General features: G+C 61.4%; 99 protein-coding genes and 3 pseudogenes (2 of these 102 cut by a window edge). 48 read left to right on the top strand and 54 right to left on the bottom strand.

Features of this window, described 5'->3' with window-relative positions; translation table 11 throughout:
- Positions 1 to 1,056, top strand: a pseudogene (locus tag ACS7SF_RS00740) (aldehyde dehydrogenase family protein) (it extends 382 nt beyond the left edge of the window).
- A gap of 75 nt (positions 1,057 to 1,131) precedes the next feature.
- On the opposite strand, the gene ACS7SF_RS00735 reads toward ACS7SF_RS00740, so the two are convergent.
- Both ACS7SF_RS00735 and ACS7SF_RS00730 read right to left on the bottom strand, forming a co-directional pair.
- Positions 1,132 to 1,392 carry a DUF1289 domain-containing protein gene (locus ACS7SF_RS00735; protein WP_439891239.1) on the bottom strand — a complete coding sequence of 87 codons (261 nt, stop codon included), beginning with the start codon at positions 1,390 to 1,392 and terminating at the stop codon, positions 1,132 to 1,134.
- 6 nt (positions 1,393 to 1,398) lie between these two features.
- Positions 1,399 to 3,285 (bottom strand): glycoside hydrolase family 15 protein, encoded by a 1,887-nt coding sequence (locus ACS7SF_RS00730; RefSeq protein ID WP_439891238.1) that lies wholly within the window; start codon positions 3,283 to 3,285, stop codon positions 1,399 to 1,401.
- Positions 3,286 to 3,320: 35 nt separating this feature from the next.
- Between ACS7SF_RS00730 and ACS7SF_RS00725 the strand changes: the two genes are divergently transcribed.
- The 3 genes from ACS7SF_RS00725 (at position 3,321) to ACS7SF_RS00715 (ending at position 6,828) form a co-directional block, all read left to right on the top strand.
- A complete protein-coding gene (locus ACS7SF_RS00725; protein ID WP_439891237.1) occupies positions 3,321 to 4,553 on the top strand; it encodes a DUF2252 domain-containing protein in 1,233 nt (410 codons plus the stop codon).
- 160 nt (positions 4,554 to 4,713) lie between these two features.
- The gene (locus ACS7SF_RS00720) at positions 4,714 to 6,255 is read left to right on the top strand and encodes a methyl-accepting chemotaxis protein (RefSeq protein WP_439891236.1); all 1,542 of its coding nucleotides are present in this window, start codon (positions 4,714 to 4,716) and stop codon (positions 6,253 to 6,255) included.
- Between the two features lie 105 nt (positions 6,256 to 6,360).
- A complete protein-coding gene (locus ACS7SF_RS00715; RefSeq protein WP_439891235.1) occupies positions 6,361 to 6,828 on the top strand; it encodes a hypothetical protein in 468 nt (155 codons plus the stop codon).
- A gap of 15 nt (positions 6,829 to 6,843) precedes the next feature.
- Here the strand turns inward: ACS7SF_RS00715 and ACS7SF_RS00710 are convergent, their stop codons facing one another.
- The 12 genes from ACS7SF_RS00710 to ACS7SF_RS00655 form a co-directional block, all read right to left on the bottom strand.
- Positions 6,844 to 7,566 (bottom strand): MgtC/SapB family protein, encoded by a 723-nt coding sequence (locus tag ACS7SF_RS00710; protein ID WP_439891234.1) that lies wholly within the window; start codon positions 7,564 to 7,566, stop codon positions 6,844 to 6,846.
- Positions 7,567 to 7,674: 108 nt separating this feature from the next.
- Positions 7,675 to 8,778 carry an SDR family oxidoreductase gene (locus ACS7SF_RS00705; protein ID WP_439891233.1) on the bottom strand — a complete coding sequence of 368 codons (1,104 nt, stop codon included), beginning with the start codon at positions 8,776 to 8,778 and terminating at the stop codon, positions 7,675 to 7,677.
- A gap of 317 nt (positions 8,779 to 9,095) precedes the next feature.
- On the bottom strand, positions 9,096 to 10,127 hold the full coding sequence (locus ACS7SF_RS00700) for an XdhC family protein (RefSeq protein ID WP_439891232.1): 1,032 nt from the start codon (positions 10,125 to 10,127) through the stop codon (positions 9,096 to 9,098).
- Between the two features lie 44 nt (positions 10,128 to 10,171).
- Complete coding sequence (locus ACS7SF_RS00695) at positions 10,172 to 10,816, bottom strand: SRPBCC family protein (RefSeq protein ID WP_439891231.1); 645 nt, start codon at positions 10,814 to 10,816, stop codon at positions 10,172 to 10,174.
- Entirely contained in the window at positions 10,807 to 12,051 is a 1,245-nt protein-coding gene (locus ACS7SF_RS00690; protein WP_439891230.1) for a vWA domain-containing protein, read from the bottom strand. Before ACS7SF_RS00690 ends, ACS7SF_RS00695 begins: the two co-directional genes overlap by 10 nt.
- A 3-nt stretch (positions 12,052 to 12,054) precedes the next feature.
- Positions 12,055 to 12,951 carry an AAA family ATPase gene (locus tag ACS7SF_RS00685; RefSeq protein WP_439891229.1) on the bottom strand — a complete coding sequence of 299 codons (897 nt, stop codon included), beginning with the start codon at positions 12,949 to 12,951 and terminating at the stop codon, positions 12,055 to 12,057.
- Positions 12,952 to 12,972: 21 nt separating this feature from the next.
- The gene (locus tag ACS7SF_RS00680) at positions 12,973 to 13,779 is read right to left on the bottom strand and encodes an FAD binding domain-containing protein (RefSeq protein WP_439891228.1); all 807 of its coding nucleotides are present in this window, start codon (positions 13,777 to 13,779) and stop codon (positions 12,973 to 12,975) included.
- A gap of 15 nt (positions 13,780 to 13,794) precedes the next feature.
- The gene (locus ACS7SF_RS00675) at positions 13,795 to 16,173 is read right to left on the bottom strand and encodes a xanthine dehydrogenase family protein molybdopterin-binding subunit (protein ID WP_439891227.1); all 2,379 of its coding nucleotides are present in this window, start codon (positions 16,171 to 16,173) and stop codon (positions 13,795 to 13,797) included.
- An 18-nt stretch (positions 16,174 to 16,191) separates the two neighbouring features.
- Positions 16,192 to 16,719, bottom strand: coding sequence for a (2Fe-2S)-binding protein (locus tag ACS7SF_RS00670; RefSeq protein WP_439891226.1), 528 nt, complete (start codon positions 16,717 to 16,719; stop codon positions 16,192 to 16,194).
- A 362-nt stretch (positions 16,720 to 17,081) separates the two neighbouring features.
- Positions 17,082 to 17,258 carry a hypothetical protein gene (locus ACS7SF_RS00665; RefSeq protein WP_366171540.1) on the bottom strand — a complete coding sequence of 59 codons (177 nt, stop codon included), beginning with the start codon at positions 17,256 to 17,258 and terminating at the stop codon, positions 17,082 to 17,084.
- A gap of 159 nt (positions 17,259 to 17,417) precedes the next feature.
- Complete coding sequence (locus ACS7SF_RS00660; protein WP_439891225.1) at positions 17,418 to 17,897, bottom strand: CreA family protein; 480 nt, start codon at positions 17,895 to 17,897, stop codon at positions 17,418 to 17,420.
- Between the two features lie 38 nt (positions 17,898 to 17,935).
- Positions 17,936 to 18,898, bottom strand: coding sequence for a LysR family transcriptional regulator (locus ACS7SF_RS00655; RefSeq protein ID WP_439891224.1), 963 nt, complete (start codon positions 18,896 to 18,898; stop codon positions 17,936 to 17,938).
- A 64-nt stretch (positions 18,899 to 18,962) separates the two neighbouring features.
- Between ACS7SF_RS00655 and ACS7SF_RS00650 the strand changes: the two genes are divergently transcribed.
- Positions 18,963 to 20,516, top strand: a complete 1,554-nt coding sequence (locus ACS7SF_RS00650) for an MFS transporter (RefSeq protein ID WP_439891223.1) — start codon at positions 18,963 to 18,965, stop codon at positions 20,514 to 20,516.
- A gap of 267 nt (positions 20,517 to 20,783) precedes the next feature.
- Here ACS7SF_RS00650 and ACS7SF_RS00645 read toward each other — a convergent pair whose 3' ends face one another.
- Entirely contained in the window at positions 20,784 to 23,819 is a 3,036-nt protein-coding gene (locus ACS7SF_RS00645; protein WP_439891222.1) for a transglycosylase domain-containing protein, read from the bottom strand.
- 103 nt (positions 23,820 to 23,922) lie between these two features.
- Positions 23,923 to 24,834, bottom strand: coding sequence for a LysR family transcriptional regulator (locus ACS7SF_RS00640; protein WP_439891221.1), 912 nt, complete (start codon positions 24,832 to 24,834; stop codon positions 23,923 to 23,925).
- 110 nt (positions 24,835 to 24,944) lie between these two features.
- Here ACS7SF_RS00640 and ACS7SF_RS00635 point away from each other — a divergent pair, with 110 nt between their 5' ends.
- The 8 genes from ACS7SF_RS00635 to ACS7SF_RS00600 all read left to right on the top strand — a co-directional run bounded on the left by ACS7SF_RS00635 (position 24,945) and on the right by ACS7SF_RS00600 (position 31,859).
- Positions 24,945 to 26,054, top strand: a complete 1,110-nt coding sequence (locus ACS7SF_RS00635) for a muconate/chloromuconate family cycloisomerase (RefSeq protein WP_439891220.1) — start codon at positions 24,945 to 24,947, stop codon at positions 26,052 to 26,054.
- Between the two features lie 37 nt (positions 26,055 to 26,091).
- Entirely contained in the window at positions 26,092 to 26,382 is a 291-nt protein-coding gene (gene catC / locus ACS7SF_RS00630) for a muconolactone Delta-isomerase (RefSeq protein ID WP_439891219.1), read from the top strand.
- Positions 26,383 to 26,415: 33 nt separating this feature from the next.
- Positions 26,416 to 27,351, top strand: a complete 936-nt coding sequence (gene catA, locus ACS7SF_RS00625) for a catechol 1,2-dioxygenase (RefSeq protein WP_439891218.1) — start codon at positions 26,416 to 26,418, stop codon at positions 27,349 to 27,351.
- A gap of 28 nt (positions 27,352 to 27,379) precedes the next feature.
- The gene (locus tag ACS7SF_RS00620; RefSeq protein WP_439891217.1) at positions 27,380 to 28,738 is read left to right on the top strand and encodes a Rieske 2Fe-2S domain-containing protein; all 1,359 of its coding nucleotides are present in this window, start codon (positions 27,380 to 27,382) and stop codon (positions 28,736 to 28,738) included.
- Entirely contained in the window at positions 28,735 to 29,223 is a 489-nt protein-coding gene (benB, locus tag ACS7SF_RS00615; RefSeq protein ID WP_439891216.1) for a benzoate 1,2-dioxygenase small subunit, read from the top strand. The genes ACS7SF_RS00620 and benB overlap by 4 nt, the downstream gene beginning before the upstream one ends.
- Positions 29,224 to 29,257: 34 nt before the next feature.
- Complete coding sequence (gene benC / locus ACS7SF_RS00610) at positions 29,258 to 30,289, top strand: benzoate 1,2-dioxygenase electron transfer component BenC (RefSeq protein ID WP_439891215.1); 1,032 nt, start codon at positions 29,258 to 29,260, stop codon at positions 30,287 to 30,289.
- Positions 30,286 to 31,068, top strand: a complete 783-nt coding sequence (locus tag ACS7SF_RS00605) for a 1,6-dihydroxycyclohexa-2,4-diene-1-carboxylate dehydrogenase (protein ID WP_439891214.1) — start codon at positions 30,286 to 30,288, stop codon at positions 31,066 to 31,068. Before benC ends, ACS7SF_RS00605 begins: the two co-directional genes overlap by 4 nt.
- 113 nt (positions 31,069 to 31,181) lie before the next feature.
- Positions 31,182 to 31,859: a hypothetical protein gene (locus tag ACS7SF_RS00600; RefSeq protein ID WP_439891213.1), complete on the top strand. Its 678-nt coding sequence runs from the start codon at positions 31,182 to 31,184 to the stop codon at positions 31,857 to 31,859.
- An 80-nt stretch (positions 31,860 to 31,939) separates the two neighbouring features.
- Here ACS7SF_RS00600 and ACS7SF_RS00595 read toward each other — a convergent pair whose 3' ends face one another.
- On the bottom strand, positions 31,940 to 32,113 hold the full coding sequence (locus tag ACS7SF_RS00595) for a hypothetical protein (RefSeq protein WP_439891212.1): 174 nt from the start codon (positions 32,111 to 32,113) through the stop codon (positions 31,940 to 31,942).
- A 360-nt stretch (positions 32,114 to 32,473) separates the two neighbouring features.
- On the opposite strand from ACS7SF_RS00595, the gene bioA reads away from it, so the two are divergent.
- The 5 genes from bioA to ACS7SF_RS00570 all read left to right on the top strand — a co-directional run bounded on the left by bioA (position 32,474) and on the right by ACS7SF_RS00570 (position 37,067).
- On the top strand, positions 32,474 to 33,880 hold the full coding sequence (bioA, locus tag ACS7SF_RS00590) for an adenosylmethionine--8-amino-7-oxononanoate transaminase (protein WP_439891211.1): 1,407 nt from the start codon (positions 32,474 to 32,476) through the stop codon (positions 33,878 to 33,880).
- Positions 33,867 to 35,114 (top strand): 8-amino-7-oxononanoate synthase, encoded by a 1,248-nt coding sequence (bioF, locus tag ACS7SF_RS00585; RefSeq protein WP_439891210.1) that lies wholly within the window; start codon positions 33,867 to 33,869, stop codon positions 35,112 to 35,114. The genes bioA and bioF overlap by 14 nt, the downstream gene beginning before the upstream one ends.
- 1 nt (position 35,115) lies before the next feature.
- Positions 35,116 to 35,805 carry a dethiobiotin synthase gene (gene bioD / locus ACS7SF_RS00580; RefSeq protein ID WP_439891209.1) on the top strand — a complete coding sequence of 230 codons (690 nt, stop codon included), beginning with the start codon at positions 35,116 to 35,118 and terminating at the stop codon, positions 35,803 to 35,805.
- Between the two features lie 56 nt (positions 35,806 to 35,861).
- Positions 35,862 to 36,389 carry a hypothetical protein gene (locus tag ACS7SF_RS00575; RefSeq protein WP_439891208.1) on the top strand — a complete coding sequence of 176 codons (528 nt, stop codon included), beginning with the start codon at positions 35,862 to 35,864 and terminating at the stop codon, positions 36,387 to 36,389.
- Between the two features lie 153 nt (positions 36,390 to 36,542).
- On the top strand, positions 36,543 to 37,067 hold the full coding sequence (locus ACS7SF_RS00570; RefSeq protein WP_439891207.1) for a hypothetical protein: 525 nt from the start codon (positions 36,543 to 36,545) through the stop codon (positions 37,065 to 37,067).
- Here the strand turns inward: ACS7SF_RS00570 and ACS7SF_RS00565 are convergent.
- From ACS7SF_RS00565 to ACS7SF_RS00555, 3 genes are read right to left on the bottom strand one after another with little or no spacing between them, the layout of a single operon-like run.
- A complete protein-coding gene (locus ACS7SF_RS00565) occupies positions 37,036 to 37,908 on the bottom strand; it encodes a DUF817 domain-containing protein (RefSeq protein WP_439891206.1) in 873 nt (290 codons plus the stop codon). The genes ACS7SF_RS00570 and ACS7SF_RS00565 overlap by 32 nt on opposite strands.
- Positions 37,908 to 38,117 carry a DUF1653 domain-containing protein gene (locus ACS7SF_RS00560; RefSeq protein WP_439891205.1) on the bottom strand — a complete coding sequence of 70 codons (210 nt, stop codon included), beginning with the start codon at positions 38,115 to 38,117 and terminating at the stop codon, positions 37,908 to 37,910. The genes ACS7SF_RS00565 and ACS7SF_RS00560 overlap by 1 nt, the downstream gene beginning before the upstream one ends.
- A 7-nt stretch (positions 38,118 to 38,124) precedes the next feature.
- Entirely contained in the window at positions 38,125 to 38,472 is a 348-nt protein-coding gene (locus ACS7SF_RS00555) for a hypothetical protein (RefSeq protein WP_426398596.1), read from the bottom strand.
- 155 nt (positions 38,473 to 38,627) lie between these two features.
- Between ACS7SF_RS00555 and ACS7SF_RS00550 the strand changes: the two genes are divergently transcribed.
- A complete protein-coding gene (locus ACS7SF_RS00550; protein ID WP_439892804.1) occupies positions 38,628 to 38,966 on the top strand; it encodes a zinc ribbon domain-containing protein YjdM in 339 nt (112 codons plus the stop codon).
- 69 nt (positions 38,967 to 39,035) lie between these two features.
- Here the strand turns inward: ACS7SF_RS00550 and ACS7SF_RS00545 are convergent, their stop codons facing one another.
- Positions 39,036 to 39,908 carry an SDR family oxidoreductase gene (locus tag ACS7SF_RS00545; RefSeq protein WP_439891204.1) on the bottom strand — a complete coding sequence of 291 codons (873 nt, stop codon included), beginning with the start codon at positions 39,906 to 39,908 and terminating at the stop codon, positions 39,036 to 39,038.
- A gap of 103 nt (positions 39,909 to 40,011) precedes the next feature.
- On the opposite strand from ACS7SF_RS00545, the gene ACS7SF_RS00540 reads away from it, so the two are divergent.
- The gene (locus tag ACS7SF_RS00540) at positions 40,012 to 40,950 is read left to right on the top strand and encodes a LysR family transcriptional regulator (RefSeq protein WP_439891203.1); all 939 of its coding nucleotides are present in this window, start codon (positions 40,012 to 40,014) and stop codon (positions 40,948 to 40,950) included.
- A 405-nt stretch (positions 40,951 to 41,355) separates the two neighbouring features.
- Here ACS7SF_RS00540 and ACS7SF_RS00535 read toward each other — a convergent pair whose 3' ends face one another.
- Positions 41,356 to 41,760 carry a helix-turn-helix domain-containing protein gene (locus tag ACS7SF_RS00535; RefSeq protein ID WP_439891202.1) on the bottom strand — a complete coding sequence of 135 codons (405 nt, stop codon included), beginning with the start codon at positions 41,758 to 41,760 and terminating at the stop codon, positions 41,356 to 41,358.
- Between the two features lie 1,406 nt (positions 41,761 to 43,166).
- Between ACS7SF_RS00535 and ACS7SF_RS00530 the strand changes: the two genes are divergently transcribed.
- The gene (locus ACS7SF_RS00530; protein WP_439891201.1) at positions 43,167 to 47,216 is read left to right on the top strand and encodes a helix-turn-helix domain-containing protein; all 4,050 of its coding nucleotides are present in this window, start codon (positions 43,167 to 43,169) and stop codon (positions 47,214 to 47,216) included.
- A gap of 430 nt (positions 47,217 to 47,646) precedes the next feature.
- Here ACS7SF_RS00530 and ACS7SF_RS00525 read toward each other — a convergent pair whose 3' ends face one another.
- The 3 genes and pseudogenes from ACS7SF_RS00525 to ACS7SF_RS00515 all read right to left on the bottom strand — a co-directional run bounded on the left by ACS7SF_RS00525 (position 47,647) and on the right by ACS7SF_RS00515 (position 50,848).
- Positions 47,647 to 48,606 (bottom strand): SAM-dependent methyltransferase, encoded by a 960-nt coding sequence (locus ACS7SF_RS00525; RefSeq protein ID WP_439891200.1) that lies wholly within the window; start codon positions 48,604 to 48,606, stop codon positions 47,647 to 47,649.
- Between the two features lie 192 nt (positions 48,607 to 48,798).
- Positions 48,799 to 49,097, bottom strand: a pseudogene (locus tag ACS7SF_RS00520) (oligonucleotide/oligosaccharide-binding fold domain-containing protein); the annotation flags it as partial.
- Positions 49,098 to 49,438: 341 nt separating this feature from the next.
- Complete coding sequence (locus ACS7SF_RS00515) at positions 49,439 to 50,848, bottom strand: glycoside hydrolase family 28 protein (protein ID WP_439891199.1); 1,410 nt, start codon at positions 50,846 to 50,848, stop codon at positions 49,439 to 49,441.
- A gap of 1,246 nt (positions 50,849 to 52,094) precedes the next feature.
- On the opposite strand from ACS7SF_RS00515, the gene ACS7SF_RS00510 reads away from it, so the two are divergent.
- Positions 52,095 to 52,478, top strand: a complete 384-nt coding sequence (locus ACS7SF_RS00510; protein WP_439891198.1) for a YopT-type cysteine protease domain-containing protein — start codon at positions 52,095 to 52,097, stop codon at positions 52,476 to 52,478.
- A 24-nt stretch (positions 52,479 to 52,502) separates the two neighbouring features.
- Here the strand turns inward: ACS7SF_RS00510 and ACS7SF_RS00505 are convergent, their stop codons facing one another.
- Together ACS7SF_RS00505 and ACS7SF_RS00500 are read right to left on the bottom strand one after the other, a co-directional pair.
- Positions 52,503 to 53,519 carry a hypothetical protein gene (locus ACS7SF_RS00505; RefSeq protein ID WP_439891197.1) on the bottom strand — a complete coding sequence of 339 codons (1,017 nt, stop codon included), beginning with the start codon at positions 53,517 to 53,519 and terminating at the stop codon, positions 52,503 to 52,505.
- A 552-nt stretch (positions 53,520 to 54,071) separates the two neighbouring features.
- A complete protein-coding gene (locus tag ACS7SF_RS00500; RefSeq protein WP_439891196.1) occupies positions 54,072 to 54,587 on the bottom strand; it encodes a helix-turn-helix domain-containing protein in 516 nt (171 codons plus the stop codon).
- A 472-nt stretch (positions 54,588 to 55,059) separates the two neighbouring features.
- On the opposite strand from ACS7SF_RS00500, the gene ACS7SF_RS00495 reads away from it, so the two are divergent.
- Both ACS7SF_RS00495 and ACS7SF_RS00490 read left to right on the top strand, forming a co-directional pair.
- Entirely contained in the window at positions 55,060 to 55,653 is a 594-nt protein-coding gene (locus tag ACS7SF_RS00495; protein ID WP_439891195.1) for a sigma-70 family RNA polymerase sigma factor, read from the top strand.
- Positions 55,650 to 56,303 carry an anti-sigma factor family protein gene (locus tag ACS7SF_RS00490; protein WP_439891194.1) on the top strand — a complete coding sequence of 218 codons (654 nt, stop codon included), beginning with the start codon at positions 55,650 to 55,652 and terminating at the stop codon, positions 56,301 to 56,303. Before ACS7SF_RS00495 ends, ACS7SF_RS00490 begins: the two co-directional genes overlap by 4 nt.
- Before the next feature lie 16 nt (positions 56,304 to 56,319).
- Here ACS7SF_RS00490 and ACS7SF_RS00485 read toward each other — a convergent pair whose 3' ends face one another.
- Complete coding sequence (locus tag ACS7SF_RS00485; RefSeq protein ID WP_439891193.1) at positions 56,320 to 57,552, bottom strand: S8 family peptidase; 1,233 nt, start codon at positions 57,550 to 57,552, stop codon at positions 56,320 to 56,322.
- A 221-nt stretch (positions 57,553 to 57,773) separates the two neighbouring features.
- Here ACS7SF_RS00485 and ACS7SF_RS00480 point away from each other — a divergent pair, with 221 nt between their 5' ends.
- Positions 57,774 to 58,910, top strand: a complete 1,137-nt coding sequence (locus ACS7SF_RS00480; protein WP_439891192.1) for a TIGR03118 family protein — start codon at positions 57,774 to 57,776, stop codon at positions 58,908 to 58,910.
- Positions 58,911 to 58,983: 73 nt separating this feature from the next.
- On the opposite strand, the gene ACS7SF_RS00475 is transcribed toward ACS7SF_RS00480, so the two are convergent.
- Entirely contained in the window at positions 58,984 to 59,673 is a 690-nt protein-coding gene (locus ACS7SF_RS00475) for a hypothetical protein (protein ID WP_439891191.1), read from the bottom strand.
- 18 nt (positions 59,674 to 59,691) lie between these two features.
- Positions 59,692 to 60,009: a TetR/AcrR family transcriptional regulator gene (locus ACS7SF_RS00470; RefSeq protein WP_439891190.1), complete on the bottom strand. Its 318-nt coding sequence runs from the start codon at positions 60,007 to 60,009 to the stop codon at positions 59,692 to 59,694.
- Positions 60,010 to 60,466: 457 nt separating this feature from the next.
- Between ACS7SF_RS00470 and ACS7SF_RS00465 the strand changes: the two genes are divergently transcribed.
- From ACS7SF_RS00465 to ACS7SF_RS00445, 5 genes are all read left to right on the top strand, one after another.
- The gene (locus ACS7SF_RS00465) at positions 60,467 to 62,194 is read left to right on the top strand and encodes a methyl-accepting chemotaxis protein (protein ID WP_439891189.1); all 1,728 of its coding nucleotides are present in this window, start codon (positions 60,467 to 60,469) and stop codon (positions 62,192 to 62,194) included.
- A 519-nt stretch (positions 62,195 to 62,713) separates the two neighbouring features.
- Entirely contained in the window at positions 62,714 to 63,811 is a 1,098-nt protein-coding gene (locus ACS7SF_RS00460) for a porin (protein ID WP_439891188.1), read from the top strand.
- Positions 63,812 to 63,908: 97 nt separating this feature from the next.
- Positions 63,909 to 65,639: a methyl-accepting chemotaxis protein gene (locus ACS7SF_RS00455; RefSeq protein WP_439891187.1), complete on the top strand. Its 1,731-nt coding sequence runs from the start codon at positions 63,909 to 63,911 to the stop codon at positions 65,637 to 65,639.
- Positions 65,639 to 65,950 carry a hypothetical protein gene (locus ACS7SF_RS00450; protein ID WP_439891186.1) on the top strand — a complete coding sequence of 104 codons (312 nt, stop codon included), beginning with the start codon at positions 65,639 to 65,641 and terminating at the stop codon, positions 65,948 to 65,950. The genes ACS7SF_RS00455 and ACS7SF_RS00450 overlap by 1 nt, the downstream gene beginning before the upstream one ends.
- A gap of 230 nt (positions 65,951 to 66,180) precedes the next feature.
- Positions 66,181 to 68,925, top strand: a complete 2,745-nt coding sequence (locus tag ACS7SF_RS00445; RefSeq protein WP_439891185.1) for a sensor domain-containing protein — start codon at positions 66,181 to 66,183, stop codon at positions 68,923 to 68,925.
- Between the two features lie 228 nt (positions 68,926 to 69,153).
- On the opposite strand, the gene ACS7SF_RS00440 is transcribed toward ACS7SF_RS00445, so the two are convergent.
- From ACS7SF_RS00440 to ACS7SF_RS00430, 3 genes are all read right to left on the bottom strand, one after another.
- Positions 69,154 to 69,684: a TetR/AcrR family transcriptional regulator gene (locus tag ACS7SF_RS00440; RefSeq protein WP_439891184.1), complete on the bottom strand. Its 531-nt coding sequence runs from the start codon at positions 69,682 to 69,684 to the stop codon at positions 69,154 to 69,156.
- Positions 69,685 to 69,917: 233 nt separating this feature from the next.
- Positions 69,918 to 70,448 carry a hypothetical protein gene (locus tag ACS7SF_RS00435; protein WP_439891183.1) on the bottom strand — a complete coding sequence of 177 codons (531 nt, stop codon included), beginning with the start codon at positions 70,446 to 70,448 and terminating at the stop codon, positions 69,918 to 69,920.
- Between the two features lie 135 nt (positions 70,449 to 70,583).
- Complete coding sequence (locus tag ACS7SF_RS00430) at positions 70,584 to 71,036, bottom strand: MFS transporter (protein WP_439891182.1); 453 nt, start codon at positions 71,034 to 71,036, stop codon at positions 70,584 to 70,586.
- Between the two features lie 276 nt (positions 71,037 to 71,312).
- Between ACS7SF_RS00430 and ACS7SF_RS00425 the strand changes: the two genes are divergently transcribed.
- The 3 genes from ACS7SF_RS00425 (at position 71,313) to ACS7SF_RS00415 (ending at position 73,220) form a co-directional block, all read left to right on the top strand.
- On the top strand, positions 71,313 to 71,666 hold the full coding sequence (locus ACS7SF_RS00425) for a putative quinol monooxygenase (protein WP_439891181.1): 354 nt from the start codon (positions 71,313 to 71,315) through the stop codon (positions 71,664 to 71,666).
- A gap of 20 nt (positions 71,667 to 71,686) precedes the next feature.
- Complete coding sequence (locus ACS7SF_RS00420; RefSeq protein WP_439891180.1) at positions 71,687 to 72,418, top strand: SDR family NAD(P)-dependent oxidoreductase; 732 nt, start codon at positions 71,687 to 71,689, stop codon at positions 72,416 to 72,418.
- A 604-nt stretch (positions 72,419 to 73,022) separates the two neighbouring features.
- Positions 73,023 to 73,220 (top strand): hypothetical protein, encoded by a 198-nt coding sequence (locus ACS7SF_RS00415; protein WP_439891179.1) that lies wholly within the window; start codon positions 73,023 to 73,025, stop codon positions 73,218 to 73,220.
- A gap of 69 nt (positions 73,221 to 73,289) precedes the next feature.
- On the opposite strand, the gene ACS7SF_RS00410 is transcribed toward ACS7SF_RS00415, so the two are convergent.
- Complete coding sequence (locus ACS7SF_RS00410) at positions 73,290 to 75,383, bottom strand: leucine-rich repeat domain-containing protein (protein ID WP_439891178.1); 2,094 nt, start codon at positions 75,381 to 75,383, stop codon at positions 73,290 to 73,292.
- A 455-nt stretch (positions 75,384 to 75,838) separates the two neighbouring features.
- Entirely contained in the window at positions 75,839 to 77,029 is a 1,191-nt protein-coding gene (locus tag ACS7SF_RS00405) for a putative acyl-CoA thioester hydrolase (RefSeq protein ID WP_439891177.1), read from the bottom strand.
- A 665-nt stretch (positions 77,030 to 77,694) separates the two neighbouring features.
- Here ACS7SF_RS00405 and ACS7SF_RS00400 point away from each other — a divergent pair.
- Positions 77,695 to 78,723 carry a hypothetical protein gene (locus ACS7SF_RS00400; protein ID WP_439891176.1) on the top strand — a complete coding sequence of 343 codons (1,029 nt, stop codon included), beginning with the start codon at positions 77,695 to 77,697 and terminating at the stop codon, positions 78,721 to 78,723.
- 54 nt (positions 78,724 to 78,777) lie between these two features.
- Here ACS7SF_RS00400 and ACS7SF_RS00395 read toward each other — a convergent pair.
- The 5 genes and pseudogenes from ACS7SF_RS00395 to ACS7SF_RS00375 all read right to left on the bottom strand — a co-directional run.
- A pseudogene (locus ACS7SF_RS00395) lies at positions 78,778 to 78,981 on the bottom strand (IS3 family transposase); the annotation flags it as partial.
- A gap of 125 nt (positions 78,982 to 79,106) precedes the next feature.
- The gene (locus ACS7SF_RS00390; RefSeq protein ID WP_439891175.1) at positions 79,107 to 80,417 is read right to left on the bottom strand and encodes an MFS transporter; all 1,311 of its coding nucleotides are present in this window, start codon (positions 80,415 to 80,417) and stop codon (positions 79,107 to 79,109) included.
- 39 nt (positions 80,418 to 80,456) lie between these two features.
- On the bottom strand, positions 80,457 to 83,522 hold the full coding sequence (gene ydiJ, locus ACS7SF_RS00385; protein ID WP_439891174.1) for a D-2-hydroxyglutarate dehydrogenase YdiJ: 3,066 nt from the start codon (positions 83,520 to 83,522) through the stop codon (positions 80,457 to 80,459).
- 41 nt (positions 83,523 to 83,563) lie between these two features.
- Entirely contained in the window at positions 83,564 to 84,793 is a 1,230-nt protein-coding gene (locus tag ACS7SF_RS00380; RefSeq protein WP_439891173.1) for an MFS transporter, read from the bottom strand.
- A gap of 54 nt (positions 84,794 to 84,847) precedes the next feature.
- Positions 84,848 to 85,732, bottom strand: coding sequence for an amidohydrolase family protein (locus ACS7SF_RS00375; RefSeq protein WP_439891172.1), 885 nt, complete (start codon positions 85,730 to 85,732; stop codon positions 84,848 to 84,850).
- A 190-nt stretch (positions 85,733 to 85,922) separates the two neighbouring features.
- Between ACS7SF_RS00375 and ACS7SF_RS00370 the strand changes: the two genes are divergently transcribed.
- Entirely contained in the window at positions 85,923 to 86,786 is an 864-nt protein-coding gene (locus ACS7SF_RS00370; protein WP_439891171.1) for a LysR substrate-binding domain-containing protein, read from the top strand.
- A 331-nt stretch (positions 86,787 to 87,117) separates the two neighbouring features.
- Here ACS7SF_RS00370 and ACS7SF_RS00365 read toward each other — a convergent pair whose 3' ends face one another.
- The 6 genes from ACS7SF_RS00365 to ACS7SF_RS00340 form a co-directional block, all read right to left on the bottom strand.
- Positions 87,118 to 87,309 carry a DUF2783 domain-containing protein gene (locus tag ACS7SF_RS00365; RefSeq protein ID WP_439891170.1) on the bottom strand — a complete coding sequence of 64 codons (192 nt, stop codon included), beginning with the start codon at positions 87,307 to 87,309 and terminating at the stop codon, positions 87,118 to 87,120.
- 49 nt (positions 87,310 to 87,358) lie between these two features.
- Entirely contained in the window at positions 87,359 to 89,068 is a 1,710-nt protein-coding gene (locus ACS7SF_RS00360) for an FAD-dependent oxidoreductase (protein WP_439891169.1), read from the bottom strand.
- A 36-nt stretch (positions 89,069 to 89,104) separates the two neighbouring features.
- The gene (locus ACS7SF_RS00355; protein ID WP_439891168.1) at positions 89,105 to 90,067 is read right to left on the bottom strand and encodes an MBL fold metallo-hydrolase; all 963 of its coding nucleotides are present in this window, start codon (positions 90,065 to 90,067) and stop codon (positions 89,105 to 89,107) included.
- 135 nt (positions 90,068 to 90,202) lie between these two features.
- Positions 90,203 to 90,682 (bottom strand): PaaI family thioesterase, encoded by a 480-nt coding sequence (locus ACS7SF_RS00350; protein WP_439891167.1) that lies wholly within the window; start codon positions 90,680 to 90,682, stop codon positions 90,203 to 90,205.
- Positions 90,679 to 91,665: a fumarylacetoacetate hydrolase family protein gene (locus ACS7SF_RS00345; RefSeq protein WP_439891166.1), complete on the bottom strand. Its 987-nt coding sequence runs from the start codon at positions 91,663 to 91,665 to the stop codon at positions 90,679 to 90,681. The genes ACS7SF_RS00350 and ACS7SF_RS00345 overlap by 4 nt, the downstream gene beginning before the upstream one ends.
- Positions 91,662 to 92,531 (bottom strand): ABC transporter substrate-binding protein, encoded by an 870-nt coding sequence (locus tag ACS7SF_RS00340; RefSeq protein WP_439891165.1) that lies wholly within the window; start codon positions 92,529 to 92,531, stop codon positions 91,662 to 91,664. Before ACS7SF_RS00340 ends, ACS7SF_RS00345 begins: the two co-directional genes overlap by 4 nt.
- Positions 92,532 to 92,699: 168 nt before the next feature.
- Here ACS7SF_RS00340 and ACS7SF_RS00335 point away from each other — a divergent pair, with 168 nt between their 5' ends.
- Together ACS7SF_RS00335 and ACS7SF_RS00330 are read left to right on the top strand one after the other, a co-directional pair.
- On the top strand, positions 92,700 to 93,269 hold the full coding sequence (locus ACS7SF_RS00335; protein ID WP_439891164.1) for a cupin domain-containing protein: 570 nt from the start codon (positions 92,700 to 92,702) through the stop codon (positions 93,267 to 93,269).
- 50 nt (positions 93,270 to 93,319) lie between these two features.
- Positions 93,320 to 94,195: a 3-keto-5-aminohexanoate cleavage protein gene (locus tag ACS7SF_RS00330; RefSeq protein ID WP_439891163.1), complete on the top strand. Its 876-nt coding sequence runs from the start codon at positions 93,320 to 93,322 to the stop codon at positions 94,193 to 94,195.
- 82 nt (positions 94,196 to 94,277) lie between these two features.
- Here the strand turns inward: ACS7SF_RS00330 and ACS7SF_RS00325 are convergent, their stop codons facing one another.
- Both ACS7SF_RS00325 and ACS7SF_RS00320 read right to left on the bottom strand, forming a co-directional pair.
- On the bottom strand, positions 94,278 to 94,964 hold the full coding sequence (locus tag ACS7SF_RS00325; protein WP_439891162.1) for a TetR/AcrR family transcriptional regulator: 687 nt from the start codon (positions 94,962 to 94,964) through the stop codon (positions 94,278 to 94,280).
- A gap of 147 nt (positions 94,965 to 95,111) precedes the next feature.
- Complete coding sequence (locus ACS7SF_RS00320; RefSeq protein ID WP_439891161.1) at positions 95,112 to 96,110, bottom strand: fumarylacetoacetate hydrolase family protein; 999 nt, start codon at positions 96,108 to 96,110, stop codon at positions 95,112 to 95,114.
- A 256-nt stretch (positions 96,111 to 96,366) separates the two neighbouring features.
- On the opposite strand from ACS7SF_RS00320, the gene ACS7SF_RS00315 reads away from it, so the two are divergent.
- The 5 genes from ACS7SF_RS00315 (at position 96,367) to ACS7SF_RS00295 (ending at position 101,519) form a co-directional block, all read left to right on the top strand.
- Positions 96,367 to 97,305 carry a VOC family protein gene (locus ACS7SF_RS00315; RefSeq protein ID WP_439891160.1) on the top strand — a complete coding sequence of 313 codons (939 nt, stop codon included), beginning with the start codon at positions 96,367 to 96,369 and terminating at the stop codon, positions 97,303 to 97,305.
- Between the two features lie 6 nt (positions 97,306 to 97,311).
- Positions 97,312 to 97,761, top strand: a complete 450-nt coding sequence (locus ACS7SF_RS00310) for a Rieske (2Fe-2S) protein (RefSeq protein WP_439891159.1) — start codon at positions 97,312 to 97,314, stop codon at positions 97,759 to 97,761.
- A 200-nt stretch (positions 97,762 to 97,961) separates the two neighbouring features.
- Positions 97,962 to 98,861: a SphA family protein gene (locus tag ACS7SF_RS00305; protein ID WP_439891158.1), complete on the top strand. Its 900-nt coding sequence runs from the start codon at positions 97,962 to 97,964 to the stop codon at positions 98,859 to 98,861.
- 156 nt (positions 98,862 to 99,017) lie between these two features.
- Complete coding sequence (locus ACS7SF_RS00300; RefSeq protein WP_439891157.1) at positions 99,018 to 100,259, top strand: MFS transporter; 1,242 nt, start codon at positions 99,018 to 99,020, stop codon at positions 100,257 to 100,259.
- 132 nt (positions 100,260 to 100,391) lie between these two features.
- Positions 100,392 to 101,519 (top strand): FAD-dependent monooxygenase, encoded by a 1,128-nt coding sequence (locus tag ACS7SF_RS00295; RefSeq protein ID WP_439891156.1) that lies wholly within the window; start codon positions 100,392 to 100,394, stop codon positions 101,517 to 101,519.
- 120 nt (positions 101,520 to 101,639) lie between these two features.
- On the opposite strand, the gene ACS7SF_RS00290 is transcribed toward ACS7SF_RS00295, so the two are convergent.
- From ACS7SF_RS00290 to ACS7SF_RS00280, 3 genes are read right to left on the bottom strand one after another with little or no spacing between them, the layout of a single operon-like run.
- Positions 101,640 to 103,109 (bottom strand): NAD-dependent succinate-semialdehyde dehydrogenase, encoded by a 1,470-nt coding sequence (locus tag ACS7SF_RS00290; protein WP_439891155.1) that lies wholly within the window; start codon positions 103,107 to 103,109, stop codon positions 101,640 to 101,642.
- A gap of 11 nt (positions 103,110 to 103,120) precedes the next feature.
- Positions 103,121 to 104,131 carry a dihydrodipicolinate synthase family protein gene (locus tag ACS7SF_RS00285; protein ID WP_439891154.1) on the bottom strand — a complete coding sequence of 337 codons (1,011 nt, stop codon included), beginning with the start codon at positions 104,129 to 104,131 and terminating at the stop codon, positions 103,121 to 103,123.
- Between the two features lie 23 nt (positions 104,132 to 104,154).
- Entirely contained in the window at positions 104,155 to 105,159 is a 1,005-nt protein-coding gene (locus ACS7SF_RS00280; protein ID WP_439891153.1) for an ornithine cyclodeaminase family protein, read from the bottom strand.
- A 356-nt stretch (positions 105,160 to 105,515) separates the two neighbouring features.
- Between ACS7SF_RS00280 and ACS7SF_RS00275 the strand changes: the two genes are divergently transcribed.
- The 6 genes from ACS7SF_RS00275 (at position 105,516) to ACS7SF_RS00250 (ending at position 111,465) form a co-directional block, all read left to right on the top strand.
- Positions 105,516 to 106,175, top strand: a complete 660-nt coding sequence (locus ACS7SF_RS00275) for a FadR/GntR family transcriptional regulator (RefSeq protein WP_439891152.1) — start codon at positions 105,516 to 105,518, stop codon at positions 106,173 to 106,175.
- 169 nt (positions 106,176 to 106,344) lie between these two features.
- Entirely contained in the window at positions 106,345 to 107,238 is an 894-nt protein-coding gene (locus ACS7SF_RS00270; RefSeq protein ID WP_439891151.1) for a LysR substrate-binding domain-containing protein, read from the top strand.
- 154 nt (positions 107,239 to 107,392) lie between these two features.
- Positions 107,393 to 108,142 carry an SDR family NAD(P)-dependent oxidoreductase gene (locus tag ACS7SF_RS00265; protein ID WP_439891150.1) on the top strand — a complete coding sequence of 250 codons (750 nt, stop codon included), beginning with the start codon at positions 107,393 to 107,395 and terminating at the stop codon, positions 108,140 to 108,142.
- Positions 108,143 to 108,239: 97 nt separating this feature from the next.
- Complete coding sequence (locus tag ACS7SF_RS00260) at positions 108,240 to 109,565, top strand: MFS transporter (protein WP_439891149.1); 1,326 nt, start codon at positions 108,240 to 108,242, stop codon at positions 109,563 to 109,565.
- Positions 109,566 to 109,615: 50 nt separating this feature from the next.
- Positions 109,616 to 110,467: a transketolase gene (locus tag ACS7SF_RS00255; protein ID WP_439891148.1), complete on the top strand. Its 852-nt coding sequence runs from the start codon at positions 109,616 to 109,618 to the stop codon at positions 110,465 to 110,467.
- Positions 110,464 to 111,465 carry a transketolase family protein gene (locus tag ACS7SF_RS00250; protein WP_439891147.1) on the top strand — a complete coding sequence of 334 codons (1,002 nt, stop codon included), beginning with the start codon at positions 110,464 to 110,466 and terminating at the stop codon, positions 111,463 to 111,465. Before ACS7SF_RS00255 ends, ACS7SF_RS00250 begins: the two co-directional genes overlap by 4 nt.
- Before the next feature lie 96 nt (positions 111,466 to 111,561).
- Here ACS7SF_RS00250 and ACS7SF_RS00245 read toward each other — a convergent pair whose 3' ends face one another.
- The 3 genes from ACS7SF_RS00245 to adeC form a co-directional block, all read right to left on the bottom strand.
- Positions 111,562 to 112,185, bottom strand: coding sequence for a TetR/AcrR family transcriptional regulator (locus ACS7SF_RS00245; protein WP_439891146.1), 624 nt, complete (start codon positions 112,183 to 112,185; stop codon positions 111,562 to 111,564).
- A gap of 88 nt (positions 112,186 to 112,273) precedes the next feature.
- Positions 112,274 to 112,915 carry a TetR family transcriptional regulator gene (locus tag ACS7SF_RS00240; RefSeq protein WP_439891145.1) on the bottom strand — a complete coding sequence of 214 codons (642 nt, stop codon included), beginning with the start codon at positions 112,913 to 112,915 and terminating at the stop codon, positions 112,274 to 112,276.
- A gap of 12 nt (positions 112,916 to 112,927) precedes the next feature.
- Positions 112,928 to 113,372, bottom strand: partial view of an AdeC/AdeK/OprM family multidrug efflux complex outer membrane factor gene (gene adeC, locus ACS7SF_RS00235; RefSeq protein WP_439891144.1) — the final stretch only. The gene runs 1,052 nt beyond the window's last position; only the last 445 of its 1,497 coding nucleotides appear in the window; the start codon falls outside the window, past its right edge; it ends in the stop codon at positions 112,928 to 112,930.

The following is a 113,372-nucleotide window of genomic DNA, read 5'->3' as shown; positions in this document are numbered from 1 at the left end:
GCAACTCGCTGGTGGTGCGTGAGCCGGTGGGCGTGGTGGGCGCCATCACGCCGTGGAACTACCCGCTCAACCAGATCACGTTGAAGGTGGCGCCTGCACTTGCGGCAGGCTGCACGGTGGTGCTCAAGCCGTCAGAGGTGGCACCGCTGAACGCCTTTGTGCTGGCGGAAGTCATTGAAGAAGCAGGACTGCCGCCGGGCGTGTTCAACCTCGTCACCGGCTACGGCCCGGTGGTGGGTGAAGTGCTGGCGAGCCACCCGGAAGTCGATATGGTGTCGTTTACGGGCTCGACGCGTGCTGGCAAACGTGTGGCCGAGCTTGCGTCGCAATCGGTCAAGCGGGTGGCGCTGGAGCTGGGCGGCAAATCGGCCTCGGTGATTCTGGAGGACGCGGATCTGACGGCGGCGGTCAAGGGTACGCTGTCGGCGTGCTTCCTGAACTCGGGGCAGACCTGCTCGGCGCATACCCGCATGCTGGTGCCGCGCGCCAAGTATGAAGAGGTGAAGGCCTTGGCCGCGCAGTTCGCCCAAAGCTATGTGCCGGGCGACCCCGCGCAGGAAAACACGCGCCTGGGCCCGCTGATCTCCGCTGTGCAGCGCGATCGTGTGTTGGGTTATATCCGCAAGGGGCTGGAAGAGGGCGCGGAGCTCATCACCGGTGGTGCGGAAGCGCCGGAGGGCCTGTTCGACCGGCTTCTTCGTCAAGCCGACCGTGCTCGGCAACGTCAAGACCACTGACACCGTGGCGCGCGAAGAAATCTTCGGCCCCGTGCTGACTGTGATCTGCTACGACGACGAGGAAGAGGCCATCCGCATTGCCAACGACAGCATCTACGGCCTGGGCGGTGGCGTGTGGTCGGGCGACGAGGCGCGGGCGATTCGTGTGGCGCGTCGCATTCGCACTGGGCAGGTCAATATCAATGGTGGGCCGTTCAACATGCAGGCACCGTTTGGCGGCTATAAGCAATCCGGCAACGGGCGGGAGAATGGCAAATACGGGCTGGAGGAGTTCCTGGAGTACAAGGCGCTACAACTCAACCCCGCGCAGAACGGTTGATCGACCGGTTGATCAACAAGCGGCGCCCAAAAAGAAACCCGGCTTCGGCCGGGTTTTTTGCGTTCGGAGCCCCCCTTACTTGCGGCTGCCGTCGGCGTTGTAGCCCTGAGCGGTACCCTCGGCCAGGATGCGTGTCCAGACCACGTTGCGTTCCTCGTCGCTCATGAAGACCCAGTTGCTGACTTCCAGTTGGGTGCGGCCGCAGCCTTGGCAGACTTCGTCGAAGAGGGTCGAGCAGATGCCGATGCAGGGGCTGTCGGGGCGGCCTAGCAGAGTGCTGCCGGACGCACTGATTTCGTCGTCGATCATGGGCGGGAGGGCGGTCGATTCGGTCATGGGGCGCTATTTTACCGGCTTCGACCCTGGCCCCGGCTGCCCCGTCCGTTGGCCCACGTGATCCGCCGCTGCACACAGCGTGAGCGCGGAATTGACCAGCGCAATGTGCGAAAACGCTTGCGGAAAATTGCCGACCAACCGCCCCACGCGCGGGTCGTATTCCTCTGCGAGGAGGCCTACGTCATTGCGCAGCGCCAGCAGCTTGATAAACAGAGCACGGGCTTCGTCGTGGCGGCCTTGCATGACGAGGTTGTCGACGTACCAGAAGCTGCAAGCGAGGAAGACACCCTCGCCCTCGGGCAGTCCATCGGCCACGGCCTCGGTGCGGTAGCGGCGTACGAGGCCGTCGACCAGCAGGTCTTCTTCGATGGCTTTGACGGTGCCTCGGATGCGCGGGTCGGACGCGGGTAGGAAGCCGACCAGCGGCAGCATCAGCAGGGCAGCGTCCAATTCTTCGCTGCCGTAGCTCTGCACGAAGCAGTTGCGTCGGGCGTTGACGCCGTGGGTGCAGACCTCGGCGTGGATGCGGTCGCGTATGGCGCGCCAGCGCTCTATGGGGCCTTCCAGGTTGAAGTCTTCGATGGTCCTGACCGCGCGGTCGAACGCCACCCACGCCATGACCTTGGAGTGCGTGAAATGCCGTGAGGGGCCGCGTACCTCCCAGATGCCTTCGTCGGGCGTTTGCCAGAGGGTTTCCAGATGCGTCATCAGCGCGACCTGCAGGCGCCAGGACGCTTCATCGCCATCGAGGCCACCCTGGCGGGCGATGTAGAGGGCGTCCATCAATTCGCCATACACGTCGAGCTGCAACTGCAGAGCGGCCGCATTGCCGATGCGCACGGGCTGCGCGCCTTCGTACCCGGGCAGCCACGGCACGGTCCATTCGCCCAGACGGCGTTCACCTGCTATGCCGTACATGATTTGCACCTGCGATGGGCTACCCGCGATGGCGCGCTCCAGCCATTCACGCCAGGCACGGGCCTCGTTGTAGTAGCCGGCGTTCATCAGCGCGAGCAGGGTGAGGGTGGCGTCGCGCAGCCAGCAGTAGCGGTAGTCCCAGTTGCGTACGCCGCCGAGCTGTTCGGGCAGCGATGTGGTGGGCGCGGCCACCACGCCACCGGTGCGGTGGTAGGTAAGTGCCTTGAGCGTGATGAGCGAACGCAAAACGGCCTCGGTCCATTCGCCCGCGCCCTGGCAGCGGCCCGACCACGCCCGCCAGCGCGCCTCGATGTCGACCTGCGCTTCGAGTGCATCGATGGAATCCGGCAACGGCAGATGCGATGGCGAGTGCGACAACACGAAGGGCATTGCCTCGCCTTCGCTCACGGAAAAGTCCGCCACGGTGGACAGGTTCTCGCCCCGGATGGGCGCGGGCGTGCGCAAGGTCACCATATCGGGCCCGGCGATGGCGCGTAGCACGCAGTCTGGCATGTCACAGGGTGGCTCGGCGGGTGTGCCGGTTGTTTCCGATACGCGGCTGACCCACGGTACGGACGCGCCATAGTCGAAGCGCAGGGTCAGATCCATACGCATATCGACCGTGCCCGACAGCCCGCGCACGATGCGGATGAGGTCCGATGTGTCATCGCGTGTGGTTGTGGTGCCGGGCAGGCGCACGGTCATCAGGTCAGTCAGGCTGACCGTGCCGGTGTCGGTTTCGAACACCGTCTCAAGCACCAGCGTGCCGGGCAGATAGCGCCGATGCACTGTGCGTACGTTGCCCTGCGGGGCAATGCGCCACCGGCCATGGTCAGGCGTGCCGAGCAGCGCGGCAAAGCACGCCCCCGAATCGAACCGCGGCCAGCAGAGCCAGTCGATGGAGCCATCGCGCGAGACCAGCGCCGCGGTTTCACAATCGCCAATCAACGCGTAATCTTCGATCTTTGAGGGCATTGCACTCCACTTCATACCATCGACGAGGCCGGACCATGCACGACAGTACCCGCACCATTCTCGAATACAACGCCGGGCGCGACCCAGAACGCCTCACCCGTAAGCTGGAGGCCATCGCGGCCGATCCGTTCTCGTTCTTTCGCGGCACCAACAACCTATACGCTGCTTCTCTAGCCGATGCGCCGTTGCTCCATGATGCGCCGCGCACGCTGGTCTGCGGCGATCTTCACTTGGAGAACTTCGGCAGCTTCAAGGGCGACAACGGCCTCGTCTATTTCGATATGAACGACTTTGACGAGGCCCTGGTCGCGCCTTTCACGGTCGACCTTGTGCGCGTGCTGTCGAGCCTCCAGGTGGCAGCGCGCAGCTGGAAGCTGGCCGACGAAGACGCGCACAACCTGTGCCGCCGTTTTCTCGATACGTATGCCGCGTCGCTGGTCGATGGCAAAGCGCGCTGGGTGGAGCGCGCCACGGCCACTGGCATCGTGTACGAGCTGCTGCGCGGCCTGCGCAAGCGCAACCGCGCCGCCTATCTGGCCAGCCGTACCGAACGCGATGGCAACCGCATCAGCCTGCGCATCGACGGGCGCCGCACGTTGCGTGCCAGCAAGGAAGAGGCCCGCCGCGCGCGGCGCATCCTGGAGGCGTATGGGGAACAGGGCAATGGCCACGGTCAGCGCTTCATCGCCATTGATGTGGCAAAGCGCATTGCCGGCACTGGCAGCCTGGGGCTGGAGCGCTATTCCGTGCTCGCACGCCCCGAGAAGGACCCTGCCACGCTGCGGCTGATCGACATCAAACTCTCCGTGCCCAGCGTCTGGGCGGATACGCTGGGCAGCGCGTGCAGTGTGGCGCCGTGGCGCAGCGAGGCCGGGCGCGTGGTGGACATCCAGCGCGTGTCGCAGGCCATTTCACCCGCGTTGCTGCGTGGGGTGGTCTATGGCGCCAAGGGGGAAAAGCCGAAGTCGTACGTGGTCAAGAGCCTGCAGCCGACCGCCGACCGCGTGGCGCTGGGCTCCGGCAAGCACGTCATCGCCAACCTGGACGATGCCCTGCAAACCATGGCGCGCGTGGCCGCGTGGTGCCATTTGCGCGGCTGCGGCCGGCACGGCACCGACCTGGTGGAGCAGGTGCAGGACTATGCCGCCGGTACGGCGTGGCGCAAGTCGGCGCTGAAGCTGGCGGCTCACGGGCGGCAGGTGTCGCTCAAGCAGTGGGCCGAGTTTGCCGAGGACTATCGGCAAGCACGCAAGGGCAATCCCGGCTGACCCTGCACCAAAATGAGGGCGATGGGTGCGCTAATGTGCACGTCGCCCTCAAGTTCTGCTCAAGTTCTGCGCCAAGGCAACCGATAGTGCGGAGGTAGCCGGCCGCCCGGCGCGATCGTCGCGCCTGCGTGAGAAGCCGTGCACGCCACTCTCGCCGCCCATGTCCGCCCGTCTGACCATCCGCACCCGTCTGGTGCTCTCGGTTTCGCTACTGTTCTTGCTCGCTTTGCTGATTGGCGTTGCCGGCTTGCTTGGGCTGCGCGATGCCAACCGCGCGCACGAAGAAACCTTCACCAACCAGTTTCCGTCCGCACTCGCGCTGGGCGAGTCCGACCTGAGCCTCACGCGTGCCCGTACGGCGCTCGACAAGGCAATGCTGTATCCGGAAGACAAGGGCGCGATGAAGCTGCTGGACCGCACCGAAGAGCTGATTGCCGAGTCGGATGTCGCCTGGAAGAAATACCTGGCCCTGCCGCGCGATGCCGAAGAGGATCGCTTGGCCAAGGAGGTGGCCACCAAGCGTGAAGCCGCGTCCGGCAGCCTGCGCGACATCATCAAGGCGTTGCGCGCCGGAGACCGCGCAACGGCAGACAAGATCATGGAAAAGGGCGTCTCGGCGGCCTTCCGTGATTCCAATGACTCCAGCCAGGCACTGAGCAAGAAGCAGCTCGCGTTCTCGAAAGCCAACTACGACGCATCGCGCGAGGCGTATGCGCGCTTCCGCATGATCGTGATTACCGCCATCGCCTTTGCGCTGGTGGTGGCGCTGTGGTGTGCGTGGTCCTTGCTGCGCGCGATCGTGGGGCCGCTCAATGCCACGCTGGCGCAGTTCGACCGCATTGCCGCTGGCGACCTGACGCAGCCGGTGCACATTGACCGCCAGGACGAAATGGGTCGCCTGCTCGAAGGTCTGGCCCGCATGCAAAACGCGTTGACCGATACCGTGCGCCGCGTGCGTAACGGCTCGGAATCGATTGGCTCTGCTACCAAGCAGATTGCCGCCGGCAACGCAGATTTGTCGCAACGCACGGAAGAACAGGCCAGCTCGCTGGAAGAAACCGCATCGAGCATGGAGGAGATGACCTCCATCGTGCGTCAGAACGCCGACAACGCACGCCAGGCTAGCCAACTGGCCGACAGCGCCTCGGACGTCGCCGCCAAGGGCGGTGCCGTGGTGACCGATGTGGTCGCGACCATGCGCGAGATCAGCGCATCCTCGCGCACGGTGTCGGAAATCATCGGCGTGATTGACGGGATTGCGTTCCAGACCAACATCCTCGCACTCAACGCCGCTGTGGAAGCGGCCCGTGCAGGCGAGCAGGGCCGTGGCTTTGCCGTGGTGGCGGGCGAGGTGCGCAACCTCGCGCAACGCAGTGCCGCTGCCGCCAAGGAAATCAAGGAGATGATCGAGGCGTCGCTGGCCAAGGTCGAGACCGGCAGCGCGCTGGCCGAACGCGCCGGCAGCACGATGGAAGACATCGTGTCCTCCATCCGCCGCGTGACCGACATCATGGGCGAGATTGCCGCCGCCTCGAACGAGCAAAGCTCCGGCATCGAGCAGGTCAACAAGGCCGTCACCCTGATGGACGAAGCCACGCAGCAGAACGCTGCGCTGGTGGAGCAGGCCGCCGCCGCCGCCGAATCGCTGGAAGAACAGGCCCAGGCGCTGAACGCTGCGATTGCGGCGTTCCGCCTGGTCTGAGCGTATCGATACGATTTGCCGTAGGCGTCGGCATGTGTTGCGGTAACTTGCGTTGAGGACGGTTTCGGTGGATATAACCGGCTGGCTTAATCAAGGAATCACACCATGCCGTTCATCATTGCCGGGTTCGCGCTGATTGGTCTGCTCGTCTACGGCGCAGTCCGGTTGTATGCAATCGTCGCTGCGGCCTACGGCGCAGTGGCAGGCAGTGCGGCGGTGTTGGTTGCCACGGCGCTGCTAGCCTGCGCGGTCATCACCCTCATCCGGCGTTACCGCGCCGTTCATGGCGTCAACGTGAAAGGGCAGCGGATTGTGTCACTCAGCGGGAGCTGGGGCCAGGTTGCGGTGGATGCCGAAAGCAAGCGCGGGACGCTGCAACTCCATGGCCAGGACGCCCGCTTTCTCTTTGCTGATATTGCCGGTGCCGATGCGGTCGAGCGCGAAGGCGCCTGGACGCTGGCGCTGCGCCTGAAGCATCAGGTACAGGCGGATTGGCCAATCCCGATGCGCAATCGTCGCGAAGCGAAGCGCTGGGCAAAGATTTTTGCCCTGGCAGCCACACAAGAGCTTTGATCGCAGACGGTGCGCTTACTCCGTCGTGCTCGGGTTCCAGAACGCCTGGGCCACATGCGGCTGCGCTTGCAGCGCATTGACGATGCGGTCCAGCTCGGCCGCATTCACGGCGGTGGACATCAGCATCGCTTCGATTTCCACATGGTCTTCGCCGAACGGCTCGACTGACAGATCGCTGATCGGGTAGCTGGCTTCCTCCAGCAGGCGCTCCAGATCGGCCAGCGCTTCTTTCTGGCGCTCGCTCGTGGAGATCACGCACATCGTGTAGGTGACTTCGCTGGCCTGGTTGTCCAGCGGCGTGCGGTTGATGCGGTCCACCACGGGCCGCAGCAGGATGTTCGAAGCGAGCACGAACAGCGTCACCAGAATGGCCTGACCGATCAGATCCGACCCCGCCGCCGCCCCCACAGCGGCTGAACCCCACAGCGTGGCCGCGGTGTTCAGCCCACGCACGTTCAGCCCTTCCTTCATGATGGTGCCGGCACCCAGGAAGCCGACACCCGACACCACATAGGCGATCACGCGGGTGGTGTCCGATGCGGTGCCGATCTGCGCAGCCATATCGACGAAGGCGGCGGCCGCCACGGCCACCAGCGCATTGGTGCGCAAGCCCGCTGTCCGCTGCCTGATCTGCCGCTCAAAGCCGATCAATGACCCCAGCGCAAACGCCGAGGCAAGGCTGATGAATGAATCCACCAGCGTGGCGACATTGAGATGGACGAGGGCTTGCAGCGTCATCGGCGGCTCCTTCTTGATGTGGACCGGAGTCTCAGTTCGGGGCGCCGAGGGTTATAGCACGGCACCATGACACGCCGTGCGGCCCGGTAGGTTGAACGGGCTGGACGGCTACTTATAGTCCCACTGCATCTGCTCGGGGATCGGCACGGCGTCCGACGTTTCGAGGCAGCGGTCGAGGTAAGCGAGTAGGGAACGCGGCTGGAAGCCGGTCTCCTGCAGCAGCCGCGTGTTGTCGAACACGTAGCTCATGCTGGCGAACTTGGCGTACAGATGGATGCAGCGCGCAACCAGCCGCACGTTGCCGTCGCCGGTCATGCTCAGGAATTTACGCGCCAGGGCTTTCTCGGCGATTTTTTCCTGGTACACGTAGCCGGCCAGCGCCTGGGCGTCTTCTTCCGGCGTCTGGCAGCGCTTGAAGCGCGGGTACAGCGTTTCAATGCGCTCCGAGTTCGCATCGCCAGCACTGATGTGGTACAGGTTGTGCGCCAGCGTGGGCTTGGTCGACAGCCGCACGATGGCTTCCGCGCAATCATCCACGGGCAGGATGTTGACGCGGTCGCTCAGGCGGCAGCTGAAAGTCTCGAGCATGGCCACCATGCGCAGCATCCAGAAGATGCTGCCCGAGGGCTCGCAGCCGAGTGTGCTGTGGCCCACCACGATGGACGGCCGTACCACCACCAGCGGCAGCTCCGGCACGTCTTCGCGCAGCTTCAGCTCGGCCATCCCCTTGGAATACGTGTAGGGCACTGCGTGGTGCTCGATGGTCGGCACCTCCCAGCTTTCGCTGACATGGCGGTTGGCCAATTGACCACACGACATGGCGGTGCCGATCTGCAGGAAGCGCTTGAGCCGCTTGCCCTGCGCGGCCAGCTTGCCGAGCGCCAGCACGCCACCAACGTTGGTTTCCCACAGCGACGGGTGATTCGAGAACGTGGCCAGCGCCGCGCAATTGATGATGACTTCCGGATCGCCCAAGTTGGCGGCCCCGGCATCGCGCAGATCGAACAGCACGATTTGCGATTCGGTAATGGCGTCGAGCGCGGCCGGCTCGAACGCAAACCGGCGCAGATTGCTGCGCAGCCGCGCCAGCCCTTCGGCAGGCGTGTCACCGCGCACGGCAAAGCGCGTGTCAGCCAGCAAACTTTTGGCTGCCAGATTCGCGGCAATGGCGCCACCTACGAAGCCGGTCGCGCCGGTCAACAAAATACTCATGCGAAAAAACTCGAAATCCTAAGGGGGCGAAGCGGATGACCTTTCCGCTTGCAAACAGTGTCCCGCTGCATTCCGCTGCAATACGAGCGGCGCCGCATTACGCGACTGTCACGCGACACTTACGGCGACATGCTCGGCAGGGAACGGGCGCCGCCACCCGCTCAGGGCAGCGCACGGTGCGGGGCCTGCCGGGGCCGCATGGCTGGCGCCATGCTGTGCGGCCGGAAGCCCGCGCAAAACCGATCATTTATATGAATGTAACCTTTCAGCCACCTTTCTAGCGAGCGTTTTCGAGCCGTTCCTCAGGAGGATTGACGTCAGGCCTGTGGTAGGGCGCACCCCGATGTTGCATTTGCAGCAATTTCGCGCGCGGCCTTGGCGCCTTCCACCTGCAGAATGGTTGGCAGCGACACGCCGTTCTTGGCGGCCGTCACCTCGGCCAGGATGGAAATGGCGATCTCCGGCGGCGTGCGGCTGCCAATGTAGATGCCCACCGGCCCGTGCAGGCGTGCCAGCTCGGCATCGCTCAGGTCGAATTCTTTCAGGCGTTCGCGGCGGTTGGCGTTGTTGCGGCGGCTGCCCAGCGCGCCTACGTAGAACGCGGGCGTTTTGAGCGCCTCCATGAGCGCGAGGTCGTCCAGCTTGGGGTCATGCGTGAGGGCGATGACGGCGCTGCGTTCATCGAGCTTCATGGCCATCACCGTGTCATCGGGCATGGTGCGGACCATGGTGACGCCGGGGATTGACCAGTCTTCGCTGTACTCCTCGCGTGGGTCGCACACCGTGACCTGATAGTCCAGGCCCACGGCGATCTGGCACAGGTAGCGCGAGAGCTGTCCTGCACCAATCACGAGCATTCGGTAGCGCGGGCCATGGATGGTTGTCAGGCGCTGCTCGTCAAACTGCAGGCCGTCGGTGGCGTTGGCGTGTTGCAGCACGGTCGCGCCGGTGGCCATGTCCAACGTGCGGGCGACGAGCTGACCGGCTTCCACGGCGTGCAGCAGGGCGTCGATACCGCTGGCGGCATTGAGCGGCTCCAGCACCAGCTGCAGCGTGCCACCGCAGGGCAGGCCAAAGCGGTGGGCTTCTTCTGCGCTGATGCCGTATTTCACGGCTTCGGGCTCGGTGTGGTGCAGGCCTTCGCGGCGCACACGGTCGATGAGGTCGTCTTCAATGCAACCGCCCGACACCGAACCCACAACGACGCCGTCATCGCGCAGCGCGAGCATCGCGCCTTCCGGCCGGGGTGACGAACCCCACGTTTTGACCACCGTGACGAGCAGCACACGCCGCCCCTGTTCCAGCCAGCGCACGCTGGTTTTCAAGACTTCAAGATCGACGCTGTCCATGATGCGGCTCCTGCGCGTTGGCGCCAGTGCAAGGTGGAGGCCGATTATGCCCCGTGGTGCAAAAACAGGTAGGCCGCCACCACGGCCACCACAGCCACGATGATCCACGGCCACGGGTTGCGTGGCTGCACCGCCGGGCTGATGGCGGATGTGCCTTGCCGTGCACCGTGGGCCTGTAATTCGCCGCCTGCCAGATCGGGGATGGCGTGCTCGGCCGGCACGCCGTCCACGGTGGGTGAGGCGCCAAGTTCTGCCGCAAAACGCTGGAAGAACTCATCCGCCAGCTTGCGCGCGGCACCATCGACGAGCCGCGAACCGATCTGCGCGAGCTTGCCGCCCACCTGGGCCGTGGCGGTGTAGGCCAAGCGGGTGACGGTCGGTCCCTCGGGCGTCAGTTGGACCTGCGCCGTGCCCTTGCCGAAGCCTGCGGCGCCGCCTTGGCCGTCGAAATGCAGCGTGTAGCTGCGGGGCGGCGTGATCTCCGACAGTTGCATGCGCCCCTTGAAGCGCGCCTTCACGGGCCCGACGGCGGCTTGCATGGCGATGTCGTAAGCGGGCGTGTCGCCATCGGCGGCAGCGGTGAGGCTTTCGCAGCCGGGAATGCAGCGCTGTAGCACGGCAGGGTCGTTCAATGCATCCCAGGCGGTCTGCAGGGGCACGGGCAGGAGGTGGGTCTGAGTCAGTTCCATGGGGCGGTTGGTCGTGCTGGGGTGGTGTGAGACGGCGCGCGCGGGATGCCTGTGCGGCGAGCATGCGCCAATTCCTGTTCCAGCGCAGTCAGGCTGTCGAAATGGTGGGCCGGCACCATTGCGTCTACGTATGGCAGGATCGCCCGCACACCGCGTGCCCGGGGCTCGAAGCCCGCAAAGCGCAGCAGCGGATTCAACCAGACGATGCGATGCGCGAACCGAGCCAGCCGGGCCATTTCGGTGTCGAGCAAGTCGATGTGTTCGTGGTCGAGTCCATCGGTGACGAGCAGCACGGTGGCACGGCCAGAGAGTGTGCGGCGCGCCCACTGGCGGTTGAATTCCGCCAGCGCGGCACCGATGCGCGTGCCGCCGGACCAATCCGGCACAAGCTGTGCGATGGCCTGCACGGCGATGTCCGGGTCGCGCTCCCGCAGCTGCCGGGAGACGTTTGTCAGCCGCGTGCCAAACAGAAAGGCCTGGATGCGCTCGCGCGATTGCACCAGCGCGTGGCAGTAGTACAGCACCGCGCGCGAATAGCGGCTCATCGATCCGGAAATGTCGAGCAGCAGCACGAGCGGCGGCGTGCGGTTGACCGGCTGGCGGTATTTCCAACCGGTCCATTCCCCGCCGGCACGCACAGCTTGGGCGGCGGTGGCGCGCAGGTCCGGGTGCCGGCCGCGCGAGGCGGCCTTCAGCCGGCGCGTGCGCTCCTGCGCCAAGTGCACCCGCCTGCGACGGATCATGTGTTGCAGCGTGCGCCATTCCGCGGCGTCGAGTGTGTCGAAGTCGCGCGTACGTAGGGCTTCGTTGGCAGAAAACGCCAGCGGCGCAACGATGTCATGGCGCTCGCCGTCGGGTGTGGGAGGTGGCGGCAAGCTGGTCGATGATTGCGCGCGCAGCGCATCGGCCAGGCGGTTGCTGCGCGCAGCGGGTGGAATGCCGCCGCGGACCTTGGGCAGCAGCAGGGCGCGCAGCTTGCCTTCCCAGTCCGGATCACGCCAGAACACGTTGAAGGCGGCATCGAACAGCGTGCGTTCATCGGGGTGGGAAACGAGCAGGGCGGACAGCGCTGCCTTCACGTCGTCTCGGCGGCCGATGTCGATGTGGCTGAGCGCTTCAATGGCATCGACTGCACGTGACGGCGCCAGCGGCATGCCGGCATTGCGCAGCAGGCGCACGAAGTGCGTGACGTTGCGGGCGAGGGTTGGCAACTGCGTGGGCAGGGTCGCTTGCATGCCTTATTCCGGCAAGGCGGGTGCCGCCAGCAATTGCTCGATCGTCGGCGCGTCGACGCGGGCCAGATCATCCTGGTATTTGAGCAGCACGCCCAACGTGTCTTGCACCGACTGCGGGTCCAGTTCTGTCACGTTCAGCGCGGCCAGTGCGCGGCACCAGTCGATGGCCTCCGCAATGCCCGGCGCCTTGAACAAGTCGATGCCACGTAGGCGATGCACAAAGTCCACCGCGCGCTGTTGCAGGCGGGCAGACGTTTCGGGCGCGCGCTGCGCCACGATCTGCAGTTCGCGCGTCTTGTCCGGGTAGCCGATCCACTGATACAGGCAGCGCCGCTTGAGCGCGTCGTGCACCTCGCGCGTGCGGTTGGAGGTCATGATGACCAGCGGAATCACCTGCGCGCGCACCGTGCCGAATTCCGGAATCGACACCTGGAAATCCGAGAGCAGCTCCAGCAGGAACGCCTCGAACGGCTCGTCTGCGCGGTCGATTTCGTCGATCAGTAAGACGCGGGGTGTATCGGGGTGGTCGGGGTTCGGCAGCAGCGCCTGCAGCAACGGGCGCTTGAGCAGGAATTCATCACGGTAGAGCGTATCGGCGCTGGGCTTGCTGCCTGCAGCTTCGGCCAAGCGCAGGGCCATGATCTGGCGTGGGTAATCCCATTCGTAGAGCGCGCTGGCTGTATCCAAGCCTTCGTAGCACTGCAGCCGCAGTAGAGACGTGCCGAGCAGGCCGGCTGCTGCCTTCGCCAGCTCGGTCTTGCCGACACCGGGCTCGCCCTCCAGAAACAGCGGCCGCTGCATGCGCAGCGCCAAGAACAGGGCCGTGGCCAGCTCGCGGCTGGCGAAGTAGCCCTGGCCCTGTAGTTGCGCGATGCAGTCGTCAATGGAGTCGACCGGCATGCCGTTCCTGGGTCAATGCGCTCAGTGGTGTTTCGCCAGCGCGTGCTCGACTGCCCGTGCCGCCAGCACCGGAATCAGGTGCGCCCGGTATTCCGGAGAGGCATGCAGATCGCCCACCAGATCATCGGCCGGCACCACCACATGGCGCGCGGCTTCCGACGTGAAATTGGCCGACAGCGCCTGCTCCAACGGCGTGCAACGGAACACGCACGGCGCCGCGCCCGTGACTGCCACACGCACGTTGTTGCCCTTGCGGCTGACGAACACGCCCACCAGCGCAAAGCGCGACGCCGGGTTGCGGAACTTCACGTAAGCGGCCTGATCCGGCACGGGAAACTGCACTTCGGTGATGAGTTCATCTGCAGCCAGCGCCGTCTCGTACATGCCGAGGAAGAAATCGTCCGCCGCGATGTTGCGCCGCTCGGTGACGACGGTGGCGTTCAGGCCCAGCACGGCGGCCGGATAGCACGCAGCCGGGTCGTTGTTGGCGAGCGATCCGCCCAGCGTGCCCATGGCGCGCACTTGTCGGTCGCCGATACCGCCGGCCAGTTCTGCCAGCGCGGGCAACATGCGGACGATGTCCGCGTTCTCGGCAACATCCGCATGGCGTGTGGCGGCCCCTACGGTGATGACGCCCGGCTGCGAGCGGACGCCCGTCATGCCGGGAATGCGCGTGACATCCACCAGTGTGGAAGGCTGTGCCAGCCGTAGCTTCATCGCCGCCAGCAGGCTCTGGCCGCCGCCGAGGTATTTGGCGTCCGCATGCGTCTTCATCGCGGTGACGGCGGTCTGAGCGTCGGTGGCTTTCTGGTACTCGAAGTCGTACATGGTGGGCTCCTCTACCTAGGCCTTGGCCGCTTGAATGGCTTGCCAGACACGGTGCGGCGTGGCGGGCATCTGGATGTCCTTCACGCCGAGTGGCGCGAGCGCGTCGACGATGGCGTTGATGAGCGCCGGCGGCGAGCCGATCGCACCCGCCTCGCCGCAGCCCTTCACGCCCAACGGGTTGTGTGTGCAGGGCGTGCCCTTGGCGGTTTCCACCGTAAAGCTGGGTAGATCGACAGCGCGGGCCATGGCGTAATCCATGTACGAGCCCGTCAGCAACTGGCCGGTTTCGTCGTACACGCAGCGCTCCAGGAGCGCCTGGCCGATGCCCTGGCCGAGCCCACCATGCACCTGCCCCTCGACGATCATCGGGTTGATGATGTTGCCGAAATCATCCACGGCGACGAAGCGGTCGATATGCACCTCGCCGGTATCGGGGTCGACCTCCACTTCGCAGATGTACGCGCCGGCCGGGTAGGTGAAGTTGGTCGGGTCGTAGAAGGCGTTTTCATCCAGCCCAGGTTCCAGCTTGTCGAGCGGGTAGTTGTGCGGCACGTAGGCGGTGAGCGCGACCTCGCCGAAGGTCTTGGTGCGATCGGTGCCGGCCACGCGGAAGACGCCGTCCTTGAACTCGATGTCTTCAGCCGATGCCTCCAGCAGATGCGCGGCGATCTTCTTGGCCTTGGCCTCGATCTTGTCGAGCGCCTTCATGATGGCCGAGCCGCCCACGGCAATCGAGCGCGACCCATACGTGCCCATGCCGAAGGGGATGCGGCCCGTATCGCCGTGCACGATTTCGATGTTCTCGATGGGCACGCCCAGGCGATCGGCCACCACTTGCGCAAAGGTCGTCTCGTGGCCCTGGCCGTGGCTGTGCGAACCGGTGAACACGGTGACGGAGCCCGTCGGGTGCACGCGGATTTCGCCGGCTTCGAACAGGCCTGCCCGAGCGCCTAGCGCGCCCGCAATGTTCGACGGCGCCAGCCCGCACGCTTCGATGTAGCAGGAGTAGCCCATGCCGCGCAGCCGGCCCTTCGCGCGCGAGGCATCGCGGCGAGCGGGGAAGCCTTTCACGTCGGCGAGTTCGATGGCGCGGTCGAGACAGGGTTCGTAGTCGCCCGTGTCATACGTCAGGCCAACCGGCGTGGCGTACGGGAACGAGCGGATGAAGTTGCGGCGGCGGAGTTCGGCGGGGTCGATTTGCAGCTCGCGCGCGGCGGTTTCCACCAGGCGCTCGACCACGTAGGTGGCTTCCGGCCGCCCGGCGCCGCGGTACGCATCGACCGGCGCAGTGTTCGTGAACACCGCCTTCACCTCGGCATAGATGGCGGGCGTTTTGTACTGGCCTGCGAGCAGCGTTGCATACAGGATGGTCGGCACGCTGCTGGCAAACGTCGACAGGTACGCGCCCATGTTGGCCGTGGTGTGCACGCGCATGGCGAGGAAGTTGCCCTGCGCATCGAGCGCGAGTTCGGCGTGCGTCACATGGTCCCGGCCATGCGCATCGGTCAGGAAGGATTCGGACCGCTCCGCCGTCCACTTGATCGGCCGGCCAACCTTCTTCGAGGCCCACGTGAGCGCTACGTCTTCCGGATACAGGAAGATCTTCGAGCCGAACCCGCCGCCCACATCCGGCGCAATCACGCGCACTTTGGCTTCGGTCAGGCCCAGCACGAACGCCGACATCAGCAGGCGTTCCACGTGCGGGTTCTGGTTGGCGACGTAGAGCGTGTAGTTGTCGTCCTGGCGCGAGTAGCTCGCGTTGACGGCGCGCGGCTCGATGGCGTTCGGGATCAGCCGGTTGTTGACGATATCGAGTTGCGTCACATGTGCGGCCTTGGCAAAGGCGGCGTCGGTGGCGGCCTTGTCGCCATGGCCCCAGATGTAGCAGGTGTTGTTCGGTACATCGTCGTGAACGGCGGAGCCGGAGGTGTCTGCCGTGGCAGTGTCTACCACAGCGGGCAGCTCGTCGTATTCCACGTCGATCATCTCGACGGCGTCCTTGGCGATCTTCACGGATTCCGCTACCACCAGCGCCACCTGGTCGCCCACGTGGCGCACCTTGCCTTGCGCGAGCACGGGGTGGGGCGGCTCCTTCATCGGTGTGCCGTCAATGCTGTGGATCAGCCAGCCGCAGGGCAGGCCGTTGACTTTGTCGGCGGCCAGGTCGTCGCCCGTGAGTACGGCCAGCACGCCCGGATGCTTGCCTGCGGCATCCGCATTGATGTGCTTGATGCGGGCATGCGCATACGGGGAGCGCAGGAATACGGCATACGACTGGTGCGCCTGGACGACGTCGTCCGTGTACTGCCCGGCGCCCGTCAGGAAGCGGAAGTCTTCCTTGCGCTTGACGGCCGCGCCGATCAGATGGTGGTTGGGTTCTGCGGGAGCGTTCATGGTGGTCTCCTCGCTGGATTAAGCGGCGTGGGCGCGGGCGGCGGCCAGGCTTTGCAGGGAGGCATCGTTGCCCTCGACTTCGGCCATCGCTTCGGCGCCCTGCAGTACGGCACGCACGATGTTGTGATAGCCCGTGCAGCGGCAGAGGTTGCCGTCGAGTTGCTCACGCACTTGCTGTTCGCTTGGATGCGGGTTTTGCGCAACCAGCGCGGTGGCGGCCATCACCATGCCGGGTGTGCAGAAGCCGCATTGCAGGCCGTGGCATTCGCGGAAGGCCGCTTGCATCGGGTGCAGCGCACCGTCTTTGGACAAGCCTTCGATGGTGGTCACCTCGGCGCCGTCGGCCTGCACGGCGAGTATGTTGCACGACTTCACCGCGCGCCCGTTCATGTGCACCGTGCAGGCGCCGCATTGCGCGGTATCGCACCCGACGTGGGTGCCGGTCAGGCGTAGTTGCTCGCGCAGCAATTGGACCAACAGGGTATGGGGTTCGACACTGACGGTGACAGGCGCACCGTTGACCGACAGCTTGAGGCTGATCGCCATGGGAGTCTCCTTGGGGATGGTCGCCGTGTGCATGCGTCGCAGCGAGGATGCGCGCAGTGTCTGGGTATGGGTGGTCGCGGCTCTACTCAGTAAAGCACAGGCGATGGAGAAGACAACCGGGAAGCGGTTTAGAGAAAGCGGAGGGGAAGGCGATGTCGCAGCGCGCAAACGCAGTGCGCAAAAACGCGCGCCGCAGACATGACAAAGGGCCGGAATCCGGCCCTCGATTGGCACCAGGCGGTCATGACCTGGCGGGTGTGGCGGCAGGTGTGAAGACACTTGGCCGGCGCACGGTGCTACGGGTGTTGCGAGTACAGCGATACAGCTAGCTCGGGCACACGCCCATCGACAACAATGGCTGGTTAGGCCTTGGCGGTGCGGTGCGTGCTGAACAGGCTCGCGATTGCCGAGAAGAACTGGGCAAACGAGAACGAGGTGCCGTTCGGACGGCGATAGTAGTAGATACCTTCGGACATTTCGCGCTCGATCAGTTCGCGTTCGAGTTGATCGGTCAGCTTCAGGTCGTTCGTGTTTTGCATGATTGGCCTCTTAGGGATTTCCCGGTTAGGGAATACCCTGACTATACACCAGATGATGCAATGCACCATACGTAGGCTTACGTATGCACCACTTCGCGTTGTTTGGCCGCCACGCTCGCACGACGCCGCACCGATATGGTGCGGCTGATGCTTTCCGCCTTATTTGACGGGAATCGGTTGGCTGGCTGGCACCGGCACGGCTGTCACGCTGTTCTTGGGGCTGCCCGAGATGACCTTGTCGGAATACGTGAGGTAGACCAGCACGTTGCGCTTGCGGTCCACCACGCGCACCACGTGCAGCGTCTTGAAAACGAGCGACAGGCGCTGCGTGAACATGTCGTCCTGCTGTGGCAGCGGCTTGACGAAGGTGATATCGCCCACCTGGCGGCAGGCTACGGCGGCTTCGCTCACATCTTCAGCCACGCCGAGCGTGCCCTTGATGCCGCCCGTGCGGGCGCGCGATACGTAGCAGGTGACGCCTTGCACGAGCGGGTCGTCATAGGCTTCCACGACGATCTTGTCGGAACCGGTGATGCGGAAATTGGTGCTGACGCTGCCGATGTCTTCGGCGCGGGAGCAAGCGGTGGCGCTCAAAGCGAGCAGGGCGACCAGGACGGGAAATCGTGTAAATGGGCGCATGGCTTTGCGTGAGTAATAAGAAAGAGGGGTTTGCGAGATCAAAGCAGGGATTCGGGTGGCCACGGTGCGGTTTCGTCTACAAAAGTCGGGCGAACGTCGCGGTGTTGGCGGGATCGTTCAATGCGGCGGTGCAGCGCATCCATGAAAACCTTCACCTTGGCGGGCATGAGGCGGCGTCCGGGGAAGATGGCGTACACGCGCATCGGTGGGGACTGGAAATCGGTCAGCACCTCTTGTAGTGCACCGGATGCGATCAGATCCGCCGCAAACACCGAGGTGATTCGCGCAACGCCCAAGCCGGCGATGGCGGCCTGCAAGCGCAATTCGCTATTGGACGTACGCATGCGGAAATCCAGCGGCAGATTGAGCGTTTCGCCGCCGGGTGTGCGAAATTGCCATTCGGCTTCGTTGGAGGTGCCCAGGCAAGGCCAATCGACGAGCTGGTCTGGGTGCGTGAGCGGACCCAGTCGTTGTAACAATGGCGGGGCGACCACCACGGTGCGGCGCAGATCGAAGACGCGCTGCGCGACCAGGCCGGAATCTGGCAGCGGCCCGCGCGGCACCGTCAGCATGATGTCGTAGCCCTGGGCGAGCGGATCAATCTGGCGCGGCGCGACGTCCACCTCGATACGCAGGCCCGTGTGCTCGCGCATGACTTCCAGCACCACCTCGGCGAACTGCCGGGCGGCAAATTCGTACGGCATGGCAACGCGCAGGGTGCCGGCGGGCGACTGGAACGTGGCAGCCGCATCCTCTGACACTTCGCGCAGACGCTGAAACAGGGGGCCCGCATCACGCAGCAGCGCTTCGCCGGCGTCGGTCAGGCGCAGGCGGCGCGTACTACGCTCGAACAGGCGCGCGCCGAGTTTGCCTTCCAGCCGCGACACCGCCGTGCTGACTGACGACTTGGGCAACCCCAGCCGATCGGCCGCCCGGGTGAAGCTGCCGAGGGTGGCCACGGTGCAGAAAGTGTCCCAGTCGTTCCAGTCCGTCGTTCGCATAATTGAACAATGAATTTGTTGGCAGGCGATTTCCGCCGGTTTGCGGGCAAATTACCATCCCTGCATGAACACGCCAAGCACAGGCCACACCATTTCACCCGCCCCTGCGCCGCGCCGCGTGCCTACGGAATCGACCGTCGGCAGCCGGATGGAACTGCGCATGGTGGGCATGGTGATCGGCCTGGCGACGGGCGTGGACTACATGGCCAACCTGATGTTTTCGATTGCCGGGCCGCATATCGAAGGCGGGGTGCTGGCGTCACAAGATGTGTATCTGTGGGCCGTGACGGCATATGCGGCTGCAGCAAGCCTGGCGATTCTGGTGATGGGCCGGCTGGCGGACCACATGACGTATCGCCGGCACACGCTGTTGTCGCTGCTGGTCTTCATTGCGGGCACACTGATGTGCGCGGCGGCTGAGGGCGGCACGATGCTGATTGTCGGTCGCGCGGTACAGGGGTTTGGCGCGGGGCCGATGCTGTCTACGTCGCGCATCTTCGTGCAGCACAGCCCGGCTCACGAACGCCGCACGATGATGAAGGGCATGATCTACGGCATCTTTGGGTTGAGCTGCGTGTCGCCGATGCTGTCGGCGGCGCTAACCGAGCAGTTTGGCTGGCGCGCCATCTTCATTGCGCAACTGCTGGTGGCGGTGGCGGTGGCCGGGCTGGTGGCGGCGTTTTACCCGCACCCCAAGATGCATGAGCGCCAGGGCGATTTTGCGTCGCTCGACTGGCCCTCGGCCATTGCATTCGGGCTGGCAGCGTTGATTGCGCTGCATGGCTTTCAGCAAGCACGGTTCGTGCACCCGGACGGCTCGCCTGCTCAGGTGTTGCCGATCATCGCGGTGGCGGCGCTGATTGTCTGGATCGGCATCCGCCAGACCGGCCACCCGCTGCCCTGGGTGGATCTACGCGCCACGCTGCAGCGGCGTTTTCTGATGGGGATGGTGTTCTACGCCATCTACTACGTGTTTGCGAGCGCGTGGGGGTTTCTGTCGTCGAGCCTGTTGCAGAACGGGCTGGGGTTTCGCTATGAGACCACCGCGCAGTTGATGAGCCTGGGCGGGCTGGTGACGGTGGTGCTGGGCATCCTGAACTTTCAATTGATGAATGTGCTGCCGCCCAAGCGGGTGCTGATCTCCATTGGTTTTGTGCTGATGGCGGTGGCGTTTCTGTGGATGTCGCATGCGGCGATGCCGGGGGCTTCGGTGATGGCGGTTGCGCCGGGGTTCTTGATTGAGGGCATGGTGGGGATGTTTGTCGTGATTCAGGTGGCGGGGCTGACTTACGTAGATATGCCGGCCAAGGACTTTGGGCACGCGTATCAGTTCAAGGGGATCATGCGGGCCTGGGCGCAGGCGTTTGGGACGATGGGGGCGACGCTGTTGTTGCAGCGGGGGCAGGCGCAGCATCGGACGGATCTGGTGGGGCATGTGAGTGCATTCACGCCGGACTGGCAGTGGCCGCATGTACTGCAGGGTGTTGAGTTGATTCGGATTTCTGCGGAGATTGATCGGCAGGCGGCGTTGTTGGCGGTTCGGGATTTGTTTGGTTGGGGGGCATTGATTGCGGTGGTTTGTGCTGGGGCTATTTGGTTGCAGCGGGCTTTGCGCTAGTGGTCCATCCCTTGTTTCATCCCCTGCCGGGGCTGACTCACTTTCTTTGTCTTGCCAAAGAAAGTAAGCAAAGAAAGGCGCGCCCGAGATGGCGACTTCCCCTTGGATTTGTGTCGCGGGGAGGGGAAGGAGCCAAACTCGCTGCGCTCAGACAAGGCTCCTTCCTTTTTCCTCCCTGCAACAGAAATTCAAGGCGCCATCTAGGGCAGGGTACGGCCACACCGTCTGGTGGCCTGCGTTGCCACTATGGGTTGTGCTGACCTCTACTCAATCCAGCTTTTGTTCGGGGGCGGTTGCTTGCGGCAGCTTGCAGTTGAACGCTGGGGCTTCGTCTTTCAGGTCCAGGTGGTCCATCAGGGTGGGGGCGAGGACTTTTAGTACTTGCACGGTCAGTGCGCTGGTGAATTTGTACTTGGCAGCGTCTGCGCCGGCTACGTAGGCGACGACGGTGCCGAAGTAGCGGTCTCCCAGGTAGAAGACGAAGGCGCCGGAGCGGCTGACGACGCGTTCGGAGATGAGGCCGCCGCCGCGGCTGAAGGTTTTGAAGCGGTTGTCGCCGGTGCCGGTTTTGCCGCCGACTGCGATGGGTTTGCCGTCTTTCTGGACGAAGGTGCCGGAGATGCGCTTGGCGGTGCCGCCTTCTACGACGCCGGCCAGCGCGGTTTTGACCAGCGCGGGAATCTCGGGCGGTAGCACGCGTTCGCCGGCGTTGGGGTCGCGGCAGAGCATGACTTCGTAGGGGGTGTTGGCGGCGAAGCGCAGGCGGTCGATGCGGACGCTGGGCAGGCGGATACCGTCGTTTTCGATGATGCCCATCAGTTCGGCCAGCGATGCGGGGCGGTCTGCCGAGGCGCCAATCGCTGTGCCGTACGAAGGCACCAGCGATTCAAACGGATAGCCGAGGCGCTTCCACATGGCGTGGATCTGCTGGAAGGCTTCGATCTCCAGCATCTGTTTGATGCGTTTGTCCTGCGCGCCTTTGCGGTGCGATTGCAGCAGCCATTTGTAGACGGCCAGCCGCTCGTCGGCGCTGGCTTGGTTCACTTGCGCGAGCGTGGCTTGCGGATGCGTTCGCAGGTAGGCCACGAGCCATAGCTCCAGCGGATGCAGCTTGGCGATGTAGCCGCGGTCAGCCAGGTCGAAGCGTTGGACGGAGTAGTTCACATACAGCTTGGTGAGGGCGGCCTCGTCCAGCTTGGCACCGGGTAGGTAGCTGCGGATGAACGCGGCGAGTTTGCCCGGGCCGGCCTCCGGGTCGATGCTGCGGAAGATGGTCGCCAGCCGCACTGGCGTGGCACGCGTGCTTTGCACAAGGATGGCTTCGCGCTCCGCGTCGGTTTTGCCTTTGTACTTTGTGTAGAAGCGGCCCATGAAGAGTTTGCCTTCGCGGTCGGCAAAGCGTTGCAGGTAGACCTGTCGCTGGGGCGAGTCGGGATCGGTCAGCGCTTCTGCGCCGGCGCTGGGCAACTGGTGCTGAAAGTAGCGCGAGATGTCGCGCATGATCCGCACGAAGACGAGGTTGACGGAGTGCTTGAGCCCCTCGCGCACGGTGAACTGCTGATAGCTTTCCCATTTCTCGAAATTCTCGAAGCTCTGCATGCCGCCGCCGGTGGCGAACCATTCGCCAGCGTTGCCGGAGTACTTGCGCTCCATGGAGGCATCGAGCATGGCGGCGAGCGAGCGGTCTTGGGTGTGGGCGAGGTAGTCCACGGCCCAGCGCTCGATTGGGTTCTGCACGGGGATGTTGATCTTGCGCAGCGCCGCGGCAGGCTGATCGGCATAGCGCTTGTGCAGCTCGGCCACGATTTCAAGATACGTCACCAGCGTGCGCAGCTTGGCGGTGGAGCCGAGGTCCAGCTTTACGCCTTCGTTGATGTCGAATGGCTTATCAAACGTGTCGGCTTGCACCAGCACGCGGTTGCCGCCGGGCGCGCGTTCGTACAGCGTGAAGCTGTAGGTCACGCCGCGCGGGTCGCCGTGCTCCAGCATCTTGTCGCCAACAAGGCCGGCTGCCTTGGCGCGCTCGGGGTCGCGCAGCTTGCGCAGTTCGGTGGTGATGTCGCGCTGCAAGGGCGCGTCGAGCGTGCTGCTGGCGGTCAGGTCGAGCCGATCCAATGCATACATGCGCGAGATGCCCAGCATGCCGGCCAGATTCACGCGTACGGCATTCGTGCCCTTGTGCTCGATGGGCGGGGGCGGCACGCGCCTGTTCAGCGCCTGCTGCTTGAGGGATTGCGCAATGGCTGCATCGCGCAGCGCGGGCGGAATGACCGCAGTTGCGGCCAGCACACGCAGGTAGGCGTCCGTCAGCGACTCCAACTCGTCGAGGTTCTCCTGGTAGTACGACGGCCGCCGCTGCGACACCAACAGACTCAGCGCTTCCTTGTAGGCCAGCGCACGGTCTGCCAGCGGCGCGGTCGACTTGTCCGACAGCAGCGCATTCACCTGCGCAAAGTCGCGCCCGTACCAAACCCACAGTGCGTCGCCGATGCCCTGGATCTCGCCAAACCCGGCGCGCGCGCCCAGCGGCACGGTGTTCAGGTAATCGACGGCGAGCTGGTGGCGTGTGGCGGTGGTGTCTTCGCCATTGAGGTAGGCGCGCGCGGATGCGGAGGCCATCTGGCGCAGCTTCTCGGTGGGGGATTCGGTACGACCTTCGGGTGAGTGGCGGTACTTCTCGATTTGCGTGGCGAGCGTGCTGCCGCCGGGCGATTCGTGCGCGGCGTTGACGGCATGCAATGCACGATCCCACACAGCGCGCGCGAGGCGCGACCATTCCACAGCCGGATTGCGCTTGGGATATTCGGTCTGCAGCAGCGTGCGGTTTTCGATAGCGAGCAGCGAGTCGACCAGCAGCGGTGGCACCGACGCGAAACTGTCATACACGCGTTCCGGGTGCCGCACGCGATAGATCGGGCGGCCATCGTCGTCGAGTAATTCCAGACCGGCTTGATCTTTCTCGCGGTAGGGCGCGTTCATGCCGCGATCCATCCACGCGACCATGTCTTGGGAGGGCACGGCCTGCTGCGCAACGATGTAGCCGCGTGTACGCAGGCGGTCGAGAAAGGTCGGCAGATCGTGGTAGCCGAGCCGCTCATCGTAGGGCCCGGAATTGGGGTAGCGGGCCGCGTTGTTGAGCCCTGGCTTGACGGGAAAGGTTTGCGATTGCGCGATGCGCGTGAAGTACTGCGCCTGCCACGAGGACGTGCGGAACTCCCGGTCGGCGAACCACGCGGCCACAGCCAGCACCAGCGCCGCAATGAGGGCCAGCTTGATGATGACGGGGCGGCGTATTCTTTTCACTCGCGTGCGCTCCAATCGCAGGCGGACGGGCGCCTCACTTCAATCTAGCCCATGCGGGCGTCGTGTCCAGCGGCTTGTAACTTTGGGGCCGCCTTTGCAAGCCTTACGACGGGGCGTAGTACGGAATCTGCTGCTCGTCGTACAACCGGTAGGTCAGCGCCAGCATGGCTTGGATGTCTTCGGATTCATCCAGCAGGCGCGTGCTGAAGATGATGGGCGACACCAGCTGCGGATCGTCCAGCTCCATATAGCAAACGTCTTCGCGCTTGAGGCCCGCCACGCTGCGCGGTACCACCGACACCCCTTCGCCCGCGGCGACCAGCCCCAGGGCGATTTGCAATTCCCGTGCCTCATAAATCTTGCTCGGTTCCAGGGCGCGGTCGTGGAACAAGGCAAGCACCTGATCCGCGTAGCTCGGACGCGGCGCGCGCGGGTAGATGATCAGCGTATCGCCCACCAGGTCGCGCAGCGACGCCGCAGGCTTGGCGTCCAGCAACGGATGACCCGAAGGCAGGGCCACCATCAGTCGTTCATCGCGCAGCAGAATGCGCCGCACGTTCGGGTCTTCATAGCGGATGCGCCCGAAGCCGACGTCGATGCGGCCGTCCTTGAGGGCCTGGATCTGGTCCATGGTGGTCATCTCGTGCATGGTGAGATCGACCATCGGGTATTTCGCCCGAAAGCGCCGGATGACCTTGGGGAGCATCCCGTACAGCGTTGAGGCGACGAAACCGATCGACAGGCGCCGCTCGATCTGGCCGACGCGCTGCGTCATCGAGGCGAGCTCGGCCGTTTGCGCCAGCAACTGGCGCGCGTGTGCGTGGAAGAAGCGGCCAGCCTCGGTCAGCTTGAGCGGGCGGCTACCGCGCTCGAACAGCAGCACGCCGATTTCCTCTTCCAGTTGCTGAATCTGGCGGCTCAAGGGCGGCTGGGCGATGTGCAGGCGCTCGGCCGCGCGTGTGAAGTTCAGTTCTTCAGCAACGGCCACGAAGTAGCGCAGGTGGCGCAGTTCCATATCCAACCTTATAGGTATGAAACCGATACTAAATCGGTGTTGGACGCAATAAATCGCGCTGCGTAATCTGGTTTCCAAGTTGATCGTCATCACTCTGATACCTGGAAAACATGATTCGCTCGATCGAGGCCATTCTAGTGGATGTGCCCACCATCCGTCCGCACAAGCTCTCCGTCGCCACCATGCACACCCAGACGCTCGTCCTCGTGCAGGTGTGCTGCGAAGACGGCATCGAAGGCTGGGGCGAGGCCACCACCATCGGCGGCCTCAACTACGGCGAAGAGAGCCCCGAGAGCATCAAGGTCAACATCGACACGCATATCGCGCCGCTGCTGATCGGCATGGATGCGCGCAACGTGGCGGCTGCCATGGCAAAGGTGCGCAAGACCATCCAGGGCAACCGCTTTGCCAAGTGCGCGCTGGAAACGGCGCTGCTCGATGCGCAGGCGCGCCGGCTGAACGTGCCGCTGTCGGAACTGCTGGGTGGCCGCCTGCGCGATGCGCTGCCGGTGGCCTGGACGCTCGCCAGCGGCGACACCAAGAAGGACATTGCCGAGGCAGAAACGATGCTGGCCGAACGCCGCCACCGCATCTTCAAACTGAAGATCGGCCTGCGCCCGGTAGCCGATGACGTGGCCCACGTACTGGCGATCAAGCGCGCGCTGGGCGACGCCGTGAGCGTGCGCGTGGACGTCAATCAGGCCTGGAGCGAACTCGACGCCGCCAACGGCATCGCCGCACTGCAAGCTGGCGGCATCGACCTGATCGAACAGCCGGTGCGCGCCGAAAACCGCGCCGCGCTGGAGCGCCTCGCCCGCCAGTTCGCCGTGCCGATGATGGCCGACGAAGCGCTGCACGGTCCCCTGGATGCCTTCGAGCTGGCCTGCAGCGCCAGCGCCGATGTGTTCGCCGTGAAGATCGCCCAGTCCGGCGGCCTTGTCCCGGCCATGCAGGTGGCGGCTATCGCGCAGCTTGCGGGCATCAGCCTGTACGGCGGAACGATGCTCGAAGGTGCGGTCGGCACGGCGGCCTCTGCACACGTCTTCTCCACCTTCAGCGACCTGCAATTCGGCACTGAGCTGTTCGGCCCGTTGTTGCTCACGCAAGAACTGCTGACCGAGCCGTTGCAGTACCGCGATTTCATGTTGCAGGTGCCCACCGGCCCCGGCCTCGGCATCCAGATCGACCGCGACAAGCTCGCACGCCTACGCCGGCAATAACACCCAAAGCAAAGACAACCCCACCAAGGAGACCACGATGCTGTTCCACGTCCGCATGGATGTCCAGTTGCCGCCCGACATGCCCGCCGATGTCGCCAACGAGATCAAGGCGCGCGAGAAGGCCTACTCGCAGGAGCTGCAGCGCAGCGGCAAGTGGCGCCACATCTGGCGCCTGGTTGGCGAGTACGCGAATTACAGCGTCTTCGATGTGCAAAGCAACGCAGAACTGCACGACATCCTGACGGCGTTGCCGCTGTTTCCGTACATGCAGATTGCCGTGACACCGCTGTGCCGTCATCCGTCGTCGATTCATGGCGATGACGCCTGAGACATCCTCAAAAACCAAGTGGAGACACCCATCATGAACACGCGCGTATTCGAAACGAAAGAAGTGCAGGACCTGCTGAAAGCCGCCACCAACCTGGATGGCAAGCAAGGCAACGCCCGCCTGAAGCAGATCACCCACCGCCTGCTGGCCGATCTGTTCAAGGCCATTGACGATCTCGACATCACGCCGGATGAAGTCTGGGCGGGCATCAACTACCTGAACAAGCTCGGTCAGGACGGCGAGGCGGCACTGCTGGCTGCCGGCGTGGGCCTGGAGAAGTACCTCGACATCCGCATGGATGCTGAGGACGGAGCGCTTGGCCTCAACGGCGGGACACCGCGCACCATCGAAGGCCCGCTGTACGTTGCGGGCGCAACGGTGCGCGATGGTGTGTCCCGGATCGACCTCGATCCGGACCCGGCTGCGGGCCCGCTGATCATTCACGGCACGGTGACGGGCCCGGACGGCAAGCCGGTGGCCGGCGCCGTGGTCGAGTGCTGGCATGCAAACTCGAACGGCTTCTACTCGCACTTCGATCCGACCGGCGAGCAGAGCCCGTTCAACCTGCGCGGCGCAGTCCGCACCGGTGCCGACGGAAAGTACGAATTCCGCACACTCATGCCTGTGGGCTACGGCTGCCCGCCGCAGGGTGCAACGCAGCAACTGCTGAACGGGCTGGCCCGCCACGGCAATCGTCCGGCGCACGTGCACTTCTTCGTGTCGAGCGATGGCCACCGCAAGTTGACGACGCAATTCAACATCGAAGGCGATCCGCTCATCTGGGACGACTTTGCCTACGCCACCCGCGAAGAACTGATTCCGCACGTGGTGGAAAAGAACGGCGGTACGGCCCTGGGGTTGAAGACGGATGCGTACAAGGACATCGAATTCAACGTCGTGCTGACGCCGCTGGTGCAGGGCAAGGACAACCAGCGCGTGAACCGCCTGCGCGCTTCGGCCGAGGTCTGAGACCTTAGAACGCTAAGTGGAGACGACCATGTCCGCCTTGATCGACAAAGCCAACGAACTGGATCACCTGCTCTCAACTGCGGTGGTGGATGACGAAGAGGCGGGCGTTTTCCGCTGCCGCCGAGACATCTTCACCAACCCCGACCTGTTCGAACTGGAGATGAAGCACATCTTCGAGAACAACTGGGTCTACCTGGCGCATGAGAGCCAGGTTCCGAACAACAACGATTACTACACCACGTGGATCGGCCGCCAGCCGATCGTCATCACCCGCGACAAGACCGGGGAGCTGAACGCGGTCATCAACGCCTGTGCGCATAAGGGCGCGATGCTCTGCCGTCGCAAGCATGGCAACAAGGGAAGCTTCACGTGCCCGTTCCACGGCTGGACGTTCTCCAACACCGGCAAGCTGCTCAAGGTGAAGGACGAGAAGACCACCGAGTATCCGGTGCAGTTCAACACGCACGGCTCGCATGACTTGAAGAAGGTCGCACGGTTCGAGAACTATCGTGGCTTCCTGTTCGGCAGCCTCAATGCGGACGTGCAACCGCTCGAAACCTACCTGGGCGAAGCCCGCGTGATCATCGACCAGATCGTCGATCAGGCGCCAAACGGGCTCGAAGTGCTGCGCGGAAACTCTTCCTACATCTACGAAGGCAACTGGAAGATGCAGATGGAGAACGGCTGCGACGGCTACCACGTCAGCACGGTGCACTGGAACTACGCCGCCACGATGGGCCGGCGCAAGGAAGGCGGCACGCAGGCGGTGGATGCGAACAGCTGGAGCAAGTCGGTGGCGGGCGTGTACGGCTTCGAGCACGGCCACATCCTGCTGTGGACCCAGACGATGAACCCGGAAGTGCGTCCGGTCTACGGACACCGTGACGAAATCAAGGCACGCGTGGGCGAAACCCAGACGGACTTCATCGTCAATCAGACCCGCAACCTGTGCGTGTATCCGAACGTGTTCCTGATGGATCAGTTCAGCACGCAGATTCGCGTGGTGCGGCCGATCAGCGTCGACAAGACCGAAGTCTCGATCTTCTGCTTCGCGCCCAAGGGCGAGAGCGCAACCGATCGTGCGACGCGCATCCGCCAGTACGAGGATTTCTTCAACGTCACCGGCATGGGCACGGCGGACGACCTGGAGGAATTCCGCGCCTGCCAGAACGGGTACGCCGGCACCACCGCCCTGTGGAACGACTTGTCGCGCGGCGCACCGCTGTGGGTGCACGGCCCCGACGAAAACGCCACCAAGATGGGCTTGAAACCGCTCATCTCGGGCGAGCGCAGTGAAGACGAAGGCCTGTTCGTCTGCCAGCACGAGTACTGGGTGCAAGTCATGCGCGATGCATTGAAGAAGGAATGCGAAGGGGTGCCAGCATGAGCGCCGACTACCAGAACATCTGCGCGGCCCTATACCGCGAGGCGCGGCTGCTCGACGACCGCCAGTGGGACGCATGGCTGGAGTGCTACGCGGAAGACGTCACGTACTGGATGCCCGCCTGGGATGACGATGACCAGTTGACCGAAGACCCCCAGAGCGAGATCTCGTTGATGTACTACGCCAATCGCTGTGGGCTGGAAGACCGCGTCTTCCGCATCAAGACCGAGCGTAGCGGCGCATCGACGCCGGAGCCGAGAACCAGCCACAGCATCGCCAACGTGGAAGTCCTGGCCGAGCGCGGTGATGCCGTCGACGTGCGCTACAACTTCCACACCCTCAGCCATCGGTATAAGGCCACCGACCAATTCTTCGGCACGATGTTCGTCACGCTGCGCCGCGCCGGTGATGGCTTCCTGATCGCATCCAAGAAGATCGTCCTGAAGAACGACTACATCCGGCAGGTGCTCGACGTCTATCACGTTTGATTGCACCCCGTATCAAAGGCAGTGGAGGTATCCCATGTCCAGTTTCAAAGTTGCACTCAATTTCGAGGACGGTGTCACCCGTTTCATCGACTGCAAAGCGGGAGAGAAGGTGCTCGACGCCGCCTTCCGCGCCAAGATCAACCTGCCGATGGATTGCTCCGACGGCGTGTGCGGGACGTGCAAATGCCGTGCCGAAAGCGGCAGCTATGACCTCGGTGACGATTACATCGAAGACGCACTGACCGAAGACGAGAAGAACACGGGCCTCGTCCTGACCTGCCAGATGGTGCCGCAGAGCGATTGCGTGATCGCGGTACCGACCACGTCGACCACCTGCAAGACCGGGCAGAGCAGCTTTGGCGCAACCCTGTCCAAAGTCGAGCTGCACAACGATGCTGCCGTGGTGCTCGAACTGGATGTCGATGCGACTGCGCCGGTGTTCCTGCCCGGCCAGTACGTCAACATCGGCGTGCCGGGAAGCGGCCAGCATCGCTCGTATTCGTTCTCGTCAGCGCCCGGCGAAGCGAAGGTCAGCTTCCTGATCAAGAAAATTCCCGGCGGCGTGATGAGCACCTGGCTCGAAGCCGCACAGCCGGGTGACAGGCTAGATCTGCAAGGGCCGCTGGGCAGTTTCTATCTGCGGGACGTGCAACGGCCGCTGTTGTTCCTCGCCGGCGGCACGGGCCTCGCGCCGTTCCTGTCGATGCTCGAGGTGCTGGCGCGCAGCCATTCGCAGCAGAAGGTGCATCTGATCTATGGCGTGACGCGCGATCTTGATCTGGTGCAGGTCGACGCGATCGACGCTTACGTGGCACGGCTGCCGAATTTCAGCTACGCCACCGTCGTCGCCGATGGCGCATCGAGCCACCCACGCAAGGGTTGGGTGACACAGCACATTCCGGCCAACGCGCTGAACGATGGTGACGTGGATGTCTACCTGTGCGGGCCGCCGCCGATGGTCGACGCCGTGCGCACCTACTTTGACGACGAAGGCGTGAAGCCCAACAGCTTCCACTACGAAAAGTTCACGCCCAACGCGACCAGCACGATCGCAAAGGCAGCATGAGCATGCAACGATTCTCAGGCAAGACCGTCGTCGTGACCGGCGCGGCGCAGGGCATCGGGCGCGGTGTCGCAATGTCCGCCGCAGAAGAGGGCGCCCAGGTGCTGCTGGTGGACCGCGCGGAGCTGGTCTATGAGGTGCAGGTCGAGATTGCCGCAGCTGGCGGCCAGGCCCACGCTGTCACGGCAGATCTGGAAACCTACGCTGGCGCGCAGCACGCCGTGCAGACTGCGCTCGACACTTTCGGCCGCATCGACGTGCTCATCAACAACGTTGGCGGTACGATCTGGGCCAAGCCATATCAGCACTATGAAGAGGCGCAGATCGAGGCGGAGATCCGCCGTTCACTGTTTCCGACGCTGTGGTGCTGCCGCGCAGTGCTGCCGCACATGGTCGAGCGCCAGCAGGGCGTGATCGTCAACGTGTCGTCGATCGCCACGCGTGGCATTTACCGGATTCCGTACTCGGCAGCCAAGGGCGGTGTGAATGCGTTGACGGCCAGCCTGGCGCTGGAGCATGCGGACGACAACATCCGCGTCAACGCCGTCGCCACGGGCGGCACGGAGGCACCGCCGCGCAAGATCCCGCGCAACGTGGCACCTATGTCGGAGCAGGAAACGGTCTGGTACCAGGGCATCGTCAACCAGACCCTCGCCAGCAGCCTGATGCACCGCTACGGCACGATCGATGAGCAGGTGCGGGCGATCCTCTTCCTGGCTTCGGATGAGGCTTCGTACATCACCGGGACGGTGTTGCCGGTGGGCGGCGGGGATTTAGGGTAGGGGAGAACTCAGCATTTTGAGTGCGGCGGAGGGCGTCAAAAGTGCGTTAGGCTGCTTGTTTTCCGTGCGGCTTAGGCCAACTCGATCATAAACGCTCCTCTTTTCCTCTCGATATGGAAAAAAGGTACGCCCTCTCAGATGAGTTACTCCAGGTAATCAATGAAGTAAAAAATCAACGAAGCGACAAGAGTAAGGGGCAGATTCTGCTTGATCGTGTTTTCATAATCTCCATCGCAGTCATCATTGCGGGGCTGATTTTATCCAGTGTATTTCACTACATTGGGGTAAGGAATTTTGCAATCTGGATTTTTATTGTTGCGCTAATCGTATTTTCAATGATATTTGCAATCTGGGTTCTGGCTTCTATTGTTGTTGGAGTAAAAGATGGGAAATTTCACCCGGCGCTCAGGAGACGTATAGCTTTCGACGAGGATGCCATCGCCCGATTCTCCTCATTCTCAGTCGATGCTTTGACGAGCGCGCATTCTCATCTGGAGCGAGAGCATGCTCGCATGACGGCGAGAAGGACCACTGGCCTCTACCTGCTAGCATCCCCGGCAGCCCTGGTAACAATCATCGGTATCGCCAAGCAAGCCTCTCAAAACCCGATGCTACTATTTCTGAAAGATATGGCGAGCCGTATCGACGAAAGTGGATCATTTGGAATTAGTGTCCTGGTGGCAGCGCTTTTGTTCGGTTTTTTGATTGGAGGATTTGCAAATCATGTGCACTGCGAAACGCTCGGCCGCCTGATCTTCCTCATTGGCGAGGCTGCTCGTAGAAAAAAATAAAAATTAGTAGATATTTTTTCGAGAAAACAAAAAACGGCGCCGATGCGCCGTTTGTCCGTTCGTACTGCTGGAGCGAGGGATTAGCCGAGATACGAACCCGACTTCCCAACCACTTCGGCGTTTTCCAGGTTGTCATCCCAACCGTTGCGGAAGTAGTTGAACACGGCGCGCATCAGCGCCAGGGGCTTGCTGTCGGCGGCTTGTGCCTGCGTTTCGGCCGCGAACTTCGGGGTGTAATAGGCTTGCTGGATCATGATGGCGTCCTCTCTAGGGTTTTCCCTAGTATAGGGTTATCCCTAGGACTCGACAATGTCGCACTCCATCCTTTCAGTACATTCTGAATATCACCTTATCCTGATGTGCGGCCGCTCCCGCAGGTGCCGAAAAAGGCGCCTCGCGGCATTTTCCGAAAAATTTTTTGCGCAAAGATCACCGCAAGACCGCCGACGTTTTACCGAAAAACATTGCTTCATCGTGCTTTGTCGGTAATTTTTGCGACAAAAAGCGCTGATCTGTCCGCTTGTTGATTGACCGACAAGCCGCCTACCATACGCCGCCATGTACCGGCCCCTTCTGCTGCATCGTGGGGCCGGCGTTGTTACTTGGAGGTTCGTATGGCGTATCCCCCCATCCCTGTGCCGGCTGACGGTGTGCCTAGCGCCAACACGGCTTGGCAGGCGCGTAGCCGTGCGGCGGTTTGGCATCCGTGCACGCAAAACGCGCGGCTCGATGCCATGCCGCCGTTGCCCATTGCACGCGGCCAGGGCCCGTGGCTGATCGACTTTGATGGCAAGCGCTATCTGGACGGTACCAGCTCATGGTGGGTGAACCTGTTCGGCCACGCGAATCCGCATATCAATGCCGCGCTCAAAACGCAGCTCGATTCGCTGGAACACGTGATGCTGGCCGGTGCCACGCATCGCCCGGCGGTGGAGCTGGCCGAGCGCCTGGTCGACCTGACGGGGGGCGTACTTGGCCACAGCTTCTTTGGCTCGGATGGGGCCTCCGCCGTGGAAATCGCGCTCAAGATGAGCTTCCACGCGCATCGCAATGCCGGGCAGGGCACGCGCAGTCGCTTCGTTTGCCTGGAACACGGCTATCACGGCGAAACGCTCGGCGCGCTGGGCGTGACCGATGTGGCGATCTTCCGCGACGCGTATGACCCGCTGATCCTGCAATCGCATCGCGTGCCGTCACCCGACGCGCGCCTGGCAGGCCCGGGCGAGACCGCCGCCGACGTGGCCGACCGCGCCCTTGCGGCGCTGCGCGACTGCCTGAGCACGAACGCCGGCACCATCGCCGCCGTCATCATCGAACCACTGGTGCAGTGCGCCGCCGGCATGGCCATGCACGACGTGAGCTACCTGCGCGGCGTGCGTGCGCTGTGCGACGAGTTTGGCGTGCACTGGATTGCCGATGAAATTGCCGTCGGCTGTGGCCGCACGGGCACCTTCTTCGCGTGCGAGCAGGCGGGCGTGTGGCCCGACTTGCTGTGCCTGTCCAAGGGCATCAGCGGGGGCTATCTGCCGCTGTCGATCGTGCTGTCGCGCGATGCCATCTACAACGCATTCAATGACGATGCGCCGGTGCGCAGCTTCCTGCATTCGCATTCGTATACTGGCAACCCGCTGGCCTGCCGCGCTGCGCTGGCTACGCTCGATCTGTTTGCGGAGGAAGACGTGTTCGCGCGCAACCGGGTGACCGCCGCGCGCATCGCACAGGGGCTGGCGCCGTTGTCGCACGACGCGCGCTTCGCCCATCTGCGGCAGACGGGAATGATTACCGCGTTCGACGTCCACCCCGAAGTGGCCGGCGCGCGCTTTGCCGAGCGCTTTGCGCTGACGGCACGCACACACGGGCTGCTGCTGCGCCCGATCGGCAACACCGTCTATTTGCTGCCGCCTTATGTGCTGAGCGACGAAGAGACCGACACGCTGGTCGACCGCACGCTACAGACGCTTGAAGACACGCTGGCCCAGACCACTGGCGAAACGGAAGGACATACCTATGCGATTGCTTGACGACCTGCAGGCGGGCCTCGACGCCATCGACGCTGCGCACTTGCGCCGCGTGCGCCGCACCGCCTACAGCCCCACCGACCGCAGCCAGCGCACCAGCATGCCGGGCAGCGAACCACGCGACATCCTTGGCTTTTGCGGTAATGACTACCTAGGCCTTGCGGCGCATCCTGCCTTGGCTGAGGCAGCGACCGAGGGCGTGCAGCAGTACGGATTCGGTAGCGGCGGGTCGCACTTGGTGAGCGGCCATTCGATTGCCCACACGCAACTGGAAGCGCGCATGGCTGCGCTGCAGGCGCCGCACATCCCCGAGGCAGATGCGCTGTTCTTCTGCACCGGCTACATGGCCAACCTGGCCGTGGTGAGCGCCATGGCGCAGGCGGGCGGCATTCAGCCCGCGCAGGACTGCACCGTGTTTTCCGATGCGCTGAACCACGCCTCGCTCATTGATGGCGCGCGGCTGTCTCGTGCACCGGTCAAGGTCTATCCGCACGCCGATGTGGCAGCGCTGGAGGCCTTGCTGGCGGCGAGCACCAGCCGCAACAAGCTGATCGTCACCGATGGCGTGTTCAGCATGGACGGCGATATCGCGCCGCTGCCGGAACTGCTGGCGTTGGCAGAGCGTTACGACGCCTGGCTGATCGTGGACGACGCGCACGGCCTGGGTGTGGTGGGAGAGAACGGTGCGGGCGTGCTGTCGCACTTTGGGTTGCGTTCCGAACGCCTGGTTTATGTCGGCACCTTCGGCAAGGCGGCGGGCGGTTCGGGTGCGGCCATCGTGGCGCACCGCATGGTGATCGACTGGCTCATCCAGCGGGCGCGCACCTATATCTTTACGACGGCCACGCCCCCGGCGATTGCCTGCGCCGTCGAGGCGGCGCTGGACGTGATTGCAAGCGAGGAGGGCGCTGAACGTCGTGCCCGCCTGAACCGCCACATCGCCGTGTGGAGCGGGCATGCACAACGCTTGTCGGCCCGCTTTGGCTGGCAATGGATGCCGTCTCCCACAGCCATCCAGCCGATCGTGATTGGCGAAAACGCCCCCGCACTGGCCTTGGCCGCCGCGCTGGAACGCGAAGGCATCCGCATCGCCGCCATCCGCCCGCCTACGGTGCCGGTGGGCACGGCGCGGCTGCGTATCACGCTGTCGGCGGCGCATACGGATGTGGACATCGAGCGGTTGGCGCAGGCACTAGAGGCGGCTGGCCAGTCGCTGCAACCCGCAAAGGCCGCCTGAGATGCCCGCGCGCTTCGATTGCTTCGTCACCGGTACGGATACGGAAATCGGCAAGACGCTGGTTAGCGCGGCATTGCTGACCAAGCTGGCCGATGCGGGGTATCGCTCGGTCGGGCTCAAGCCGATTGCTGCCGGTACGCTGGCAGGCGCGCCCATGCGGACCAATGAAGACGTCGAGCAGTTGCGTGCCGCAGCATCGCTCAATTTGCCCCTCGAAACCGTTTGCCCGTGGCTGCTCGATGCGCCGATGTCTCCGCACCTGGCTGCCGCACGCGAGGGTGTGACCATCACGCTGCCGCCCATCCTCGATGCGTTTGCGCAGGCGAAGTCACTGGCCGACGCCGTGGTGGTGGAGGGCGTGGGCGGTTTTCGCGTGCCGCTGTCGGACAGCTTTGACACGGCGGAGATGGCGGTCGCGCTCGGCTTGCCCGTCGTGCTGGTGGTCGGCCTGCGCCTGGGCTGCCTGAACCACGCTGCATTGACGGCCGAGGCAATGGCTGCGCGTGGGCTGCGCCTGGCGGGCTGGGTCGGCAACGTGGTTGATGCATCCATGGCCGGGCTGGACGATAACGTTGCCACGCTGCGCCGCTGGATCAACGCGCCGCATCTCGGCACCATCCCACGCCTGCCCCGCGCGGATGCGCACCTTGCTGCGACACACCTCGACATCACGCCGCTGCTTGCCCGGTGAGGCCGCACGCAGCGCTACACTGTTTCGCTTCAAGGAACGCGATGGAGGCGGCTGTCATGCGCGCAGTGCGTTGGCTGACGGTAGTAAGTGTGATGGCGGTGGCTGCGGCAACGGCCGGATGTGCGGCATTGGAATCCCCCGTGACCAAGGGGCACCGGCTTGTCGGCGCGGACGAATCCGCCGTGCAAGCGCAGTTCGGCCCGCCACGTGAGACGTATCCGCTGGACGGCGGCACGCGCTGGCTGTACCCAACCAAGCCGTACGGCCAGTTCACCTACGCGGCTGACTTTGATGCCAGCGGCAAGCTCATCGACTTCAAGCAAGTGCTGCGCAGCCTGGAATTTGCCCAGGCCAAGGTCGGCGTCTGGACCAAGGACGATGTGCTGCGGCATTTCGGCCAGCCCGTTGAGACGGCGTATTTCCCCCGCATGGATCGGCTGGTCTGGTCGTACCGCTTCAAGGCGGACGATGTCTGGCCATCCCTGATGCACTTCTATTTCGACCCCGCCGGCGTGCTGCAACTCACGCAAATCACGCCCGACCCCCTGTACGACCCAGACCGCCCACGGCTCTTCCGCCGGTAGTTGATGTGGCACAAGCGGGGTGTGCGCTCAGGGTTCCTCCTGCGTTGCGCGCTTGGCCGCGCGACCTAAGCTAGAGAGCAGGGGAGGCAGACGCCGCCGGCGTTGGCCGACAGCAACCCGTCATAAGAACGGGCGCATCGTTGGGGGTGCATCATGCTGACGCATCACTGGGTCGACATCGACCCGCTGGAAGCGGAACGCCATCCGCTCTACGGCATGGCCGGCTGGCTGCCGTGGGTGGTCGCCGTGGCTATTGCCGGGCCAACGTGGGTGTTCTGGCAAGGCTTGTCTGTCGACGCCCTGCAGACAGCGGGCGCCGATCTTTTCAATGCCGACACGCCGGGCAGCGGGGCCATCAACCTGACCATGCTCCTGTATCTGATCTCTTGCGTCACGGTGCTGGTCTTGGCCACCACGCATGACAGCGCGTTCCGGCGCGCCATGATCGTGCATATGGCGCTGTTGCCACCGATGATCGGGGTGACGTTGATGGCCGGCGGTGTGCCGGGCGCGTACCAGACCTTCGTCGACGGCGTAGCTGTCGCTGCCGCGCTGCTGCTGACTTGTGGCGTCTACCTGCAGGTTTCTCGCCGCGTGCATGTCACCTTCGAACTGCGCGACTGGGCTCCCGGCGAGCACACCTGGTTCAGGCGTCGTCCGCGGGCCGCCGCGGGTTGACCAGCGTCACCATCACGTAGCTCATGATCGTCAGCAGGAACCACGCACCAAGCTTGGCGATCGACACCATCTCCCAGCCCTGCAACTGGTTCGGATAGAGCCATGTGCGTGTGAACGTGCCGATGTTTTCCGCCAGCCAGATGAACAGTGCCACCAGCGTGAAGCCGAGCAGGAACGGCATGCGCCGATGCACGCGGTCAATGCGGAAGTGAATCCAGCAGCGCCGGAACGCCACCGCAATCAGTGCCAGCAGCGCGTAGCGCATGTCCCACCAATAGTGGTGCAGGAAGAAGTTCACGTAGATGCCCAGCGAGAGCAGGGCGGTCACCGCCAGCGGCGGATGATGCGAGAACCGCAAGTCGAACTCCCGCCACGCCCGCGCGATATAGCTCCCCACCGAGGCATACATGAAGCCCGTAAACAACGGCACGCCGCCGATGCGCAGCACCGACGCCTCCGGATAGATCCATGAACCTACGGCAGTCTTGAACACCTCCATGCCCGTGCCGGCAACGTGGAACATCAGGATCACCTTGGCCTCGTCCCACGTTTCGAGCTTCAACCAGAGCAGGGCGATCTGGATGATGACGGCGGCTATCGTCAGCGCGTCGTAACGGGCAACTGGCGCATCAGCCGGATACCAGAAGTGCGTGGCGATCAGCAGGGCGACCATCAGCCCACCAAACAGGCATGCCCACGCCTGCTTGATGCCAAAGACGACAAACTCGTGCAGCGCTGCCGCCAGTTGGCTGTGGCGCGCAGCCCAGGCGCCGGTCCGGGCACGCCAGTACGTAAAACGGGCCCGCAGGCCCGCTCGTGCAGAAAGGATGTCGACCGGCATTACTCGATGAGCGCAAAGCGCGGCACCTGCTGGCCGCTCACTTCAACCATCTCATGAAACATGGTGGAGGGCCGCGTCCAGATCGTGCCGTTGGCGGCGCGGTAGACCGTCATCTTGATGGCGGGATCGGGCTCGTACGTGGCCTCGCACAGCCACTCGTATTCGCCGCCCTTGTAGTGGCGGTAGCGGCGTGCCGGGGTGTTCTGCATGGCCGCCTCAGTGCTGCGTGGGCTTGTCTTCGTCGTCGACATAGGGCGTGTGCTTGCCCTCTTGCGTTTGCGCGCCGAGCTTGGCGTCTTCCATGGCGTCTTGATACGCCAGCATGGCAGCGGCCACGGCTTCGGGCTCGCCGTTGAAGGAGATCACGCTCTCGCCGCAGTTCGGGCATTCGCCGCCGAAGATGGCGTGGATGCCGGGCATATCGCGCGGCTCCATGCCTTCAAATTCGGTAAAGGCAGTCTGGCAGGCACCGCAGACCAGCTTTTCCGGGCGCAATGCCTCCAGCCGGCTTTGCGCCTGAGAAATGCGTTCGGCTTGCGTGCCGCGTCGTTTGGCTTCGCCCATGGTGGTCTTCCTGTGTTCAGAGATGGAGGAGGGGATCATACCGAACTGGCGCGGCAGCACGCCCTCAAGCGGTACCGGCGTGACGCTCGTCAACCGGCTCGAGCGACCCGGCTGGTATAGTGCGCCCCCTTATCCGCTATCTGCTTTCCTACGCCATGCCGACGATTCCAGCCTGCCCGCAATGCGGCTCTGAAAACACCTACCCAGACGGCGACCTCTACATCTGCCCGGATTGCATGCACGAGTGGAACCCGGCCGCGCAGCAAGAGGAAGTAGAAGCCGAGGCCGTCATCAAAGACGCCAACGGCAACCCGCTGGCCGTGGGCGACTCGGCCACCCTCGTCAAGGACCTGAAGCTCAAGGGCGGTTCGGGCACGCTCAAGGCCGGCACCAAGATCAAGAACATCCGCTTCGTCCCGGGCGACCACCCGATCGATTGCAAGATCGATGGGGTGAGCTATCTGCTCAAGCCGGAGTTTTTGAAGAAGGCGTAAGTCGCCAGCCACACCGCACCGACAGGGCACCCAGGTCATCGGTGTGGCTTGCAGACAATGTGGTCTGCCTCATGCGGCTGCGCCAGCCAGCGCAGTCGCAAAATCACGGTACGAGCGGAGAGGGCGGCCGAGAATCCGAGTCAATCGATCCACATCGCCGGCCTCGGGCACCATGCCATCGCTGACATAGCGCTCGGCCATCAGGCGCATTTCATACGCCATCCACTTCGGCAGGAAGTTCGCCGCGTTCTGCTCGAACCCGCTAGGGTCATCGCCGCCATAGGCAACAGGGCGATCAAGTATCTCTGACCAGATGGCTGCCAGTTCGGGGCCCGTCAGCGTATCGGGCCCGACGAGGTGGAGGGTCTCGATCGGCAGCTTTCCTGGCGCCTGGTCCCGGCGGATCAGCTCGATGGCAGCCACCTCCGCAATGTCGGCGGTATCCACCATGGCGACGCCCTTACTGCCGATCGGCATCGGGTACACGCCGTGGTTGACGATCACGTCTCTCACCATCTGCTCGTTGTCCATGAAGTAGGCCGGACGCAGGATGGTGGCGCTGAAACCCATCTGCGCGATCATGCGCTCCGCGCCTGATTTCACCGCAAAGTGCGGCACGTTCACAAAGCGTTCCGCATGCATGACGGACAGATATACCACCCGATCCACACCGGATTCGCGGGCCACGTTCAGCGCGATGAGCGCCTGGGTGAATTCGTCGCCTGCCACGGCGTTGAGCAGGAAGAGCGTCTTGACGCCGACGAACGCACGCCGGAGCGACTCGATATCGAGCATGTCGCCTTGCACGACGTCGACACCGGCCGGGAAATGCGCCTTGGCAGGGTCACGAACCAGGGTGCGCACGTCCGCGCCGCGGGTGACGAGTTGATTGACGACTTGGCGGCCGATGCGGCCCGTAGCGCCGGTAACGAGGATAGTCATGGTGTGCACTCCTTAGTGAGGTGGGTTACGCACCTAAGGTAGGTGATCCATTTTTGGTTCGGTAGATGCTATAAATAGACCACGTGTCTCATCAGTGGAACACATGGATCTACTTGCCCTTGCCGATTTCAACCTGGTCGCCCGTCATGGGAGTTTTGGCGAGGCCGCTCGCGCAACGGGGCGGCCCAAAGCCACGCTTTCCCGCAGGGTTTCGGAGCTGGAGGACAGCCTCGACCTACGCCTGTTTGAGCGCGGATCACGCGGGCTGAAGCTGACTCAGGAAGGGCGTGCCCTGTACGAGCGCACAGGGGCGCTTCTGGTTGAAATTGCCGAGAGCGCCACTGCCATCGCATCGGGAAGCGAACGACCACGCGGGCGGCTGCGCATCAGCGCGCCGGTGCTCTTTTCTCAAGTTGCCATGGGCAAACTGGTGGCCACGTTTGCACTGAAGTACCCCGAAGTGCAGCTGGAGGTGACGACGGAAGACCGAGGCGTCAACATGATCGAAGAAGGGTACGACCTCGTCATTCGCGTCAACCCCAATCGGGATGAAAGCCTGATCGGGCGCGTGTTTCTGCGCGATCGGCTGGTCGTCGTGGCAGCGCCGAGCCTGGCACGACCCACCGACAACGCAATCGTGCCGGCGGTCCTGCGTCGGGAAGGCGATCAACGTGCTTTCTGGGAGGTCACCGGCCCGACGGGAACAGCGCGTATCTCGATCAAGCCGGTCGCGCTGCTGTCGTCGTTGATTATGGTTCGGGATACCGTGCGCCTGGGTGTTGGCGCGGCGTGCTTGCCGGTATCGCTGGTGAGCCATGATCTGGCGGCCGGCACGCTGGTGCATTGGGGCGATGTCGAAGGCCCGGATATCGCCTTATGGGCGCTTTATCCATCTCGCCGGTTGTTGAGTGCGCGCGTCTCGGCGTTTCTCGATCACCTCAAGGAGGCGTTTCCGTTGGGGGCGCCGGAGGAGTTGGCAGTGCGCGGAAGTAAATGTCGAACAAACGACTTCCCGCAAACGGCGCCGCAAAGCCATTCATGATCAAATGCGCTGATTTTTTCTGCAGAACGTTCGCTGCCGCCTCCGCGTCGGGCGGGCATCATGCAAGTAAACCTGTGTGCAAAATCAAGATGCCCCTGGGGCGCAAGGAATGATCAGCGCAAAACGAAAGGCTTGTTAGGTTACTACCGAAACCTCGCTGCCGCTGCTTCCAGGTGGCTATGATGGGCGCGTTCCAAAGAGGGGCAAGCTAGGCAACCAAGGGCGTCGCTCCGCTCACGAAGCATTGCCAATGTCCTTGTGTTAGCAGGCTATCGGCCTTGCGGACGAGACTCACGCACGAGCCACTCCGACTGATTGTCCGGGGAGTCAGCCCATATGCGTTTCCTTGAGCGCGCCTGCCATTGCGCGGTATGCCGCACGGGTAAGCTGTCGCAACCCGAAGCTTTACTCAGAGCGGCCGGTGCTCTTATGTCGCTGCTTCTCGGAATCAGGCCTTTTATGGACGTCAATGGCGAGACGTTCGCACATCTCCTTGAACCATTGCCTGACCCAGACCCGGTCTTCCTCTGTCAGTTGATCTAGTTGGTCTTGCAGATCTTCGGCAATGTCCTTTGCGCGCGACGAACTGTGTTGGAGCAGGCTGCTGATGGATACGTCATACAAATCAGCAAGAGACAGCAGACGAGGTAGTGTTGGCCAATTGACGCCGCGTTCAGTGCGGCTGATTGTTTCCATATCCACGCCCAAGCGCTCGGCCACCTGTTCTTGAGTCCATCCCCTAGCAAGGCGGACCGCCGCAAGATTACGGCCTAATTCTGTCGAGGATTGAAGTTTTGAGCGCAAAGCCACGAGCCAACACCTTGTGTCGAGAACCGACACAGATCGTCGCGTTACTAGGACCATCTGGTAACATCATGAGATGTTGACTATCAACATTTTGTGTTGACCAATTGGAATGCGGTGCCACGATTATGTGGTACTAACAGGAATAAAGATGCTGTTGACGGACGCAAGTTGGGCTGAGCCTAGTTCGGTGAGGGCTGCGTTAGCGAAGCCCTTCCTCGCATGGCGCTGTGTGGGTTGGACAGACGAATCCCCAAATTTCCTCGTGATTTGCACGCGGGATCAGGATGGCAATGCGCCATGGCCCGATAGCTGGATGATCGATGGCCCAGAGACTTTGCTAGACGTTGTGCCTCAATTGGAGGCCAGCACGATTGCTGTCTACGTTCTTGATAGAACTGAAGATGGTACGAGCGTGGAGATCAACCGGGTTACTGGGATATGGCGCGAGCGAGACCGAGCGAGCGGCGCAAGGGGGCCGTGGTTTTGGTACACAACGGATGGTGGTGAGATGAAGCCCTGCACACGTGGACAGCTAGTACACGGCCATGGCATGCCAGCTAGCCTCGAGAATGAACTGGCACTGGGCAATTAAGGCGCTTTGCCAGAAAGAGGGCTTCTTGCTGGCGGGGCAATGTTGACGAATTGACCCGCAGGGCGGCTCAGAAAGGCCCAGCAGCATCCGTGCTCAAGGCCGATTTTCAAGGAGAAAGGGGAGGCAAGTGAAAATGCGAGAACGAACTCCTGTGGGTAGTGCGTCTGATCGGCAACCTAGCGAGCAACGGGGACGAACCGCAGCGGAAATTCTGGAAGGGTTGCCATCGGTTCCTGCATTGCCATCAACGCTGCGTCACTTTTCCGTGCTGGCACGTTCGCACCATCGTGTACCGTCGGGTGATTGCGAGAAGCAGTAGCCCATGCAAGCAGCTTTGGAAGTGCTGCGCAATTTGAATATTGCGCGGGTGGCGCCCGATAGAACCCACTACGTCCGCTTGCTCGATATCCCTGAGCCATTTCGTGCCGAGTTTCGCGCGTGGATACGTTTCGCACAGTGCCCTGTAGTCCAGGGCGAGGAGCAGCGTGGTTGCATGTACCAGCATGACTTTGAGGGGTATCGCCAAGAGCGACTAAGGGGAGTCTACCGAAAGTGGCAAGGCAGAGCCCCATGGGAATTGCCGCACTACGAGCCGCCAGCCGACGGCGATCTGAGGTAAGTCTTGGCCGCGCCTTGATTGGCCTGTCGGCAGCCTAAGATGCGGGTCGTCTACCGGACAGGTGCCCGATCGACACGTCTGCACGAGTAACTCGAGCTGACCGAAATGCTGGCGTCAGCTTGCTAAGGTGCAGGAAATTGCCTTTCTCGTTACCGTACTCATAAAATGCGTATTATCTACCGTACGCAGAAAATGGGTATGAACAGCGCGACGCCTTATTTAGCCTTGGGAGAACGCATTCGCTCGCTTAGAGCGGCGGCGGGGATTGCGACGCAGGCTGAGCTGGCTCAACGGCTTGGTGATACGTCGCAGCAGTCGGTCAGCCGCTGGGAGGCAGGCACATCGCGCCCGCGTGCCCATGATGTGGCGAAGCTGGCGGCCGTGCTGAAGACGGACGTGACGGAGCTGGCGCGCGCGGCGGGTTATAGCCCGGAACCGGCGACCGTGTCTTTTGACCAGCTCCTTCCGCTACCGAGCTTGCTGCCCGAGGGCTTCGAGCATTTCTGCCTCGATCTGCTCGCGACGCATTTGAGGGGGCGTGCGGACGTTCATCCCGCTGGGAAGACGGGGCACAAGCAATACGGGATCGACATCGAAGCGCAGTTCGCGAGCGGGCTGCACACATACCAGTGCAAGCGCGAAGCGCAGTTTGGACCGGATAAGGTCAAGAGGGCGATCCAGGCGCAGACGCTCTCCGCAAAGAAGAAGCATATCCTGCTGTCGCGCGTCGCCAGCCCTGGCGCACGCAACGCGATCAGGCAAGTACGCGGGTGGGGCCTGTGGGACCAGGCCGACATCACTCGCGTCTTTCGCACTCTGCCCAAGCAAGAGCAGGTGCGGATCGTCGATATCTACTTTCCGACACAGCGATTTGCACTCACCGGCGAGCTGGCCGCTGGACCTTGGCAGACGGTGGAAGCCTTCTTTGCGCCACAGTTGGTGGAGGGGCGGTTCTTCAATCAATGCTGGGAGCTCGTGGGACGATCTGCTGAGCTCAGCGCGCTCGCACAGGCGCTGAGTGATCAGAGTGTGCTCGCTGTAAGCCTGGTGGGCCGTGCTGGCGAGGGTAAGTCGCGGGTGCTGCGCTCCGCTCTGGATGCATTTGCCACACAGCATCCCGAGGTGCGCATCCTCGTGGCATCGCCCACTGAGGACATCACGGCAAAGAGTCTTGAGGACCTCGGAGCCGACGAGAAGCTGCTCGTCGTCGACGATGTGCATGAGCGCAACGATCGCAACGATCTTGTTCAGCTTATTCGCTATGCGGGCACCCCGGGTTCGCGCGCGCGCCTGCTTCTCGTCTATCGACCATACTGGAGCGACATTGTGTCGACCGAGTTGGCGCGCTACGGCTTGTCCGACAACTTGATCAGGTCGATCACACTGACCAGTCCAACGAAACAGGAAGGGATTGCGTTGGCGACGCAGGTGCTTGCCAAGAATGGGGTGTCGACGGAGGCCGCGCAGGCGATCGCGGCCGTGGGGTATGACAGTCCACTTGCCGTTGTCGTTGGCGCCAAGATCGTGGCCAGCGAGGGATTGCACCCCGAGCTCTTCGGTTCGCACGATGTTTTCCGGGCGATGGTGCTCAAGCGCTATGAGAGTGTTTTTGCAAGAGACATCGCGCAGGGGCGGGACCAAGAGCGCGTGCACAAGATGCTGCGGGTGCTGGCTTTGATCCAACCGGTCGTCCCGGATGATAGGCACGTACTGAAGCTGATCACGGACATCGAGGCAATTGATGTCGCCGACGCGTCGCGCCTCATTGGACTCCTCGTGGGTGCTGGGGTGCTATTCAAGCGGGGTGCGAGATACCGGCTCTCGCCGGATCTCCTGGCAGACTCGATTATCGAATCCGCATGCATCACGCCAAGCGGGGCGTCCAATGGTTACGCCGAGGGGCTGTTTGCTGAGGCGGTTCCCGAGCATAAAGAGCATGTCCTCTTGAACCTCGGGCGCCTGGATTGGCGGCGCAACGAAGGGGACACGTCAGACAGTACGCTGCTCGATGGTTTGTGGTCGCAGATCGCCTGGGCCGATGACTATGTGAATGCCCAGGTGAAAGCCGCTGTTGCGGCGGCATACTTCCAGCCGCGCCAAGCGCTCCTCCTTGCGCGACGGTTGATCGACGAGGGACACGGTCAGAATTCCATCGTGTGCCGCGTCATCCACGGTGCAACCTACAGTCTCAAGCACCTTGCGCAAGCCTGTGCATTACTGTGGGAGGTCGGCCAGCACGATGCGCGACAAACGAACTCGCATCCACACCATGCGATCCGATTGCTGACAGAGTTGGCGACGCCGGATCCTCGTAAGCCGGTCGAGTTCGTCATGGACGTCGTCGACTTCATGCTGTCGCTTCTGGACTATCCCGAGAGTTGGACGGGGGCTTACACGCCGTTCTATGTGCTCAAAGGGGGCTTGGCAACCGAGGGGCATTTCACCTCAGCGGCGACAAGCCGGGAGATCACGATCTCGACTTACAGGGTTAGTCTCGAGAGGATTCAGCAGGTGCGGCAACGGATCATTGACGCACTTCTATTCAGTCTGTCGAGCGCCAATCAACGCCGGGCCTTTCTGGCGGCACAACACCTCTCCGAAGCACTGCGCGGCCCCATGGGAGCTTGTCCGGACAGCCCCGACTCATGGGGAGCGGAATTTGTTCAGACTCTGGAGAAAATCAACGCGCTGCTCGAAACTGTCAACGTGACGGCGCCCGTTGTTGTTGCCGTGGGCGAGTCCGTTCAATGGCATGCCTTCCATGGTCTCGAGTACACGAAGGTCCCCGCGCAGCGGATCCTGACGCATCTCAGTCGCGATCTTGATACGCGTACCGTGCGGGCATTCATTGATGCGTGGGGGACGCGCACATGGCCGTTGGGGGAGCAGGGAGGACGGCGCCAACATCAGGCCGACATGGATGCGCTCTGCCTGGAATTGAGCACTCAATTTCCTGAGCCGGACCAACTTGCATCGTTCCTGCAGGAACGGTTGGCTGACATCACCCGCGCAACGGGTGCGACGGAACACGGCGCCGCACAACTATTCCTTGGCCGGGTGCTGGAGTCGAATCTGTCACTTGCCCGGTATCTTGTTCAATGCTGTGTACATGGCGAGAGCTCGCAGCTATCGCCTTACACGGGGCGCGCGCTCGGGGCCCTCCTGACGGGCGCGAAAAAAGAGGGTTCGGCGTTTGTCGAAAGCTTGCTCGCGCAAGGGGATGCACATCTGCCGATCGTCGCCGCAGGCTACCTGTTTGCTGCGGGAGGGATCGCGCCGTACTCTGCGCTCGATGTCCGGGCGCTCAAGCTGATCTTCAGCAGTCAAGAAGGACCTGTCCTCAGATGCGTGCCACACTTGGTGCGCGATGTGGCACGCACGGACAAGGGACTAGCGATTGAGCTCATCACTCGCGTGGATACAGGATGCATCCTGAGCTACGCGCGAGACTTCTTTGCATGGGTTCATGATGATAAGGAGGTCCCGTTCGACCTGGTCACCGACGACCAACTGCGCGAAATGATCGGTGGGCTGCGCCAGGCGAAAGAGCTGGATGACTACTGGGTCCACGCCTTTCTCAAGAAGGCCATTCAGCGGATCCCTCGCGCTGTTGTCGAGCTCGCCATGGCACGCGTCGAAGATGCGATCGACAGCGGAGATGGTGGAACGCAACCGCTCGGCGACGTCCCAGGACATCCGGGTGCGTTTGGGCTGATGTTGCAGCCGCAGGGACGAGAGCTCTTTCATGGGTTGCTTGATTGGGCGATCAGCAGGATTACCGACTACGACTTCAGCTACCGCTTTGGAGAGTTGATTGAGGTGCTATGCGGCCCCTATGACGCTGCCTGCGTTGCCGCCTTGGAGGAGTGGCTCGCAGGCGGCACGCAGGAACGCTTCGCTGTCGTCCGAGCAATACTCCGTACCGCTGGCCAGCGGTTTATCTATGCGCACGAGGGGTTCGTCGAGCGCGCCCTCGGGGCTGCGCGCAGTGTTGGTCGGTCGACGTATCGGGATCTGTCCTCTGTCATCTTCCAGGCCTGCGTGAGTGGGGTGCGCTCTGGCGCGCCTGGCCAACCGTTTGTGGTCGATCTTGACCTGAAAGACATGGCGACGCGGCGACTTGCGCTGATAACAAAAGCCAATCCGGCGTTCGACCTGTACCAGCGGCTGCTCGACTACGCCACGCGCGAGATCGAGCGACAGGAAGAGCAGGGGCGCCGCATGGATGAAGAGGATGCTGATATGTGACATGCCTTCTGGTTTGTGCGAGGCCCAACTGGCTCGAGATCACGGTGGCGCATGGGGCCGCACGCACGCATATGCGAATAAAAATATCCAACTGGAGGGGCAATGGACGCACACCTGGTCGATGAGCAGGGCTACTTTTGGTGGGGCGACACAGCAATTCTTGAAGGGGATTTTGCGCCGGCTGAGCACGTTGGCGGACGCTTGACCGTTGCCGCCGACGGTACAACTCGCCTCGAGCTGGATGGTTTTCTTCCGACGGGGCAGTGTTCCTCGATACACCCTGCTGGTTGTCTCCGATAGGTACTGAACTTCACGGGAACTCCGTGCAGCACGCTTATGGAGTCCGAGGTGAAGCAGCCACTGGACCCTGCCAACCCCCTCACTTTTGCGAGGAGATGGACTACGCGCCGCGCCATCTGACTGGGGTCGGTTACGCGGATTTCCGGGCAATTACTGTCGGAAACATGCGCGCCTGGTCGTCGACAAATCGGATGTCCGCAAAGCCCACTTGCCGCAGTTGCTCTGATGTCTGCGCGTGCGTGCGGAAGGTCTGCCACTTGGCCTCGATCACTTTGACGAACAACTGCGCTTGCAATGCCAGCGCCGCGGGTTCGATTGCGCTTGTATTCCACGGCGAGTCCGGTGACAACACCGGCGGTGGCGTGAGAAAGCTGGTGACGAGTGTTCCGCCTGGGCGCAGGGCATCGAGGTAGCCGCGGTACAGCGCGGTGACGCGCGTGTCGTCGGGCTCGTAGATGTTCAGGCCATTGCTGACGAGAACGTCGACGGAGCCATACAAGTGCAAGTGCCAGGCGTCCTGCTGGTACAAGGAGAGCCGATCGGCCAGACCGTGCTGTGCGGCCAACGCCTTGGCGCCGACCAGCGCAGCCGGGTCCAGGTCCACCCCGATCAACTGCACGCCAGGCAACTGGCGATAGTCGAGCAGCAGCAGGTCGCCCATCAGGCCGCAGGGCACCGACGCGGCTGTCATGCCGGGCCGGAGGAGCGCTTGCAACTGGTCACGGAAGATACCGAACCGTTCACGCGTTGCCAGGACGGCGGGCAGCTTCTCGAATAGCTGGTATTCCAGATTGTCAGCATTGCTAGCGGGCAGGGTGCCGGGCCGGTACGTGACGAGTTGATGTGTCCAGTACGCATTCAGCCCGCGATTGCGCAGCAGAAAGCGCCCGAGATCACAGTGCGCAAGCGCGTCGGCAAGTGACAGCAACTGTTCGACCGTGGCGCCGGGCTGGTCGCCGGCAGCGCTCAGACGGGCACGTACGCGTTCCAGCAGGGCGGCGTCGGTGTCCGGCTGCTCAACGCTGTGGGAAAGCAGGCCACTTTCGACGGCGTGCAATTCGGGGGCAGAGGTCGTTTCGTTCGGGCTCATGGTGTACGGCGGATATTTCGCTTCGGATCGCGCGACTCTACCTGCGTCATATCGACTAGGCGCCGGATTTGAGCATTGATGAGCGATCGTCGTGTTCGATGGCGCAGGGGCCTGGTCTCATCACGGTGTGCAACGACCGCTGGGGCCGCTACACCTTCCGAGCGGGCGCTGGAGCAAGTCAGATCAGCTCCCGAAAGCCACCACCTGGCCCGACTTCTTTTCCCAGTGCGGATCGCTCCACGACACTTTCAACAGGTGCGCGCCGATCTTCTCCGCCCATTCCGGCTCGATGCGCGCCAGCGTGCGGCCGAACAGGCGGCTGGTCTCGATCAGTTCACCGCTCACGACCCACTTGTCGGCCTTGCGCACAATGACCGAACCCGGCCACAGGAAAACTTGATGCCGCGCGCGCTCAGGTATTTGCGGCCCCCGCTTTTTCCAACCTTGTCGGTCTCCTCAATCCGCACGCCGATGTTGCCGAGCCGGCCCGTAGTTGCCTCGCCAGCCTGCGCCAGAGGCGTTGCTAACCAAGCGCTTACATCGTAGGGGTCGAGATTCACGTAACTCCGAACTTTGTTGACACCGACTATTCAACTGAAATGGCATCCACACTTATAGCCTCAGGACAACAGCGGCACTAGCGCATTGCGTACCCACTGGCGGGTTTCGTTGTCCCGGCCACCAGAATTTGCGATTCACAACAGTTGCAGCCCATATCCGCTGTGGCTCAGTCGCCCATCAGCTCCGTTTCAATTCAGAAAATCATGCGCATCCGATTCCATGCTCGAAAGAGACGGTTCGGATGCGCATGAGAACATCGATACCGCGAAGATCAGATGGGCGATGTTGGCAGAACAGATTTCAATTGGACGAACGCGGAGCCGCAATCAATGCCGTCGCCCGTGCTCGGCGTTCCCGTGGCCGTCACGTCATTGGTGGAGGACGTGATGATCGACGAGGCGAAGCTGACCGGCCCGGTGCCCAGCTTGAAATGCGAAGCTGCAGGCGTTGTGCTCGGGCCGCCATTGTGCCCGGCAGCAAATGTAGGCTGTGTGCCGTCAAAAACGACATTGTCGAGCGTAATGGTCAACGGGTTGTTCTGGCCGTTGAGCTCATACCCTACGAATGCCACCTTGCCACCCTTGTACTTGGTGCTGCCCAGGTTGTGGAACGCCTGAACCGTGATGTTGGTGAAGTTGGGGTACAGCGAACCCGTGGAACTGCTGTAGAACGGGTCAAATGTCAGCGGCGCGCTTACGTTGCGAACGCAGACCTGTTTGTAGCTCACATTATTCACGCTGCCACCACGCGACGAATCGGATTTGATGCGCAGGCCACCGCTGGTACCGCTGTCGAAGCCGTCGATGGACAGATCAGTGACCGCGACATTGCTCACGCCCGCGTTGGTCTCGCTACCGATGGACAGGCCGTGCCCGTAGTAGAAATGGTTGTGCGCGTAGGTATGGTTGGTCGCCCCAGGGTTGCCGCTGGACTTGATCGCCACGTGGTCGTCGCCGGCACTAATGTACGAATAGGCGAGCAGCACCTTGCTGGAGTAGCCCGTATCGAAGCCATCTGTATTAATTGCCGTGTCGGGCGTGAAGCAGGTGGCCGGCGTGACCTGATCGGGTGTGGTACCACTCGGGCAGGCGTAGGCGGACTTGGTGTAGGCGAGGCTTGGTGTCAGTATTTTGATGCCCCAGGCTGTCAGGCCTGTCACTCCATATGCCCAGATGTGGAAATTGGGCGAGTTTTGCAGCGTGATGCCGTGCAGCGTGAAGTTACTGCCATTCTGGATCTGCAGCATGCGCGGATTTTGTTGGTTGAGGCCGCTCGCGCGGTTCTGCCAGGCCACGTCCCACCACGTACGCGCGTTGGCGTTGGCTCCGGCCGTTAGCAGGCTGCCGCCCCGACCGTCGATGACGCCGTCACCTACCACGCCGCTATTCGACGTCTTGTCCGCCAGAATGAGCGGATTACAGGATTTCGTGCTCGACTTTGTGGCGGTACCGCAAGTGCCAACACCGTTGTCGTAATCCTTGGGATTGCGTGAAGCGAATAGCGTGACACCCGTGTCAACCCATAGCACCACGCCCGACTTTAGCTTCAGCGGTCCGGTGATGAACGCTGTCTTTCCGCTGGACCCGGCCACTAGCTTGACCGCTTGACCAGACGGGCAGGCGTCGATGGCAGCCTGGATACGCGAGGCGTCCGGTTGTGAGCTCGAGGCGTTGCCGTCCAACGAATCTACGGAACCATTTACTGGGGCCAGCGTGGCAACCAGTGGGCTACCGCAGACGGTCGTTGGATTGGTAGGTTCTGACACAGTGCCCCATTGTGCCGTGACGGGGGCATCCGTAGCGTGTACCGCAGCGGAGGCGGCAGCAACGATGAGAGGAATCAGAAGTTTGACAGACGTATTCAAAATTGAACTCCGCAGAGAAATGGCCGTGTGTCAACGTGGCTCCCCGAATCCAGTGAGGCAAGCTGTCCCAATGAGGCCGGAGCACAGACGATTGCGCTAGCATCGCGTATGCACCGCAGCGCATTCTGAAATTTACTCAATTGCAAGGTGGTGCTCGATCGTTGCAGATCGGCGTGGTGCTGGAGAAGAGCCTCACTTTTTTGCTGTTCGATTCGCGGCAACATTACGCTGCCCAATCCTGCAGCCCCCATTTAGGAATCATTGAGGCGGGGAAGCCGGCTAATGCCCACGATTTCATCTGCGAACTGCTCTAGGATACGAGACCGTTATCGGTGGACACAGTGCCGGGAGCTGTCCGGCGGTCAGCGTCAACGCATCGTCATCGAGCGATCGTTGATCATCAATCTTCGCTTCCTGATCTTCGGCGAGGTGACCGGTGCACTGGACGACACCGAGACGCAAGCAGGAGCAACTTAAGAAAGTGAGTCTTCTCGTCGCCCAGAATCTCGACCGATTCCAGCTAAACCGCTTCCAATAAGCGCGGTATTTGAGCTGCCAATGGTTCGAATTTTCCATGACGTGCCATGCAGATCGAAATGCGTGATTTTTACAATTCCTTTGGCCTATGGCTTCTCCGCTTTTCTCGCAATGTTGGAGGGTGCAAACTTATTAATTTATTTTTAATTTCTGACAGGGAGGGGGCGCCATTTTCCGCAAGTCTCTTGTCTGCAGCCATAATATGCATCGAATCCCACTGATCCGTTATTTCGATCAGGCTTGAAATCGTGTTTATAAGGGCCTTCTTTGCGCCGGACTTTGATAGCTTGCCCATTTTTTTAATGGTCAGTGCTGGACTAGAGTCGCGCGATGGATCGATCTCAAGTAAATACCAATTATAAAAAAAATCGATTAATTTCAAAATCTTTTGAAAATCGTTATCTCCATATCTTATGTGTCTTAAATTTTTCATGATTCACAGGCGTGGATAGACTTTATTTATTTTCTCGGCGCCATATTTTTTGGCACTGAATCGCTTTGGCGAAAAGTCGGACATTCGAGCGACATGAAGACTTCGATTCGCTCACAGCGTTCGCTTCGGATATCGCCAGCCATATCGACGGAAGATCACCACGCCCCGCTCGCAATGCGCACTGACACGTCACGCCACGCAATTGCCTGCGCCAAGCAGCGAAATGGCACTGTCAATATCTTCGACCCGAACTCCGGAAACTTTGAGGCAACGCCATCCGAACTCGAGCGTGTTCTCTCCGGAATCCTTGCTTCGTTTCAGCGCGATGTACAACACCCTATGCAACAACAAGCGGCCGCCGGCAACGCATACGCAGTGGAACTCAGTCAGCGAAGCCCTCAGCAGTTAAAGATGGTTTGGGTGATGCCAGCGGCGGTTGTCGATGACGATAGCGCAGCCGGCTTTCCGAATGAATGAGCCACCAAACAGCTGCGAACCCCTTCATATATACAAAGCGTGCAGACCGAAATATCCGGCTAGGAGTGCAATCACGACAGCCGTGAAGAGCGCCGCATGCACGCAACCGTGTATCAACGGCGTGCCAAGAACAACATGGCGCTGCGGTCGCACCAGGGTCAAAATGCCTAAGGCGACACAAATAGCGCTATGGCCGACAAGATCAATCCACCCGAACGGCGCCACGGCTGCGATGAAGATGATGAGCAGAATGAACGCTGATATCTGGCTGCCGAGTCCGAAGAGCAACAAGCCGAAGGAGAGCGCGGCTTCTGCAAAGCCATACATGTGCATTGCCGCTTCGGGCGACACGCCAAGACTAAGCAGCGGCATGCTCTTCATCAACGGGAAGCTCCACTCCGGATAGGCAAACTTTTCGATGCTTCCCCAGAGGAGTGTGAGCGCCGCGCTCCAGCGCAGCAGGTCGAGTGCGAACGTATCGTTCCGTTCGTGCCCGCATCGAGTGATGATGAGAATCCAGCCGACGGCCAGGAAGAGCGGATAGTCGAGCAGGTGAAACCAGCCATAGTCAGCGATTGCCATGACGTACATGCCAATCATGCCGATGCCGGATAGCCAGCAAGTGGACCGCTTTAGCACGAGCAGCGCACAGCCAGCTTGAAGCCAACGGACCCACGGTGGTGCGACCAACTCGGGTGTGAGGTACACCGGTTCGGCTAACGTGAATGCGGCCAGCAACCAATAGAGCGCCAAGCCCATCCTGAGTACGAGCAAGGCATGCGGCATCGTAACGGCGGACAGCTTCTCCCGGGCGGCTTGCAGCCGCCCACCGAGCGATGTCAACTGATGGTCAAGCACGGCCAGGATGGCCAGGGTGGCGACGCAGGCCCCAAAGAAGGTTTGCCATAGGGGTGATGTCAGCACCCGTGCAGGGTTGCGCGGTGGGCAAATGATGTTCCAGCTTGCAAACCATTTGACATGTGCCATGGCGGCGGACGGTAGCGTTGCGGCCAACAGCGCAAGGCCCGCGGCGGGCAGCATCGTTTGGATGAAACCGAAAGGCTGTCCACGTCGGACAATCGTCCAGGCTGGAGAATTCACTGACTGACCTCACGAATGAAATGTTCCTCGTTCGGTCATGTGCGCTGAATGCGATCTGACGCGAAGAAGCAAGTCCTTCGCATGAGTGCCAGAAACGCGATGCAAGGTTGCAGGATCCGTGGAATTTGCGGGTGGTGGATGGTCAGTGAGCGCGCCCCATGTTCAATCGAGCCATTCCGCGGTTGACGGTTGGTTGGTGTACGAACCGAACGGTCGATTGTTGACGCGCGACATTCGACATCCTGTTGGTACGCGATGGGCGCGCTGGCGCTACGTAATGCTTTAGGCAATGACCAGGCTATCTGGCGACGTAACCCGACAAACGGCGTCGAGACCCTGCCTAGCGAATCGAGTGACTTCTCAGCGAAATGTCGCTGATGGCTTCACACGTCCAGGTGAATTGGACCGATTTCGCTAGATAGCCACGCGGGGTGAGAAGTGGTGGCGTTGTTTTTTGATGTGTCGATTCATTGGTGACGGATACGTGTTCGCCTATCCGCGAGCTTCGCTGTTGCATTGTTGGTATAGCGCAGCCAACTCGGTGCGATTTCGCGCCTGCAAACGCATCAAGATTTCACGCACGTGTGACTTCACTGTTTCCACGCTAATGTGCAAGGTCTGTGCGATTTCTACGTTGGATTTTCCCGAGGCTGCCTCATGCAGGATTTCACATTGGCGTCGCGTCAGCATTGAAAGCACAGAGCTCTTGCGCGGCTTGGCTGCCGGTGCGTCGCGGTACGCATCCAACATTCGACCGAGTACGGCATGTGCCTGCTCAATCGTCATTGGTTTGCCCAGTGCCCCGTCGTCCGCGAAGCCCACCAGTTGTGTGGTGTCCATCAAGACCACGCTGATCGATGTCGTTGACGGCGGTCGAGTGACCATTGTGAGCGGAGCGTCTCCCGGCGTGTGCGGGCGTTGCCCCGCACTTGGAAACTGGGGGAGATAGTGGCGGCCTGCGGTGCCAGTCGCGTCTAACAGCACCGTGTTTTGAATCCGGGCGGTCATGTCGTCTTTCGCTCTGTGGTGGAGTTGCACTTGGATGCAGTGGAGAACGCGCGGCATCTGCGCCGCGAATGTCTCGTCCTTCGTTAGTGACAACCACGAAGCAAAATGGAACCGGAAGCGCAAAAAAAAATTGTAACGGGCGCGTCAGCGCAGTCTTACCGGTGTCAATGAGCCTCCGCGGTCGGCGCTCCGGCCGGGCATCCGGCGGCCCACGCGGGTTCGGTACCACGGCGGGTGGTTCTGAGACTTGTGCGGGCTGTGGCGCCGTACGTGCCGATCTAGCGTGCCTTGCGTCCAAACCAGTGTCTGGCGAAACTGCGTAGAGTGTTTCAGCGTTTGCGTCTGTCGTCCTACTACGATGTGGGCGCAAAAACCTAGCGAGATTTCTTTTTGTCCAACCGAAACCTTTCCCGCGCCAGCCGGCACCTACGGTGGACTCAACATCGTGCGGGCAAACACGGCGGTTACGGTAATGCAGACACCTACCTCACCCAGCGCATCTGCGACCAGTCGGTCTTCCGACGAGGACGATAACGCGCTGTTGCAACGTATCGGTCGCGGTGACCGGGCCGCACTCGCCGCGCTGTATCGCGCCTACCACTACCGGCTCGTGCGCTTCCTGAATCGTTTTACGCGCAGCGAAGCCATGATCGAAGAAGTGATCAACGATACATTTCTGATTGCTTGGCAGAAGGCAGCTGATTTCCGCGGTGAGTCGCGCGCGTTGACCTGGCTCATGGGCATCGCGTACCGTGTGACGCTCAAAGCGCTGAGGCAGAGCGGTCAACAACATGAATCGCTTGAGCTCGGTAGCCACGACATGGCCTTCGAGCCGTTTGCCGATTACGAAACCGCAGACTGGATCGCCAAGGGGTTGGCACTTCTGACACCGGAGCACCGCATGGTGATGGAGCTTGCGTACGTGATGGGACATTCTCTCGAGGAGATTGCTGAAATCACTTCGACGCCCACGACCGCGGTCAAGGCTCGGATGTTCCATGCACGCGTCAAGCTGCGCAATCTGATGCCGGCAATCTCCGGCCGTTCCACGGGGACATCGCAATGAACGAATTCACCCATGATGATCGTGTCCACCTGCGTGTATGGGAGCTGCTGCCCTGGGTGGTCAACCAATCTGCCTCGGCAAGCGAGCAAACCGAAGTGGATGAACATCTGCGGCACTGCGAGGCTTGCCGGGCTGAGTTGGCGCTGCAGCAGGAGCTCAATGCCTCGATCAATGCGGGCGGCGCGTTGGTTTCTCCAGGTGTTGAAGAGGGCCTGGCGCGGCTGTCAGACCGTATCGATGCGCCACAGCGGTCGCCACGCCCGCGCTTGCTGGCGGTGGCGTATGGATTGGCCGCGCTGGTTTTGCTGCAATCAGGAGGTCTCGCTGTGCTTGGCATGAAACTGGGCGGTGGCGATACGGCGACATATCGCACGTTGTCGTCGCCCGCGCGCATGGCAGACCATGCCACGATCCGGCTGGTGGTTGATCCTTCAACTTCGGTGGTTCGACTACAGCAGTTACTGGTGCCGCTTGGGCTGCAGATCGTCGCCGGTCCCAGCGAGAGCGGGGTATATACCCTCGGTGCGCGTGCTGCCGAGGCGGGCCGGCCAGCGCTGAATGCGGACACCCACCGCCAGATCGAAGCCCTACGCGCCGCACCCGAGGTTCGCTTTGTCGAACCGATAGCGGGGGCGGATGAGGGCACTTGACCGTACCCGTTCGGATTTAGCGCGTGGTTTCTTGTTCGCAGGTGCGATGGAGGGCGGCGGCTGCGCGGCAGGCGTTGATGAGGCGAGCGTAGCGCTGACTGGGACCACTGGTGTGTTCCAGCACGGCCCGGACGCGTGTAGTTTCCATGCCCGATGCCAGTCCAAGCAAGAGTGCGACGGTACCCGTCACGTGCGCGGTTGCAAACGACGAACCGGAGACAAAATCGTAGTGGCCGCCCGGTGTGATCGTCAGGATGTCCCGCCCAGGGGCATAAAGCAGTGCCGGCGCGAGCGACGGCGGCAAGGTGTTTGCGGGTTGGGCACTATCAACGCCGATGACGCCTGGAATACCCACCGGGAACGCTGTCAGGTCCCCATTCGGCAATGCCGCGCCAACCACCACCAGTCCTTTCTTGATCGCTTGCGCCACCAGTGCCGACAGTAGCGGGTCGATCGGGCCACCCAAACTCAGATTGATGATCTGAACCCGGGCATCCAGTGCGGCCTGCAGCGCCTGCGCAAGCGTGAGCGAATTGCAGATGGCGCCTGTACGGTCCTGCTGCCAGCAAGCCTTGATGGCGACGAGCTTCGCATGCGGGGCGATGCCGGTGATACTCGTGGATGAACGGCCCGCGCCGTCGGCGGCAATGATGCCTGCCACTTCCGTGCCATGAAGGTCCCGCTTGAATTGCTCCCAATCGTTGTCGACAAAATTCAGTGCGGAGGCGATCCGCCCGCGAATATCTGGGTGTTCGGTATCCACACCCGTGTCGATCAACGCGATCCGCACCGAATCACCAAGGGAGACGCGCTGTGCTGCGTCTGCGCCGATCTCACGGACGGCCTGTTGCAGACTGGCGTAACTGCTGCCGTGGTTTGCGTCCGCCGCCAGCGTCTGGAAAGTCTGTAGAGGCTGAGCAAGCCGCACACGGGCATCGGCGGCGAGTGCTTTGAGCACGGTGTCACGAGAGCGGTCGCCCTTGATTTCCAGGACGGCGCAGTGGACGCCGAGCGCGGGAATCGGCCATGCCGTCACATCCATCAAGTTGTACTGGTGTGCGATTGCTGCCAGGGTACTGCGCGCACTGCCGCCGGCGGCATAGGCGCTGTGGGTGCCATAGCCGGAACCTGTCGAGCCTGCATTCAACGCAAAAGATTCGGTCGGGTTCGCAACAGTCAACACGACCATACGCTCTGGATGGGCCTGCATCCGCTGTGTCGCGGCGTTGGCATCGGGGGCAGACTCCACGGCTGCGCACGCCGATAGCACGCAAGCCGCGCAACACAAGAGGAATAAGAGGGGGGCTAGTCGTTTCATCGAATTGCGGATTCTGCTCGCATGAAGATATTCCGTAAGTGACGGTTTTGTGTCGACGGGTTGCAACAGCGTGCGGCTGCATCTGCGTGGGCGATATCGTTTTCATGCCGCTGCAACTTTTCTCCAGGTGCTGCGCACCTACGGGCGCACTCATGTCTCATGTCACTAGGAGGATGAAGTTCATGGTTTCCGTGCGCTCAACAGCTTTGAAATTTGCACTTTCCGCTGCAGTAGCGGCAAGTCTGGCCGCATGCGGTGGCGGCGATGATTCAACCACTGTATCTCAACCAAAACAGCAAACCGGCTTCAAGCCGACTGTGGTTGTTTCGGATGGCAGCGTCAGTGCCGCCAATACGGATGCCAACCTCAAGAACGGATGGGGGATCGCATTCAACCCGCAGGGATTCGTCTGGGTGGCCGACGCAGGATCGAAGAAATCCACGCTCTATGACGGCAAGGGCGCACCGCAACAACTGGTGGTTTCCTTGCCCGATGGCACAAATGGTCCTGCAGGGCCGACCGGCATCGTCTTCAGCGGAGCGAGCAACTTCCCGGTCAGCCAGAACGGTACGTCTGGGGCGAGTGCATTCATTTTCGCGACGCTGGCCGGTACGATCGCCGCTTGGTCGCCGACGGTCAATCTGAACAACGCAGTGACGGTGTACGACGACGCGGCGGGTGCTGCCGAATATACTGGCCTTGCCATCGGCACCGACAACGGGGCACCGCGCGTGTACGCGGCCGACTTCCATAACAACAAGGTCGACGTGTTCGACAGCACGTTCACCAAGCTCACGACCACTGGACGTTTTGCCGATCCGTCGCTGCCCGCTGGTTTTGCACCGTTTGGCATTCAGGCGATCGGCAGCAGCATCGTGGTGACCTATGCCAAACAGGACAGCGCTGCGCGTATCTCCGTGCACGGTGCTGGGCTTGGCTTCATTGACGTCTATGACGCCAGCGGCAACCTGCAGAAGCGCCTGGTGAGCGGTGGTGCTCTCAATGCCCCATGGGGTGTGGCTTCGGCACCCGCCAACTTCGGGCCGTTCAGCAATACGCTGCTTGTCGGCAATTTTGGCGATGGCACGATCCACGCGTATGACCCGCAGACCGGTGCCCTGGTCGGTACGCTGACCCAGAAAGACGGCTCGTCGGTCACGATTCCAGGCTTGTGGGGCATCGCCTTCGGTAATGGCCTGAATTCGCAGCCGACCAATACCCTGTTCTTTGCGGCGGGCCCGAACGGCGGTACGAATGGCGTCTACGGCCGGGTTGATCTCGACCAGTGACGCGCATGGCAGGCTGTCTCAATGCCTGTAGGCTGAACCTCGCAGTGTCATTACCGGGGTTCGGCCCCCTTGGCTAAAAGTGCCATATCAGTTGGCCTACCCAGCGGTTGTCCAGCGCACCGTTGAGGCGTGACTTGGCTGCGCCGGCGGTGGCCCCATATTTGACGTCAATCTGCATGGGGCCATGCTGATAGGACAGGCCAATGCTGCCATAGCCATAACCGGGGCTAGCGGCGGCATGCTGATCGTAGTATCCGATGCCCGCAGTGGCCGTGAACCCGTGCAGCAACGGTAACCGCCCGACGAGGTCGTAAGCCAATGTGTACGCAGGCTGCAGCGGCCCGATCGTCGCGTGCGGCGATACGGCGATCGATGCAACCACGGCATCGCGCCAACCCATACTCACGGCCAACTCCTGATAGTTCATGTGTTGCGGAGTCGGCGTGTTCCAGGACTGATAGTGCGCCACCATGAGTTGGGCGCTCCAGGCAGCGTCCAGGCGCCAACTGTACCCAGCATCGGCGACAAGTTGCGCACCTTGCGATCTGTCATGTCCGGATAGCGCAAACGACGACACGGACACATCGGCAAACGGGCCAGGCCCCGCGTACCAACTCGCCGAGGCCTCGACGTAGGGGTGTCCGTTGCTCAGATCGAGCCCACGCAGCAGCTTGTCGCTCGCTGTGCCGAGCGTGAAATGCCAATCCTCGCCTCCGGCAAGCGCGTGGGCGGGCGCCAGTGCTAGCACCAGCGGGATCAGCATTTTGCGCACGATACGGACCTAGGGGCGGGCCGCGTAGAAGCCGAGAAACTTCGGATCGCTAAGCGAGGCCTCATCACGGCTGATATCAAAGACCGGGAAACTGGCCCACACGCGTGCCGTGATGACCTCGAACAGCACTTCCTTGCTTTCAACCTGGTTGTACAGCGTGCGACGTGCCGCACCGGATTCGGCGGCCAAGCGATCCATGCTAGTGCCCTTGTAGCCGTATTGCAGGAAGACGCGCGTGGCGGCGTCCAGTATCTGGTCGCGCTTGCTTGACGTGGAGGTGTCGGTGTCGGGGAGATTGCGTCCGGTCCGTTTGCGCGCGGTGCTCACGATGCATCGTCATCTGAAGAAGATGACCACGGATTGTACGCAATCCGCAGCTTATGGAAACGCTTAGTTGCCGCAATAAATTTGTCGGAAAGGCACGGCAATTAAAAATTAATTTCTTGAAGAATTCTCAACAACATTTGAGAGTTTGATCTTTGATCGTTTTTGCCTTTGGCATCATAGGCAAAACCTGTTGCCTCAACTGCTTATCGCAGCGTTCTGGGGTGGTTCGGTTCGAGTCGAAGTTCACCCCACCGATTCAGAAAAGTACCGTGAGTGCCGTATCTAGCTCAGGAGGTTTCATCGCGAAAGAAAAAAAAGAATAAATTGCATCGCCGCCAAAAAAGATCTCGATATTTTGGCTTATCCACTCTTAAGAATTTTTCGCGAACATCGTTGAAAGTCGAGAAGAAGAACTTAAGTCTGATGTTCGAATCATTGTGGAAGGGCGAAAACGACTATGCGCGGTATCGTGGACTCAGTACGTTTCAAGATGTTGTGTGCTTTTGGGATTGGGGCTCTGCTGCTTGGCGCCACCGGGGCTTTTGGCATCGTTGGTATGGTGCATTTGAACAGTAACGTCGTGGACGTTTACTCGAACAACCTGATACCAATCTCTCAGCTTGCGCGCGTGCAAGCAGCGCAACTCGATGTGCGCTTGCAGCAACGGCGTATTCAAGCGTTCAGGGACGACCATGCCAAGGTTGAGTCAGCCATCAAGCTGATTCGCGGTGATCTGCAGGAGATCAACGACGCATGGAAGGCGTACTTCCCCGACGGGATTTCTAGCGAGAAGGAGCGCGAGGTCGCAACAAGGTTCAACGAAGCGCTGCCACGGTTCAATGCAGCGATCACACGTACGGTGGAGGCGGTGCAATCCGGCAATCTGGACGCAGCCATCCAGACGCTAAACGATAACGCCGAAATGTATCAGGCGATGGGGGCGTGGCTGGTGCAGGACATCAGGATCAATGAAGCCCAGGCCAAGGATTTTGTGTCTGACAGCGAGGCGACCTACCGGCGCACTCTCCGGCTGGCCATTGCTCTGGTAGGCCTAGGCTGCATCATCACTGCGGCGATGTCGTGGTATCTCGTTGGGGCGATTTCTCGGCCCTTGAAGGTCGCTGTGGTGGTTGCCGACCGGATCTCAGGCGGACGACTCGACAACCCCATCGCGATCGACGCGAAGGGCGAGTTTGGTGCGCTGCTCACGGCGCTACGTAAGATGGACCAGCAACTCGCACACACCGTACGCGGCATCAAGTCCTCCGCAGACTCCGTCACGGTGGCTTCGCGTGAGATCGCGGCCGGCAATGTGGACTTGTCCTCTCGCACGGAACAGCAGGCGGCCTCTCTGGAGGAGACTGCGTCCAGCATGACCCAGTTGACGCAGACGGTGAAACAGAATGCGGACAACGCTGCGCAAGCCAACGCATTGGCGGTCAGTGCCAGCGAGACAGCACAAACTGGCAACGATGCCGTTCAAAACCTGGTTGTCACGATCGACAAAATCAGTACGAGCTCCGGCAAGATTTCCGAGATCACGGGGCTGATAGAAAGCATCGCGTTCCAGACGAATATTCTGGCGCTCAATGCCGCGGTGGAGGCGGCACGCGCCGGTGAGCAAGGTCGTGGTTTCGCTGTTGTGGCCAGTGAAGTCCGTACCCTGGCGCAGCGATCCGCTTCGGCAGCGAAGGAGATCAAAGAGCTGATTGGAGCATCGGTCGCCGTGGTGAAGGAGGGCTCCGCCCAAGCAAGCGAAGTTGGTGCGACCATGGGGCAAGTCAAAGATGCTATCCGCCGTGTCTCCGACATCGTGGCGGAGATTGCTGCCGCATCCGAAGAGCAAAGCCGTGGAATTGAGCAAGTGGGGCAGGCCGTCACGCAGTTGGACGAGGTGACCCAACAAAACGCTGCGTTGGTAGAACAAGCGGCGGCGGCAGCTTCTTCGCTCGAAGATCAGGCGATGAAGCTCAAAGATGCTGTCTCCACGTTCGAGCTGGACGCGGGCAATGCTTCGGCACCCTCATCTGTCTCAGCCGCACGCAGTACGCGTGTCCGGACCGTGCGCCCAGTGACTGGCGCCTTGAAATCCGCGCGGAAGCCGCTCAACAGCGCCATCGTCGGTGTCGTCGGACAACCCAAGGATGCCGCTGCCTCCCGAGATCAACAATGGGGGACGTTCTGATGTCGCAAGGACAGCAGCGCACTGCTACGGAGGACATTGAAGCTTGCAAGCAAGTGATCGCGTCAAATATGGAGTCGATATCCCGCTTTGGCGGCCGGCTCGCGGTTCTATACAAATTTACGACGGCCGTTCTACCCCAACTCGATACCGCTCAGCGGGCTGAGGTTGCGCATCGCCTTCGGCGAGGCGTCGAAGACGTAATGTTGCTCACCGATGACATTGCGCTGCCAGGCGAGTACCACGAAGCCTTCGTCGCACAGACCAACGTTCTGCTGGCGGCGCTTGAAGGACCGAATGCGGTGTCGCGTTAGCACATCTTTGGTCAGGAAACTGTTTGCGGTAGGTCCCTGATTTCACTGCTCGCCCACAGCAGTGGGATTTTTGGTGCCGTGTTCACACGGCACCTTTTTTTCGCCTGTCAGTACGACGGATGAATACCCAACGTCTCAACTTCTAATCCGTTTACACAGAACACTTAACCCTGCAAGAGTATTGATCTTGAAAAGAAGAATCTCCGGGATGTCGTTTGCCGCTATCGGCTGCGTTTCCTCCGGCGTCGCGTACGCAGACCGTTTCGATGGGCCTCGCAACAACTACACAGTGCTCTACGGCATCGTCAACGACGACGTCGACTACGTTAGCACCAAGAGCGGAGGCAAGAACATCAGTGCCACCCGGCTCAATTCCAATTCCTCCAGATTCGGCATGGTAGGCAGGGAAGAGCTGGGTGGCGGCTTGTCGGCGATTTTTCAGATCGAGAGCAAGGTCAACGCCGCCGTCGGGACAGGAGCGCTTGCAGCTCGCGACTCATACATCGGGCTGCGCGGAGACTTCGGGGCGATCAAGCTGGGCAACATGGACCCACCCGTCGATGAACTCAAGGGCTTTTATGGCAACGCGACAACGGGCGTCACCAGCATCCTGAGTACGCAGGCCATCATCAATAACAACGCGGGCGATGCCTATGGCGGAAGCAATGCGGGCATCAACAACGGCCTGCCTGCGATGAACGATACCATGCCCGATGCGATCAAGTACGAATCGCCGATGGTGGGCAATACGTACATCGATCTCATGTATGCCCGGCCGAAAGGGCAGAACCCTGCATTCGTTCCGTATAACGTCGGAGCCAAAATTGTCTATTCGAACGGAAAAGTCAGGGCCGCTCTTGCGACGCAGCGCAACTTCAGCGTACGAGGCCCTGACCTGAACGACACGACCTACGTTCTCACTGGTGGCGCCACGTTCGGAAACACCTATGCGGCACTCGTGTTCAGCACGTTAAGTGCCGACTATGCCGGCGGGGTTGTCAGGCGAAATTTCTACGGAGCGTCCGTGACGCAGACCGTTGGTTTAGGGAAGGTGTACGCGTTCTACGGCCGGGCCGGCAATGGCAGTCTTGACCATCCGGGTGCATCGCAAACCGGCGCCAGCATGGTCGAGCTGAGCTACACGCACTTTCTGTCCAAGCGGACGTCGCTGTACACCGGCTTCGTGAGGATCATCAATCAGGCGAATGCCACCTATCAATTGGGTGTCAATGGACTCAAGGGCAAACCGACTGACCCAGGTGCCAGCGTCTCTGGATTCATTGCAGGCGTTAAGCACAATTTCTAGCCCTTGTGCCGCTGTTTGAGTGACGCCGCGCACAAGCCTGATTGTGCGGCCGAGCATGGATAGCGCACTCCCCCATCTCCTTTGACAGGTAACGATCATGAAATGGTTTTACGACATGAGGATCGCGAACAAGCTAGTGACCGCGTTCTTGGCAGTGTTGGTATTGACTTCGATGCTTGGCGTTTTCTCTATTTCCCAGTTGTCTTCGGTGAGCGCAGCTTCATCCGAAATTGCCACACGCTGGTCGCCCAACATCAGCAACGTCTTGAAGATGAAGGTCACGCTAGCGCGTTATCGGCTCTCCGAGCTTCAACACATCCTGGCGAATGAGGACGCCGTTCTTAAGGACGAAGCGCAGACTATCGATGCCCGGCTGGTTGAGCTCCAGAAATACCACGGCGCCTATGACGCGTTGAGCTCCGGCGACGACGACAAAAACTTATCGCAGGATTTCCGAAAGACGCTTGCCGCATACGTCGACGAGGACAAGAAAGTCATCGGTCTGTCTGGAGCAAAGAAGAAGGAAGAAGCGCGTGAGTTGGTTAGGGCTGAGTCCACGCTCCTCTATCGCAAGCTCAACGCACAGATCGACAAGATGGCGCAGATTAATGAAGAGCGCGGCATCCAATCGGCGACGCGAGCAGCCACCACATATGCGTCGGCGCGCGGGTGGATTATTGCGCTGCTCGTGGGTAACCTCGCAATTGGTCTGCTCCTGGCATTTTGGCTCGCCCGCCTCGTGTCCCGTCCGATGACGCAGGCGGTGGCGGTTGCCAGGCGTGTAGCCGAGGGCGACCTGACGGCTCGCATCGAGGTGACATCGAAGGACGAAACCGGACAACTGATGCTGGCACTACAGGCCATGAGTCACAGCCTGCGGAAGATCGTTGGCGGTGTGCGGACCGGAACCGACAGCATCGTCACAGCCTCCAGCCAGATCGCCACCGGCAACGCCGACCTGTCAGCCCGGACAGAGCAGCAGGCCGCCTCGCTGGAGGAAACCGCGTCGAGCATGACGCAACTGACCGAAACCGTGAAGCAGAACGCCGACAACGCAAGACAGGCCAACGCCCTGGCCGTGCGCGCGACGGAGGTGGCCGAAGCGGGTAACGACGCCATGCAGAGTATGGTCGGCACCATCGAAACAATCAGCGGCAGTTCGACCAAGATTTCCGAAATCACCGGGGTGATCGAAGGCATCGCCTTCCAAACTAACATCCTCGCGCTCAACGCGGCGGTGGAAGCCGCGCGCGCCGGCGAACAGGGGCGTGGCTTTGCAGTGGTGGCAAGTGAGGTGCGCAGCCTGGCGCAGCGTTCGGCGGCAGCCGCCAAGGAGATCAAGGAACTGATCGGGTCGTCAGTGGCGACGATTCAGGAAGGTGCTGCGCAAGCGGCGGAGGTGGGCGGGACAATCGGCCAGGTGAAGGATGCGATCAAACGTGTTTCCGACATCGTGGCGGAGATTGCCGCCGCGTCCGAAGAGCAAAGCCGCGGAATTGAGCAAGTAGGGCAAGCCGTCACGCAATTGGACGAGGTGACCCAACAAAACGCAGCGTTGGTAGAACAAGCGGCGGCGGCAACTTCTTCGCTCGAAGATCAGGCGATGAAGCTCAAAGAGGCAGTTTCCATATTCGATCTGGCCGATGACAGCGTTTCAACGCGCTCGCCTGCGTCTGCGGTGGTGCCCCGTGCGCTTGTGCGAACCGTCCGCCCATTGGCCAGGACCTTGAAATCGGGCCGGAAGCCGCTCAGTAGTGGCATCGTCAGTGTCGTCGGACAAGCCAAGGATGTCACTGTCTCCCGGGATCAAGGATGGGAGACGTTCTGATGTCGCAAGGACAGCAGCACACTGCTACGCAGGACATTGAGGCCTGCGGGCAAGTGATCGCATCAAATATGAAGTCGATATCCCGCTTTGGCGGTCGGCTTGCGGTTCTATACAAATTTACGACGGCCGTTCTACCTCAACTCGATCCCGCTCAGCGGGCTGAGGTCGCGCATCGCCTACGGGAGGGCGTCGAAGACGCAATGTCGCTCACCGATGACATAGCGCTGCCAGCCGAGTACCACGAAGCTTTATTGGCGCAGGTCAATGTTTTGCTGACAGCGCTTGAAAGGCCGAATGCGGTGTTGCGCTAGCTCGTCGCTGGTCAGGAAGCTGTTTGCTGCAAGTCCCTGATTCCACTGCTCGCCTGCGGCAGTGGAATTTTTGGTGCCGTGTTGTCACGGCACCCTTTTTCGCCTGTCGATACGAGGTCTGCATCGCGATCGACGTAGGCATATCTTTCCCACCCACTTGCGGCATGTAACCCTTCGAGTCATATCCATGGCCCATGGCAAGGAGCGGGTCATCCACCAGGGAGCCCACGTTGACTTTGAATATTGAACACCATCCGGAACAGTTCTCCGGTCTCGCCAAAGAGATCGATGCCATTGCGAGAGAACTGGAGTCAGGCGCCGGGAACAGCGACATCAACCCGTGCCTTGGCGACCGTCTCCTCATACTCGCGCGCCGCTTGCGAGAGTTACCTCCTCAGCTCGCGATATGGCACGGTTCGTCTCGTTCCCGTGCGAAAAATTTCTCTTCTGACGTCGTTGCTGTGGGTCGCTCAGAAGCTTGCCTGCAAGTCAGGTCGGCTTACGAGCGTACGCTAGAAAACTCAGTCGCTCAGGCGGAGGGGCAACCTGTTACCCGGGAGACGCTCGCGGCAAGCGAGCGTCAGTTCAAGATGCTGGCCGAGAATCTGCCCGCTTATCTGACACGCCACAACGTTGCCGGTGAGGTCGTGTTCTTGAACGCAAAGGTCGCGCAACTGGCCGGTCAACATGCCTCTTCAATCATGGGAAGGTCGCCAATGCAAATTCGGTCGGACGATACGCTCAATGAATACCAGCATGCGATCCTTGAGACCGTCCGTACAGGAAGTGACTCACAGTTTGAATTGAATTTCACTGACGAGAACGGGCAATCGCACATTCATCTTATACACACGGTCCCCGAGCGTGACGAGACTGGTGCCGTGATGTCGGTACTGGCAATGGGGCTCGATATTACGGGGAGGCGCCGAGTTGAGCAGGATCTCAAAAGAGCACTTGATCTAGCTGAAGGCGTGATTGCCGCCATTCCGGACATCCTGTTCGAGGTGGACCGAAACGGTACCTATTTGAACGTATGGACGAAGAACCCAGGGATGCTCGCTCTGCCCAAAGGACAACTGATTGGTTCGACTGTCCATGATGTATTGCCACCCGAGCAGGCCGCTGTAGCAATGCACGCCATCAATGAAGCTGACACACACGGGGTGACGCACTGCCACGAGATTCTCATTGAATTGCCGGATGGCAGCCGACGTTGGTTTGAGCACTCCGTAGCGAAAAAGGCGGGCGAACCGTTGACCATGGATACCTTCCTGGTCCTGTCGCGCGACATCACCGAACGCAAGCATATTGAGGAGAAGCTTGCGACTCGCGAGCGCGAATTCCGAACCTTGGTGGAGAACTCTCCCGACACGATTGCACGCTATGGCGCAGATTTGCGGCGCATGTATGCCAACCCGACTTTTGCAGCGTCGGTCGTAGGCGGAATGGAAGCGCTGATCGGCATGAGGCCTTCTGAATGCCCTGGTGGACGGAGTGCCGCCGTTGTCGAACAGAATTTGTCTCAGGTATTCGCGACAGCAAGGGCGCTTGAGTTCGAAGTGACGTGGACAGACCGCGACGGTAGCACCCGATCCGGCCTTATCAACTTAACACCGGAACTGGCAGCCGACGGGCAAGTGGAAACTATCTTGGCTGTGGGCCGCGATATCACGGAGCTAAGTGCATCACGCGAGAAGATCCATCGGATGGCGTTCTACGATCCTCTGACTCTGCTTCCGAACAGAGCCTCGTTCAACGAAACCCTGTCGCACGTAGTCGCTGCCGGCATGGCGCGCGGTCAGTTGACCGGAGTGGTGATGATCGACATGGACCGCTTTAAACGTGTGAATGACACCATGGGCCATCAAACTGGCGATCAGTTGTTGCGTGACGCAGCGCAGCGCCTGAGCCAGTGTGCCAAGCCCGGCGATGTCGTTGCGCGATTCGGCGGCGACGAATTTGCCATTCTCGTACGTGATGCACGCAGTCGTACCGCGCTAGAGGCGTTTGCTCGCGCCATCATTGCGCAGTTCGAGAAACGCTTCGTATTGGGTGGCAAGGACATTTTTGTCTCATGCAGCATCGGCATTGCGCTTTATCCCAACGACAGCATTCAAGCCGATGATCTGATGAAGTATGCGGATTCAGCAATGTATTTGGCAAAACGCTCGGGGCGTCGCGGCTTTCGTTTTTACTCGCGAGCGCTGACGGAAGCTGCCACTGAACGGCTGAAGCTGGAGTCGGAACTCCGTGGCGCGATCGAACGTGAGGAGTTGGAACTCCACTATCAGCCTAAGGTGCTGCTCGCAACCGAAGAGGTCAGTGGATGGGAGGCGCTTCTGAGATGGCGAAGGCCTGATGTCGGTTGGGTTCCCCCGAATCGATTCATCCCCATAGCGGAGGAAACCGGGATGATCGCCCAATTAGGTGAGTGGGTGCTGCGCCAAGCTTGTCGCTCGGCCGCGGACTGGAACGCTCGGGGCGCGGTCTGCCGCCGTATTTCGGTCAACCTGTCCGTTGCTCAATTCCAGTTTCAAGATTTGGTCTCGACGGTTACCGACGTCTTGGAGGAGACCGGTTGTCGCCCAGAGTGGCTCGAGTTCGAGATAACAGAGAGTCTTCTACTGGAACGCAGCGACGGCGTATTCAGAACCCTCTCAGCGTTCAGATCGATGGGCATCTCTATTGCAATCGATGACTTCGGCACGGGCTATTCCGCACTCGGCTATTTGACGAATTTTCCTATCGACGTACTCAAGATCGACAGATCGTTCGTCTGTGGGGTCACAACAGATTCGCGTCGTGCGGAGGTGGTCAAGGCGATCCTCTCAATAGCGGATTGCCTTGGAATGCACGTTGTTGCTGAAGGGGTCGAGACCCCAGAGCAGGCCGCGTTTCTTGCGGCCCACGGCTGCAGGGGCGCACAAGGCTTTCTCTACGGGAAGCCGGTGCCGAAGTCGGCGAGGGCGGTGTAGTAGTCAACGCGCTGGCGTTGACAGGATCAAAGTTTTCGCGACTTGACCCTACACCGGAATTAGTACCGTCCAGAAGTGGAGATTTCCGGCGTCGTTGCTGCCCCTCAAAATGCCATACAGCACGGCTGTGGAGATGGAGTTCCATGGCAGTTTGTGCATCGTTAGTGCTCTGGGCGCATGTCGCATGTCGCATGTCGCATGTCGCAGTGCGCAAGCGAGGGGCGAGGTTCAGGAGCGTGGCTGTGCACGGTAGAAGCCCAGAAACATGTCGACGGCATTCTGTACGACGAGATCGCGCTCCTGCTTTGTGAAGTGCTCATCGGCGCCAACAACGCGCACCCAAAGAAGCGGTTCATCGATGAGCCCCAGAAACTGCCGTGCAGCCAGGGCCGGGTTTTTGACAGTGATGAGCTTGCGCTTGGCCAGTGCCTCTAGGTAGTCGGCCACTGCGCCCATCGCAGGCGCCTTGCCTTTTTCAAAGAATGTCTTGGTCAGTGCAGGAAAGCGAGGCCCCTCCGCAATGACCATTCGCAGAAACGCGACAGCTTCTGCCGGTATCCAGAAATCCGAAACAGCGCGCCCGAGGCGCATCAGCCCGAGCTTCGGGTCGCGCAGTGATGCTTCATCGCGGGTGATATCGAACACCGGGAAGCTTGCCCAAATGCGCGCCGTCATCGCTTCAAACAAGGCCTCCTTGCTATCAAACTGGTTGTACAGCGTGCGGCGTGCGGCGCCAGATTCAGTGGCGACCCGGTCCATGCTCGTGCCTTCGTAGCCGTGCTGAAGGAATACACGTGTTGCGGCATCCAGTATCTGGTCCCGCTTGGTGGATACGCTGCCTCGATCCTTGCGTGTGCTGCCACGATTGGGCGCCGCTGCGTTAGGCGCAGGCTTGTCGGTCGTCTCTTGGTGCTTGGGAGTGGTAGCCCTTCTCACAATGATCGGCGTGGGGATTGAGGTGATCCCCTGATTGTACGTTGCCCACCGTATCGCTAGCTGCGCGGCACGCGTACGGCACCAATCGTACGGGAAGCCAAAAGTCCGCCGACCACCGCCAGCAGCGCGAAACCGGCAATGCAGACACCTTGCCACGCGGCCACGCCCCATGCTGCCGCCCCGATGGCAGAACCGGCGGCGCCGCCCGCGAAGGTGCACACCATATACACGGTATTGAGGCGCGCACGAGCTGCAGGGTCCAGCCGGAAGATGCGCGCCAGATTGGCGATCTGTCCGGCCTGGTTGCCAAAGTCCAGCAGGTTTACTGCCAGAACGATGGCAAGCGCTGACGCATCGCCCGCAAAAAGAAATGATGCGAAAGCAAGGTTGGCCGCCGCCAGAGACATGAGGTTGACGATCGTCGGACCAAATTGATCTGATATGCGACCGCATTGCGGTGCAATCAGTGCACCGGCCGCGCCCCAAAGCCCGAAAAGACCCGCTTGAGCGGGGCCGTAGTGGAACGGCGCTTGGGCAAGATGAAGGGACAGCGTTGCCCAGAACGCTGAGAACGCGCCAAACGTCATGGCGCCCAGGCATGCCGAGAATCGAAGAGCGCGCCATTTCAGGAAGAGGCCGGGCAGCGAGCGGATCAGCGCTCCATACGTCGGCGCCCCGGCTTGCGGGCGATTTTTGTGTGTTGGCATGAACCGTGGCAACACTCATACCAATGAACCAGTAAGGATTGCCGCCACCAAGTACGAAGCGCGCCCGGAGCCGCTGAGCTCGCCGATGGCTCCCGACGCCGTACGTGAGAGGAGAATGCCCAGAATCAGACCGGTCTGCATGGTCCCGACTACACGCCCTGAGCGTTCAGGCGGCGCAATAGAAACCGCAATGGGAATCAAGGCCTGCGGGACAACGGTCACCATGCTCACCAGCAGCGACATCAATACCAGCCACGGCATCGACGGACTCAGCATGGCACCGATCAATGCAAGACAGGTCAGGCAGAGCAGGATGCGAACGAGCTTTCTCGGATCCGCGCGGTCTGCCAATGGAGCGATGGCACAAATGCCGAGGGCATAGCCGACTTGTGCCGCAGAAGCGACCAGGCCCGCCGATGAGGGCGACGCGTCAAAAGAGTAGTGGCTGGCACAGGTACACGTTTGCAACGGTGATACCACATGCCGCAGCCATCATCGGAATGGCGGCGCGTGGGGTGGTCTGTGGCTTGTTCTCTGGCATAGATGTTCCGGCAAGGCTGTGTGCGCTTTGATGAGTCGGTACGCGGTAAGCAACAGCCTGTTCAACAAAGTGACGGTCTGCAGATTTGCGGTGGATAACCTTTGATGTTAAATTGCACTGCACAGTGCAGTGCAGTGCAGTGCAAACTATGTCGAGATCGTAGCCGCGACAGCGCAATCCGATCATCCATGCAGAGGTAAAACATGAAGCCGATCACCATCATTGCCTTCCCGATTTCTCCGCCAGGCAAGGAGAGCGAGTTATTGGCGCAGTTTGCGAATCTGGTGCCAGCGACCCGCAAGGAGCCCGGCTGCATCTCCTTCACGGTCCATCAACATCCCAAAATAGCCAATCGGTTTGCGGTGTATGAGACGTTCCGTGATCAAGCGGCGTTCGATACGCACTTGCAGTACGCGCATACAAAAGCGTTCGTTGAGTGGATAGAGAACAGTGGTTCCGTACTCAACTTCGAGTTCTGGGCCGAAGCACCGCTGACAGTAGAGCCCCGTGTTATGGGCAGTGCGGCAGTGGGGCCAGGTGGGATTGCCGAGCATTGAGGCGTTTGGAGATTCAAACCATGGAAACACTCGCAGGAAAAGTTGCGCTGGTCACAGGCGGCAGCAAGGGGATCGGCCGCGCTATCGCGCTGGCGTATGGCGCGCAGGGCATCAAGGTTGCGTTGACCTACGTGCGTGACAAGTCGGCGGCGGACGAGGTTGTCAGCAAGATCGAGGCAGGCGGATCAAATGCCTTGGCGATTCAGGCGGATGTGTCACAACAAGCGGCAATCCCGGCAATGGTCGAGGCAACGCGTGATGCCTTCGGTCAGGTCGATATCCTCGTGAACAACGCAGGTGTCACCCTGGCCAGGCCATGGGCCGAGTTGACGCTGGAAGACTGGAACACCGTTATGACGACGAACTTGACGTCGGCATTTCTGGCCACCAAAGAAGTAGTGCCCGAGATGGTCGGTCGAAAATGGGGGCGGATCATCATCCTTTCGTCAGTCGCGGCACAGCTCGGTGGGGTGGTTGGACCGCACTACGCAGCGTCCAAGGCTGGACTCATTGGTCTAGCGCATGGATACGCTTCAGCACTGGCAAAAACCGGCGTCAGTGTTAACGCAATCGCGCCGGCATTGATCGAGACAGGCATGCTGAGCGGCAATCCGAACATCAGAAAGGAACTCATCCCAGTCGGCCGGTTTGGTGAACCGGAGGAAGTGGCAGATGTGGCCCTACTACTCGCCCGCAACGGCTACATGACGGGCCAGACGATCAATGTGAATGGCGGTTGGTATATGAGCTGACGGCATTGTGCCTGCTGAGCAATACGGTAGCCGTACCGTTCGCTCTGCGTCGATCAGCCACGGGTCACGAGATTGCGCGTATCCGGCCGGCATGTAGATCGTTTGGGCCGGAGCGATATTGTCGACGACGGCGAAATCCGCCGCGAGGCGCGCTGCTTCGTCACCCGCCAACATGCGGATCACATGCTGCGCGGAATCAACCCATGATAGTGGACCGCCAGAGTTCACAACCCTCCCTTCATCAATGCGGGCGGATCCCCATATGGCATGCGCAACGAAGATAGCGTTGCAGAAGCTCATCGTGCAGCCACCATGTCATGGTGCAGCGACGTTCGTTCAATAACCCGGCCTCACCTAGTACGAACACCCCCTTTGCAGGCACCAGCGACGATGGTGCCGTGTGCGTGCTGCTTGCGTAGCCATTGCCCTATCTCCTGCATGACGGGATCGCTCCATTTCAGCGCTTTTCCTAGGGCGTGTCGTCAAAGCAACCAGGTGGCAGAAGCCACCAGGTGAATGCAGCCAGGAAGTTAGAGGCAGTCTTGTCGTAACGCGTCGCGATGGCGCGATATTGCTTGAGCTTGGCGAAGAGGTTCTCGACCAGGTGCCGGGCTCTAGGGGGAATCACCGCACGCTTGCCCGTAGCCGTCCAAGCTCGGTGGACCGGCAGACCAAGGGTGTCGACGCTGTGCCGGGGCTATCGAAGATTCCGTTGCGGGGTGCGCTGTTCCGGCATGACCAGACGTCGGGGCAGCGGTTTCAGCGGTTGTTTTTTCTGACGCCTCGGGTGGTGGTGCTGTAGGGTGACGCTGCGTTGAAACGAAAATGCCTCCCGCGTGGGAGGCATTTTTCTTGATATGCCCAGGCTGGTTCACCGCGACGTGGAAGCGCTTGCGTCGGCCACGTTCTTCAGAGCCGCTTCTGATAGGGCCTGATAAAGACCCGTCAAGGTCGCCACATACCCGGTATCCACCTCGGCATAGGCCGCCGCACGCGCCACGGGATCGCGCAGTCGCGTGTGGGAAGCACGTGCATCCTTCATGGCCTTCTCGCTCTGTTGAATCACAGGGTCCGCCGCGATGGCGTCCAGCAACGCATTGGCATCGGCCTCCAATGCCCGTTTGATGACAGGTAGCGCGCGTGCTGCGGATGCCGCCACGATTTGCGCGCATTCCGGATGCAGCCATTGATTGGCAACGCGCTTGTGCAGCGCCTTCAGCCTGTCGGTGCGCCGGTCGTTGATCGTGTTCAGCGCGTTCCGAAATTCCGCGTCGGTCATAACGGCGGCTTGCGGGCCAGCAGTTTGGAACAGTTGATCGTTGAGTTTGTCTGTTTCTCGTTCGAAGTGCGCGTTCAAGATAACGCCGACAGGATCGTGCTCAATGGCGGAGGCATGCAGCGCTTGCCAAGCGCGCAGATAGTTCTGTTTGCCCGCCAGCGTGGGCTCGGTCCACTCGGCCAGTTGCATGCCCTTCTTCATGATCGCATCCGCGTCCATTGCCCCGGAGCGTACCTGATGCGCAAAGAAGGCGCCCTCCACGTCGTCGAGGGTGATGTGCTGAGTAGTCAGGAACTGCCCGCTCACGCTGTTGCGCAGGCTTGCCGCCTCCGGTGTTGGAGCCGTAATGGCATGGATGATTTCACCCAGCCGGGCATCGATGTTCGCTGCGTGCCAGATCGAGCGTGCCTGATCGGCAAGCCAGCGCGCCATCTTCTGGATGTGGGGCGCGTCGATATGCGGCGCCAGCTTCTGCTGCCAGTCCGCCGGAAGTTTGGCCATATCCGATTGGAGCCGTTCATAGTGTGCGGCCTCCATGCTGCCCTGCAGCGGCCCGAGGGCGTCGCGCATGTCGGCCTGGAGGTTGGGTCGGGCCAGTGCAGGCGGATTGGCGCGCGCCAGTCGCTGCGTAGCAACACGGCCGGCTCCGGCTGCCGGCTGATTCAGGCGGATTGGCGAAGGCGAACGCGCGGGGCTGGCGTTCGGTCCCGGGCCTGTGACGCGGGCGTCCGCGGGCAGCCGCAAATGCGGCGGAAGCGTGACTTGCCGCCCAGGGCGCGGCTGTCGCAGTGATGCCGGCACGCTGCGCAGATTGGTGCACCCGCTGAGGTTAATTCGCTGCAGGTTAGGCAGGTTGCCGATCGATTCCGGTAATTCGGTCAGGCCAGTGCAATTGGTCAGATCGAGTTTCTTCAGTGCGGCCAGTTGACCGATTGACGTAGGCAACGAGCGGATATTGGGGCACTTGCTGAGGTCCAGTCGCTCGAGGTTAGCGAGCCGGCCGATGGAGGCGGGCACGGTGGCCAGTTGTGGATTCTCGGCCAGCACTAGTTCCTTCAGCCGACGGAGCTCGCCGATGCCCTCGGGCAATGTGCTCAGAGCCGTGCGCGAGAGTGACAGGGCCTCTAGGCGCCGCGCTGCTGACACATCAGCAGGTAGCGACGCGAGCGGAGAGTGCCAGACGGCAAGACGCTCTAGGTTGGTTAGTCGCTCCATGGACGGCAGTGCCTGGACGCTGCTATCCACAAGGGCCAGATGCTTCAGTTGACCCAGGTCGCCCACTTCGGCTGGCAGTGCTGCAAGGTGAGGGTTGTGCGTCAGGCGCAGGCTTTCCAGTGCGCTTAGGTTTCCGATACGAGGCGACAACTCGCGCAGGCCGCAATCCAGCACGTTCATCTCTTTGAGATGGATGAAATCAAACATTTCGTCCGGTAGCCGTGGCGTGGGCGCGGTCACCAGGTTGATTGTTTGGCTGGGCGTTTCAAGCGAAGGACGCGCCGACCAGATTTGATTCAGTGCCGCCTGGAGATGTTCGGCAGGGGTGGTGCCGTAGGTATTGAGGCGGCTGGCTTGGCGGTATTGGCCGATTTCCGCCTGCATGGCCCTATGCCATTCAACCAACTGGCGTCCGAGCGCCGCCCCAGGTTGATGCGGATTGGTTGTGCCGAAGTTCAACAATTGGCGCATCAGTTGGTCGGTTGCCGGGTGTGTGTTTCGTGCGGCGGCACGCAATGGGGTATTCGGTGTGGCGCTTCCTGTCCGAGCGGCGCGCGCGTGTTGCGGCGTGCTGGGTGCCGTGCGCGGCGCGGTAATGCCAACGGTAGGCCGTGTCGGCGATGCTGCGGGGTTTTCAGCAGACGTGCTTGCGCGCGAGCGGCGCAAGCCGAGCAGGCCAAGCAGGCCGCTACGGCGTGGCCGTTGCGCCGGCTGCTCCCGCATCGGCGTGGCATAGAGTGGGACCTGTGCATCGGTCCGTGTGGGGTGAAGTGGTGTGGTCGGAGTAGGCGACCGGCGGATATTGTTGGGCATGATCAGTGGAGTCTGATAGCGGTGCGCTGACGTGTTTCCTGGATGGTGTGTGCCGATGCGCCACTCGCACGGCGAAGTGGCATGGGCTAATCCAAGCATGGGTTCGGCTGGCTTCAATTGCCGCTGCCGGCGCCCGTGTTGTTGTACTCAAAGAACCGGTTTGCCGAGTTCGTGCAATTTGCCGAGCAGTACGGCCGGCCGGCGGTCGATGTGCCCCATGGCGCAGTCAAGAAGATATGCGCGCCCAATGTCGAATCTCGGACGACAACCTGTCCGTTGGGTGAAGTGCCGTTGACGTAGCTCGACGTGTCCGTCACGCCTTCATCCCACGCGCGCCCCAGGTAGATCGTGTTGTCAGAGGCTCCTCCCGCGGAATTAAATGTGCTGTTGATCGCCAGGAACCCATAGGTGTTGCCCGGGACCGTGCTGGGGGCAAAGATGATGCCAGCCTTGCCCGCACCCAGCCGGCTCGCGGTGTATTGGACCGTGCAGCCGTCGAAGACCGCCGTTCCCGAGCCGAAGATGAAATCGGTGTCGCCTTGGATGAAGCTGCCTTTGAAGTACGCGCGGACGACGTTCGTGTTGCTGCTCGCACCGATATAGAGCGTGTCCTGATTGCCTATGATCGACACGTTCTGCAAGACGGCTTTGTCACCCCGCAAAGCAAGCGCGACTGCGGACTGATTGCTCGACGTGAAAGTGCCTTCGACATAGCTGTTCTTGAACGTCAGATTGGCCGCCTGGAAATTGGCAGCCAGCACCATGGCAGTGGAACTACGCAGCGTGCCGATCGTCGACGACGTGCTGGTACCCATGCACGGATTGGTCGTGGCGCCCGAGGTCGGCGTTGGGTTGGCATTGTTGAAGACGATCACGGTGTTGCCGGAGGTGGTGTCAAGCCCATATAGCGTAATGGGGGGCGCCGACGCCTTGACACACACCAGTTCGTTGTACGTACCGGCCTTCACGCTGATGTACTTGCGCGTGACCCCGCCTGCATTGACGGCGGCATCGATGGCATCTTGCACGGTCTTGTACTGCGCCGTCCCGTCAGAGGCCACCGTGTAGTTGGCGGTGAAGGTACTGGTGGCGCCCACACCGGCAGTGGGATCCCAGTTGTCGGTCGTCAGCGACCCCACGGTGCCGAACTGCGCCATGTATTTTGCGATGGTGTAGGTCTGCGCGTCCGTGCTACTCAGTTGCGGGCGCGTGGCCGTGCTTGTGACGGCCATCGCGGCCGAAGAGGCAATCGTGCAGCCGACCGAGAATGCTACGATCTTCTTGCAAAACACCTGCAGTTTCATAAATAGCTCCAAGACGATGAATGCCCGCATTCAGGGTCCATCGGTCAGGCTCGGCATGACCCAGTAGGCGGTGCCGTGGCCAGCCGGCTTACGCTGGATGAAGTGGGGTTCACCGTAGGTGCCGGCCGGCGCAAAAAAGGTTGCGGAGAAAAAAACAATCTCGCTTCAATTCCACAGTGAGCACAAGGCATGGGATGCGGTCAGCAATTCAGGCGCATACCGTTTCGCGCACAAGCGCTTCAGCTGGTGTCCTTGATCTAGTGGCTAGGTCGTGAAAATGCGCGGCTGATCGGGCTCTGGGCGCAGTGCTGCCACGCTGGTGCAGCAGCACGTTCGGCTGGAGGCACTCGGCTTCGCAGGGCGGCGCGACATGTAACATCATCCGCTCAGTAAAGTGCTCCCTATTTGGGAGAGATCGAATGGATTCGACGCCAATTCGCCCGCTGGCCGGCCGGCCGGTGCCTAATGTGGCAGACAGGGGCAGCACGGTACAGGCGCCGGCCACGGGTGCAGAGGGGCGCGCAGCTACTTCGTCCTCACGCACATCGGCAATTCTGCGGGGGTTGTCCCGCTTCAAGCCTGGGCGGAAAGCATTGCCTTCCACACCGCCGTTGGCCCCTCGGCTGGCCGCACAGCTTGCTGCCCTGGATCGGGTTGCGCGTACTGTGCCAATCTCTTCCATTCCAGTAGCCACATTGGTGCCGCCCAAAACTCTCGAGGCCGTTGCGCAGGATTGCGCGGTGCCAGTTGCAGGGCTGGAAGACCATCTCAAGGCACGCGTGCACGCGCTGTGCGAGGCCCCTGCGTTGGGCGGCGGCTCTCAGCCGCTCATGGACACGTTGTATAACTTGTTCCTGCTCAGCCGGCAGGCCGGGGCGCCAGCGTGGCTGCGCCATCTGCAGAATTTCGATACGTTCGTTGCGCACTTTTGCCCGCAGGCGAACCGCCTATTTCAGGCTGAGCTGATCGGTGCCGTGCAGGTGTTCATGCAGGTGCATCTTCCGCTTGAATTGCATCAGCGCGTGTCAGCAGCGGAGATCGAAGAGTTTGCTCTGCGCAAGCACGTGTATCGCGACCCGCAACGGTGGGTTGCACTGCCGGATGCGTGGGTCAGTGCTGCGGCGATCCATGAGGCGAGGCAGTTGCTTGCGCAGGGTTATCCGAATCCTCGGTCGTTGTTTGTGCATGGCACGGGGTCGGCTGTGTTACCCAGCATCGCGAAGGCTCGAGCCCTGTGGTCTGCGGCCAAGGTGCTCCGCAATGGAGGTGCAATTGTGTCCGGCGAGTTCGCCACCGTTATCGAGGCTCGGGATGGACAAACCTCAATGACCGGAGGTGTGTCTGGCCATCACAACGTTTTCACCTCTCGCGAGGGCTTGCAGTCCACCAGCTATACCACGCTGCGCTGGTTTGATGAGATGCGGCTGACGTTCGGGATCAGTGCGGAGCAGCAACAGGCCTATAACAGGACGCAGGGCCTCCGCTGCAACTATGACGATAGTGATGAGGGTATCCAGGTGGGTCCGGCAGTGCCGCTGGAAAACGTTGTGGCTATCTCGGCAGCCAAGGCCGACGAATCACGTGTGCGCAGCTGGATCGATGCGCATTGCCCGCACGCACAATTTGTCTCCTATGAGGCAGCCGCCTTGTTGGAATCCGAAGACCTGAAAGGCTTGATGCGCCCGAAGGACTGAGGACCGTGTTCAAAACCCTTGGGCTTGCGCCTCAATTGAATCGCCCCGTTTTTCCTACACACCGACGAGCCGTTGGGAATAGCGTTGTTCGAACTCTTTCGGCGCCAATCCGTTGGCGCTCGAATGACGCCGTGTTGGGTTGTAGAACATCTCGATGTAGTAGAAGACATCGGACTTGGCCTCCTGCCGGGGGGCATAGATTTTCCGGCGCATTCGCCCGCGCTTGAGCAGCTGGAGGAAGCTCTCTGCCACGGCGTTGTAGTATCCGACCCGCATTCAGACTGAGCAGGCCGCTACATGCGAGCGAGGCCACCGCAACGTTTTCGCCGCATCGGCCCTTCGGTGACGGCCCAACACCACAGAATGCGTTCTGGCCGCCATCCTTAGATTCGTGTCAAGAGATTCGGTGTTAAGACTTGCGTCGACACGCGCCGTGGGCGGATGAAAAAGATAGTGACTCGGGTTGCCACCCCACCAAGCGCAGCGAGCGCATACAGGCCACTTGCGTAGCTATTGGTGGCGCTCTTGAAGGTTCCGACCAGATAGGGGCCGGCAAATCCCCCGAGGTTGCCGATCGCATTGATGAACGCAATGCCTCCAGCGACTGCCTGGCCTCTCAGATACATGGAAGGCAGCGGCCAAAAGGGTCCCTTGCAGCCGAGAATGCCGACGGCCGCCACGCTCAAGGCAGCGATAGACCAGACCGATGTGCCCAATAGGCCAGCAGCAGCCAATCCGCTGGACGCCAGCACCATGGCCAGGGCCAAGAACCACCGCCGCTCGTTGAATCGATCGGATAGGTGTCCGATGGCAAGCATGCCGATGCAGCCTGCCACGTAGGGTATCGACGTCATCAACCCGACGTGCATCGTGCTGTAGCCCTGTGCCTTGATGATCTGGGGCAAAAAGAACGATAGTCCCAGGTTGGCCCCAACGGCGCAAAAGTACACAAATGCAAGCGTGAGCACGGTTGGATTGGTGAACGCTTGGCGCAGTGCGGAGATGTTGTCCCCGGCGGCGGCAGAAGTATCTTGCGCCAGCGCCTGCATGAGCCAAGCTTTCTCATGGGTCTCCAGCCAGCGTGCTTGCTCGGGACGGTCGGTAAGCAAGCGCAAGACGGCGAACGTTCCCAGCACGGCTGGCAAACCTTCGAGCAAGAAGAGCCATTGCCAGCCCTTGATGCCGAGCACGCCATCGCATTGCAGGATCAGCGTGGACAAGGGCGCGCCCACGGCAATCGAGATGGGAATCGCGAGACTGAAAGTTGCGATGATTCGTCCGCGATAACGCACGGGAAACCAGTAGGTCAGGTACAGGATGACGCCAGGAAAGAAGCCTGCTTCAGCAATGCCCAGCAAGAACCGAAGGACCAGGAAGCTGGTCGTGCCCTGGACCAGCGCCATTGCACAGGAGAGCAGCCCCCAGGTCAGCAAAATGCGCGCGATCCATCGACGCGCACCGAAGCGTGCCAACAGCAGATTGCTTGGAACCTCGAACAAGCAGTAGCCAAAGAAGAAGATGCCGGCGCCCAGCCCAAATGTGTAGGCAGTGAGCCCGATATCGTGGTTCATGGTCAGCGCCGCGAATCCAACATTGATGCGGTCAATGTAAGACACCACATAGAGGGCCATCAAAAGCGGGATTACGCGCCAAAAGATCTTGCGCATGACAGCTCTTTCGTCAGGCTGTTGCATATCGTCTCCTATTTGAATACCAAGCGGCTCTATGGCGGCCTATGAAAGGGCGCGGCCCGATGTGTTGGTGTTGCCAACACACAGTCTTAACAAAATCTGGACGGGGTGGGGCAAGGCTGCCGCATCAATGGCGTTTGCCTGGCAGCGGCAGGAATAGCCGGTCGCCATCAACCTGCCGCTGCCACCGTGTCGTGCCACCGCGGGCCCCCAGCTCATCGCGTAAATCGCTTCAGAGGTGGCACGGTTTCGCGCTTCGTGCCCATAGGTGCCCGACATGCCGCAGCAACCCGTGGGGAGAACGTCCAGGTGGGCTCCCAATGCTGAGAAAACGCGCTTCCAGTGTTCCATCGCACTAGGTGCGTTCGTGCGCTCGGTGCAATGTGGCAGCAGGAGATAGGGCTCAGCGTCAGACGCGACGCAAGCGCTGGCAGGCGCGAGTGTTTCGGCCAGCCATTCCTGCAGCAGTTGCACGCGTGGCGGCATCTCGTCGCCTAGGGCCTCCTTGTATTCGGAGCGATAGACCAACGTCATTGCTGGATCGATGCCAATCAATGGTGCTCGCGTGGCTTCAAGGCGCTTGAGCATGGCGGCGTTCTTCTGCGCGACGCGGCGGAATTGGTCAAGCAATCCATGGACATGAAGCGGCTTGCCACTGGGGCGATACGGCGCAAGCAGCGGCTGGAAACCGAGCTGATCAATCAGGCGCAGGGTGTCGAGCACCAGGTCGGTTTCAAAGTGGCTGGTGAACGCGTCTTGCACGAGAACGACTGGCTGTCGTCCCTCCGCTGCCGCAGCAGCGATGCTGGCTGGTGTTGCCATCGCGAAGCCGGCGCGGCTCGCTTCGGCCGCTAAGTCAATGCCACTCAGCGTCGGCACGTTGACCAGTCCGATACGGCGCAGCAGAAATTGCGCGGGGGCACTTGTCTGGAGCGTGTTCACCAGCCGAGGCGCGCGGGAAAGCCAAGGCAGCGCTGGCTCCAGAAAGGCTAGTAACCAATCCCTCACGGGGCGGAGATAACGCGTGTGGTATAGGGCCAGAAACTTGGCGCGAAAAGCAGGCACGTCAACTTTGACAGGGCATTGTCCGGCGCATGATTTGCATGCGAGGCAGGTGTCCATGGCTTCCTTCACCTCATGCGAGAAGTCATATCCGCCGTCGCGCTTGGCGAGCGTGTGCCTGATTTTTGCGGGGAGCGACGCGATTTGGCGTAAGGAGGACGCCGGCGTAGTGTGCAACTTGCTGGCGTGACCAGCTTGACTGATGAGATACAGCCATTCGCGTAGCAACGAGGCCCTGCCTTTGGGCGAGAAGCGGCGGTCCCGCAGCGCTTTCCACGACGGACACATCGCATCGTCGGCATCGAAATTGAAGCATGCGCCGTTGCCGTTGCAATGGAGGGAATCAGCGAAGGAGCGGCGTACCTCGATAGGGATGACCCGGTCGCGTTGTCCGCGCGTCGGCACCGCATCGAGCCGTGAGAGCGTCTGCGGCGCGGGAGCGGCAATCTTGCCAGGGTTAAATTGATTGTGCGGGTCGAAGACTGCCTTGATATCTTGCAGCCGGGAATATAGCGGGCCGAAGAACGCCGGCGCATACTCTGAGCGCAAGCCCTTGCCATGCTCGCCCCACAATACCCCCCCGTATTTGCGGGTCAGCCTCACCACCTCGTCGGTGATGGACCGGATGAGTCCCTCTTGCTCTGGGGCCTTCATATCGATGGCGGGCCGTACGTGTAGCACGCCAGCATCGGCGTGTCCGAACATGCCATAGGTGAGATTCTTGCCGTCAAGCAGTGCACGAAATTCGGCAATATAGTCGGCGAGGTTCTCGGGCGGCACAGCAGTATCTTCCACGAACGGGATTGGCCGCTTCTCGCCATGGAGCCGTCCCAGAAGGCCAACGGCGCGTTTGCGCATCGCCCAGATTAGCTCGACGTCGACATGGCCAGTGGCGACAGAATGGCCTAGGACGCCTGGAGCGCTGTCCACGCCAGATAACAGCCCGAGTGCCGTTTTCACAAACGTATCGAGCGTTGCTGGATCGTCCGCGGTGAATTCGATCAGATTGACGCCGTCAAGCTGCGCAGATGCATCCGGAAAGAAACGTTGGATTGCGGGCCACGTGCTATCTTCGCGCGCCAGACGCAGAACGACTGCATCGATGGCTTCGATTGATGTCGCGTTGAGGTTCAACAGCCGTGGCGCGTCGCGCAATGCGGCATCGAAGGTGGCATAGCTGACCACCACCAGTGCCGTGAACTTCGGGATGGGTAGCAGATTGAGCTTGGCCTCGGCGATGAAGCCCAGGCTACCCTCTGAGCCGCAGAGAATGCTGTTGAGATCGAAGCGACCGTGACTGTCGCGGATGTGTGCGAGGTCATAGCCCGTCAGGCAGCGATTCAGTTTCGGAAAGTGCCGATCGATTAGCACGGCGTCGCGCTTCTGAATCGCGTCGACAGTGCGGTGCACTTGCCCCACCAGATCGTGTCGGGCTTGGATGTTTTCTAGCTCAACGTCATCGAGCGGGGTGGAGGTCCAGAGTGTGCCATCGGCGAGCACGGAGGTCAGTTCCAGCACGTGGTCCCGTGTCTTCCCATACCGGCATGAGCCTTGTCCACTGGCGTCAGTGTTGACCATGCCGCCGATGGTGGCGCGATTGGAAGTGGAAAGCTCTGGTGCGAAGAACAGGCCGTAGGGCTTGAGCGCAGCCTCCAACTGGTCCTTAACGACACCGGCCTGTACACGTGCCCAACGCTGTTCAACGTTAACCTCAAGAATCTGGTTCATGTGGCGCGACAGGTCCACCACAACACCGTCTCCGAGCGATTGTCCGTTCGTGCCCGTGCCCCCCCCGCGCGGGAACAGTCGTACGGTACGGAACTGCGGATTGGATGCAAGTCGCACAATCCTGATCAAGTCTTGCCGGTTTCTCGGAAATACGGCGAGTGCCGGCAGGATCTGATAGATGGAGTTGTCGGTTGCGAGCGCGGTGCGGTCGGCGTGGCCATCACGGATTTCGCCTTCGAAGCCGTGCATCCGCAGCTCGGTCGCGAATTCCAGATAGAGACTGCCCACCTGGGGAAGGCGATCGAGACGCGGAATCATGAAGAGCTCCTTCAGGAAAATTCGGCTTGGGTGTGGGGGGCTCAGGAAATTTCCCGGCCCTTGGTTTCCGGCAGCAGAACAGCGGCCAGCAAAACGAGCAGGTATGCGCCGCCAGCGAACATGCCGATGGCAACGCCCAAGCCCTTTGTATTGGCTAGATAGCCGACCAGGCTGGGGAACAGCGCGCCGATACCGCGGCCGAAGTTGTAGGCGAACCCCTGGCCCGTTGCTCGCACGGCGGAGGGGAACAGCTCCGTCAAATAGGCCCCCATGCCGCTGAAGATGCCCGAGGCCGCAAAACCGAGCGGAAAGCCGAGGAACAGCATTTGCTCGTTTGAGAGCGGCACGCGTGTGTAGACGTAAATCGTGGCGCCAGAGAGCGCGGCAAAGATCAACAGATTGGCCCGACGACCGAGGCGGTCGGTCAGATAGGCGCCCACCAGATAGCCGAGGAACGAGCCGAGGATGATCACCAGCAGATATCCACCCGTGCCGATCACCGACAGATGGCGCTCGGTTTTCAGGAAGGTGGGCAGCCACGTGGTGACGGCGTAATAGCCGCCCTGTAAGCCGGTGCACAGCAACGCGGCTAACACTGTCGTCTTGAGCAGCGCTGGCGAGAAGATGGCCCAAGCAGACATTGGTGCCTTGCTATTCGCCTCCTGTTTTCGGGTACGCTGATACAACTCAGGCTCCGGCACATTCTTGCGAATGAACAGAACCAGCAGGGCGGGGATGATGCCGATCCAGAACAAGGTGCGCCACGCGTAGTCCTCGGGTAGCAGCGAAAATGCGGCCGTATAGACGACTGCCGCGACGGCCCAGCCTACGGCCCAACCGCTTTGCACCGTGCCGACTGCGCGGCCGCGGTATTCGGTGCGGACCATTTCTCCCATGAGCACGGAACCCACAGCCCATTCACCGCCGAAGCCCAAGCCCTGCAAGGCGCGCAGCACGAGGATCTCCTCAAAGCTCTGCGCAAAACCGATCAGCATGGTGCAAACCGAGAACCACAGAATCGTCGCCTGCAATACCCGCACGCGCCCGAAGCGGTCGGCCAGCATCCCCGCCAGCCAGCCGCCAACGGCTGAGAAGAGCAAGGTGACGGTCGCGAGCATGCCGGCTTGCCCCTTGTCGATGTGGAACAGTGCACCCAGCGTCGCGATGACGAAGGTGAACACCATGAAATCGAACGCATCGAGCGCCCAACCGCCGAATGCGGCGACGAAGGTGCGCCGTTCAGTGGGGCTCATTTGTCGATACCAGCTCATTTGTGGGTCTCCTCGTTTGTGTTTGTGCAATCGGTCAGTGCCGTACCTGGCGCGTTAGGGAAAGCCGTACAGGCGGGCAGGGTTGCTGACCAGGATGCGACGGCGGGTTTCGGGATCGGGCGCCCATTGGGCTAGCAGGTTCAGCAATCGCCCTGAGTCCGGCGTGCGGCTTTGCGAAACGTGCGGCCAATCGCTACCCCAGACCATCCGGTCGGGGGCGTCCTCAATCAGCGCTTGAGCGAAGGGCGCGACGTCTTCGAAAGTTTGGAAGTGGTCGCTGATCCGATAAGCTCCGGAGAGCTTCACCCAATAGCCGTGGTCGGTCACGAGGCGCCGCAGGGCAGTGAAGCCGGGGGCATCAAGCCCATCTGCGACCGGCATGTGGCCAAGGTGGTCGACCACACCAGGAACGGGCAGTTTGACCATGCGCGGCATGAGCTCAGGCAGATCACGCACGTCCATCAGGAACTGCATGTGCCATCCGAGATGCTTGATGCGCTGGGCCAGTTGCTCCATCGCCGCAAAGCCGACGCCGCCGCCAAACAATACGTTGATCCGCAGCCCGCGTACGCCTACCGCGTGCAGGTCTTCCAGCTCACGGTCGGAGATGTCGGGTGACACGACAGCAATGCCGCGCAAGCGGTTCGGGTGGCGTTGCAGCACTTCGACCATGTAACGGTTGTCCGCGCCATACACGCTGATCTGTACCAGCACCCCGTACGTCATGCGCAACGCATCCAGCATTGCCAGATATTTGTCTTCCGGGGCGGGGGGCGGCGTATAGCTGCGCCCAGCCACCATGGGGTACCCAGGTGTGCCGGCGATGACGTGCGCATGGGTATCGACCGCACCGACTGGCACATCGAAGGCGGGTGGTTCGATCGCGTCTTGCGCGGGCGCGCATAGCGGTGCCGAGGCAAGATCGGCGGGATCGTTCATTTGTCTTCCTCCTCGAGGTGGGCCACGGAGCTTGGGGTGCGACCGGATTTCCGGTAGGCACCTGACTCTCTGACTGCTACGTTAAATGCATGTGGCGCTAGTCTAGGGGGCGATTGAGGTGGTAAAAAGCGTATTGTTTTTTGGATAAACATGAGTTTTATGAATGAATCCCCGTACGCTGACCCCTTCCATGTCGCTCCTGCTGGCGTTTGAGGCGTCGGCCCGACATCAGAGTTACACCCGCGCAGCCGAAGAGCTATCGTTGACCCAAAGCGCGGTCAGCCGGCAAGTGCAGGCGCTAGAAGATCTACTGGAAGTGCGGCTGTTTCTGCGCAAAGGGCGGCGCATTGAGCTGACCGATGTGGGCCGCATGTACATGCGCGAAGTCGGTAGCGCGATTGCATCGATTCGCAATGCGACGATGCAAGCCATCGCCTACCGTTCGGGCGGCGGCGTCCTCAATCTGGCGGTGTTACCGACCTTTGGCGCTCGTTGGCTGATGCCGCGCTTACATTCGTTTTATGCAGCGAATCCGAGCGTGATCGTGCATATGCATTCCAGAATCGGTGCGTTCGATCTCGAAACGGCCGGGATGGATGCGGTCATTGGCGTTGGCAGCGGTGAGTTGCCCGGCTTGGTGTCTCATCGCTTGTTGGAGGAGGAACTCGTTCTTGTCGCCAGCCCTGAGCTGCTGGCAAGGCACCCGATCGCGTCGCCGATGGATCTAGGGTCACTACTGCTGCTGCGGGTCGCTACCCGGCCGAACATCTGGGGCGAGTGGTTTAGCGCTGGCAACGTGAAGCTGCGCGGCGCTCACTTCGGGCCGACTTTCGAATTGACGTCGCATTTGATTCAAGCGGTGGCGACGGGTATTGGAGTTGGCCTCGTGCCGCGATGCCTAGTGGAAGACGAGTTGCAATCTGGCAAGCTTGTTGTGCCTTTTGCCTTCCCGTACTTTAGCGGGCTCTGGTATTGCTTTGCTTACCCCGCCAACAAGGCTGAACTTCCCTCGGTTGCAGCCTTTCGCGAGTGGCTTTTGGCAATCAATCAATAGGAGTGGTCGCGCAGAATGTTGACGCGCTCGCCGATAGAGTCATGCTGGCTTCCAAGTGCATGCCAGCAGTTCTGGCGAATACGCCAACTGATGCCGCTCACACTCACTTCTATTGCGGGCCCCGTCGGGATATTGCCCTGATCAAAGGCCGGAAACTGAAGCCGTACCAAGCGTCCATTGGCTAAGTCACCAGGGGCAAGCGAGTCGGGTATGCGTCGGCACTGGCGAAGATGGGGAGTCAGCTCGAAATGGCTATGTGACAGGGCAGGCCATCAACGTGAACGGCGGCTGGTACATGGGGGGGGGAGAACGGTAATTGCTCCAGCGCACGTCACTGCAGACCCTTGGCTAGCCGCAACGCGGACATCAGTGTGGCATGCTCACCCACTGCGTTGGCCAGCACAAGAATGAGTCGGGCGTTGAGAGCTTCGCTTTGCGCATCATCCAGATCGCGATGCGCGTCGATCAGCGCTTCGTAGAAGTCATCAGGTCGCTCCAGCTTGTTGAGCGTTTCGAAAGTCATGTAGGTTCCTAATAGGCGTCGCCGCAGCCCTGCAGCAGCAGGTAGGTTTTCATGCCGCTGATGTCAAGGCTTTGCTGGCTCTGCCATGCGTGTGTCCCAATGCACGGTAGATCGATTCCTCCACGGCACCTGCATCGAGTTCGCGCCATCGGGCGCACACATGTTGATCGGGGCGAATCAAATATGCTGATCCGGGCTGCAGAGCGTAGCGCGCCTGCACAAGGTCAGTGCTGTCATGAAGCGCTACCACGCCGTCGTATTTGGACCCAGTCGCAGGTGCGGAAGCAGGCAGGATAGAAACGATTCGAAGGTCTGGATGGGTCTGCCGCACATGCTTCAAGCTTGCGTTGGCCTCTGCATCCAAGTCACCGTAGATGAGTAGGGTCATTTCACTACCGAGGTGGGGAAGCAGCCATGTATCCACCCCGCGGCTCCTGACTGGCGCATCGATGCAGGCTGTGCCGGGAACGAGACCACCGTCAAACGGCACGGTATCCGCTGTATTCAGCGGTGAATTCGACAGCACGCATGGGACTGATAACCGGCCGCTGTTGACCAGTCGGTGCGCAAATTGGTGCTCCTGTGCCAGCGTTAGCGCAGCATCCCGGAATACTCGGCTGACGCGGCTTTTTGGCGTGATGAAATCCGTGGCACGGGTGGAGTTGAGAATGTTCTCGTCGGCGGCGAATTCGCGTTCGCTCGCGTACGTGTCGAGCAGCGCCTGCGGCGCCTTGCCATGGAGAACGTAGGCGAGTTTCCATGCAACGTTTTCCGCATCCTGCACGCCACTGTTTGCTCCCCGCGCACCGAACGGCGATACCCCATGCGCGGAATCGCCCGCGAACAGAACATTGCCGTGGCGGAAGCTCTCCATGCGCAGGCAGGAGAAGGTGTACACACTGGCCCATTCCAGAGTAAAGCGCGCATCAGACCCGAGCAGGGCTTGCACGCGAGGGATGATCTGCTCGGGTTGCCGTTCAACCTCCGGATCGGCATCCCAGCCTAGCTGGAAATCGATACGCCAGACGTTGTCGGGTTGCCGGTGCAGCAGGACCGATTGATTCGGGTGGAAGGGCGGGTCGAACCAGAACCAGCGCTCACTGGGGAAATCCGCTTCCATCTTGACGTCTGCAATGAGGAAGCGATCGCGGAACGTGCGGCCCTTGCTTTCGAGACCCAACAGTTTTCGTATCGGGCTACGCGCACCATCTGCGGCCACCACGTATTGCGCCTGCACGCTGTAAATCCCATCTGGCGTGTCGACTTGCAGCGTCACGGACGAAACATCCTGCGCGACTCCGATCACTCGATTCTTCCAACGGATCTCAAGGTTCGGCAGTTCACGTGCTCGGTCGAAGAGATAGCCCTCCACGTAGTACTGCTGCAAGTTGATGAATGCGGGGCGGCGATGCCCTTGTTCAGGAAGCAGATCGAAGGCATACAGTTGCTGATCTCGCAGGAACACCTTTCCGACGTTCCAGCTAACCCCCTTGTCAGCCATCCGGTCACCGCATCCAAGGCGATCGAAGATGTCGAGTGTGCGCTTGGCAAAGCAAATGGCGCGGGACCCTGCTGAAAGGGTATTGTCATCGTCCAGCAAAACCACCGGGACGCCGTATTGGGCGAGGTCGATGGCTGTGGCGAGGCCGACCGGGCCAGCTCCGACCACAATGACTGGATGTGTCGCATTGCTAGGCGCATCCTGGTCACTGCAGCGGGAGTAGGCCAGGGACAAGGTTTGATAGTCAGTCGTCATCATGAGGTTTCCGTCCATGGATCGGCATGGCCGAGGTGTTCAGCCCTGGAGCGCTGCCCACATTTCCTTGTCGCGCTGCGCCGTCCAGATCCGGGGGTGCTTGATGCCAGCGGCTTCGTCGAATGCGCGGGTGACGTCGAACGGCAAGCAGTGCTCATAGATGAAGACGTGGCCGAACTTGGGGTCCATGTGCTTGCGGGTCAACTGCATCGCACCCTTGAGATCCAGCTTTTGTTCGACAGCTCTTTTGCCAGCGTCCAACAGCGTGGTCACAAAATCGCGTGTGTAGGCGATGCCATCGCGGACTTGGGTCGAGGTGACCAGTGCAGGCCCGCGACCTGGAACGAGTTTTTCGGCATTGAGTTCGGACAACGCATCCAGTGTCGCCGGCCACTCGGCGAGCTGGGCATCGCCGCAATAGCAGGCTGCGTCGTATTCGACCAGGTCGCCGGAGAAGAGCACCTTTTGCGACGGCAGCCACACCACCGTATCGCCCTTGGTATGACCGGCGCCCAAATGTGCAATACGGACCTCGAGCTTGCCGAGGAATAGTGTCAGCTCATTTTCGAAGACGAGCGTCGGCCAAGTCAGCCCCGGTACCGTTTCCACGCCCGCAAACAAGCGCGGGAAGCGCTCAATCTCGGACTTCATGTCCGCCTCGCCACGCTCCTGGATCAATTCGTAGGTGCCGCGACTGGCGATGATCTGCTGTGCGCCCTCGGCAAAGTATGCGGAAGCACCCAGCACGCGCACTGCGTGGTAGTGGGAGAGCACGACGTACTTGATCGGCTTGTCCGTAACTGACCGGATCCTTGCGATGAGGTCTTGCGCCATCGCGGGCGTTGCCGTGGCGTCGATAATCAGGACGCCATCTTCCCCGATGATGACGCCGGAGTTGGGATCGCCCTCGGCCGTGTACGCGTAGGCGTTTTCGGAGAGCTGGGTAAAGGTGATCTTCTTTTCTTCAAGATCGGCTTGCGATGCAAATGCCTTCGTCGTCATGGGGCAGCCTCGTCGGTTGATTTGCGCGCCGCTTCCGCTTAGCGGAGCGCCAGACACGCTCTTACGTTGTCGTTACCTCACCGCCTGGGTCTCGAGCCAGGCTGGCATGCTGTGAAATTTGGCGCTGGCTTTATGTCACGCTCGCGATTCGAGTACGGCGAACGATGCCACGGCCTCTGCGATCGGCTGCGTGCGCTGCGCGTCGTAGAGTTCTGCGCGGACAAACGCCACGCGTCCGCCCACCCGCGATGCAGATGCCTCAACCTCATAGTCGCCAATCTGCGCCGGCGCCTGCATGTTGACCGTCAGGCTGATCGTTGCGCAGGTCTTGCCGGCTGGTAGCTTGGACAGGACGGCGAAGGCCATGGCGAAATCCAGCATCGACGTCAACGTCCCGCCTGCTACGACGCCGTTTCCTTGAAGCGAATCGGCGGGCGCGGAGAAGCGGACCGTCACGTCTCCCGGCTCCCCACAGATGAACCGCGCCTGAAGTGCCTCAAGCGCGGGGCTCGTACACAACGCTACGTCAGCGCGTTCGCCCGCAATGAGTGCGTGGATGAGCGCGCGATCAGGGTTGTCGATAACGGCGTCGCGAGCTTCGGTTGCAATCGTCATGCTGGTAACACGCACAGCTGACGTTGAGTGCCAAGCCCTTCGATGCAGGCTTCCATGACATCGCCTTCGCGCAGGAAGCGGTTGTAGTGCGTTCCGTTGCCTGCTGGGGAGCCGGTGCAGATGACGTCCCCGGGGAGCAGGCGGCTGTAGCGGGAGATGTATTCGATCTGCCGCTCGATACCGAAGAGCATGTCTGCGGTGGTTTCGTTCTGCATCACTTGGCCGGATACCGACAGGCGCAGCGCCAGGGTGTGAGGATCGGGCACAAACTGCCGGGGTACGAGGTAGGGTCCCATCGGCAGAAAGCCGGGTTGGCCTTTAGAGCGCAGCCAATCCGTGCCCAACATCTTGTAGTCGGTGCGCGGAATCAGGTCTCTGGCGGAAATGTCGTTGACGATCGTGAACCCGGCAACATGCTCCATCGCCCGCTCAACGGGAATCTGATAGCCGCCGCGACCGATCACGACGGCGAGTTCCAACTCCCAATCCGGCTTCGTCGTGGTAGGCGGCAGAACCAGATCGTCGAATGGCCCCGAAATGGCGGAAACGGGTTTCGTGAAGACATAGGGGTCGCCATTGGCCACGCGTGCGTCCATCATGTTCTCGGCCCACGCACGCAGCCCCGCCTCATCCAGGCCTTCCGGGCCGATCTTGGAGTCAACCGTCAGGTCGACGACATGCTTGCGGTAGTTGGCGCCCGTGCAGAACACTTGCCGAGGGAGGTCAACCGGAGCGTGGGTCTGGACTTCCTCAAGGGCGAACCAATGCACGCCCGAACGAGGGGCTTCGGCGACTTGGTCAAGTAGAGGAAGAATGTTGGCCCACCGATCCAGCAGCGTCAGAACGCTGGTGTTCCGCAGTGGTTCCAGCGCCGAGCTACCTTGCGCAAGGTCGTTCAGCGCCGCGACGCGGTTGTCGATGACCAGACCGGCGAAACGCTCACCAGGCTGGCCAGAGAATGTTCCCAAAGCGTAGTGCTTCATTGCTCGTCCTTTGAGGGCTGCGGTAGCAGCGATTCGTCCACGATGGTTGCGTATTGCTCGCTCGAGCCTGGCAGGCCAAGCGCTTTCCGATGCGATATCAGCAGCGCGATGCCGGACGCGTCAGGTCGTAGCGATGCGGGCGCCGACGCGAGCATCGCGGTGACGGCGGGCGGAGGGAGGCCAGCATCTGTGAGCACGTTTTTTGCCCATTCGCCTTGCTCTCGCATGGCAACGCGAGCTCGTTCGAGATCGTTTAGCCATTCGGCCACGCTGAGACGAGCAGCTTCGTTCGCGCTCCGGATGACGACGCCCTGGCCCGGAAACGCCGGATAGTGTCCCTGTACCGTCGCTACCAGTGATTGCCCTTGCGCCAAGGCTAGCGCATCGAACGGGGGGCCAAGCAGGGTGGCATCTCCGGCGGCAGACAACAGTGCGTCGAAGCGCTCTTTCACGCCGCCAACAGGTGTGAGGCGATACTGGTCTGCCCCAAGCCCCGCCTCATGAAGCATGGCTTTGAGCGCAATGACAAAGCCGTTATCAGGGGAGTCGACAAGGATGTTGGCATCGGCCAGTGCATTCAGCGACGTCACCCCGGGGCGGCCGACCAGCGCCAGTGGCGTCGTGCGTTCAATTTGCGCGACCACGCGAAAGTCGTGCGGCCCAGGGCGCTGATTCCACGCAAGCACGTTGTCGATGGCGGTCACCGCCACATCGACCTCACCCGCCACGAGAGCTTCGTACTGCGCGTCTGACGAAGGGTTGCGGCTGGCTGATAGTTGCCGGCCAGCAGACGAGGGAAGGGCGGCGGCAATCGTCGCCAGTGCAGGGGGAACGAACCACATGGCCCGTAGGGCATTTGTCTCCATGTTCACTCTTTGATTTTGAGGTTTTTTAAATTAAAGAACGAAGCGTTTCGTTTTGTCAAGGACGGCAGGCGGAGGTGATGGCCATATTCGGGGAAACGAGCGGTTGACATTGGAAAATTTGGCGCGCAATGTTTCGATACGAATCGACTCGAAATAAGGAGACAAGTGATGGATTCAGTGTTGGAGCAAAGCGCATCCAATGAGCCCACTGCTGCGGTGATCCGACCTGTACGGCGCATCGTGACGGGCGAAAACGCAGAAGGGAGGTCGTACTTCGTCTCGGACGGCCCCACGCCCAACCAGTCGGTCAAGCCGGGGTTGCCCACAGCGCAAGTCCCTTGGATTACGGGTGAAGGGCGGGCACAGGGGGCGGAGCCGGCGCCGGCAGGCCACGCGTGTGGCTTCCATTCAAAGGGCGGCTCGCTGCTGCGTATCGTCGATTTTCCGCCGGATGCGGCGTACAACGAAGCGCAGCTGCACGCGTTTCTCGATGCAAACGGCGTGCGCGACACGGCTGGAAAGCCGCGCCATTTCTGGTTCCACAAGACGGAATCGTTGGACTACGCCATCGTCCTGGAAGGTGAAATCTGGGCGCTGATGGACGAGGGCGAAACGCTGATGCGTCCCGGTGACGTCCTCATCCAGCGCGCAACCAACCACAGTTGGTCGAACCGCTCCGACAAGCCATGCCGCATGGCCTTTGTGCTGCTGGACATTCCCGTGGGGGAACCGCTGTGAGAAAGGTCATCATCACGTGCGCAGTGACCGGTGGCGCGCACACGCCTTCAATGTCAGAGCATCTTCCGGTGACGCCGGAGCAGATCGCTCAGCAGTCGATCGAAGCCATCGAAGCGGGTGCATCGATCGTCCATCTGCATGCGCGCGATCCAAACAATGGGCGTCCCAGCGGAGATCCGGCGATCTTTCGGGAGTTTGTCGCCCCCATCAAGAACGCCACTGACGCCGTCATCAACATTTCAACGGGCGGAGGTGGGCCCAACATGCCCATTGACGAGCGCGCGGAAGCCGGGCGTGTGCTGCGTCCTGAAATGTGCTCGTTGAACATGGGGTCGCTCAACCTTGTGCTTTCCGAGATGGCGGAGCGCAAGCGCGAATGGAAGCATGAGTGGGAGGAACCGTTCCTGCGCGGAACGCGTGGCCTGATCTTCCGGAACACCTACGAAGACATCGAGTGGATTCTCGAGAACATCGGTAACCAGGGTGGCACGCGGTTCGAGTTCGAGTGCTACGACATCGGGCACCTCTACACCCTGCAGTACTTCGTCGAACGGGGTCTGATCAAGGGGCCGCTGTTCATCCAGTCCGTGTTCGGTTTGCGCGGTGGAATCGGCGCACACGCGGAGGACATCCTGCACCACAAGCGTACGGCAGACCGCTTGTTTGGCGATGCCTACCACTGGTCCGTGCTGGCAGCGGGGCGCCATCAGATGCCGGTTGCCACCATGTCTAGTCTCATGGGTGGCAATGTGCGTGTGGGCCTTGAAGACAGCCTGTATATCGGGCACGGCCAACTTGCGCAGACGAATGCCGAGCAGGTTCGAAAGATCCGCCGCATCCTCGAAGAACTCGGAATGGCGATTGCCACGCCGGACGATGTTCGCGACATGCTCGGATTGAAGGGGCGAAACGAAGTGAATTTCTAGGCGTATCAACGCAGAAGGCGACGCAATGCGTCGCCTTCGTGTCATGTCTGTCGCCTCAACTCTGCTGCTACGGCGATCTGTTTTAACGAGCCGCGGTTGTCTTGCGAGAAGCCTGGCGCGCCGACGTGGTTTTCTTAGCAGTGGCGCCCAGCGCCGGCACCTCGGCGCCCAACAGCGAGTATGCATAGCTGATGTGTTCGCGGGCGAATTCCTCGTCAAGCGGTGCGTGTCCCAACAGTAGCCGCATGTAGACGGGCGCGTACAGAAGGTCGCTTAAGGTCTCGATGTTGTTCGGGGCAGGAATGGTCGCTTCCTTGCGCCATGCTTCCAGCATTTCGCGCACAACGGCGCGGCGGCCGTAATGAAAGCGCTCCCGAAATTCACGGAGTACGGCCGGGTCCGACTGGCCCTCGCCAATGATCTGCGCAACGATCTTCCCGGACCATCCAGCGTATTCGTGAATGAGCGAATGCAGATGCCGCGCAATCGCTGTTGCCGGCGGTACGTCCCGCGGCATCGGCGTCTTCACGACGTGATGCTCCATAAAGGCATCGATTACCACGTGAGCCTTGGAGTCCCACCAGCGATAGATCGTCGCCTTGCCCACACCGGCTTCACGAGCAATGCCTTCGATGCTGATCGATTGCACCGACTGCTGTTCGAGCAGGCGGACCGTTGCCGCGAGAATCTGCGATCGGGTCACCTCGCTACGCGGGCGTCCGACGGCGCGTCGGAGCCGCGTTGCCGGCATTGCTTGGGTTTCAGCCATGACGATGATTGCCCTCGTGTTGTCTGGTTGCCTTGCGCATTATAAGTCAATGCGTCTCATAATTTGGTGGTGCGACCGCAGGGCGAACACGGATGGCTCGAATAAGCCGAAGCGGCGACTGCCTGGCAGTCGCGCCGCGTCGGGGTTTTACATGAACGGTTTGCGCTCCGGCGGCCACCACAAACCATTTTGCGGTTGCCCCATCCGATTGCGGAGGGTGCCGATGCCGCCCACCTCCAGTTCGACCACGTCGCCCGGCTGCAGCTTGCGCCCAAGCTCGAGCGCCGATCCGCCGCCCATCGTGCCGGAACCAATGACGTCGCCGGGCTCCAGTGTTTCCCCAAGGCTGACCCAGGCGATCAATTCTTCGACCGTCCACAGCTTGTTGGCACTCGTCCCCTTGCCCCAAGTCTGTCCATTGACGCGGACCTCCATTGGAATGGCGTCCAAGTCTTCGAACTCATCGATTGTCGTGATCCAGGGGCCGATGCCATAGGCAAAATCCTTGCACTTCGTCGGCCCCATCTGGATGGGCATTTCGACGGCTTGCCGGTCTCGGGCGCTGAAGTCGTTGAAGATCGTGATACCGAAGAGGTAATCACGCGCGGTTTCCGGCCGAAGATTGCCACCGCGGCGGCCGATCACGTAGCCAAGCTCGAGCTCGTAATCCATATGGTCGATGTAGCCGGGCCAAGGCACGTCAGCCTCGTGGCCGATGACGGTGTGGGGCGTGCCCTTGAAGTAGCCTGGCACCTTGAGCAGGCTTGGGGTTGGGGCGTGGCCGATCTTTTCGTGGAATCCCTTGATATGCCCGACGAAGGTCAGGCCATCACGCACGACCGACGGGTCGGAGGCGCCCAGCCAAGCCACTTGGCTGATGTCGAGCGACGCCTCATCGCGTCGTTCGGCGTCAACGCTGCGAGCCCCCTCCAGGAACACATCTGCCAGTGCAATGGCGGCCGACATGCTCTCCGGGAACAGTGCCCCCGCCAGGCGGTTGGCGGCCTCGGGCGTTGCCCCTTGCTGGCGTAGCGCCAGGCTCTTTGCCTTTTTCAGGTCAATGACGCGACCTTCTTCAGGAAGAACGAGCACGAGGCGCGCGACGTCGCCGTCCGGACCTGGTATCGCAATTCGACCCAACTTCATCTTCAGACTCCAAAAAGTTGTTGTGATGCGACCGATGGTCCGGCTGCCTCACGATAGGGTGGTTGTGGAGTTGAATAATCTATACGGACCGTATCGTTTGTCAATACGAGGGTTTTTCCTGATGAAATTGCCGAGATTTGCGGGTTTTCGACCCTTGCTGTTGACGCAATGCCGTCTTAATATGATCCACGTCGTATCGTTATATGTTCGATTAGCAAACGAGCGAGCATCCATCCCAACACAGCACGGCAGGACCATGAAGATTCTCGGACCGGACATCCTTGTATTTGGCGTTGATGATGTCAACGCATGCGGGCAGTTTCTTGTTGACTACGGCCTGGAGGCCAAGGGGAATGATTTCTTCGCCGCACTGGACGGCACGGGAGTCCAACTCAAGCACCGAACGGATTCGAGTCTCCCGGCATGGTCCCTGCCGACGGCAAACCAACTGCGCAAGACGGTCTACGGCGTGGCAGATGCGGCGGTGCTAGACGGCATCGAGAGCGAGTTGAAGCAAGACCGGGAAGTGCGACGGCTGGCGGATGGTTCGCTCGAATCGGTGGACGACGCCGGATTTGCACTCGGCTTTCAAGTGACGATTCGTCGCGCGATTGATCTGCCTGCCGAAGTGGTCAATGCACCGGGTGACGCGCATCGTGGCGTCAATGTGACGGCCGCGACGACGGATCTCAATGCGCCGCCCCCGCGGCCGCGCTCGTTGTCGCACGTGGTCTACTTCGTGCCGGATACCGACAAGGCTGAGGCCTTCTATGTCAATCGCCTGGGCTTCCGGGTCAGTGACCGCTTTGTCGGTATGGGGCCGTTCCTGCGCCCCGCTGGCACCTTGGACCATCACACGCTGTTCTTCATCCAGACGCCCCCGGCGCTGCAAGGGTGCGAACACTTTACGTTTCACATGGGCGGGCCGACGGAAGTGCTGCGTGCGGGTGAGGCCTTCATTGCCAAGGGGTATGAATCGTTCTGGGGCCCGGGCCGCCATCGCTTTGGCTCAAACTGGTTCTGGTATTTCAATGCGCCCATGGGTTGCCACATCGAGTACGACGCCGATATGGACTTGCACGACGACACCTGGGTGCCACGCGTTGCGCCAGGGATTGTTGATAACTCGCAATTGTTCCTGTTCACCCGTCGCGAGAAGTGGGCGCCCGGCGGCCCGCCGCCGTCAAAGGCATAGGTCACCATGACGGCAGGGCAGGAAAGCATGGGGCCATGGATACCGCTCTGCCGGCTAGATCAACTGCCGTCACCCGATCGGGCGCGCGGCTTCGATCTGGAAGGCCAGGGCAGTGACCAGCTCTTTGTCGTACACAAGGCGGGCTGCTTGCGCGCCTATCTCAACTCTTGCCCACATTGGCCCACGGCCACGTTGCCCTGGCGAAAGGATGCCTATCTGGACACGATGGGCGACTACATCATGTGCCATGGCCATGGAGCGCGCTTCACCATCGAGAGTGGTGAGTGTGTCAGCGGGCCGTGTGTTGGACAGCGCCTCACGGCCGTTGCTCTGAAGATGGAAGAGGGGGTCGTATGGATTCGAAGGCCAACGCTCCAACAGTGCACCGGCGTGGGTACGCACATAGGAGCCGACGACTCCGTCGTTGCCTGGGGCCCTGCAAGGCCGACTCGATAAGCAAGACGAACCGGGCTCGCACGCAAGGGACTGCGTGCGGCAACGCCCACCAAACGACGTCCCAATAGGGGAGTTCATCGATACCACGCACTCCGCTAGTATTTTTAAATACGATACGTATAGATAATTAAAGGCGCGCCTAGGAAGTGTCGAGACTCGAACCGGCACCCAGGCGCAGACCAACAAAAGGAGGAGACATCATGAATTGGAAAATCAAGCTGGCTACGGCAGCCGTGGCAACGGCAGGCGCGGTGCAACCGGCGCTGGCGCTGGAAAACGGAACCACGAGCTACCCCAACGGGCTCATGACCGTGATGAGTGGTTTGCTGGGTGACCCGGGAACCTACGCCTACACCTACAACAAGTTCGTCGACATCAAGTCGTTGCGGGACTCGAACGGCAATGGAACGCCGCCAGGCGCGAACGGCAGTTTGCAAGCGCACTCACTTCGCGTCGTACACGTCTTTGATGGTCCCAAATTCCTTGGAGCCGACATTGCCCTGCAGGCAGCGATCCCGTATGTGGATGGCACACTGAACCTGCCGTCGTTCGGCATTTCGGGTGGTGGACGAGGTTTTGGCGACCCGCTGTTCGGCATCATGCTGGGTTGGAAATCGCCGACCTTCCTGCAGACGCTTGAGCTCGATCCGGTCTTGCGAACGGGCTCCTACGACCAGAATCGGTTGTTCAACCCGGGCAACAATGCCAACACGCTGTACTTGGCCTATTCCTTTACCTGGTTCGCGACGCGCGAACTGGAGGTCAGCTCCAAGATCAACGTCAACTTCAGCGGCCGCAATCCGGCGACCGATTATCAGTCCGGTATCCAGGTGGTCGCTGACTACGGGATCAGCTACCACCTGAACCGATCGTGGCTCGTAGGCATTGGTGGGTTCCTCGCCACGCAGCTCACCGACGATAAGCAGCACGGTGCGCCGGCGTTTGGCGACGGCCATCGCACGCGCGCCATGACGATTGGTCCGCAAGTCGGTTACGGCGTCCAGGGTTGGGGGGCCTTCCTTAGCTGGCAGCGGAACATCTATGCCCGCAATACCACCAGCGGCGACACCGTGTGGCTTAACGCCTACTACAAATTCTAAGAATCCTCTGCGGGGGCGCGCTGGTGATAACACAGTGCGCATCCTCGACTAGCAGGTTACTGAACGCTTCGGCACTAAGTCCGCACGCCGATGAGCTCGCCGGGCTGTCGCGTTGCGCGGCCCGCCCTCGGCAGATTAGAAGAGTCTGGAGACAACATGGAACCCACTTCGCTCGAAGCACAGCCCACCCGGGTTGCCACCAATGCGCATGGCTGGCTTCTGATGGCGAGTTGCTGGCTTTCGTCGACCGGCGCCGTATTGATCGCACCGGTATTGCCACTCATGCAGCGCCACTATGCGTCGGTACCGAACGCAGAGGTACTGACGGTGATCGCCTTGGTCATTCCAGCCTTGATGATTGCCCTCTTCAGTCCTCTGGTCGGTTCGCTCGTTGACCTGTTTGGCCGGAAGCGCCTCTACATGGTCGCCGTGACGGTCTACGCGATCGCAGGCATTCTGCCATTCTGGTTGACGGATCTGTACGCAATCGTCGCATCGCGCGCCGCCATCGGACTTGCGGAAGCCGCCATCGCAACGATTGCCACGGCATTGGTGGCCAACTATTTCTCAGGCGTCCAACGGCAGAAGTGGCTGACGATGCAACATGCTTCCGCATCAGTTGTTGCCGCGATCATGTTCATCGTTGGCGGGGCCCTAGGCAGTCTGGCAGCGGGCTGGCGCACGCCATTTCTCGTGTATGGAAGCGCGATCCTCTTTCTGCCGCTGATCGCAGTCATGATTTGGGAGCCTCAGGAGTCGGCTCCCAGCACGACCTCAGCAGAAAAGCTGCCATTTCCATGGCGCGAGATCGGACCGCTGTGTGCCTTGATCCTGTTTGCGTCGATTTTGTTCTTCATCGTTCCGGTTCAAATCAGCTTCTTGCTCAGCGCACGCGGCGTCACTGAGCCCGCGGTGCTGGGTATTGGAGGCGCCATCGCCAACGCAGGCATCCCAGTTGGTTCGTTCCTGTTCCACCGGTTCGCGCGTGTTGCGATCAATCGGCTGCTGGTGGTCGCCTTTGGTCTGTTTGCGCTCGGGTTATTCGCGATTGCATCGCTGCCCGATGTCAATGCAACAATCGCAGGAGCATTTGTCGCGGCCGCTGGCGGTGGTATCGCTCTCCCGTTGCTGGGCACCTGGACGTTGTCACGCGTGCCATTTGCTCAAAGTGGTCGGGCAACTGGAGGATACATGGGCTCATTTTTTCTGGGCAACTTCCTGAGCCCGCTCGTCGTGGGTGCGGCGACTAAGGCTGCCGGAGGGCTCGTTCCGGCCATCGGGATGCTGGCTGTCGTTTGTGCCGTTGTCACGATTGCAGCATTGGCTCTGACATTGGCTCACCGGGGCCCTACGCAGTCGGTCCATGCGGTGCAGGCCAACCGGGTACTGGCCGACTAGCGTGGATGTTCAGGGGAACCTGGTATTTGGCACCTTTCCCTTTGAATGGGCATGGCCAGCGCTGCTGGGCCCAGTCGCGGCAGCCCCGCCGCGACCAAGAATAAACATACAAACTCATCATTTGGAGACAACGTGAAGACTCAATACAGCGTGCTGGTGATCGGTGGAGGCATCGGCGGAATGACCCTGGCGCACGGATTGGCCCGGGCCGGCATGCAGGTGCGGGTCATTGAAGTGGGCCATCGAGCCAATCAACACGGCACCGGGATTTTTCTGCTTGGCAACACGCTGCGCGCGCTGGATAGGCTGGGGCTGGCGGATGCATGCATTGCTGCAGGAACCGGCTGGGATGCCGTGAGCGTGCGTGACGAAGCAGGCAACGAGGTTCAGTTGCAGAAGCCTCCCCGGACGTTCCGACCAGACGCACCCGGTGCGGTCGGTGCCATGCGCACAAAACTTGCCGAAGTGCTGGAGTCCTATGCCATTGCTAGTGGCGTGCGTGTCGACTATGGCGTGACCGTGGAAGCGTTCGAACAGGAACCGGAGGGCGTTTCATACCGGTTGTCGACAGGCGAGCTAGGGCGTTGTGACCTGCTGGTCGCGGCAGACGGTACGTATTCGAAAACCCGCGCCAAAGTGTTTGGCCCGGAGTTCAAACCTATCTATGCAGGCCAGGGAGCTTGGCGCTTCACCGTGGAACGACTGTCCTCGTTTGATGGCTTTGCGCTGTACAAGCACAAGAACGGCCGGACCGTCGGATGCTTGCCGCTGTCGGACGAGCTTTGCTACTACTTTTTCCTGGAAACCATCAAAGAACACACCCACATGCCGGAGGCCGAATTGAGCGCGCTCTTCAGGCAGCGGTTGGAACCATTCTCCGCTCCCGAGCTTCGCGAGGCTGCAAAGCGCTGCGATGGTAGCCGCTATGTCAGCTATCGGCCGTTCGACATCCTGCTCATGCCGGCCCCCTGGTACAAGGGGCGGGTGGTGTTGCTCGGTGATGCGGCCCACGCATTGACGCCGCAATTGACCTCCGGTGGCGGCATGGCGATCGAAGATGCGGTGGTGCTTACCGAAGAACTGTCCAGTCGGCCCAGTATTGAAGAAGCGCTTGCCGCCTACAGTGAACGGCGGTATGCGCGGGTGAAGCGCATCTACGACACGTCACTGGCCGTCTGTCAGGCAGAACAAAATCAAGATGGTGCCCGGGCTGTCGAAACGCTCATGCAAGGATACGGGCTGCTGGCGCAGCCGTTCTGAGCTAAGTTGAACCAAAAAACGAAGAAGGGGCACCAAATTTGGTGCCCCTTTTTGTATTGCCGGAGAGGTATGCGGCGTTTCCAATACTCCGCACCAAGCGGTGTCGCTGACGCTTCGCGATCAGAGGCCGCCCAGGGCCACGTATTTGATTTCGAGATACTCGTCGGTTCCGTACTTTGAACCTTCCCGGCCCAGCCCGGAGGCCTTTACGCCGCCAAACGGTGCGACCTCCGTTGAGATCAGGCCCTCGTTGACGCCAACCATCCCGAACTCCAGTGCCTCCACAACGCGGAAGACGCGCCCCACATCCCGCGTGTAGGCGTAGGCCGCCAGGCCAAACGGCGTGTCGTTTGCCAGGGTCAGCGCCTCTTCTTCGGTCTCGAATTTGAAAAGCGGCGCCACAGGACCAAACGTCTCTTCGTTGAAGATCTGCGCTTCACGCGGTACATGGGTCAGCACAGTCGGTTCGAAGAAGGACCCGCCAAGTGTGTGGCGCTTGCCGCCGGTCTCGATTCGGGCCCCCTTGGCAAGGGCATCGGCAATATGCTCTTCCACCTTCAGCACAGCCTCCTCGTTGATTAACGGACCTTGTGCCACGCCGGGGTCCATTCCATTGCCGACGGACAGCTGCGCTGAAGCCTCGGACAGCCTGCGTGCGAACGTCTCATAGATTCCCGCCTGCACGAGAAACCGGTTGGCTGCCACGCAAGCCTGTCCGGCGTTCCGGTACTTGGCCATCAGCGCACCGTTCACAGCGGCCTCGACGTCGGCATCGTCGAAGACGATGAATGGTGCATTGCCGCCCAGTTCCATGCTCGTTTTCTTGACGGTCGGCGCGCACTGGGCGAGAAGCAGGGCTCCCACTTCTGTCGAGCCGGTGAACGACAGCTTGCGCACGGCGGGATTGCTTGTCAATTCACCACCGATGGCCCTGGCCGAACCGGTGACGATGTTGCACACGCCGGGCGGCAGGCCCGCGCGCTCGGCTAGCACACCCAGCGCTAGTGCGGACAGCGGCGTCTGGCTTGCCGGCTTGATGACCCCGGCACAGCCCACGGCCCAGCCTGGCCCAGCCTTCCGAGTGATCATCGCCGACGGGAAATTCCACGGCGTAATGGCCGCGAAGACACCAATGGGGGCCTTCTGCACGAGGATTCGGCGACCGTCGACGTTCTGCGGAATGATGTCGCCATAGACGCGCTTTGCTTCCTCCGCAAACCACTCGATGAACCCCGCCGCATAGACGATCTCGCCGCGAGCCTCCGACAGCGGTTTCCCCTGTTCGGCGGTCATGATGGTGGCGAGATCATCAATATGCTCGTGCATGAGCTCATAGAGCCTAAGCAACACTCTGGCTCTTTTTTGAGGCAACGTTTTGCGCCACCCGCGCATGGCGCTTTCGGCCGCCGCGACGGCACGCTGCGTTTCTACGGTGCCGGCATTCGGCACGCGTGCAATCAATTCGCCGGTGGCTGGATTGCGGATATCGAGAGTCTGGCCATTGTCGGCCTGCGTCCATGCTCCGTCGATCAGCATGGCCTGGCGTAGAAGACCCGGATCTTTCAGCGGAAGCTTGATGGGTTCAGTCATGGTCTTGGCTCTCAGTCGGGGTTACGGCCAATGAAGAAGGCCTCATCCGGGTCGTTGGTCGGATTCAGCCCCGCCGCTTCCAGCCCACGGCGCAAGGCGGCCATGTCACGGCTGTAGATGCGGGGTGTCGGGTGCGGGATCGGACCGCCGTTGTAGCCCTGGAGCCACGATTGGTACTTCCAGATCGTGCGGTTGATCAGCCCGCTGGATGCCATCGGCACGCTAGCGAAAGCCTTGCGTGCGGGGTCAAGCTGGTACCACAGACGGGTGGCCTCATCGAAGTTGCCTTGCTGGATCAACTTGTGGATACGCGGCAGGTAAGGGCCGTAGTAAGCGGAGTAATTGGTCCCACAGAAGGGGATCGGAATGACCTGCGCCAGAGGCACGTACTCGTATTCGATCGGAGACGAGATGACGACCTCTTCGTGAAATTCGCGATGCACCTCAATGGCGGACATGATGTAAGGCATGCCGCCTTCCGCCTTGATCGCAGCAACGTTGGGGCAGTCGTCCACGAGTCGGCGCAGCAGCGGAACCGGCATATCGGCCGGGTGCAGGCGCGAGAAGCCCCAGGCCGGCACGGGGAAGAGCATCACCGCGAGATTTGTCGCATCGCACAGCGCCTTTGTGTACGCGTAGACCTCGTCGAGCGACTTGGGGTGGAAGAACGGCGGGTAGCCCGCAAGAACAAGCTCCGCACCCGCGGCCTCAGCCAGCTTTACTGCCTCGATATTCTCTTCAAGCGTGTTGAAGACGGCGTGGTGAATGGTGATGAGGCGCCCGGCAGCCTGATCCACCATGATCTCGCACACTTGGCGGTATTGGTCGAGCGTGATTGCGAGCTCGGAACAGGCGAGCGAGCCGACAAAGCCGTGCGAGATGGTGGTTTCCACGTCATGCCGGATCGCCTTTTCGTTGATCCGCTTGAAGTCGGAGGTCATGGTCGGCGTCGTGACGTTTGCAACGCCGACGAGATACTCACGCCCCCATTCGCGGGCTTCCTTTTTGCTGTAACTGGCCATCTGGTGCTCCTAGTGTCTTGTGATTAACGCTTGGTCTGGAAGTGGAGCGGCAGGGGCGTCGCCAAGCCGGCCTCGCACGCTTTTGTCAGGATTATTTCGGCGATGACGATGTCTTGCAGCCCACCGCCGACGGACTTGAACAATGGCGCTTTTGCGGCTTTCACCCGCTCCTCGCACGCGCCGCGCATGAGGTCGGCCAGGCTGATGGCCTTGTGGTGAACGTCCACGCCGGCGTGGCGTGCGGCGATCATGTCGCCCGTTTCTTCCAGGACTTCTTCGAGCACATCGCACACGATGAGGTCACTGCGTTCCACTACGGACGCATCAATTTCTCGCTGCTGCGGAATCGTTGAGCCAATCGAGACCACCGCTGCGCCCGGCTTGAGCCAGTTCGCGTAGAGGATCGGTTGTTCGCCGCGCGACCGCGCGGCGGCCAGGACCAGATCCGCACCCTCCACCGCAGCCTGTGCGCTGGCCGCGCCGGCGGCCTTGATGCCGAGTTCGCGCGTGACGTCCTCGGCGAAGGCCTCACGCCGTTCCGGGGTTGGGCTGAACACCATGACTTCGGTGAGTTCGCGGATGCTGGCAATGGCGCGGGTGTGCATGGTCGCCTCCAGACCGCTCCCGAGCACCGCTAGGCGCGCAGGGCCTCGCGGGGCAAGCCGGTCCAGCGCCGCGGCTGATGTTGCCGCCGTTCTGAATCCCGTGACGAGATTCCCGTCGACAAAAGCTGCGATTCGACTCGTCTCGCGGTCGAATAACACGATCACGTATTCCACGCCCGGAGACGGCGCATCGCCCGCCATGCCCATGAGCTTCGCGCCGTAGTAGCGCCCAGCGGGCGGGATTGCCGGCAGCGTGCGTAGCCAGGTCTTGCCTGCACTGGCAACCGTCCGGGGTGGTGTGACCGGCGCTGGGATGGGCTGGCTATAGGTGTTCTGGAGGGCCTGGATTGCGTCGCCCCAGCGAAATACGCTGCGCGCAGCGTCGCTGGATACGAAAACAGGGCCCTCGGAGGATGGCGTCATCGGTGTGTCTCCTTAGGGAAAGTCCCGCTTGGCGAACTGACTGGGCTTTGGAATTACGCGGGATGTAGTCGTCCTGGCCCATTGCGCCAGCTCGGGTTATCGCGATTGCTCACGTAATGCGGCAAATCATATACCTAAAAGATGCAAATCAATTGGTGAATTGAGTTGTTGCCGAGAATGATGAGAATCCAGAATAATGAGATTTATCCGACGCTTTTCTTGGTTGCAATCGCTTCGCCCAGGAGACCTTTGGTGCGACAACGGGCACGCACTCCGGCGCAAGCCCGAAATGCCCGCTTTGTCACTCGGGTGCATCAATGTAGAATTGATGCATTGCAAGCTAGAGCGGATTTGTGATGATTGAGGACGATGTCAAGCGACTGCGCGAATACGTCGAGAGCGTGGCGAAGGGCAGTGATCTGCGGTTGCCACCCGAGCCAAAGCTCAGCGAGCTGCTGGGTGTCTCGCGTGGCCGCCTGCGGACGATGCTTAAGTATCTCGAGGACGAGGGGCTGATCTGGCGTCACGTCGGGAAGGGGACCTTCGCCGGCCCCCGGGACGCGCCGGCTGACGAGCAGAGCGTGGCAGCCTCAGTCAGCGTGGACGACATCATGAACGCCCGCTTGATTCTCGAACCCCAGTTGGCCGCGCAAGCTGCCGTTCACGCCACGCCAGCGGATATTGCGACGATGGATGCTTGCTTGGCTCAAATGGCCGAGACGACGTCATTCCCGCAGTGGAAGCGGCTGGATGAACGACTGCATCGCACGATTGCCCAAGCCTCACACAACGGATTGCTCGTCATGCTGTACGACATGCTTCGCTCGCAGGTGAAGCTCAGTCTTGATGGGCGTGTGGAGGCGGTATACGGGGAAGCGGGTAGCCCCAAGGCAACCACGGACAGAGAGCACGTGCGCGTCACCGATGCGATTCGAGTGCATGACCCCTTCCGTGCAGAACAGGCGATGAGGGATCATCTGCTATCGGTAAGGGTGCACCTCTTTGGTTTGCGCTGAGCACCTTCATTGGCGCGGTGCGAAGTTGGGCGGCGAGCAGTTAGGGGGCTTGCGACTGTCAGAGGTAGTATCGTCCATAGAAGTTACGGGCTGGCTACCGCTTCACGTCGAATTCAGTGCGGATAATCGGGGTCGGGTTAGGGCGGCCTAAAGGAATACTCGAAGCCACATGCGCATTCCTCCAATGAAGGCGATCATCGCGTTCGAATCCGTTGCCCGGACCAAGAGCGTGAATCGCGCTTCCGAAGAGCTGGGGCTGACCGCCTCTGCCGTCAGCCATCAGATCGGCAACCTGGAGGCGGCGATCGGCCAGCCACTCTTTTTCCGGCAAGGCCGCGGTCTGGTCCTGACGCCGGTTGGTGAGCAATACCTGCGCGACGTGACGGGGGCACTCGCCGACCTCAACCGCGCTACTGAGCGAGCCTCCAGCCGCACCGACGTCGAAATCCTTCGCGTGCACTCCAGCCCGAGCTTTGGCCTCATGTGGCTATTGCCCCGGCTCGCGGCATTCCAGGAGGACCACAGTGACATCCGCCTGAATGTCTCTTGCTCGTACGAGGATGTCTCGTTCACCAGTGGCTTCTACGACATCGATATCCGCTACGGACACGCGCACTGGCGAGACGTACAGATCAAGACCTTGCGCACCGAGTACATCGCTCCGCTGGCTTCACCGGCATACCTCGAACGGCATCCGGTGCAGTCGCCGCAAGACTTGCTCGCACATCGGCTCATTCGATCGGAGACGCCGCTCGTGCAGTGGCAACAGTGGTTCGCGCGTGTAGGTGTGGAGCACATGCATGTGTCGTTCGATTTTGCGTTTGATCGCTCATATATGTCGCTCGAGACGGCTGCGCTCGGCCTGGGTGTGGCGCTGGAGAGCACGCTGCTGGCATCGGTCCTCGTTGCCCAAGGGCGGCTGGTGCCGGTGTTTGGCGACGACCACGTGCTCGAGGTTGCCGAGCACCACATCGTGTTTCCACCACAGAATGCCGATCTGCCTCGCGTGAAGCGCTTTCTTGCCTGGGTTGACCGGCAACTGAAGTTGCCTCCGACGACCTAGCTTAGGACCGCAGGCCTGCGTGATGCACTGCACCAGGGCCCTCACGGCCCACATCTGAAAATTTCTCAGCCATAGTTGAATCCAACTGCGTTGATCGAATCGTCTGCTGGCACAACACTGCAGCCAACAAGATTCCAACAGCCAGGAGACAACGATGTTGCTTGAGAACAGGGTTGTGATCGTGACCGGTGCCGCTTCGCCGCGCGGGATTGGGCGAGCCACCGCAAAGGCACTTGCCGCACAAGGCGCGCATGTGGTCGTACTCGACTTGCGGCGCGAAGATGCCGAACAGGCCGCGCGCGAACTCGGTGAAGGCCATCTGGGGCTGGCCTGTGATGTGACCGATCGGGCTGCGTGCGATGCGGCTGCGCAGGCCACGCTTGCCAAATACGACCGCATTGACGGTCTCATCAACAACGCAGGCATCACCCAGCCGCTGCGCACGCTCGACATCCAGGCGGGCAATTTCGATGCGGTGGTCGACGTCAACCTGCGCGGCACGCTGTACATGTCGCAAGCCGTGTTGCCGCACATGAAGGCGCACAAGGGCGGAAGTATCGTCTGCATGTCGTCCGTGTCCGCACAGCGCGGCGGCGGCATCTTCGGTGGTCCGCACTACAGCGCTGCAAAAGCGGGCGTGCTGGGCCTTGCCAAGGCCATGGCACGAGAATTTGGCGGCGACAATGTCCGCGTCAATTCCATCACGCCAGGGCTCATCCAGACGGACATCACCGGTGACAAGCTCACGCCCGACATGCGCGCCGAGATCATCAAGGGCATCCCGCTTGGCCGGCTCGGCGATGCGGCCGACGTTGCCAACGCGTGCCTGTTCCTGGTGAGTGATCTGTCTGCCTACCTGACCGGCATCACGCTCGACGTGAACGGCGGCATGCTGATTCACTGAACGATCCAACCTGCACCACCACGGCACACACACCGGCCGTGGACTTCTTCGAGACACATGCACCCGGGCCCACCCGGGGCACATGGTAGGAGACACCATGACCACGAAGCTTGCTTCGCCCTTGCCGGGCGATGAGGTGGCGCGCGCCGATGCGGCCACGTTCGAGTCGCGCACCTATGCCAAGGTCGCGCGCCGGCTCATTCCATTCCTGATGATCTGTTATCTAGGTGCCTACCTCGACCGCGTCAACGTAGGTTTCGCCAAGCTGCAGATGCTCAACGACCTGCGCTTCAGCGAGACGGTGTATGGCCTAGGTGCCGGCGTCTTCTTTCTTGGCTACTTCCTGTTTGAAGTGCCGAGCAATGTGATCCTGCACAAGGTCGGCGCGCGCAACTGGCTTGCACGCATTATGTTGACGTGGGCAATCATCTCAGCGGGTTTTGCCTTCGTGAGCACGCCGACGTCGTTCTACGTGCTGCGCTTTCTGCTCGGGGTGGCCGAAGCCGGATTCGCTCCAGGCGTCATCCTGTACATGACGTACTGGTTCCCGTCGCAGCGCCGGGCCAAGGCACTGTCGATGTTCTTCATGGCCATTCCGCTGGCTGGCATCGTCGGGGGGCCGCTGTCGGGCTACATCCTGCACACCTTTCACGATGTGGCGGGGTTGGCAGGGTGGAAGTGGCTGTTCCTGATCGAAGCTTTGCCGTCGCTGCTGCTGGGCGTGGCCATCCTGCTCTATCTGGACAACGGCATCGCCCAGGCCAAGTGGTTGACCGACGCAGAAAAGGCGCTGCTTGAGCGCAACGTCGCCGGTGACAACGCACAGAAGACGGCGCATGGGTCGGTGGGCGCCTTCATTGCCGACCGCCGCCTATGGCTGCTGGCCGCCATCTACTTCTGCGTGGTGCTTGGGCAATACGGGCTGACGTTCTGGCTGCCTACCTTGATTCGAAAGGCCGGCGTGGCCGATCCGCTTTGGGTTGGCGTGTTCACCGCGGTGCCGTACATCTGCGCCATCGTCGCGCTGCCGCTGATCGGCATGAGCGCAGACCGCCGCCGCGAGCGCCGCCTACATCTTGCCGTGCCGATGCTGGTGGCTGCGGCCGGGTTCGCTGCGCTGCCGCTGATTGGCAACGTGGGCGCTGCGCTGGTATGCCTGAGCATTGCTGCCGCCGGGATCCTGTCTTCGTCGTCGCAGTTCTGGTCGTTGCCCACGGCCATGCTGGGCGGCATGTCGGCCGCTGCGGGCATTGCTGCGGTCAACTGCTTCGCCAATCTTGCTGGGTTCTTTTCGCCGGCCATCGTCGGGTGGCTTAACGACCTGACGGGTAAATCAACGGCTGGCCTGATCTTCATCTCCTCGGCCATCGTGCTTGGTGCCGTGCTGGTGTTCTTCGTGCCAGCGAAGACCGTCAACCGTTGAGTCGGTGACTGTCTCTGCCCCGTGCTTCCCGCTTCATCACAGGAACCATCATGACTTCCACATCATTGCCCCCAACCGACGCTGTGCCCCTGGCCGAGCGCGCTTACCGAATCCGCCGCAACGCCCTGCTGATGGGCGAAGTGCAGGGCCAGGGCTATATCGGGCAGGCGCTCGACATTGCCGACGTGCTGGCCGTCGCCTACTTCGGCGCGATGCGCTATCGGCCCGAAGACCCCAACTGGGAAGGCCGTGACCGCTTCCTGCTCTCCAACGGCCACTATGCGATCGCGCTCTACGCCGCGTTGCTCGAAGCCGGCATCCTGCCCGCCGAGGAACTGGAGACGTACGGCAGTGACGACAGTCGCTTGCCCATGTCGGGCATGGCCAGCTATACGCCCGGCATGGAGATGTCCGGCGGCTCGCTCGGCCAGGGGCTCACGATTGCCGTCGGCCGCTGCCTCGGCCTCAAACGCAAGGGCTCCGACGCGTTCGTCTACACGCTGTTCTCAGATGGCGAGCTGGACGAAGGCGCCGTGTGGGAGGGGCTGCTGTCCGCTGCGCACTGGAAGCTGGACAACCTCATCGCCGTGGTTGACGTGAACAATCAGCAGGCCGACGGCCCGTCGACGCAGATCATGGCGTTCGAGCCCCTGCTGCCCAAGCTGGAAGCGTTTGGCTGGTTCACGCAGCGCGTGGACGGCAACGACATCGATGCAGTGAAGGCGGCGTTCGATGCTGCACGCACACACAAGGGCGCGCAGCCGCGCATGATCATCTGCGATACCCGCATGGGTTGCGGTGTTCCGTTCCTGGAACAGCGCGAAAAGAATCACTTCATCCGCGTTGACGCGCACGAATGGCAGCTCGCGCTGCAAGCACTGGAAGCCGGGAGGACCGCATGAGCAGCACCGTCATCAACAAGCCCAAGCTGAAGACCTCGGCAATGATCGCCTCCATTGCGGGCGAGGGCCAGGCGACACGTCCGGCGCCGTTCGGCCATGCGCTGGCTGAGCTGGCACGCGTGAAGCAGAACGTCGTCGGCATGACGGCAGACCTGGGCAAGTACACCGATCTGCACATCTTCGCGAAGGAATTTCCCGACCGCTATTACCAGATGGGCATGGCCGAACAATTGCTCATGGGCGCTGCCGCCGGGCTGGCCAACGAGGGTGCACAGCCCTTCGTGACGACCTATGCCGTTTTCGCGACGCGTCGTGCCTACGACTTCATGCATCAGACGATTGCTGAAGACAACCTCGACGTGAAGATCGTCTGCGCACTGCCCGGTTTGACCACCGGCTATGGGCCAAGCCACCAGGCTGCAGAAGACCTGGCGCTGATGCGCGCCATGCCGAACATGACTGTTATCGACCCATGCGACGCACTGGAGATCGAGCAGATGGTGCCGGCTATCGCAGCGCATGCCGGCCCCGTCTATGCGCGCCTGCTGCGCGGCAACGTGCCGGTGGTGCTTGACGAATACGGTTATCAGTTCGAACTGGGCAAGGCCAAGTTGCTGCGCGACGGCGCCGAGGTGCTCGTCATTTCGTCGGGCATCATGACGATGCGTGCGCTGGAAGTGGCCAAGGCGTTGGAAGGCGACGGCATTGGCGTGGGCGTGCTGCACGTGCCGACGATCAAGCCGCTCGATACCGAAACCATCCTGCGCGAGGCACGGCGCTCTGGCCGGCTCGTGGTGGTGGCCGAGAACCACACCGTGATCGGCGGGTTGGGCGAGGCGGTCGCAGGCACTTTGATGCGCGCCGGGGTCAGCGTGCCGTTCCGCCAGGTGGGGCTGCCGGATGCGTTCCTGGATGCCGGTGCACTGCCGACGCTGCATGACCGCTACGGCATTTCCACCAATGTCATGGCATCCACGATTCGGGGCTGGCTGGATTGACAAAGAGGCCTCCACCCTTCGGTGGAGGCTCATTCCCCATTCAGCGCGGAATCTCTTCGCGTCCTTGTGACAGTGAATGGCCGACGCGAAGAGACGTCATCTCGCCTTGGTAGCGGTTTTGGTCGTGCCATATGCCGCCATGAACACCGAGACCGCGCGCGCGATGATTTCGGAGATGCGTGCGCGGCTGGTATCGACGGGTACACCGAACAGACACAGTTCCACGCATTCCGCCTCATACAGGGCATGTAGGTGAGCAGCGGCGACGTCTGGATTGGCGCGCTTTAGCTTGCCGGCTTCCATGGCCTCGGCGATAAACTCGGTCAACACACCCCAGCCGATCTTGGGGCCGCGTTCATAAAAGGCGCACCCGAGGTCGGATCGATTGCCTTCGCCGATGGCCAAGCGGCGGATCGCAAGAATCGACGGCTGCAAGATGGCATTCAGGTAGTGCTCCCCAAAAACGATCAGCGTGTCAGCCACCGGGCCGGTCGATTTCAACTGCGCAAAGGCATCGCGGATCTCGTCGGCTGCTGTGCCGCTCATGATCTCCGCAAACATCTCTTCCTTTGAGCTGAAATAGTTGTACAGCGTGGCCTTGGACGCGCCCGAGCGGGCCGCGATGTCCGACATCGAGGCCTGATCGAAACCGACCTCCATGAACACGCGAAAAGCGGCATCAACAATGGCTTGCCGCTTTTCTTCTGTCTTCTTGCGCATGCATGTTTTCCTGATCCTGTGCCGCATCACCGCAGCGAAAACGAGAGTGTATGCCATCGACCACGCCAGGATGATGCGAAGACACGCGTCAGGTGGCTTCGCTCGGCGCGGTCTGGTTGATGTTCTCTATGCCGTCAAAGAACGCTCGGAGGCACGGGTGGATATCGATGCGCACACCATCTGCAAACGCGCCCGCGTGCTCCCACAAGAGTCCGATGCCAACCGCATGCAGGCAGCGAGCCGCAGCTTCTGGTGTCATGTCGGCACGCAGTTGATTGCGTTTCCGTGCGGTGTGCATGACGTAGCCCAGGTTTGCGATGGCACGCGCCTTGAGGTTGGCGATGTGGTCGATCACGGGCTGAGGCCATTGGGCGCAATCTGACTGCCGCAGAACGAGGCCGACCAATGACCACTGCGTGTTGTCTTGCGCACATTGCATCAACTGTGCATGCAGTTGCGCATGAAGGTGTTGCAAGGGCCGAGGATGCACGGCATAGCCCCACAGATCATCGCCGATGTCCAATGGCCAGCGCAGGCCGCCAAGAACCGCTGCCACAAGCGCCGGCTTGCCGCCGAAATGGCCGTACACCGCCCCACGGGTGACGCCCGCCCGTACCGCCACATCCTCCAGTGTGGCGGCATGGACACCGTGCTGGGAAAACACCGTAATGGCTGCGTTGATCACGCGCTGGCGGGTCTGCGCTGCGCCAGCGACGGTTCTTCTCACCATCGTTGCGACGCCTCAGACGCCAGAGGCCTGTTGTGTCGTGGTCGCGGCCGCTGCAGGTGTATCGGTGTTCTCCACCCAACCGCCGCCAAGCGTCTTATAGAACGTTGCGAGGTTGGTGAAGCGCGACAGGCGCGTGCTGATCAGGTTTTGCTGTGCCGTATAGAGCGAGCGCTGCGCGTCCAGCACGTTGAGGTAGCTGTCGACGCCGCGCTTGAACCGTGCGGTGGCAAGGACGTAGCTGTCGGCGGTGGCGTCCACGAGCGATTGCTGTGCTTCGAGTTGCTGGCCCAGCGTGCCGCGCTGCGCCAGCGCGTCGGACACCTCGCGGAATGCGGTCTGGATGGTCTTTTCGTACTGCGCCACGGCAATGTCGCGGTTGGTCTTGGCGATGTCCAGATTGGCGCGGTTGGCTCCGCCGTCAAAGATGGGCAACGAGATCTGCGGGCCGAAGTTCCAC

The organism is Ralstonia sp. 25C (assembly GCF_051904805.1).
GTDB lineage: Bacteria > Pseudomonadota > Gammaproteobacteria > Burkholderiales > Burkholderiaceae > Ralstonia.
This window is presented reverse-complemented; position numbering and strand designations above follow the sequence as displayed.

What these genes read in the sequence shown, in the direction of transcription:
- ACS7SF_RS00735 (WP_439891239.1), bottom strand. Translation starts at nt 1,392, where the DNA reads ATGACCGAATCGACCGCCCTCCCGCCCATGATCGACGACGAAATCAGT.
- ACS7SF_RS00730 (WP_439891238.1), bottom strand. Translation starts at nt 3,285, where the DNA reads ATGCCCTCAAAGATCGAAGATTACGCGTTGATTGGCGATTGTGAAACC.
- ACS7SF_RS00725 (WP_439891237.1), top strand. Translation starts at nt 3,321, where the DNA reads ATGCACGACAGTACCCGCACCATTCTCGAATACAACGCCGGGCGCGAC.
- ACS7SF_RS00720 (WP_439891236.1), top strand. Translation starts at nt 4,714, where the DNA reads ATGTCCGCCCGTCTGACCATCCGCACCCGTCTGGTGCTCTCGGTTTCG.
- ACS7SF_RS00715 (WP_439891235.1), top strand. Translation starts at nt 6,361, where the DNA reads ATGCCGTTCATCATTGCCGGGTTCGCGCTGATTGGTCTGCTCGTCTAC.
- ACS7SF_RS00710 (WP_439891234.1), bottom strand. Translation starts at nt 7,566, where the DNA reads ATGACGCTGCAAGCCCTCGTCCATCTCAATGTCGCCACGCTGGTGGAT.
- ACS7SF_RS00705 (WP_439891233.1), bottom strand. Translation starts at nt 8,778, where the DNA reads ATGAGTATTTTGTTGACCGGCGCGACCGGCTTCGTAGGTGGCGCCATT.
- ACS7SF_RS00700 (WP_439891232.1), bottom strand. Translation starts at nt 10,127, where the DNA reads ATGGACAGCGTCGATCTTGAAGTCTTGAAAACCAGCGTGCGCTGGCTG.
- ACS7SF_RS00695 (WP_439891231.1), bottom strand. Translation starts at nt 10,816, where the DNA reads ATGGAACTGACTCAGACCCACCTCCTGCCCGTGCCCCTGCAGACCGCC.
- ACS7SF_RS00690 (WP_439891230.1), bottom strand. Translation starts at nt 12,051, where the DNA reads ATGCAAGCGACCCTGCCCACGCAGTTGCCAACCCTCGCCCGCAACGTC.
- ACS7SF_RS00685 (WP_439891229.1), bottom strand. Translation starts at nt 12,951, where the DNA reads ATGCCGGTCGACTCCATTGACGACTGCATCGCGCAACTACAGGGCCAG.
- ACS7SF_RS00680 (WP_439891228.1), bottom strand. Translation starts at nt 13,779, where the DNA reads ATGTACGACTTCGAGTACCAGAAAGCCACCGACGCTCAGACCGCCGTC.
- ACS7SF_RS00675 (WP_439891227.1), bottom strand. Translation starts at nt 16,173, where the DNA reads ATGAACGCTCCCGCAGAACCCAACCACCATCTGATCGGCGCGGCCGTC.
- ACS7SF_RS00670 (WP_439891226.1), bottom strand. Translation starts at nt 16,719, where the DNA reads ATGGCGATCAGCCTCAAGCTGTCGGTCAACGGTGCGCCTGTCACCGTC.
- ACS7SF_RS00665 (WP_366171540.1), bottom strand. Translation starts at nt 17,258, where the DNA reads ATGCAAAACACGAACGACCTGAAGCTGACCGATCAACTCGAACGCGAA.
- ACS7SF_RS00660 (WP_439891225.1), bottom strand. Translation starts at nt 17,897, where the DNA reads ATGCGCCCATTTACACGATTTCCCGTCCTGGTCGCCCTGCTCGCTTTG.
- ACS7SF_RS00655 (WP_439891224.1), bottom strand. Translation starts at nt 18,898, where the DNA reads ATGCGAACGACGGACTGGAACGACTGGGACACTTTCTGCACCGTGGCC.
- ACS7SF_RS00650 (WP_439891223.1), top strand. Translation starts at nt 18,963, where the DNA reads ATGAACACGCCAAGCACAGGCCACACCATTTCACCCGCCCCTGCGCCG.
- ACS7SF_RS00640 (WP_439891221.1), bottom strand. Translation starts at nt 24,834, where the DNA reads ATGGAACTGCGCCACCTGCGCTACTTCGTGGCCGTTGCTGAAGAACTG.
- ACS7SF_RS00635 (WP_439891220.1), top strand. Translation starts at nt 24,945, where the DNA reads ATGATTCGCTCGATCGAGGCCATTCTAGTGGATGTGCCCACCATCCGT.
- catC (WP_439891219.1), top strand. Translation starts at nt 26,092, where the DNA reads ATGCTGTTCCACGTCCGCATGGATGTCCAGTTGCCGCCCGACATGCCC.
- catA (WP_439891218.1), top strand. Translation starts at nt 26,416, where the DNA reads ATGAACACGCGCGTATTCGAAACGAAAGAAGTGCAGGACCTGCTGAAA.
- ACS7SF_RS00620 (WP_439891217.1), top strand. Translation starts at nt 27,380, where the DNA reads ATGTCCGCCTTGATCGACAAAGCCAACGAACTGGATCACCTGCTCTCA.
- benB (WP_439891216.1), top strand. Translation starts at nt 28,735, where the DNA reads ATGAGCGCCGACTACCAGAACATCTGCGCGGCCCTATACCGCGAGGCG.
- benC (WP_439891215.1), top strand. Translation starts at nt 29,258, where the DNA reads ATGTCCAGTTTCAAAGTTGCACTCAATTTCGAGGACGGTGTCACCCGT.
- ACS7SF_RS00605 (WP_439891214.1), top strand. Translation starts at nt 30,286, where the DNA reads ATGAGCATGCAACGATTCTCAGGCAAGACCGTCGTCGTGACCGGCGCG.
- ACS7SF_RS00600 (WP_439891213.1), top strand. Translation starts at nt 31,182, where the DNA reads ATGGAAAAAAGGTACGCCCTCTCAGATGAGTTACTCCAGGTAATCAAT.
- ACS7SF_RS00595 (WP_439891212.1), bottom strand. Translation starts at nt 32,113, where the DNA reads ATGATCCAGCAAGCCTATTACACCCCGAAGTTCGCGGCCGAAACGCAG.
- bioA (WP_439891211.1), top strand. Translation starts at nt 32,474, where the DNA reads ATGGCGTATCCCCCCATCCCTGTGCCGGCTGACGGTGTGCCTAGCGCC.
- bioF (WP_439891210.1), top strand. Translation starts at nt 33,867, where the DNA reads ATGCGATTGCTTGACGACCTGCAGGCGGGCCTCGACGCCATCGACGCT.
- bioD (WP_439891209.1), top strand. Translation starts at nt 35,116, where the DNA reads ATGCCCGCGCGCTTCGATTGCTTCGTCACCGGTACGGATACGGAAATC.
- ACS7SF_RS00575 (WP_439891208.1), top strand. Translation starts at nt 35,862, where the DNA reads ATGCGCGCAGTGCGTTGGCTGACGGTAGTAAGTGTGATGGCGGTGGCT.
- ACS7SF_RS00570 (WP_439891207.1), top strand. Translation starts at nt 36,543, where the DNA reads ATGCTGACGCATCACTGGGTCGACATCGACCCGCTGGAAGCGGAACGC.
- ACS7SF_RS00565 (WP_439891206.1), bottom strand. Translation starts at nt 37,908, where the DNA reads ATGCCGGTCGACATCCTTTCTGCACGAGCGGGCCTGCGGGCCCGTTTT.
- ACS7SF_RS00560 (WP_439891205.1), bottom strand. Translation starts at nt 38,117, where the DNA reads ATGCAGAACACCCCGGCACGCCGCTACCGCCACTACAAGGGCGGCGAA.
- ACS7SF_RS00555 (WP_426398596.1), bottom strand. Translation starts at nt 38,472, where the DNA reads ATGGGCGAAGCCAAACGACGCGGCACGCAAGCCGAACGCATTTCTCAG.
- ACS7SF_RS00550 (WP_439892804.1), top strand. Translation starts at nt 38,628, where the DNA reads ATGCCGACGATTCCAGCCTGCCCGCAATGCGGCTCTGAAAACACCTAC.
- ACS7SF_RS00545 (WP_439891204.1), bottom strand. Translation starts at nt 39,908, where the DNA reads ATGACTATCCTCGTTACCGGCGCTACGGGCCGCATCGGCCGCCAAGTC.
- ACS7SF_RS00540 (WP_439891203.1), top strand. Translation starts at nt 40,012, where the DNA reads ATGGATCTACTTGCCCTTGCCGATTTCAACCTGGTCGCCCGTCATGGG.
- ACS7SF_RS00530 (WP_439891201.1), top strand. Translation starts at nt 43,167, where the DNA reads ATGAACAGCGCGACGCCTTATTTAGCCTTGGGAGAACGCATTCGCTCG.
- ACS7SF_RS00525 (WP_439891200.1), bottom strand. Translation starts at nt 48,606, where the DNA reads ATGAGCCCGAACGAAACGACCTCTGCCCCCGAATTGCACGCCGTCGAA.
- ACS7SF_RS00510 (WP_439891198.1), top strand. Translation starts at nt 52,095, where the DNA reads ATGAAGACTTCGATTCGCTCACAGCGTTCGCTTCGGATATCGCCAGCC.
- ACS7SF_RS00505 (WP_439891197.1), bottom strand. Translation starts at nt 53,519, where the DNA reads ATGCTGCCCGCCGCGGGCCTTGCGCTGTTGGCCGCAACGCTACCGTCC.
- ACS7SF_RS00500 (WP_439891196.1), bottom strand. Translation starts at nt 54,587, where the DNA reads ATGACCGCCCGGATTCAAAACACGGTGCTGTTAGACGCGACTGGCACC.
- ACS7SF_RS00495 (WP_439891195.1), top strand. Translation starts at nt 55,060, where the DNA reads ATGCAGACACCTACCTCACCCAGCGCATCTGCGACCAGTCGGTCTTCC.
- ACS7SF_RS00490 (WP_439891194.1), top strand. Translation starts at nt 55,650, where the DNA reads ATGAACGAATTCACCCATGATGATCGTGTCCACCTGCGTGTATGGGAG.
- ACS7SF_RS00480 (WP_439891192.1), top strand. Translation starts at nt 57,774, where the DNA reads ATGTCTCATGTCACTAGGAGGATGAAGTTCATGGTTTCCGTGCGCTCA.
- ACS7SF_RS00475 (WP_439891191.1), bottom strand. Translation starts at nt 59,673, where the DNA reads ATGCTGATCCCGCTGGTGCTAGCACTGGCGCCCGCCCACGCGCTTGCC.
- ACS7SF_RS00465 (WP_439891189.1), top strand. Translation starts at nt 60,467, where the DNA reads ATGCGCGGTATCGTGGACTCAGTACGTTTCAAGATGTTGTGTGCTTTT.
- ACS7SF_RS00460 (WP_439891188.1), top strand. Translation starts at nt 62,714, where the DNA reads ATGTCGTTTGCCGCTATCGGCTGCGTTTCCTCCGGCGTCGCGTACGCA.
- ACS7SF_RS00455 (WP_439891187.1), top strand. Translation starts at nt 63,909, where the DNA reads ATGAAATGGTTTTACGACATGAGGATCGCGAACAAGCTAGTGACCGCG.
- ACS7SF_RS00450 (WP_439891186.1), top strand. Translation starts at nt 65,639, where the DNA reads ATGTCGCAAGGACAGCAGCACACTGCTACGCAGGACATTGAGGCCTGC.
- ACS7SF_RS00440 (WP_439891184.1), bottom strand. Translation starts at nt 69,684, where the DNA reads ATGGACCGGGTCGCCACTGAATCTGGCGCCGCACGCCGCACGCTGTAC.
- ACS7SF_RS00435 (WP_439891183.1), bottom strand. Translation starts at nt 70,448, where the DNA reads ATGACGTTTGGCGCGTTCTCAGCGTTCTGGGCAACGCTGTCCCTTCAT.
- ACS7SF_RS00425 (WP_439891181.1), top strand. Translation starts at nt 71,313, where the DNA reads ATGAAGCCGATCACCATCATTGCCTTCCCGATTTCTCCGCCAGGCAAG.
- ACS7SF_RS00420 (WP_439891180.1), top strand. Translation starts at nt 71,687, where the DNA reads ATGGAAACACTCGCAGGAAAAGTTGCGCTGGTCACAGGCGGCAGCAAG.
- ACS7SF_RS00410 (WP_439891178.1), bottom strand. Translation starts at nt 75,383, where the DNA reads ATGCGCCAATTGTTGAACTTCGGCACAACCAATCCGCATCAACCTGGG.
- ACS7SF_RS00405 (WP_439891177.1), bottom strand. Translation starts at nt 77,029, where the DNA reads ATGAAACTGCAGGTGTTTTGCAAGAAGATCGTAGCATTCTCGGTCGGC.
- ACS7SF_RS00390 (WP_439891175.1), bottom strand. Translation starts at nt 80,417, where the DNA reads ATGCAACAGCCTGACGAAAGAGCTGTCATGCGCAAGATCTTTTGGCGC.
- ydiJ (WP_439891174.1), bottom strand. Translation starts at nt 83,522, where the DNA reads ATGATTCCGCGTCTCGATCGCCTTCCCCAGGTGGGCAGTCTCTATCTG.
- ACS7SF_RS00380 (WP_439891173.1), bottom strand. Translation starts at nt 84,793, where the DNA reads ATGAGCTGGTATCGACAAATGAGCCCCACTGAACGGCGCACCTTCGTC.
- ACS7SF_RS00375 (WP_439891172.1), bottom strand. Translation starts at nt 85,732, where the DNA reads ATGAACGATCCCGCCGATCTTGCCTCGGCACCGCTATGCGCGCCCGCG.
- ACS7SF_RS00370 (WP_439891171.1), top strand. Translation starts at nt 85,923, where the DNA reads ATGTCGCTCCTGCTGGCGTTTGAGGCGTCGGCCCGACATCAGAGTTAC.
- ACS7SF_RS00365 (WP_439891170.1), bottom strand. Translation starts at nt 87,309, where the DNA reads ATGACTTTCGAAACGCTCAACAAGCTGGAGCGACCTGATGACTTCTAC.
- ACS7SF_RS00360 (WP_439891169.1), bottom strand. Translation starts at nt 89,068, where the DNA reads ATGATGACGACTGACTATCAAACCTTGTCCCTGGCCTACTCCCGCTGC.
- ACS7SF_RS00355 (WP_439891168.1), bottom strand. Translation starts at nt 90,067, where the DNA reads ATGACGACGAAGGCATTTGCATCGCAAGCCGATCTTGAAGAAAAGAAG.
- ACS7SF_RS00350 (WP_439891167.1), bottom strand. Translation starts at nt 90,682, where the DNA reads ATGACGATTGCAACCGAAGCTCGCGACGCCGTTATCGACAACCCTGAT.
- ACS7SF_RS00345 (WP_439891166.1), bottom strand. Translation starts at nt 91,665, where the DNA reads ATGAAGCACTACGCTTTGGGAACATTCTCTGGCCAGCCTGGTGAGCGT.
- ACS7SF_RS00340 (WP_439891165.1), bottom strand. Translation starts at nt 92,531, where the DNA reads ATGGAGACAAATGCCCTACGGGCCATGTGGTTCGTTCCCCCTGCACTG.
- ACS7SF_RS00335 (WP_439891164.1), top strand. Translation starts at nt 92,700, where the DNA reads ATGGATTCAGTGTTGGAGCAAAGCGCATCCAATGAGCCCACTGCTGCG.
- ACS7SF_RS00330 (WP_439891163.1), top strand. Translation starts at nt 93,320, where the DNA reads ATGTCAGAGCATCTTCCGGTGACGCCGGAGCAGATCGCTCAGCAGTCG.
- ACS7SF_RS00325 (WP_439891162.1), bottom strand. Translation starts at nt 94,964, where the DNA reads ATGGCTGAAACCCAAGCAATGCCGGCAACGCGGCTCCGACGCGCCGTC.
- ACS7SF_RS00320 (WP_439891161.1), bottom strand. Translation starts at nt 96,110, where the DNA reads ATGAAGTTGGGTCGAATTGCGATACCAGGTCCGGACGGCGACGTCGCG.
- ACS7SF_RS00315 (WP_439891160.1), top strand. Translation starts at nt 96,367, where the DNA reads ATGAAGATTCTCGGACCGGACATCCTTGTATTTGGCGTTGATGATGTC.
- ACS7SF_RS00310 (WP_439891159.1), top strand. Translation starts at nt 97,312, where the DNA reads ATGACGGCAGGGCAGGAAAGCATGGGGCCATGGATACCGCTCTGCCGG.
- ACS7SF_RS00305 (WP_439891158.1), top strand. Translation starts at nt 97,962, where the DNA reads ATGAATTGGAAAATCAAGCTGGCTACGGCAGCCGTGGCAACGGCAGGC.
- ACS7SF_RS00300 (WP_439891157.1), top strand. Translation starts at nt 99,018, where the DNA reads ATGGAACCCACTTCGCTCGAAGCACAGCCCACCCGGGTTGCCACCAAT.
- ACS7SF_RS00290 (WP_439891155.1), bottom strand. Translation starts at nt 103,109, where the DNA reads ATGACTGAACCCATCAAGCTTCCGCTGAAAGATCCGGGTCTTCTACGC.
- ACS7SF_RS00285 (WP_439891154.1), bottom strand. Translation starts at nt 104,131, where the DNA reads ATGGCCAGTTACAGCAAAAAGGAAGCCCGCGAATGGGGGCGTGAGTAT.
- ACS7SF_RS00280 (WP_439891153.1), bottom strand. Translation starts at nt 105,159, where the DNA reads ATGACGCCATCCTCCGAGGGCCCTGTTTTCGTATCCAGCGACGCTGCG.
- ACS7SF_RS00275 (WP_439891152.1), top strand. Translation starts at nt 105,516, where the DNA reads ATGATTGAGGACGATGTCAAGCGACTGCGCGAATACGTCGAGAGCGTG.
- ACS7SF_RS00270 (WP_439891151.1), top strand. Translation starts at nt 106,345, where the DNA reads ATGCGCATTCCTCCAATGAAGGCGATCATCGCGTTCGAATCCGTTGCC.
- ACS7SF_RS00265 (WP_439891150.1), top strand. Translation starts at nt 107,393, where the DNA reads ATGTTGCTTGAGAACAGGGTTGTGATCGTGACCGGTGCCGCTTCGCCG.
- ACS7SF_RS00260 (WP_439891149.1), top strand. Translation starts at nt 108,240, where the DNA reads ATGACCACGAAGCTTGCTTCGCCCTTGCCGGGCGATGAGGTGGCGCGC.
- ACS7SF_RS00255 (WP_439891148.1), top strand. Translation starts at nt 109,616, where the DNA reads ATGACTTCCACATCATTGCCCCCAACCGACGCTGTGCCCCTGGCCGAG.
- ACS7SF_RS00250 (WP_439891147.1), top strand. Translation starts at nt 110,464, where the DNA reads ATGAGCAGCACCGTCATCAACAAGCCCAAGCTGAAGACCTCGGCAATG.
- ACS7SF_RS00245 (WP_439891146.1), bottom strand. Translation starts at nt 112,185, where the DNA reads ATGCGCAAGAAGACAGAAGAAAAGCGGCAAGCCATTGTTGATGCCGCT.
- ACS7SF_RS00240 (WP_439891145.1), bottom strand. Translation starts at nt 112,915, where the DNA reads ATGGTGAGAAGAACCGTCGCTGGCGCAGCGCAGACCCGCCAGCGCGTG.